At 69.1% G+C, this 112,553-nt stretch carries 103 protein-coding genes and 2 pseudogenes (1 of these 105 running past the window's edge); 58 read left to right on the top strand and 47 right to left on the bottom strand.

Translation table 11 applies throughout. From position 1 onward, the window contains the following. The 3 genes in view from RAH40_RS21950 to RAH40_RS21940 are tightly spaced (at most 27 nt apart) and all read left to right on the top strand, a layout consistent with a single transcriptional unit that may run on beyond the window. Window positions 1-947: the 3' portion of an HlyD family secretion protein gene (locus RAH40_RS21950; protein ID WP_306599773.1), read on the top strand. Its footprint begins 163 nt before the window's first position; only the last 947 of its 1,110 coding nucleotides appear in the window; the start codon falls outside the window, past its left edge; it ends in the stop codon at window positions 945-947. Between the two features lie 27 nt (window positions 948-974). Continuing rightward, on the top strand, window positions 975-2,525 hold the full coding sequence (locus tag RAH40_RS21945) for a DHA2 family efflux MFS transporter permease subunit (protein WP_306599772.1): 1,551 nt from the start codon (window positions 975-977) through the stop codon (window positions 2,523-2,525). 25 nt (window positions 2,526-2,550) lie between these two features. After that, window positions 2,551-3,990 carry an efflux transporter outer membrane subunit gene (locus RAH40_RS21940; protein ID WP_306599771.1) on the top strand — a complete coding sequence of 480 codons (1,440 nt, stop codon included), beginning with the start codon at window positions 2,551-2,553 and terminating at the stop codon, window positions 3,988-3,990. 48 nt (window positions 3,991-4,038) lie between these two features. Here the strand turns inward: RAH40_RS21940 and RAH40_RS21935 are convergent, their stop codons facing one another. Further along, complete coding sequence (locus RAH40_RS21935) at window positions 4,039-4,935, bottom strand: SDR family oxidoreductase (protein ID WP_306602318.1); 897 nt, start codon at window positions 4,933-4,935, stop codon at window positions 4,039-4,041. Window positions 4,936-5,027: 92 nt separating this feature from the next. On the opposite strand from RAH40_RS21935, the gene RAH40_RS21930 reads away from it, so the two are divergent. Next, entirely contained in the window at window positions 5,028-5,855 is an 828-nt protein-coding gene (locus tag RAH40_RS21930) for a helix-turn-helix transcriptional regulator (protein WP_306599770.1), read from the top strand. Between the two features lie 16 nt (window positions 5,856-5,871). On the opposite strand, the gene RAH40_RS21925 is transcribed toward RAH40_RS21930, so the two are convergent. After that, entirely contained in the window at window positions 5,872-6,759 is an 888-nt protein-coding gene (locus tag RAH40_RS21925) for an AraC family transcriptional regulator (RefSeq protein WP_306599769.1), read from the bottom strand. Between the two features lie 157 nt (window positions 6,760-6,916). Here RAH40_RS21925 and RAH40_RS21920 point away from each other — a divergent pair, with 157 nt between their 5' ends. Continuing rightward, complete coding sequence (locus RAH40_RS21920; RefSeq protein ID WP_306599768.1) at window positions 6,917-7,675, top strand: SDR family NAD(P)-dependent oxidoreductase; 759 nt, start codon at window positions 6,917-6,919, stop codon at window positions 7,673-7,675. Window positions 7,676-7,933: 258 nt separating this feature from the next. Here RAH40_RS21920 and RAH40_RS21915 read toward each other — a convergent pair whose 3' ends face one another. The 3 genes from RAH40_RS21915 to RAH40_RS21905 form a co-directional block, all read right to left on the bottom strand. Beyond that, on the bottom strand, window positions 7,934-9,040 hold the full coding sequence (locus RAH40_RS21915) for an IS110 family transposase (RefSeq protein ID WP_373432559.1): 1,107 nt from the start codon (window positions 9,038-9,040) through the stop codon (window positions 7,934-7,936). A gap of 412 nt (window positions 9,041-9,452) precedes the next feature. Continuing rightward, on the bottom strand, window positions 9,453-10,400 hold the full coding sequence (locus tag RAH40_RS21910) for an aldo/keto reductase family oxidoreductase (protein WP_306599766.1): 948 nt from the start codon (window positions 10,398-10,400) through the stop codon (window positions 9,453-9,455). Between the two features lie 54 nt (window positions 10,401-10,454). Beyond that, window positions 10,455-12,299, bottom strand: a complete 1,845-nt coding sequence (locus RAH40_RS21905; RefSeq protein WP_306599765.1) for a prolyl oligopeptidase family serine peptidase — start codon at window positions 12,297-12,299, stop codon at window positions 10,455-10,457. 127 nt (window positions 12,300-12,426) lie between these two features. On the opposite strand from RAH40_RS21905, the gene RAH40_RS21900 reads away from it, so the two are divergent. The 5 genes from RAH40_RS21900 to RAH40_RS21880 are packed head-to-tail and all read left to right on the top strand — an operon-like array spanning window position 12,427 to window position 15,760. Then, window positions 12,427-12,756, top strand: a complete 330-nt coding sequence (locus RAH40_RS21900; RefSeq protein WP_306599764.1) for a helix-turn-helix transcriptional regulator — start codon at window positions 12,427-12,429, stop codon at window positions 12,754-12,756. 13 nt (window positions 12,757-12,769) lie between these two features. Continuing rightward, window positions 12,770-13,606: an arsenite methyltransferase gene (gene arsM, locus RAH40_RS21895; protein WP_306599763.1), complete on the top strand. Its 837-nt coding sequence runs from the start codon at window positions 12,770-12,772 to the stop codon at window positions 13,604-13,606. Between the two features lie 11 nt (window positions 13,607-13,617). Then, window positions 13,618-14,709 carry an ACR3 family arsenite efflux transporter gene (arsB, locus tag RAH40_RS21890; protein WP_306599762.1) on the top strand — a complete coding sequence of 364 codons (1,092 nt, stop codon included), beginning with the start codon at window positions 13,618-13,620 and terminating at the stop codon, window positions 14,707-14,709. Continuing rightward, complete coding sequence (locus RAH40_RS21885; RefSeq protein ID WP_306599761.1) at window positions 14,706-15,128, top strand: arsenate reductase ArsC; 423 nt, start codon at window positions 14,706-14,708, stop codon at window positions 15,126-15,128. The genes arsB and RAH40_RS21885 overlap by 4 nt, the downstream gene beginning before the upstream one ends. Further along, complete coding sequence (locus RAH40_RS21880; protein WP_306599760.1) at window positions 15,125-15,760, top strand: alpha/beta hydrolase; 636 nt, start codon at window positions 15,125-15,127, stop codon at window positions 15,758-15,760. Before RAH40_RS21885 ends, RAH40_RS21880 begins: the two co-directional genes overlap by 4 nt. Window positions 15,761-15,773: 13 nt before the next feature. Here the strand turns inward: RAH40_RS21880 and RAH40_RS21875 are convergent, their stop codons facing one another. The 5 genes from RAH40_RS21875 to tpx form a co-directional block, all read right to left on the bottom strand. Then, window positions 15,774-16,439, bottom strand: a complete 666-nt coding sequence (locus tag RAH40_RS21875; RefSeq protein ID WP_306599759.1) for a hypothetical protein — start codon at window positions 16,437-16,439, stop codon at window positions 15,774-15,776. Between the two features lie 28 nt (window positions 16,440-16,467). Further along, window positions 16,468-16,878, bottom strand: coding sequence for a VOC family protein (locus RAH40_RS21870; RefSeq protein ID WP_306599758.1), 411 nt, complete (start codon window positions 16,876-16,878; stop codon window positions 16,468-16,470). A 79-nt stretch (window positions 16,879-16,957) separates the two neighbouring features. After that, window positions 16,958-17,185, bottom strand: coding sequence for a hypothetical protein (locus RAH40_RS21865; protein WP_306599757.1), 228 nt, complete (start codon window positions 17,183-17,185; stop codon window positions 16,958-16,960). A 9-nt stretch (window positions 17,186-17,194) separates the two neighbouring features. Beyond that, the gene (locus tag RAH40_RS21860; RefSeq protein WP_306599756.1) at window positions 17,195-17,788 is read right to left on the bottom strand and encodes a hypothetical protein; all 594 of its coding nucleotides are present in this window, start codon (window positions 17,786-17,788) and stop codon (window positions 17,195-17,197) included. A 65-nt stretch (window positions 17,789-17,853) separates the two neighbouring features. Continuing rightward, window positions 17,854-18,354 carry a thiol peroxidase gene (tpx, locus tag RAH40_RS21855; protein WP_306599755.1) on the bottom strand — a complete coding sequence of 167 codons (501 nt, stop codon included), beginning with the start codon at window positions 18,352-18,354 and terminating at the stop codon, window positions 17,854-17,856. Window positions 18,355-18,601: 247 nt separating this feature from the next. On the opposite strand from tpx, the gene RAH40_RS21850 reads away from it, so the two are divergent. Both RAH40_RS21850 and RAH40_RS21845 read left to right on the top strand, forming a co-directional pair. Next, window positions 18,602-19,465: an ADP-polyphosphate phosphotransferase gene (locus RAH40_RS21850; protein ID WP_306599754.1), complete on the top strand. Its 864-nt coding sequence runs from the start codon at window positions 18,602-18,604 to the stop codon at window positions 19,463-19,465. A 20-nt stretch (window positions 19,466-19,485) separates the two neighbouring features. After that, a complete protein-coding gene (locus RAH40_RS21845) occupies window positions 19,486-19,791 on the top strand; it encodes a 4a-hydroxytetrahydrobiopterin dehydratase (RefSeq protein WP_306599753.1) in 306 nt (101 codons plus the stop codon). 170 nt (window positions 19,792-19,961) lie between these two features. Here RAH40_RS21845 and RAH40_RS21840 read toward each other — a convergent pair whose 3' ends face one another. Then, complete coding sequence (locus RAH40_RS21840) at window positions 19,962-21,098, bottom strand: MBL fold metallo-hydrolase (RefSeq protein ID WP_306599752.1); 1,137 nt, start codon at window positions 21,096-21,098, stop codon at window positions 19,962-19,964. Between the two features lie 108 nt (window positions 21,099-21,206). On the opposite strand from RAH40_RS21840, the gene RAH40_RS21835 reads away from it, so the two are divergent. From RAH40_RS21835 to RAH40_RS21825, 3 genes are all read left to right on the top strand, one after another. After that, complete coding sequence (locus RAH40_RS21835; RefSeq protein ID WP_306599751.1) at window positions 21,207-22,334, top strand: DUF4382 domain-containing protein; 1,128 nt, start codon at window positions 21,207-21,209, stop codon at window positions 22,332-22,334. Between the two features lie 39 nt (window positions 22,335-22,373). Beyond that, window positions 22,374-23,720: an APC family permease gene (locus RAH40_RS21830; protein ID WP_306599750.1), complete on the top strand. Its 1,347-nt coding sequence runs from the start codon at window positions 22,374-22,376 to the stop codon at window positions 23,718-23,720. 92 nt (window positions 23,721-23,812) lie between these two features. Continuing rightward, a complete protein-coding gene (locus RAH40_RS21825; protein ID WP_306599749.1) occupies window positions 23,813-24,958 on the top strand; it encodes a PD-(D/E)XK nuclease family protein in 1,146 nt (381 codons plus the stop codon). Here the strand turns inward: RAH40_RS21825 and recD are convergent. From recD to RAH40_RS21805, 4 genes are all read right to left on the bottom strand, one after another. Continuing rightward, window positions 24,955-26,847 carry an exodeoxyribonuclease V subunit alpha gene (gene recD / locus RAH40_RS21820; protein ID WP_306599748.1) on the bottom strand — a complete coding sequence of 631 codons (1,893 nt, stop codon included), beginning with the start codon at window positions 26,845-26,847 and terminating at the stop codon, window positions 24,955-24,957. The genes RAH40_RS21825 and recD overlap by 4 nt on opposite strands. Beyond that, complete coding sequence (locus RAH40_RS21815; protein ID WP_306599747.1) at window positions 26,837-30,187, bottom strand: exodeoxyribonuclease V subunit beta; 3,351 nt, start codon at window positions 30,185-30,187, stop codon at window positions 26,837-26,839. The genes recD and RAH40_RS21815 overlap by 11 nt, the downstream gene beginning before the upstream one ends. Then, entirely contained in the window at window positions 30,187-33,681 is a 3,495-nt protein-coding gene (locus RAH40_RS21810; RefSeq protein ID WP_306599746.1) for an exodeoxyribonuclease V subunit gamma, read from the bottom strand. Before RAH40_RS21810 ends, RAH40_RS21815 begins: the two co-directional genes overlap by 1 nt. A 78-nt stretch (window positions 33,682-33,759) precedes the next feature. Further along, window positions 33,760-34,164 carry a (deoxy)nucleoside triphosphate pyrophosphohydrolase gene (locus tag RAH40_RS21805; protein WP_306599745.1) on the bottom strand — a complete coding sequence of 135 codons (405 nt, stop codon included), beginning with the start codon at window positions 34,162-34,164 and terminating at the stop codon, window positions 33,760-33,762. Between the two features lie 93 nt (window positions 34,165-34,257). On the opposite strand from RAH40_RS21805, the gene RAH40_RS21800 reads away from it, so the two are divergent. After that, window positions 34,258-35,034 (top strand): SDR family oxidoreductase, encoded by a 777-nt coding sequence (locus RAH40_RS21800; protein ID WP_306599744.1) that lies wholly within the window; start codon window positions 34,258-34,260, stop codon window positions 35,032-35,034. A gap of 175 nt (window positions 35,035-35,209) precedes the next feature. Here the strand turns inward: RAH40_RS21800 and RAH40_RS21795 are convergent, their stop codons facing one another. After that, entirely contained in the window at window positions 35,210-37,192 is a 1,983-nt protein-coding gene (locus RAH40_RS21795; protein ID WP_306599743.1) for a SagB/ThcOx family dehydrogenase, read from the bottom strand. 147 nt (window positions 37,193-37,339) lie between these two features. Then, window positions 37,340-37,765 (bottom strand): hotdog fold thioesterase, encoded by a 426-nt coding sequence (locus RAH40_RS21790; RefSeq protein WP_306599742.1) that lies wholly within the window; start codon window positions 37,763-37,765, stop codon window positions 37,340-37,342. Window positions 37,766-37,924: 159 nt separating this feature from the next. Here RAH40_RS21790 and RAH40_RS21785 point away from each other — a divergent pair, with 159 nt between their 5' ends. Continuing rightward, window positions 37,925-38,194, top strand: a complete 270-nt coding sequence (locus tag RAH40_RS21785; RefSeq protein WP_306599741.1) for a hypothetical protein — start codon at window positions 37,925-37,927, stop codon at window positions 38,192-38,194. Here the strand turns inward: RAH40_RS21785 and RAH40_RS21780 are convergent. Continuing rightward, entirely contained in the window at window positions 38,175-40,280 is a 2,106-nt protein-coding gene (locus tag RAH40_RS21780) for a hypothetical protein (protein WP_306599740.1), read from the bottom strand. The genes RAH40_RS21785 and RAH40_RS21780 overlap by 20 nt on opposite strands. A 46-nt stretch (window positions 40,281-40,326) precedes the next feature. Beyond that, window positions 40,327-42,426, bottom strand: a complete 2,100-nt coding sequence (locus RAH40_RS21775) for an ATP-binding protein (protein ID WP_306599739.1) — start codon at window positions 42,424-42,426, stop codon at window positions 40,327-40,329. 215 nt (window positions 42,427-42,641) lie between these two features. On the opposite strand from RAH40_RS21775, the gene RAH40_RS21770 reads away from it, so the two are divergent. Next, complete coding sequence (locus RAH40_RS21770) at window positions 42,642-43,097, top strand: hypothetical protein (RefSeq protein WP_306599738.1); 456 nt, start codon at window positions 42,642-42,644, stop codon at window positions 43,095-43,097. Window positions 43,098-43,202: 105 nt separating this feature from the next. On the opposite strand, the gene RAH40_RS21765 is transcribed toward RAH40_RS21770, so the two are convergent. From RAH40_RS21765 to RAH40_RS21700, 14 genes are all read right to left on the bottom strand, one after another. Further along, complete coding sequence (locus tag RAH40_RS21765) at window positions 43,203-43,919, bottom strand: ABC transporter ATP-binding protein (protein WP_373432591.1); 717 nt, start codon at window positions 43,917-43,919, stop codon at window positions 43,203-43,205. An 8-nt stretch (window positions 43,920-43,927) separates the two neighbouring features. Then, on the bottom strand, window positions 43,928-45,856 hold the full coding sequence (locus tag RAH40_RS21760; protein ID WP_306599736.1) for an ATP-binding cassette domain-containing protein: 1,929 nt from the start codon (window positions 45,854-45,856) through the stop codon (window positions 43,928-43,930). Then, window positions 45,856-46,710, bottom strand: coding sequence for a branched-chain amino acid ABC transporter permease (locus RAH40_RS21755; RefSeq protein WP_373432590.1), 855 nt, complete (start codon window positions 46,708-46,710; stop codon window positions 45,856-45,858). Before RAH40_RS21755 ends, RAH40_RS21760 begins: the two co-directional genes overlap by 1 nt. A gap of 37 nt (window positions 46,711-46,747) precedes the next feature. Then, a complete protein-coding gene (locus RAH40_RS21750) occupies window positions 46,748-48,010 on the bottom strand; it encodes an ABC transporter substrate-binding protein (RefSeq protein ID WP_306599734.1) in 1,263 nt (420 codons plus the stop codon). A 179-nt stretch (window positions 48,011-48,189) separates the two neighbouring features. Then, complete coding sequence (locus RAH40_RS21745; protein WP_306599733.1) at window positions 48,190-48,747, bottom strand: hypothetical protein; 558 nt, start codon at window positions 48,745-48,747, stop codon at window positions 48,190-48,192. 39 nt (window positions 48,748-48,786) lie between these two features. Beyond that, window positions 48,787-49,077: a DUF2164 domain-containing protein gene (locus RAH40_RS21740; RefSeq protein WP_306599732.1), complete on the bottom strand. Its 291-nt coding sequence runs from the start codon at window positions 49,075-49,077 to the stop codon at window positions 48,787-48,789. 11 nt (window positions 49,078-49,088) lie between these two features. Beyond that, window positions 49,089-49,805: an aminotransferase class IV gene (locus RAH40_RS21735; protein ID WP_306599731.1), complete on the bottom strand. Its 717-nt coding sequence runs from the start codon at window positions 49,803-49,805 to the stop codon at window positions 49,089-49,091. Beyond that, window positions 49,790-51,046 (bottom strand): anthranilate synthase component I family protein, encoded by a 1,257-nt coding sequence (locus RAH40_RS21730; RefSeq protein ID WP_306599730.1) that lies wholly within the window; start codon window positions 51,044-51,046, stop codon window positions 49,790-49,792. Before RAH40_RS21730 ends, RAH40_RS21735 begins: the two co-directional genes overlap by 16 nt. Further along, window positions 51,024-51,587 carry an aminodeoxychorismate/anthranilate synthase component II gene (locus tag RAH40_RS21725; protein WP_306599729.1) on the bottom strand — a complete coding sequence of 188 codons (564 nt, stop codon included), beginning with the start codon at window positions 51,585-51,587 and terminating at the stop codon, window positions 51,024-51,026. The genes RAH40_RS21730 and RAH40_RS21725 overlap by 23 nt, the downstream gene beginning before the upstream one ends. Before the next feature lie 9 nt (window positions 51,588-51,596). Next, window positions 51,597-55,286 (bottom strand): ATP-binding protein, encoded by a 3,690-nt coding sequence (locus tag RAH40_RS21720; RefSeq protein WP_306599728.1) that lies wholly within the window; start codon window positions 55,284-55,286, stop codon window positions 51,597-51,599. Window positions 55,287-55,412: 126 nt separating this feature from the next. Beyond that, window positions 55,413-56,645 carry an SEL1-like repeat protein gene (locus RAH40_RS21715; protein ID WP_306599727.1) on the bottom strand — a complete coding sequence of 411 codons (1,233 nt, stop codon included), beginning with the start codon at window positions 56,643-56,645 and terminating at the stop codon, window positions 55,413-55,415. 48 nt (window positions 56,646-56,693) lie between these two features. Next, a complete protein-coding gene (locus tag RAH40_RS21710; protein WP_306599726.1) occupies window positions 56,694-58,409 on the bottom strand; it encodes a DUF885 domain-containing protein in 1,716 nt (571 codons plus the stop codon). 184 nt (window positions 58,410-58,593) lie between these two features. Continuing rightward, window positions 58,594-59,223 carry a bifunctional 2-polyprenyl-6-hydroxyphenol methylase/3-demethylubiquinol 3-O-methyltransferase UbiG gene (locus RAH40_RS21705; RefSeq protein WP_306599725.1) on the bottom strand — a complete coding sequence of 210 codons (630 nt, stop codon included), beginning with the start codon at window positions 59,221-59,223 and terminating at the stop codon, window positions 58,594-58,596. Window positions 59,224-59,258: 35 nt separating this feature from the next. Beyond that, window positions 59,259-59,720, bottom strand: coding sequence for an Rrf2 family transcriptional regulator (locus tag RAH40_RS21700; protein WP_306599724.1), 462 nt, complete (start codon window positions 59,718-59,720; stop codon window positions 59,259-59,261). Between the two features lie 400 nt (window positions 59,721-60,120). Between RAH40_RS21700 and RAH40_RS21695 the strand changes: the two genes are divergently transcribed. From RAH40_RS21695 to RAH40_RS21685, 4 genes and pseudogenes are all read left to right on the top strand, one after another. Continuing rightward, window positions 60,121-61,665 (top strand): aldehyde dehydrogenase family protein, encoded by a 1,545-nt coding sequence (locus tag RAH40_RS21695; protein WP_306599723.1) that lies wholly within the window; start codon window positions 60,121-60,123, stop codon window positions 61,663-61,665. An 18-nt stretch (window positions 61,666-61,683) separates the two neighbouring features. Next, window positions 61,684-61,851: pseudogene (locus tag RAH40_RS23110) on the top strand (PDZ domain-containing protein); the annotation flags it as partial. Window positions 61,852-61,908: 57 nt separating this feature from the next. Then, on the top strand, window positions 61,909-63,177 hold the full coding sequence (locus RAH40_RS21690) for a DUF512 domain-containing protein (protein ID WP_373432589.1): 1,269 nt from the start codon (window positions 61,909-61,911) through the stop codon (window positions 63,175-63,177). A 114-nt stretch (window positions 63,178-63,291) separates the two neighbouring features. Then, window positions 63,292-63,507: a hypothetical protein gene (locus tag RAH40_RS21685; protein WP_306599722.1), complete on the top strand. Its 216-nt coding sequence runs from the start codon at window positions 63,292-63,294 to the stop codon at window positions 63,505-63,507. 48 nt (window positions 63,508-63,555) lie between these two features. Here the strand turns inward: RAH40_RS21685 and RAH40_RS21680 are convergent, their stop codons facing one another. The 4 genes from RAH40_RS21680 to RAH40_RS21665 form a co-directional block, all read right to left on the bottom strand. Further along, window positions 63,556-64,050 (bottom strand): biopolymer transporter ExbD, encoded by a 495-nt coding sequence (locus RAH40_RS21680; RefSeq protein WP_306599721.1) that lies wholly within the window; start codon window positions 64,048-64,050, stop codon window positions 63,556-63,558. Beyond that, complete coding sequence (locus RAH40_RS21675) at window positions 64,050-64,481, bottom strand: ExbD/TolR family protein (RefSeq protein WP_373432538.1); 432 nt, start codon at window positions 64,479-64,481, stop codon at window positions 64,050-64,052. Before RAH40_RS21675 ends, RAH40_RS21680 begins: the two co-directional genes overlap by 1 nt. Before the next feature lie 137 nt (window positions 64,482-64,618). Continuing rightward, entirely contained in the window at window positions 64,619-65,350 is a 732-nt protein-coding gene (locus RAH40_RS21670; protein ID WP_306599719.1) for a MotA/TolQ/ExbB proton channel family protein, read from the bottom strand. A 237-nt stretch (window positions 65,351-65,587) separates the two neighbouring features. Further along, window positions 65,588-66,397, bottom strand: coding sequence for an energy transducer TonB (locus tag RAH40_RS21665; protein ID WP_306599718.1), 810 nt, complete (start codon window positions 66,395-66,397; stop codon window positions 65,588-65,590). Between the two features lie 268 nt (window positions 66,398-66,665). Between RAH40_RS21665 and tgt the strand changes: the two genes are divergently transcribed. From tgt to secF, 4 genes are all read left to right on the top strand, one after another. After that, complete coding sequence (gene tgt, locus RAH40_RS21660; protein WP_306599717.1) at window positions 66,666-67,799, top strand: tRNA guanosine(34) transglycosylase Tgt; 1,134 nt, start codon at window positions 66,666-66,668, stop codon at window positions 67,797-67,799. Then, the gene (gene yajC, locus RAH40_RS21655) at window positions 67,800-68,108 is read left to right on the top strand and encodes a preprotein translocase subunit YajC (protein ID WP_306599716.1); all 309 of its coding nucleotides are present in this window, start codon (window positions 67,800-67,802) and stop codon (window positions 68,106-68,108) included. Between the two features lie 67 nt (window positions 68,109-68,175). Next, on the top strand, window positions 68,176-69,807 hold the full coding sequence (secD, locus tag RAH40_RS21650; RefSeq protein WP_306599715.1) for a protein translocase subunit SecD: 1,632 nt from the start codon (window positions 68,176-68,178) through the stop codon (window positions 69,805-69,807). 49 nt (window positions 69,808-69,856) lie between these two features. Then, window positions 69,857-71,023, top strand: a complete 1,167-nt coding sequence (gene secF, locus RAH40_RS21645) for a protein translocase subunit SecF (protein WP_306599714.1) — start codon at window positions 69,857-69,859, stop codon at window positions 71,021-71,023. A gap of 80 nt (window positions 71,024-71,103) precedes the next feature. Here the strand turns inward: secF and RAH40_RS21640 are convergent, their stop codons facing one another. Next, entirely contained in the window at window positions 71,104-71,598 is a 495-nt protein-coding gene (locus RAH40_RS21640) for a DUF421 domain-containing protein (RefSeq protein ID WP_306599713.1), read from the bottom strand. Window positions 71,599-71,601: 3 nt separating this feature from the next. After that, the gene (locus RAH40_RS21635) at window positions 71,602-72,057 is read right to left on the bottom strand and encodes a hypothetical protein (RefSeq protein WP_306599712.1); all 456 of its coding nucleotides are present in this window, start codon (window positions 72,055-72,057) and stop codon (window positions 71,602-71,604) included. A 214-nt stretch (window positions 72,058-72,271) separates the two neighbouring features. Between RAH40_RS21635 and RAH40_RS21630 the strand changes: the two genes are divergently transcribed. From RAH40_RS21630 to RAH40_RS21595, 8 genes are all read left to right on the top strand, one after another. After that, window positions 72,272-72,781: a Fur family transcriptional regulator gene (locus RAH40_RS21630; protein ID WP_306599711.1), complete on the top strand. Its 510-nt coding sequence runs from the start codon at window positions 72,272-72,274 to the stop codon at window positions 72,779-72,781. Between the two features lie 63 nt (window positions 72,782-72,844). Continuing rightward, window positions 72,845-74,080, top strand: coding sequence for a methyl-accepting chemotaxis protein (locus tag RAH40_RS21625; RefSeq protein WP_306599710.1), 1,236 nt, complete (start codon window positions 72,845-72,847; stop codon window positions 74,078-74,080). After that, a complete protein-coding gene (locus RAH40_RS21620) occupies window positions 74,080-75,768 on the top strand; it encodes a response regulator (protein ID WP_306599709.1) in 1,689 nt (562 codons plus the stop codon). The genes RAH40_RS21625 and RAH40_RS21620 overlap by 1 nt, the downstream gene beginning before the upstream one ends. 4 nt (window positions 75,769-75,772) lie before the next feature. Further along, the gene (locus tag RAH40_RS21615; protein WP_306599708.1) at window positions 75,773-76,069 is read left to right on the top strand and encodes a hypothetical protein; all 297 of its coding nucleotides are present in this window, start codon (window positions 75,773-75,775) and stop codon (window positions 76,067-76,069) included. A gap of 31 nt (window positions 76,070-76,100) precedes the next feature. Further along, complete coding sequence (gene add / locus RAH40_RS21610; RefSeq protein ID WP_306599707.1) at window positions 76,101-77,168, top strand: adenosine deaminase; 1,068 nt, start codon at window positions 76,101-76,103, stop codon at window positions 77,166-77,168. A 31-nt stretch (window positions 77,169-77,199) separates the two neighbouring features. Continuing rightward, entirely contained in the window at window positions 77,200-78,195 is a 996-nt protein-coding gene (locus RAH40_RS21605; protein ID WP_306599706.1) for a bifunctional oligoribonuclease/PAP phosphatase NrnA, read from the top strand. Window positions 78,196-78,288: 93 nt separating this feature from the next. Further along, window positions 78,289-78,975, top strand: a complete 687-nt coding sequence (gene ribA / locus RAH40_RS21600; protein WP_306599704.1) for a GTP cyclohydrolase II — start codon at window positions 78,289-78,291, stop codon at window positions 78,973-78,975. 12 nt (window positions 78,976-78,987) lie between these two features. After that, on the top strand, window positions 78,988-80,028 hold the full coding sequence (locus tag RAH40_RS21595) for a low specificity L-threonine aldolase (RefSeq protein WP_306599703.1): 1,041 nt from the start codon (window positions 78,988-78,990) through the stop codon (window positions 80,026-80,028). Between the two features lie 294 nt (window positions 80,029-80,322). Here the strand turns inward: RAH40_RS21595 and RAH40_RS21590 are convergent, their stop codons facing one another. The 4 genes from RAH40_RS21590 to RAH40_RS21575 are packed head-to-tail and all read right to left on the bottom strand — an operon-like array spanning window position 80,323 to window position 84,756. Further along, entirely contained in the window at window positions 80,323-80,892 is a 570-nt protein-coding gene (locus tag RAH40_RS21590) for a hypothetical protein (protein ID WP_306599702.1), read from the bottom strand. 3 nt (window positions 80,893-80,895) lie between these two features. Further along, window positions 80,896-81,690 (bottom strand): SirB1 family protein, encoded by a 795-nt coding sequence (locus RAH40_RS21585; protein WP_306599701.1) that lies wholly within the window; start codon window positions 81,688-81,690, stop codon window positions 80,896-80,898. Window position 81,691: 1 nt separating this feature from the next. Then, window positions 81,692-82,210 carry a hypothetical protein gene (locus tag RAH40_RS21580; RefSeq protein ID WP_306599700.1) on the bottom strand — a complete coding sequence of 173 codons (519 nt, stop codon included), beginning with the start codon at window positions 82,208-82,210 and terminating at the stop codon, window positions 81,692-81,694. Next, complete coding sequence (locus tag RAH40_RS21575) at window positions 82,207-84,756, bottom strand: SpoIIE family protein phosphatase (protein WP_306599699.1); 2,550 nt, start codon at window positions 84,754-84,756, stop codon at window positions 82,207-82,209. The genes RAH40_RS21580 and RAH40_RS21575 overlap by 4 nt, the downstream gene beginning before the upstream one ends. A gap of 14 nt (window positions 84,757-84,770) precedes the next feature. Here RAH40_RS21575 and RAH40_RS21570 point away from each other — a divergent pair, with 14 nt between their 5' ends. From RAH40_RS21570 to RAH40_RS21560, 3 genes are read left to right on the top strand one after another with little or no spacing between them, the layout of a single operon-like run. Further along, the gene (locus RAH40_RS21570) at window positions 84,771-85,502 is read left to right on the top strand and encodes an SDR family oxidoreductase (protein ID WP_306599698.1); all 732 of its coding nucleotides are present in this window, start codon (window positions 84,771-84,773) and stop codon (window positions 85,500-85,502) included. Window positions 85,503-85,519: 17 nt separating this feature from the next. Continuing rightward, on the top strand, window positions 85,520-86,188 hold the full coding sequence (locus tag RAH40_RS21565) for a radical SAM protein (RefSeq protein WP_306599697.1): 669 nt from the start codon (window positions 85,520-85,522) through the stop codon (window positions 86,186-86,188). 24 nt (window positions 86,189-86,212) lie between these two features. Further along, a complete protein-coding gene (locus tag RAH40_RS21560) occupies window positions 86,213-87,394 on the top strand; it encodes a hypothetical protein (protein ID WP_306599696.1) in 1,182 nt (393 codons plus the stop codon). Between the two features lies 1 nt (window position 87,395). Here the strand turns inward: RAH40_RS21560 and RAH40_RS21555 are convergent, their stop codons facing one another. Further along, window positions 87,396-87,920, bottom strand: a complete 525-nt coding sequence (locus RAH40_RS21555; protein ID WP_306599695.1) for a hypothetical protein — start codon at window positions 87,918-87,920, stop codon at window positions 87,396-87,398. Window positions 87,921-87,993: 73 nt separating this feature from the next. Between RAH40_RS21555 and RAH40_RS21550 the strand changes: the two genes are divergently transcribed. Further along, window positions 87,994-88,437: a hypothetical protein gene (locus RAH40_RS21550; protein ID WP_306599694.1), complete on the top strand. Its 444-nt coding sequence runs from the start codon at window positions 87,994-87,996 to the stop codon at window positions 88,435-88,437. Here the strand turns inward: RAH40_RS21550 and RAH40_RS21545 are convergent, their stop codons facing one another. Continuing rightward, window positions 88,438-89,292 carry a DUF2911 domain-containing protein gene (locus tag RAH40_RS21545; RefSeq protein ID WP_306599693.1) on the bottom strand — a complete coding sequence of 285 codons (855 nt, stop codon included), beginning with the start codon at window positions 89,290-89,292 and terminating at the stop codon, window positions 88,438-88,440. Window positions 89,293-89,356: 64 nt separating this feature from the next. Between RAH40_RS21545 and RAH40_RS21540 the strand changes: the two genes are divergently transcribed. The 4 genes and pseudogenes from RAH40_RS21540 to RAH40_RS21525 all read left to right on the top strand — a co-directional run bounded on the left by RAH40_RS21540 (window position 89,357) and on the right by RAH40_RS21525 (window position 94,735). After that, window positions 89,357-89,953, top strand: coding sequence for a protein-L-isoaspartate(D-aspartate) O-methyltransferase (locus RAH40_RS21540; protein WP_306599692.1), 597 nt, complete (start codon window positions 89,357-89,359; stop codon window positions 89,951-89,953). Window positions 89,954-90,118: 165 nt separating this feature from the next. Beyond that, window positions 90,119-93,175, top strand: coding sequence for a DUF3857 domain-containing protein (locus tag RAH40_RS21535; RefSeq protein ID WP_306599691.1), 3,057 nt, complete (start codon window positions 90,119-90,121; stop codon window positions 93,173-93,175). 102 nt (window positions 93,176-93,277) lie between these two features. Continuing rightward, window positions 93,278-94,095, top strand: a pseudogene (locus tag RAH40_RS21530) (helix-turn-helix domain-containing protein). 184 nt (window positions 94,096-94,279) lie between these two features. Beyond that, window positions 94,280-94,735 carry a GxxExxY protein gene (locus RAH40_RS21525; protein ID WP_306599690.1) on the top strand — a complete coding sequence of 152 codons (456 nt, stop codon included), beginning with the start codon at window positions 94,280-94,282 and terminating at the stop codon, window positions 94,733-94,735. Window positions 94,736-94,793: 58 nt separating this feature from the next. Here RAH40_RS21525 and RAH40_RS21520 read toward each other — a convergent pair whose 3' ends face one another. Together RAH40_RS21520 and lipA are read right to left on the bottom strand one after the other, a co-directional pair. Beyond that, window positions 94,794-95,732, bottom strand: coding sequence for a D-2-hydroxyacid dehydrogenase (locus RAH40_RS21520; protein ID WP_306599689.1), 939 nt, complete (start codon window positions 95,730-95,732; stop codon window positions 94,794-94,796). 2 nt (window positions 95,733-95,734) lie between these two features. Next, the gene (gene lipA, locus RAH40_RS21515) at window positions 95,735-96,619 is read right to left on the bottom strand and encodes a lipoyl synthase (protein WP_306599688.1); all 885 of its coding nucleotides are present in this window, start codon (window positions 96,617-96,619) and stop codon (window positions 95,735-95,737) included. A 39-nt stretch (window positions 96,620-96,658) separates the two neighbouring features. Here lipA and RAH40_RS21510 point away from each other — a divergent pair, with 39 nt between their 5' ends. The 16 genes from RAH40_RS21510 (at window position 96,659) to RAH40_RS21435 (ending at window position 112,548) form a co-directional block, all read left to right on the top strand. Beyond that, window positions 96,659-97,423 (top strand): ScpA family protein, encoded by a 765-nt coding sequence (locus RAH40_RS21510; RefSeq protein WP_306599687.1) that lies wholly within the window; start codon window positions 96,659-96,661, stop codon window positions 97,421-97,423. Window positions 97,424-97,427: 4 nt separating this feature from the next. Beyond that, a complete protein-coding gene (locus tag RAH40_RS21505; protein ID WP_306599686.1) occupies window positions 97,428-97,892 on the top strand; it encodes a hypothetical protein in 465 nt (154 codons plus the stop codon). Continuing rightward, entirely contained in the window at window positions 97,889-98,428 is a 540-nt protein-coding gene (locus RAH40_RS21500) for a hypothetical protein (RefSeq protein ID WP_306599685.1), read from the top strand. The genes RAH40_RS21505 and RAH40_RS21500 overlap by 4 nt, the downstream gene beginning before the upstream one ends. After that, window positions 98,425-99,921, top strand: a complete 1,497-nt coding sequence (locus tag RAH40_RS21495; RefSeq protein ID WP_306599684.1) for a PAS domain-containing sensor histidine kinase — start codon at window positions 98,425-98,427, stop codon at window positions 99,919-99,921. The genes RAH40_RS21500 and RAH40_RS21495 overlap by 4 nt, the downstream gene beginning before the upstream one ends. Next, a complete protein-coding gene (locus RAH40_RS21490; RefSeq protein ID WP_306599683.1) occupies window positions 99,914-101,263 on the top strand; it encodes a sigma-54 dependent transcriptional regulator in 1,350 nt (449 codons plus the stop codon). The genes RAH40_RS21495 and RAH40_RS21490 overlap by 8 nt, the downstream gene beginning before the upstream one ends. Window positions 101,264-101,438: 175 nt before the next feature. Next, the gene (locus RAH40_RS21485) at window positions 101,439-102,398 is read left to right on the top strand and encodes a hypothetical protein (protein WP_306599682.1); all 960 of its coding nucleotides are present in this window, start codon (window positions 101,439-101,441) and stop codon (window positions 102,396-102,398) included. Between the two features lie 29 nt (window positions 102,399-102,427). Further along, the gene (locus RAH40_RS21480; protein WP_306599681.1) at window positions 102,428-103,204 is read left to right on the top strand and encodes a hypothetical protein; all 777 of its coding nucleotides are present in this window, start codon (window positions 102,428-102,430) and stop codon (window positions 103,202-103,204) included. 42 nt (window positions 103,205-103,246) lie between these two features. Continuing rightward, window positions 103,247-104,023 (top strand): inorganic diphosphatase, encoded by a 777-nt coding sequence (locus RAH40_RS21475; RefSeq protein ID WP_306599680.1) that lies wholly within the window; start codon window positions 103,247-103,249, stop codon window positions 104,021-104,023. 58 nt (window positions 104,024-104,081) lie between these two features. Then, on the top strand, window positions 104,082-104,735 hold the full coding sequence (locus RAH40_RS21470) for an adenylate kinase (RefSeq protein WP_306599679.1): 654 nt from the start codon (window positions 104,082-104,084) through the stop codon (window positions 104,733-104,735). Window positions 104,736-104,960: 225 nt separating this feature from the next. Beyond that, complete coding sequence (locus tag RAH40_RS21465) at window positions 104,961-106,286, top strand: OprO/OprP family phosphate-selective porin (RefSeq protein ID WP_306599678.1); 1,326 nt, start codon at window positions 104,961-104,963, stop codon at window positions 106,284-106,286. 99 nt (window positions 106,287-106,385) lie between these two features. Further along, complete coding sequence (locus RAH40_RS21460) at window positions 106,386-106,859, top strand: CYTH domain-containing protein (RefSeq protein WP_306599677.1); 474 nt, start codon at window positions 106,386-106,388, stop codon at window positions 106,857-106,859. A 50-nt stretch (window positions 106,860-106,909) separates the two neighbouring features. Further along, window positions 106,910-108,475: an SLC13 family permease gene (locus RAH40_RS21455; protein ID WP_306599676.1), complete on the top strand. Its 1,566-nt coding sequence runs from the start codon at window positions 106,910-106,912 to the stop codon at window positions 108,473-108,475. Further along, window positions 108,472-109,167, top strand: coding sequence for a hypothetical protein (locus RAH40_RS21450; RefSeq protein WP_306599675.1), 696 nt, complete (start codon window positions 108,472-108,474; stop codon window positions 109,165-109,167). The genes RAH40_RS21455 and RAH40_RS21450 overlap by 4 nt, the downstream gene beginning before the upstream one ends. A gap of 35 nt (window positions 109,168-109,202) precedes the next feature. Next, window positions 109,203-110,483 (top strand): DUF4010 domain-containing protein, encoded by a 1,281-nt coding sequence (locus RAH40_RS21445; RefSeq protein ID WP_306599674.1) that lies wholly within the window; start codon window positions 109,203-109,205, stop codon window positions 110,481-110,483. 42 nt (window positions 110,484-110,525) lie between these two features. Continuing rightward, window positions 110,526-111,164 (top strand): hypothetical protein, encoded by a 639-nt coding sequence (locus RAH40_RS21440; protein WP_306599673.1) that lies wholly within the window; start codon window positions 110,526-110,528, stop codon window positions 111,162-111,164. A 64-nt stretch (window positions 111,165-111,228) separates the two neighbouring features. After that, window positions 111,229-112,548, top strand: a complete 1,320-nt coding sequence (locus tag RAH40_RS21435) for a DUF4010 domain-containing protein (protein ID WP_306599672.1) — start codon at window positions 111,229-111,231, stop codon at window positions 112,546-112,548. The last annotated feature ends 5 nt before the right edge of the window (window positions 112,549-112,553 follow it).

Raw genomic sequence — 112,553 nt, 5'->3', positions numbered from 1 at the left:
TCTACTACGTGCGCCAGGTGGCGCCCTTCGAATCCACGGACGACGCGTTCATCGACGGCCACATCATCGGCATCAGTCCGCAGGTGGCCGCCCAGGCGGCCGTGGTGCACATTGACGACAACCAGGTGGTCCACAAGGGCGACCTCCTCGTGGAACTGGACCCCACCGACTTCCAGGTGGCCCTGGAACAGGCCCGGGGCGCGGAGGCGGCCGCGCTGGGCAAGCGGGCCCAGGCCCAGGCCGGCGTTGCGGCGGCCGAAAGCGCCGTGGTCGAAGCCGAGGCGACCCTCCATTCCCTGCAGGCCACCTTCGAGAACGCCGAGACCGAGCTGCGCCGCCAGCAGGGCGTCGACGCCCGGGCCCGTTCCCAGAAGGACCTGGACACCGCCGTCGCCGGCCGCAAGACCTCCTTCGCCTCCCTGGAGCGGGCCCGGGCCCAGGTGCGCTCCGCCCAGGCCCAGGTGGCCCAGGCCCGGGCCACCGTCACCGCGGCCGAGGGCGACTACCAGAAGGCCCAGGCCGACACCCGCAAGGCCCGCGTGAACCTGGACCACTGCCGCATCCTGGCCCCCGTGGACGGGCGCATCGCCGGCAAGGCGGTGGACGCGGGCGCCTACGTCACCCCCGCCAACCCGCTCTTCCAGATCGTGCCGGCCCAGGTGTGGGTGGTGGCGAACTTCAAGGAGACCCAGCTCAGGCACATGGCCCCGGGCCAGCCCGTCGAGGTGAGCGTGGACGCCTTCCCCGGCCTGGCCCTCACCGGGAGGGTGGATTCCATCCAGTCCGGCACCGGTTCCCGCTTCAGCGTGATCCCCACCGAGAACGCCACGGGCAACTTCGTCAAGGTCGTCCAGCGCGTCCCCGTGAAGATCCTCCTCGACAACGGCAACCTGGGCCAGCTGGCCCCGGGCATGTCCGTGGAACCCAAGGTGCGGGTGCGTTCCTGACGCCGCCCTCCTGACAACGAGCGACCCATGCCCTTCCCGAGAACTCCCAACAGCGCCGCCAAGCCCGGCGCCAACCCGTGGCTTGTCGCCGTGGTGATCTCCCTGGCCACCTTCATGGAGGTGCTGGACACCAGCATCGCCAACGTGGCCCTGGGGCACATCGGCGGAAGCCTGGGCGCCAGCCAGAGCCAGGCCACCTGGGTGCTCACCAGCTACCTGGCCGCCAACGCCATCATCATCCCCATCAGCGGCTGGCTGTCCAACACCCTGGGCCGCAAGCGCTTCTACATGATCTGCGTGGCCCTCTTCACCGCCAGCTCCTTCCTCTGCGGCATCGCCCCCTCCCTGGGCGTGCTGCTGCTGTGCCGGGTCCTCCAGGGCGCCGGCGGCGGGGGGCTCGCCCCCAGCGAGCAGAGCATGCTGGCCGACACCTTCCCCGGCAAGTACTTCGGCATGGCCTTCGCGGTCTACGGCATCGCCGTGGTGGTGGCGCCGGCCATCGGTCCCACCCTCGGCGGCTGGATCACCGACAACTTCTCCTGGCGCTGGATCTTCTTCATGAACGTGCCGGTGGGCGTGGTGTCCCTCCTGCTCACCCAGCGGCTCATCCAGGATCCGCCGAAAGAGCAGGCTCCGAAAAAGCCCATCCGGGTGGACGCCATGGGTTTCGCCTTCGTGGTGCTGGCCTTCGGCGCCCTGCAGGTCTTCCTGGACAAGGGCCAGGAGTCCGACTGGTTCGGCTCGCCCGCCATCGTCGCCTTCTTCCTGCTCACCCTGGCCGGCATCATCGGCCTGGTGGTGTGGGAGACGATGATCGCGAAGGATCCCGTGGTGGACCTGCCCCTGCTGCGCAACGGGAGCCTGGCCACCTCCATGGGCCTGCAGTTCGTCGTCGGGTTCATCCTCAATTCCACCACCGTCCTGGTGCCGCTCCTGGCCCAGCAGCTCCTGGGCTACGACGCCACCCAGGCCGGCCTCGTGCTGATGCCGGGCGGCCTGATGCTCATGGTCATGATGCCCGTCGCCGGGGCCCTCGTGCGCAAGGTGCAGCCCAAGTACCTGATGGCCTTCGGCCTCTCCCTGCTGGCCGTGTCGCTGGTGATGATGTCGGGCTTCACCGCCCAGATCGCCTTCAACCACCTGCTCTGGGCCCGGCTGATCCAGTGCATGGGACTGCCGCTGTTCTTCATTCCCCTCAACACCATCGCCTACAGCAACCTGCCCCCCGGGAAGAGCAACCAGGCCAGCGCCATGATGAACCTCATGCGCAACCTGGGCGGCAGCATCGGCATCGCCGTGGCCACCACCCTCCTGGTGCGCCGGGCCCAGGTGCACCAGATGTACCTGGCGGCCACGGCCACCCGGGCGAACCTGCCCCTGATGCACCGCCTGCACCCCGACGGCGGGCTCGCCCCGAAGGGCCTGCTGGGCTTCTACAACCAGGTCCAGGTCCAGGCGGCGATGCTCTCCTACCTGGACGTGTTCCGCATCCTGACCGTCGCCTGCGTGATCGTCATCGCCGTGGTCCTGCTGCTCCGCCGCGTGCGCAGGGACGTCCAGCCGGCAATGGGTCACTGAGCCCCCCATCGTGGAGAAGAACCCCATGCGAACCTCGATTCCTTTCCTGGCCCTGGCGGCCACCGCAATGCTCACCGGCTGCAAGGTCGGCCCCACCTACCGGCCCCCGGAACCCCGGGCGCCCAGCCGGTGGAGCGAGCCCCTGGCCGGCGGCGAGACCAGCCGCGGCGCCGATCTGGCCCGGTGGTGGACGGCCTTCAAGGACCCCGAGCTGGCCTCCCTGGTGGAGCGGGCCCTGAAGGCCAACCTGGACCTCCGACAGGCCCAGGCCCGCCTCCGGGAAGCCCGGGCCCGGCGCGGCGTGGCCGGCTCGGCCCTGGGTCCCGACGTGGAGGCCTCGGGATCCGCCGGCCGGGAGCGCCAGAGCGCCCACCAGCCCCTCCTGGGCGGCCTGCTGCCCCCCGGGACCCCCTTGACCAGCGACATCTACCAGGCCGGGTTCGACGCCAGCTGGGAACTGGACCTCTTCGGCGGCAACCGGCGCCGCGTGGAGGAGGCCGACGCCGCCCTGGCGGCCGCAGGCTACAGCCTGGCCGACGCCCAGGTCAGCCTGGTGGCGGAAGTGGCGCGCAACTACGTGGCCGCCCGGGGGTTCCAGCAGCGCCTGGCCATCGCCAGGGAGAACCTCACCGCCCAGCGCGACATCGTGGCCCTGGCCCGTTCCCGGTACCAGCAGGGCTTCACCAGCAGCCTCGAGCCGGAGCAGGCCGCTACCATCCTGGCCCAGACCGAAAGCCAGGTGCCGGCCCTGGAAGGCGGATTCCTGGCCGCCCTGCACCACCTCGGGGTGCTGCTGGGCCAGGCCCCGGGCACCCTGCGCGAGGAGCTGGCCGCCACCGCGCCGATTCCCGCCGCGCCGGCGGAGGTTCCCGCGGGCCTCCCGGCCGACCTGGTGCGGCGCCGCCCCGACATCCGGGTGGCGGAGCGCCACCTGGCCGAAGCCTCCGCGCGGGTGGGCGTCGCCACGGCCGATCTCTATCCCGCGTTCTCGCTTGGCGGCAGGTTCGGCTGGGAAAGCGCCCAGAGCGGCAGCCTCCTCTCCTCCGCCAGTTCGACCTGGTCCTGGGGCCCCTCCTTCCGCTGGCCGATCTTCGCGGCGGGCCGGATCCGCGCGAACATCCGCGTCCAGGACGCGCGCCAGGAGCAGGCCCTGGCCGCCTACGAGAAGGCCGTGCTGACCGGCTTCGAGGAGGTGGAGAACGCCCTGGTGGCCTACGCCAAGGAGCAGGCCCGCAACGTGCCCCTGCGGGCGGCCGTGGCCTCCAGCGGCCGGGCCCTGGAGGTGGCGCGCCAGCAGTACGCCAGCGGCCTGACCAGCTTCATCAACGTCCTGGACGCGGAGCGGACGGTGTACCAGGCCCAGGACAGCCTCGTGCAGAGCGACCAGGCCGTCGCCCAGGACCTGATCGCCCTGTGCAAGGCGCTGGGCGGCGGCTGGCCGGCAACGGCGGCCAGCGGGAGCTGATCCTCCCTGAGCCGCCGTTCCAGCCGCGCCGAGGGAGGTCCCGGGAGGTCAGCCTTCAGGCGGAACCCAGGCCTCCAGGTCGGCGAGCAGTCCCGGCCCGGACGGTTCCCATCCCAGCTTCCTCCGGGTCTGTTCGCTGGAAGCGGGCATATCGTGGCCCGCGAACCCTGCGAGCCAGCCGAAAAAGGCCTGCGCCTCCTCCGGGGCGAGGGCCTTGACCGGCAGGTTCAGCCGCCGGCCGAGGGTTTCGGTGATGGCGCGCATCGGCACGCCCTCCTCCGCCACCGCGTGGTACTTCGCGCCCGGCTCGGCCTTTTCGAGCGCCAGCCGGTAGAGGCGGGCCACGTCGAGGACGTGCGCCGCCGGCCAGCGGTTGCCGCCGTCGCCGATGTGGGCGCAGGCGCCCCTGGAACGGAACAGCTCGATGGCGGGGGTGAGGAGTCCCTGCTTGACCGGGTCATGGACCTGCGGGAGCCGCACCACCGACACGTTGACCCCGGCCGCCGCGGCGGCGTCCCCCGCCTCCTCCGAGGCGGCGCGGGGGATCACCCCGGAACCGATCGTGGGATTGTCCTCCCGGGCCGGCTCGCCGGGCGTGGTGTTGGCCATCCCCGTCCCGGAAGTGATGACCAGCGGCCGGCGGGAGCCTGCCAGCAGCGAGCCGAGCGCCTTGATCACCCGGCGGTCATCCTCGCAGTTCGCCGCGAATTTCGAGAAGTCGTGGTTGAAGGCCAGATGGAGAACGCCGTCGGAACGGTCGGCGCCCTTCCTGAGGGACTCGAGGTCCTCTAGGGAGCCGCGATGGACCTCGGCCCCGGCGGCAGCCAAGGCTGCCGCTTTCCCGTCCGAGCGGCAGAGCCCCAGGACCTGGTGGCCCGCGGCGACCAGCTCCTTGACGACCGCCGACCCGATGAATCCGGTCGCACCTGTGACGAATACGCGCATAAGCAAACCTCCTGGGTGCCTTGAACCCCACGTTCGGTCCGCGGGCTATACTTGTAAAGTAGTGGGTTCATCATAGTAAAAGGACTACCCGGATGAGTGAGCACCCCCTTGGCGAGAATCCGCTCGGAACCTACCTGCGGGACCGGCGCACCCGGCTCGACCCGGCCGCGCTGGGGTTTCCCTCCGGGCGCCGCCGGACCCCGGGCCTGCGCCGGGAGGAAGTGGCCCAGCGGGCCAACATCAGCCCGACCTGGTACACCTGGCTCGAGCAGGGGCGCGGCGGGGCACCCTCCGCCGAGGTGCTCGACCGGGTCGCAGGCGCGCTCATGCTCACGGAGGTCGAGCGCGAACACCTGTTCCTCATCGGCCTCGGCCGGCCGCCCGAGGTGCGGTTCCGGAAGAACGAGGGCGTCACCCCCCGCCTGCAGCGCGTCCTGGACGTGCTGGACCCGTGTCCCGCCGTGATCAGGACCGCGATCTGGGACGTCGTGGCCTGGAACCGGGCGGCGACCCTGATGCTGATGGACTATGGCGCCCTGCCGCCGGAGCAGCGCAACATCCTGCGCTTCATCTTCCTCGACCCCCGCGCCCGCGCCGCGCAGTACGACTGGGAGGGCGTGGCCCGCTTCGTGCTGGGGGCGTTCCGCGCGGACGCGGCGCGCGCCGGGGCGGCGGCGGAGATCGAGCCCCTCGTCGAGGAGCTCTGCCGGCTCAGCCCCGAGTTCCGGTCGATGTGGCGGGACAACGACGTCCGGGGCGGCCACGGAGAGGCGGTCAAGCACCTGCGCCACCCGGTCCTGGGTCCGATCGCCTTCGAGTACTCGGCCTTCGCGGTGGACGGCCGAACGGACCTCAGCCTGGTGATCTACAACCCCGCGACGGCGGAGGACGCGGAACGGATCGCGTCGTTGCTGGCCTGAATCCCCGTTTCGGCCTTCACGTGGCGCGAACGTCGCGGATCGGCGGCTGGCCGAAATGGCGGGCATACTCGCGGCTGAAATGGGAGGGACTTTCGTAGCCCACCCGGAACGCGGCGGTCGCCGCGTCCAGGCCTTCCACGCGCAGCAGGCGGCGGGCCTCCTGCAGGCGCAGTTCCTTCTGGAACTGCAGCGGGCTGAGGGTCGTGATCTCCTTGAAATGCTTGTGAAACGAGGAGGGACTCATGTTCACCAACTGGGCCAGGTCCTCGATCCGCAAGGGTTCGTCGAACCGCTCCCGGAGCCGCGTGACGGCCTTGGCGATGCGCTGGACCCGGCTTCCGGCCACGCCCAGCTGCCGAACCACCGGCCCGTACGCCGTCCTCAGCAGGCGGTAGGTGATCTCCCGCCTGAGCATGGGGCCCAGCACCTCCGCGTCCGCGGGCTCGCCCAGGCAGCGCAGCAGGCGGAGGAAAGCGTCCAGGAGTTCCGGGGTCCCCTCGCTCAGGTGGATGCCGGGCCCGGAAGGGACCGGCTCGGGGGCCTGCCCCATGCCCTGGAGCAGCCCGAAGACCAGGTCCGGGTCCAGGTCCAGGGCCAGGCAGAGGAAGGGCTTCCCGGGGGAGGCCTCCACCACGTGGCTGGTGATGGGCAGGTCGATGGACACGATCAGGAAGCGTCCCCGCTGGAACCGGAAGACATGCCCGTTCATGACCACCTCCTTCGCCCCCTGGAGGACCAGGCAAAGGGAAGGACGATAAACGGCATGGGTGGGCAGGGTGCGGCCGTCGCTGCGGATCACCAGGAGTCCGGGCAGGGGGGTGGGGTGCACACCCTCGTCCGGGGCCCATTCCAGGGCGGACCGCGCCAGTTCGGTCAGGGTTCCGGTTGGTTTGCCTTGCCGCATGGGTGTCCTCCGGTCCACCCTACCCCGCCGCCGGACCCCGCGCATCCGAAACTTCGCGAATCTGGAGGATCCGGCAATCCTTTGACAGGATCCCGCTACCGGCCGCCACCCGGCCGGATCTAGCCTGGGAGGGCAGGACACCCTCGAGGAGACTTCCATGACCCGACCCATCACCCTCATCACCGGCGGCAGCCGCGGCCTGGGACGCAACGGGGCCCTCCATCTCGCCAAGGCGGGCCACGACCTCATCCTCACCTACCACAGCCGCCAGGACGAAGCCGAACGGGCGCTGGCCGAGGTTCGGGCCGCGGGCGCCAAGGCCCAGGCCCTGCGCCTGGACGCGGGAGACGTGGCCTCCTTCGCGGCCTTCGCGCAGACCCTGGAGCGGACCCTCCAGGAGCACTGGGGGACCGGGCGGTTCCAGGCCCTGGTCAACAACGCCGGGACCGGCCTGCACGCCCCGTTCCAGGAGACCACGGAGGCCCAGTTCGACCAGTTGATGAACGTCCACTTCAAGGGCGTCTTCTTCCTCACCCAGCGCCTCCTGCCCCTCCTGGCGGACGGAGGCCGGATCCTCAACCTTTCCAGCGGCCTGGCCCGCTTCGCCCTGCCGGGTTCCTCCGCCTACGCCGCCATGAAGGGCGCCGTGGAGGTGCTGACCCGCTACCTGGCCAAGGAGCTGGGATCCCGCCGGATCTCGGTGAACGTGCTGGCGCCCGGGGCCATCGAGACGGACTTCAACGGTGGCGCCGTCCGGGACAACCCGGCCCTGAACCAGGCCATCGCCGCCCAGACCGCCCTGGGGCGGGTGGGCCTGCCGGACGACATCGGCGCCGTGGTCGCGGCCCTGCTCGGTCCGGGAACGGGCTGGATCAATGCGCAGCGGATCGAGGCGTCGGGCGGGATGTTCCTCTGATATGTATTGGCCTGTCAAGGCTGGCAGCCAACTATTTCTCTTTTCCGGCAGTGTGTAGGGAGCAGAACGGACGGCATGCCGACGGTTGATCAGTCTGATATGCGCGGGTTGGGTACCGCATGACAACGGGTTCGTCGAGGAGCTGCCTCGATCTAGTGGCGAGGGTCATTCCAGAAGCGAATGCCTCTTAGAGGGTTCGAGGATTCTCCCACCGTTGTCCGTTCTGCTGCCGACACACTGCGGCTGCACTTCAGCCAGCTAAGGCTTGGGGGTAGGCGGTGGCAGGGCCTGGCCAATGGCCCAGAGGAAGCCGGTCAGCTCGCGGGCGATGGCCGTGCAGGTCTGGACCTTCTTCTTGCCCCTGGCCTCGAACTGCCGGTAGCGTGCGCAAAGGCGCTTCTGTGCAGCCCAGGCGATGGTCTGCACTGCTTCTGGAGCACGTTCGGCCCGTCTTTGCAGGCTCGGGGTTTTCCTCGCGGGATGCCGGTAGGTCCATGCTGCCTCCACCAGGACCCTGCGCACATGGCCATTGCCGGTCTTGGTGATCCCCCCGCGGGACCGGGTCTCGCCACTGGAATGCTCGCTGGGAACCACCCCCAGATACTTCATCAACTGGGGTGCATTGGCGAATCGCCTCAAATCGCCGATCTCAGCCACGATCGTGGTCGCAGTGAGGCGGTTGATCCCGCGCAGGGCCATGTAGCCTTCGATCAGCCTGGAGAAGGCCGAACTCGATCCGGCGGTTTCGATCTGCTCGTCGAAGGCCGCAACCCGTCTGGTCATGGCCTGGACCGTATCGACATATTCCTGAAAGACGATTTGTTGGACCGGCTGGTCGAACTTCATGGTTTCCAGCCAGCGGAGATGGGCCTGGGTCCACCGGGTTTTTCCGGAATAGGTCCGCCCGTGCCGCAGCAGGAAGGCCAACAGTCGCTGCTTGGCGACGTGCTGCAAATGCTTCAGGTCCTCCCGAGCCCGGGTCAGATCCCGCAGGGCCTCCTGGGCTTCGTCGGGCACCCATATTGCCGTTAGTTCCCCGGCCCGGTGGAGCCTGGCCAAGGTCAGACTATCGCGGCGGTCGGTTTTGACCCGGTCCCCAGGTTTCCTGGGAATGAGGGACGGCGCCACAACCTGGCACTCCAGCCGTAAAGCGAGTAGTTGCCGATAAAGGATGTAACCGCAGGGGCCCGCTTCGTAGCAGAACGAAAGCGTCGCGCCATCCTTCCGGAGTTGCCTCACAAGTTTCACCACGGCCTCCGGTGTATTGGCGATCTCACCCACGTACCGAACTTCCCCTTCGTGGGCTTCAGCCACCGAGACCGCAATCGTCTCCTTGTGGACATCCAGCCCGACGTACTTGCTCACCTTGCTAGAATCGTTCACGGCCTGTCCTCCTCAATTACGGCTCTGAGCCGGTTGTGTAATGCGCACTGAGCTTAACCCGCGTCATTTAAGGACGGACAGGCCCCTTTGAGGAGCCTGGGGCCTTGCCTCGGTGGGCCTTGCGCACCACCCTTTAGACAGCCGGGCGGAGGTTAGGGCTACCGCAGGGATGCGACCCGAGCGCCGACCCGGGCCCGGAAACAGGGTGGGCCGGAGTCATCCGGCCCCGTCCTTGGCAACCGCCTTTCCAACCGGCCCAGTTTCTGGGCTTCAGGCGATAAATCCCGGGGGTCTGGGGGCAGAGCCCCCGGGGATCTCGTTCTAACGGCCCGCCTGATTCGTGTCAGGCCAATACATGATGTCTAGTTGTAAGGCACCCTGCCCATGCGTTGATTCAGGGCAGCGGCCCGCCCCGGGCCGCGACCCAGAGGCTCGTCCATTCCTCGCGTCCCAGGGTGACCTCCAGCCCCTTGACGCACGCCTGGAGCCGGTCGGGCCGGGTGGTTCCCAGGACGGGCTGGATACCGGCGGGGTGCCGCAGGAGCCAGGCCACAGCGATGGCCTCCGGGGGAACGCCGTGGCGGCGGGCGGAGGCCTCGAGGGCCGCACGGGTCCCGGCGCTCCAGTTCCCGCCGGCCAGGGGAGCCCAGCTCTGGATGCGGATCCGGCGGCTGCGGCATTCCTCCAGCGTGCCGTCGGTGAACCACACGGCCCGTTCGCGGCTGTCGTGGTTGAAGGTGACGGCGCTGTCCACGAACGCGTCGTGGGCCAGGCTCAGCTGCAGCTGGTTCGCCACCAGGGGCTCGTCCAGGCTGGCCTGGAGGAGGCGGATCTGGGCGGCGTTCATGTTGGAGACGCCGAAGGCGCGGACCTTGCCGGCCTCCTTCAGGCGCCGGAAGGCGCCGGCGATCTCGTCGGGCTCCATCAGGGGGTCCGGGCGGTGCAGGAGGAGGATGTCCAGGTGGTCGGTCGCCAGGCGGGCGAGGCTCCCGTCGACGGAGCGGAGGATGTGGGCGGCGCTCAGGTCGTAGTGGCCCGTGGCGACGCCGTCGAGGCCGCCGATGCGGATGCCGCACTTGCTCTGCAGGACGATGCGGTCGCGCAGCGAGGGGGTCTCGCGCAGCACCTTCCCGAAGACCTCCTCGGCCTTGAACTGGCTGTAGAAGTCCGCGTGGTCGAAGAAATCGATGCCCAGGTCCAGGGCGGCCTCCACCAGCTGCCGGGCCTGGACGACGTCGGCTTCGCCCACCGGGGTGGCGTTCCAGCCTCCCCCCAGGCCCATGCAACCCAAGGCCAGGCGCGAGCCCTGGATCCCCGCCGGTCCGATTCCGATCATTTCCATTTTGAAACCCGCTTCACCCACCGTGGGGACTGGATACCTATCTTGAAGGAATCTTCACTTCGGGGGGACCCGGTTCCCATTCGACAGACGCCCCATCCAGGCGAAGTAGCGGTCCAGGCTGGCGGCAGAGGGAAGCTCATGGCCCTTGCCCTCCTCCGTCACCCAGGTGACGTCGGCACCGGCCGCCTGGAGGAGGCCCACCAGGGTCCGGGTGCGCTCGAAGGGGCAGTTCCGGTCGGCCGTGCCGTGGAAGATGAAGATGGGCATCCCCCGGAAGGCCGCGAGGTTGGCCGGCTCGAGGAAATCCGGATGGCCCGGCCCCAGCCAGCGGCTGGCCAGGTCCGGCGCCCCGCTGAAGACCGCCAGGCCCTGGAAGGCGCCGGGACGCTCCAGCGCGGTGCGGTACACCCCATAGCCCCCCATGCTGAAGCCCGCGAGCACGACGCGGGAAGGGTCCACCGGATACCTCGCCATCACGCCCGCGATGGCCTCCCGCAGGTCCTCCTGGGCATGGTCGGCGCTGTAGCAGTTGGAGGTGCCCCGCCCGAAGGGGGCCAGTTCGAACCAGCCCTCGGGCGCCCGGCGGAGGTCCAGGATCCCCCGGTCGTCCTGCCCGCTGCCATGCAGGAAGACCAGCAGGGGATACCGTTTCCCCCCATCCAGCAGGGCCGGCGTTCTCAGGGAATACGGCTGCAAGGTCCCGTCCAGGGCGCTCAGGTAGGCGCGCCGCTGGAGGCCCCGGAATTCCGCGATGGGATCCCGCCCGGTCTCGAGCGCCTGGAGGTCCCGGCCGGTCTGCTCGAGGAGGCGCCGGACCTCCGGCGCCGGGTCCGTGGGAGCCCGCTTCGCCAGGGCGGCCTCCGCATCCTGGAGGCGGTAGGCCAGGGTGGAACGGGTGCCGGGGCTGATGGATCCCAGGCGCTCCAGCCGTTGCCGGAGGGAGGGGATGCCTCCGTCCGGCAGGACCGTGAGGCCCAGGGTGAGGGTGCGCCCCGGGCCCTGCACCTGGACCTGGTATCCGCCCGGGGGCAGGTGGCCTTCCAGCCGCTGGGTCCGAGGGGCCGGACCTTCGGGCAGATGGATCATCCGGTTCCAGCCGGGCACCCCCGTGCCTTCGCCGTCCAGGATCCGGATCCGCAGATCGGCCGGCGCTGCGGCCGCAGTGTCCAGCAGAAGGGGCTGGCCGGCCCCGAGGCACCCCTGGGACGGCCTCGCGGCCCAGGCGGCGGCGCCGGCGGGAGGCGCTTCGAAATGCACCGGGACATAGCTTCTGGGCCGCTGCTCGGACTGCAGGTGCGGGTCCTTCGTCAGGAAGTGGAACTGCCTACGCTCGCCCTGGGCGCGGACGAAGCAGGCGTTCAATCCGAGGTCCGGGGTGAGGAGGGGGTGGTAGGGAGCCAGGGCGGCCCAGGGGATGCGGATCTCGACGGAGAGGGTATCCCCGGTCTGGCGCCAGGCGGCCTGGGCACCCGGAAGGGGGATCATCTCAAGGTCCACATCCCGGTACCAGGTGAAGGCGAATTGCCAGGTGCGCCGGTCGGCGGGCTGCGGGGAGAACCCCATCACCCGGAAGCGCCGGGTGGGGCCCCCGTCCGGGGCCGGCGTGGCCAGCACGAGGAGGAGGCCGTCCCCGTTCTGGTACGCCCGGTCCCGGCAGACCAGGGTGGACTGGCGGCTCTGCACGAGGACATGGAGGGCTTCCCCGTCGGCCGCGCAGCGGAGGAGCACCGGGGGCGCCGCGGGGTCGTCACCCTGGAGGCGCAGGGCGGGATGGTGTTCCAGGGCCGGGTCCGGCCGGCCTTCTGCGGCCGGCGCCGAGGCCAGCCAGGGAATCACCAGCGGCTGCTGCCCCCAGGCCAGGGCGGCGAGGAAGGCGCTCATCAGGATCGGGCGCAGCATGGCACCTCCGGAGGCGAGAGGAAGGGGGGCCGCAAATGGAACGGATTCGTCCAGGTACTACGCAACCTGCCGCGGTGCGCTTATCCGTGGGATTAATATTTCCATATTTTGCAAAGTATGGAATCATATGCCCATGCCCGCCCCCGACCCCACCCTCCACCTCGTCACCCGCCAGCTGAAGGCCATGGCCCACCCGGGCCGGCTTTCGGTGGTCCGCGCCGTCGTGCAGGGTCCCGTCGAGGGCACACCCGCCGGCGAGATCCAGTCCCGCCTGGGCATGCCCGCTTCGACCCTGAGCCATCACCTCGCCGATCTCACGGAGGCGGGGCTGCTGGCCGCCAGCCGCCAGGGCACGACCATCCGCTATGCCGCCCGGTTCGACCAGCTCCGGGCCCTCACCGAGTATCTCTGGCAGGACTGCTGCGGCGGCGGCTGCCGGGATGCCAACTGCCTGTAGATCAGGAGCGGCCATGGAACCCACGACGCACCCCACCCACCTCAAAGTCCAGGACGCCTATGGCAAGATCGCCCGCATCGGCGGCGGCTGCTGCGGCCCCGCGTCCTCCTGCTGCGGCGGCGGCCGGGCCGAGTCGGTCGCCCAGGGCGTCGGCTATTCGGACGCGGAACTGGCGACGCTCCCCGAGGGGGCCAACCTCGGGCTCTCCTGCGGCAACCCCACGGCCCTGGCGGACCTGAAGCCCGGCGAAGTGGTGCTGGACCTGGGCAGCGGCGCGGGGCTGGACGTGTTCCTGGCGGCGCAGCGCGTGGGTCCCGGAGGGCGGGCCATCGGGGTGGACATGACCCGCGACATGCTCGCCAAGGCCCGCGGGAACGCCGCCGAGTTCCGGCGCCGGACGGGGCTGGACAACGTGACCTTCCACGAAGGGCAGATCGAGGCGATCCCCCTTCCGGACGCCACGGTGGACGTCGTGCTCTCCAACTGCGTGCTGAACCTGAGCCCGGACCAGGCGCAGGTCTGGAAGGAGATCGCCCGGGTGCTCAAGCCGGGGGGGCGGGTCTCCATTTCCGATATCGTCCTGCTCCGGCCCCTGCCCGAAGCCATCGCGGAGGACGTGCGCGCCCTGGTGGGCTGCATCGCCGGGGCGGCCCTGATCGACGACCTGCGGCGCATGGTCCGGGCCTCGGGGCTCGTGGACCTGACCCTCACGGAAAAGGAAGGCTCCATCGACGCCATGCTCCCCGAGGGGGATCCGCTGGCGGATCACCTGCTGAGCCAGCTGCCCGCGGGGACCCGGCCCTCCGACTACGTCACCAGCCTGATCATCGCCGCCCGCAAACCCTTCTGAACGGAGACGCCATGGACACCCCCAAGCGCCTGTCCTTCCTGGACCGCTACCTCACCCTCTGGATCTTCCTGGCCATGGGGCTGGGCGTGCTGCTCGGCTTTGCGGCGCCCGGCTTCAACCGGGCCATCAACGCCTGGAACGCAGGCACCACCAGCGTGCCCCTGGCGGCCGGCCTCATCGTGATGATGTATCCGCCGCTGGCCAAGGTGAAGTACGAGGAGCTGCACCTGGTCTTCCGGAACAGGCGCGTGCTGGGGCTGTCGCTGCTCCAGAACTGGGTCATCGGGCCGCTGCTCATGTTCGGGCTGGCGGTGCTCTTCCTGCGGGACCGGCCGGAATACATGCTGGGGCTGATCCTCATCGGGCTGGCCCGCTGCATCGCCATGGTCATCGTGTGGAACGACCTCGCCAAGGGGGACACGGAGTACTGCGCGGGGCTGGTGGCCTTCAACTCGATCTTCCAGGTGCTTTTCTTCAGCGTGTACGCGTGGTTCTTCGCCACGGTCCTGCCGGGCTGGCTGGGCCTCCAGGGGGCGGTGGTGAACATCACCATCGGGCAGATCGCCCAGAGCGTCTTCATCTACCTGGGCATCCCCTTCCTGGCCGGGTTCCTGACCCGCTTCGTGCTGGGCAGGATCAAGGGGCTGGACTGGTACCACCGGGTGTTCGTGCCCCGGATCAGCCCCCTCACCCTCATCGCGCTGCTCTTCACGATCGTCGTCATGTTCAGCCTCAAGGGCGACACCATCGTGAAGCTGCCCTTCGACGTCCTCCGCATCGCGCTGCCCCTGCTGATCTACTTCGTCGTGATGTTCATGGTGAGCTTCTGGCTGTCGAAGAAGGCCGGGGCCTCCTATCCCCAGAGCGCCACCCTGAGCTTCACCGCGGCATCCAACAACTTCGAACTGGCCATCGCCGTGGCCGTGGCCACCTTCGGCATCGCCCACGGGGCGGCCTTCGCCGCCGTCATCGGCCCGCTCGTGGAGGTGCCGGTGCTCATCAGTCTCGTGGGGGTGGCGTTCTGGCTGAAGGCCAGGTGGTACCCCGGCAGCGCGGAGACCGTCGTGGAAGCCAAGTGCTGCCCCACGGGCGGTGGGCAATGACCCGGTCGATCCTCTTCCTCTGCGTGGCCAACAGCGCGCGCTCCCAGATGGCCGAGGGCATCGCGCGCCAGCTCCTGCCCGGGGTGCGGATCCAGAGCGCCGGAAGCCGTCCCGGCCGCGTGAACCCCTACGCCGTCGAGGTGCTCGCGGAGCAGGGCATCGACGCCACCGGCCACACCTCGAAGAACGTGCAGGACATCGACCCCGCCACCGTGGACCTGGTCGTCACCCTCTGCGCCGAGGAGGTGTGCCCGCTGTTCCTGGGCAAGGCCGAGCGGCTGCACTGGCCCATCCCCGACCCCGCCAGCGACGACCCGGCCCTGACCGCCGACGACCTGCGGGCCCGGTTCCGGGCGGGACGGGATGAGCTCCGGTCCCGGCTGGAACGCCTGAAGACCGAGCGGTTCCAGCAGCCATGACCCTCACCCGCCTTATCCCCACGCCCACCACGGGCCGCTACCTGCTCGAACCCGCCACGCAGGCGGGAGCCCCGTTCCTCGTGGGTTTCCACGGCTACGCCCAGCGGGCGGAGGACCTCCTGGCCGACCTGCGGCGCATTCCCGGGGCCTCCCGCTGGAACCTGGTGTCCGTCCAGGCTCTCCACCGCTTCTACAGCCCGAAGACCCGGGACGTGGTGGGTTCGTGGATGACCAGCCTGGACCGGGACCAGGCCGTGGAGGACAACGTGGTCTACGTGCGGCGGGTCGTCGCCGAGCTGGGGGGCGGCGGGCTCGTCTTCGCGGGCTTCTCCCAGGGGGCCGCCATGGCCTGGCGCGCCGCGGCCCGGTGCGGGCCCTGCGACGGGCTCATCATCCTCGGCGGGGACCTGCCGCCGGACGTGGCGGGGGCCCCTGCCCTGGCCCTGCCGCCGGTGCTCCTGGGGCGGGGCGAGGAGGATGCCTTCTACCCCGCCGCCCAGCTGGAAAGGGACGTGGCCGCGCTCGAGGACCTGGGCGCCCATCCGGAGGTCCTCCGGTTCCCGGGCGGCCATGAATGGGGTCCCGGTTTTCTCGAGGCGGCCGGCCGGTTCCTGGAGCGGGTTCGAGGCTGACCCCGGCCCTCTTTCATAAGGGGTTTGCCCTCAGGCCCCGGTGCCGGTCCGCCCAGAAGGCCCACAGTGGAAGCAGCCATGAAAGCAGCCCGACAATTCCGATGGCCGTCGGGCTGGGTGGCGGCGGGGAGAAGGGGCCGGAGGCCCAGATGACGATGATCAACGCGAGAAGGGAGACGAAGGCCCAGGTTCCCTGCCCGTCCTTCGCGGTGGTCCTGCGCAGATAGACGAGGATGCCCCCCAGGACCAGCAGCCCTTCGACCAGGAACGTGGCGGGCAGGGAATTCCAGAGCGACAGGCCGACCTTGACCGGGAGTCCGGGCGCCAGCGGAAGATCCGGGCGGTGGACGACGGCATCGAGGAGCCAGTGGCTGAGCACCAGGCCCGACAACCCGAGGAAGTCGCCCAGGCGGTCCAGGCGCCCCCTGAGCGCAACGAGGGCGAAGGCGACCGCCCACGCCAGCACGGCAAGGAGGCTGTGGCTCCAGGGGTAGTGCACGAAGGCCAGGGGTGCGAAGGCGGTATCCCCCGGTCGGATCTGGACCGATTCCAGGCCCGTGAGGAGCAGGACGGGCCACACGAGGTCGAGCCAGAAGGCGGCCGCGAACAGCAGCCCCAGGGACTGCCTGGGCATCAGGGGCCTTACGGCGAGGGCAAGGCCAGCATGACCGGCGAACATGGGGATCGACCTCCACGAAGGATGGGATTCAGGTGGACTGCCAGGGGCGGAAGAACAGGACGACCTCCCAGCCGTCCGGATCCGGGACCACCCGCGCCTTTCCCAGCCAGTAGGGGTTCTCCGGCGCAACCTCCGGCCAGCCCAGACCCCTGAGCCGGGCCGCCGCCGCCTCCGCCGCATCCTGGCCGGGGTAGTAGCATACGAGCAGGTTCTCCCGGGAAGGCGCCGGCCCGGGGCTTCCCCGGAGGTGATGGGTGAACTCGAGATGCCAGGACGCGCCTGGGAAACCGACCATGAGTCCGTCGTAGCCGTCATGGTCCTGGAACGATCCGAGGACGGACATGCCCAGGCCCTGGACATAGAAGCGTTCGATTTCGGCCATCCGGTCGGTGGAACGGGCGAAACGAACCTGAACCGGCGCCAGCGCTTTCCTGTCCATGGTCCCTCCCGGCAGGTGCCCGATTTTACCATCCGGCCCTTGGGATCATCCCATTCCGGCTGGCGGCCGGCAGGAGGGTTCAGCCCTTGGGCTCGCCTTCCCCGGGCTTGGGCGCCCGGTAGGGCCGGGAACGCCCGGTGGCGGGGGCCGGAACGCGCTCCGAGGCCGCCCGGGCGATGGACGCGTCCCGCACGCGGGGCTCGCCCTTTTCCGTGCGGACGGGCCGGGTGGTGTCCTTGGGTTCCGCGGAAGCGGGCAGGCCCAGGGAGGCCAGGAGGAGGGGCAGAAGGAATGGGGTCAGTCGCATGATCGCCTCCTAGTTCACTTGGATGGTGTGGGTGGTTCCGGCCGTGACGGTGAAGCCCTTGTAGTCCGTCGTGGCCGCGGTGGTGAAGACCACCCGCAGGTCGTACACGTCCGGGGCGACGCCCGTGAGGGTCAGGCTCTGGCCGGGGGAGAGGGGCAGATCCGCCTGGTTGGGCCCCCAGGTGCTGGAGTTCGCCGGGGTGAGGTAGATGCCCGTGATGGTCAGGCCGGTGTTGTTGAACACGGCCACGGCGCCGTTGCCGCTGTTCTGCATGCCCAGGGTGGTGGTCTCCCCGTCATGGATCCGGACGTCGTAGACGGTGTCCGTGCTGCCGTCGTTGAAACGCGCGCGGACATCGTAGGAACCCGGGTACAGGCGGGTCAGGGTGATGGAGTCGGCCGGCTGCAGGGGATAGGGGGCGAGCTGGTCGGTCCCCCAGGTGGAACTGGTGCTGGGAGTCACGTAGAGCTGGCTCATGGTCACCGCGCCGTCATTGAAGACCCTCAGGCTGCCCTCGAGGGGCCGGTGCCGGCCGCCGCAGGCCAGAGCCAGGGCTGCCAGGAGGGCGCCGGCCAGGATCCACCATTTCGAATGGAATTTCATGAAACACCTCCAGAACGAACGGATTTAAGCGCGAAAGAACGGGAACCTGTCTTGAATTTCACATTCTACTTCAGAACCGCCGCTGCGGCTTCGTAGTTCGGCTCCTTCGTGATCTCGGGAACCAGTTCGGCGTGGAGCACCTGCCCCTGCCCGTCCAGTACAACGACCGCACGCGCAAGCAGGCCTTGCATGGGACCGTCCACCAGGGCGATGCCGTACGCCTCCCCGAAGGCCGGATTCCGGAAGCACGAGGCGGGCACCAGGTTCGTCAGTCCCTCCGCCGTGCAGAAGCGTCCGGAGGCAAAAGGCAGGTCCATGGACACGCAGAGCACGGAAGTATCGGGAAGCGTCCCGGCCAGGGCGTTGAACTTCCTCAGGCTCGTGGCGCAGACGGGCGTGTCCAGGCTGGGGAAGATGTTCAGCACCACCCTGCGGCCCGCGAAGTCGCCGAGCGCCGTTTCCGCCAGGTCGGTCCGCACCAGGGTGAAGGGCGGAGCGGCCGACCCCTCCTTGGGCAGGTCCCCGGACGTGTGGATGGGATTTCCTTTGAGGGTTATCTGGGCCATGACCGCTCCTTGGGCACCCGTTTCCGGGGCAAGTTTCGATCCAGATCGCAAGGGGGAGCCGGGCCAGGGTCTTCCGCCTTTCCGAGCCGTTCGGGCGGGTGGGAACGGGCGATCAGGTTGAAGTGCGGATCGTTCATTTTGATGGGCGCCCACCGGGGCCGGGAGGCGGAGGCTTGCCCGGCCATGGAAAAGGGGATGGCACGAAGCATGCTCCGGGTTCCCCGCCCCACCTCGGCGAGGATCCCCCATGAAAATCGATACGTCCCCCTACCGCGTCGCCGAGGGCAGGCCCCTCGATCTTGGGCAGCACCCCACCCGGGTGCATCCCCTCTTCACCTCCAAGGGCCAGTACCAGGACGTCCTCGCGGACCACACCGCGAAGCTGGGGGAACTGCAGGGCCTGCTCTACGCCTCCGGCAGCCATTCCGTCCTGCTGGTCCTCCAGGCCATGGACGCCGCGGGCAAGGACGGGATCATCAAGCACGTGATGTCAGGCCTCAACCCCCAGGGCTGCGAGGTGTTCAGCTTCAAGCAGCCCAGCGCGGAGGAGCTCAGGCACGACTTTCTCTGGCGCACGACCTGCCGCTTGCCTGAGCGCGGACGCATCGGCATCTTCAACCGGTCCTATTACGAGGAGGTCATCGTCGTCCGGGTCCACCCGGAGCTCCTGGCCGCCCAGGGGCTCCCTGGGCGCGCGGTGGAGGAGGAAACCTTCTGGACCGACCGCTTCCGCTCCATCCGGGAGCTGGAGGCCCACCTCCACCGCAACGCCACCTGCATCATCAAGGTCTTCCTGCACCTTTCCAAGGACGAGCAGCGCAAGCGCCTTCTCGAGCGCATCGACGAGCCCGGGAAGAACTGGAAATTCAGCTCGGCGGATGTGGCGGAGCGGGCCCGATGGCACGACTATGGGCAGGCCTACGAAGCGTGCCTCGCGGCGACCAGCACGGCCGCGGCTCCCTGGCATGTGGTGCCCGCCGATGACAAGAAGAATGCCCGCCTCATCGTCTCGCAGATCCTCCTGGACACCCTCGGCCGGCTGGGCCTGGCCTATCCGGACGTGGACAAGGAGCGCCGGCAGGAGATGAAGACCATCCGCCACGAACTTTGACCGCCCCTGGAGGTGCGCCCATGACCCGACCCGTCCCGCTCCACGAACCCGAACTCGCCAGGGCCCTGGCCAAGCTGCCCGGGTGGCGGCTCGAGGCAGGCAAGCTGCACCGGGACTACCAGTTCGCCGACTTCGTGGCCGCCTTCGGCTTCATGGCCGGGGCCGCCCTGGTGGCCCAGGGCATGGATCACCACCCCGAATGGTCCAACGTCTGGAACCGGGTCCGCATCGACCTCACGACCCATGATGCCGGCGGCATCACCGCCCTGGATGTGAAGCTGGCCGAGGCCATGGAGGAACTGGCCGGCAGGCAGCCAGGCACATGAACCCCATCGAGCGGAGCACCCAGGTAGGCGGAGGCAAGGAACGGAACATGGGGATCAACCCGGCGGGACAGCGCCCGAGCCGGATGGAGCGCCCTGTCTTTGAGGAGACGAAGGAACAACCGAAGGACACGGATCCCACGTGAGCGGCCGCGGGGGAGCTGTCGCCGGCGTCAGCGGGTGAGGGCGCCGGGTTTCAGGCCGTCCAGGGTCGCCACGATGGGGGCTTCCGCCGCGGTCTTCCAGGGGAGCAGGGGCCACCAGCGCTCCTGGCTCCAGGGGGCGCCGGGCTCGACGCCCTGCCCGGGCTTGGGCACCACCACGGCGGCGCCGCGGATCCGGGCCGCGGCGAGCACCCGCTCCACCGGCTCGGTCCACCCGTGGGCGGCGAGGTCGAACAGGCCCCAGTGGATGGGCAGCAGCACCCGGCCCTGGACGAGTTCGTGCGCCTTCACGGCCTGCTCGGGGCCCAGGTGCCAGTCGGGCCAGGCCTCGCCGTAGGCGCCGGCCTCGATGAGGGTGAGGTCGAAGGGGCCCAGGCGCGAACCGATATCGGCCATGCCGGGGAAGAGGCCCGTGTCGCCCGAGAAGTAGACCCGGTGGGAGGCGCCGCGGAAGGCGTAGCCCGCCCAGAGGGTGCGGTCCTTGTCGAAGGGGGTCCGGCCGGAGGCGTGGCGCGCCGGGGTGCAGGTGATCTCCAGGGAGCCGGCGGTTGCGCTTTCCCACCAGTCCAGCTCCGTGATCCGCGCTTTGGGGATCCCCCAGCCCTCCAGCCTCGCCCCCACGCCCAGAGGCACCACGAAGCGCACGTCCCAGTCCCGCATGGCGCGGAGGGTGGGGCGGTCCAGGTGGTCGTAGTGGTCGTGGGAGATGACCACCACGTGGGGCTTCGGCAGGTCCCCGAGGGGGATCACCGGGGCGTACCACCGCTTGGGCCCGGCCCAGGAGAGGGGGGAGGCCCGGGGTCCCCACACGGGGTCGGTGAGGACGCGGGTGCCGTCGATGTCGAGGTACACCGTGGAGTGGCCCAGCCAGGTGGCCCGGAGCCCGCTGGCGGGGGGCGTCTCCAGGGCGGGCCGCACCACGGGGAGCTCCCCGCTGCGCGGCGCCGCATGGGGGTTCCGGCGCAGGATGCTGCCGATGGCGCCGGTGAAATCGTTCCAGAGGGGCTGGGGGTTGTGGAACGTCCCGTCCTTCCATTGGGGTGAGTGCTGCATGCGCTGGCTCCGCGGGGGGGTGGTGGAGGCGACGGCCCAGAAGACGCCCGTCAGGAGGGCGGCTGCGAGGGCAAGAAGGATTCGGCGGCTCATGGATCCAATATTTGACACTTTGACGTTTTTTGTCAACTGTCTTTCCAACGCGGCACTGGGTTAAACTTTCCCGGTAGGAGCCGGGTCTCAAGTCCATTAGGGGAATCCATGCGCGCGATCACGAAGGTTGTCCTTCCCATCTGCACGGCCCTGGCCTGCCTTCTGGGCTGCGGCGGAAGCAGCACCTCCCCCGCGCCCACGGGCACCCTCGCCATCACCCTGAGTTCGGACAGCCTTCCGGGCTTCTCCCAGGTGGTCGTCAGTCTCGAGACCATCGAAGGCACCATGGACGGCAGCAAGTGGTTCACCCTGGGCCAGCCCAAGGGCACGGTCGACCTCATGGCCCTGCAGAACGGCCACGGGGTGGTGGTCCTGCCCGCGTCGAAGGTCTACTCGGGGACCTACACCCAGTTCCGCCTCACCTGGAGCGCCACGAACTACCAGTCCGCCATCAACCTCCCGGCCTACGTCGTCCCCGAGGGGGGTTCGGGCCAGGTGCTCACCATGCCGACGACCACGCTCGTCAAGGGCAGCGTCAGCGTCCCCGCCAACGGCGCGGGCCAGGCCCTGTTCATGTTCAACGGCGACCAGGGCGTCGTCTCGGCTCCCACCTCCACCACGCCCTACCGCTTCAACGCCACGGGCCAGGCCTTCGATCCCTCCAACTGCGGCCGGATCCTGGGCACGCTCTCGGGGCCCGCCGCCAGGCTCGCCGGCGTCGAGGTGTACGCCCAGACCCTGGACGGCCTGGGCACCGCCACCCTCGTGCGCCGCGCCGTATCGGACGCCTCCGGGAACTACGAACTGGACGGCCTTCCGTCGGGGAGCATCTACTTCGTGGCCGCCCAGCCCGCCAACTGCCTCGCCCAGGCCACGTCCGCGGGCACCCTGGCCGCGGGCGCCTCCCTCACCGCCAACCTCACCTTCGCCGCGCCGGTGACCTCGGGCACCCTGACGCTGGCGCTCACGCCCAAGTCGTCCTCCACCCAGGGCACCTGGGGCGAGCTGCGCCAGTCCCTGGCCGCGGGCGGCGTCAGCCCGAACCTCATCGTCCGCTCCCGTCCCGCCGTCATCGGCAGCGCGCAGGACACGGCCACGTTCCTGTCCGTGGCGCCGGGCACCTACGGCGTCACCGCCCAGCGCAGCACCTCGGGGGCCGCCCCGGTGATCCTCCCCGGGTCCCAGCAGGCCGTGACCGCGGGGGGAACCACCACCGTGACGCTGACCTTCCCCTAGAGTCCTGGACGGACACGGCGTTTCGAACCAGCATAGGGAATGCGGACGAACGACCAGGAAGCTGAGGCGGCCCTCCCCCGGGATCTCTCCCTGGTGCAGGCGGTCGCCCTGAACATGATCGACATGGTGGGCATCGGGCCCTTCGTGGTGCTGCCCCTGGTCATCGGCATCATGGGCGGGCCGCAGCATGTCCTGGCCTGGGTGGCGGGGGCCTTCCTGGCGCTGATCGACGGGCTCATCTGGGCGGAGTTCGGGGCGGCCATGCCGCGGGCGGGAGGGAGCTACGTGTTCCTCCGGGAGTCCTACGGGCCGCGCTGGGGGAAGCTGGTGTCGTTCCTCTTCATCTGGCAGACCATGATCCAGGCGCCCCTGGTGGTGGCCTCGGGGGCCATCGGGTTCGCCCAGTACCTGTCGTTCCTGCTGCCGCTCACCGCCGCCTCCCGGCGGGTCGCGTCGGGGACCCTGGTCGTCGCCCTGACCTTCATCCTGTACCGGAAGATCGCCACCCTGGGCCGGATCACCGTCGCCCTGTGGATCGGGGTCCTGGGCACCCTGGCCTGGTTCATCATCGGCGGGCTCTCGCACTTCGACGCCGGGCTCGCCTTCAGCTACCCCCCGGGCGCCTGGGACCTCACCTGGGCCTTCTGGGTGGCCCTGGGCCACGCCACGGTGAAGACCACCTACTCCTACCTCGGCTACTACAACGTGAGCCACCTGGGCGGCGAGATCCGCGACCCGGAGAAGAACATCCCCCGGGCGATCCTCATCTCCATCCTGGGCATCGCCGCCATCTACCTGGCCATGCAGTACGCCGTGATCGGCGTGATCCCCTGGCGGGAGGCGGCCGTGTCCCCCTTCATCGTGAGCACCCTCATCCAGCGGCTCTACGGGCCCGTGGCGGCCAACGCCGCCACCGTGCTCGTGCTGTGGATCGCGTTCGCGTCGCTCTTCGCGGTGATGCTCGGGTATTCGCGGATCCCCTACGCCGCGGCCCTGGACGGGAACTTCTTCAAGGTGATGGGCCGGCTCCACCCGACCAAGGGCTTCCCCCACGTCGCCCTGCTGTGGCTGGGGGCCACCTCCTTCGTCTTCAGCCTGCTGTTCACCCTGAGCCAGGTGATCAACGCGATCCTGGCCATGCGGATCCTGGTGCAGTTCATCGGGGGCGCGGTCGGGGTGATGCTGCTCCGGAACCGCCTGGGCAAGGCCCACCTGCCCTTCCGCATGTGGCTCTACCCCATGCCCGCGCTGGTGGCCATCGTGCTCTGGGCCTCGATCCTGGCTTCCACGGGCTGGCGGTTCGCCCTGGCGGGCCTGGGGATGACCCTGCTGGGCGTGGCCGTGTTCGGGGTGGTCTACGGCTTCCCCCGGCGCACGGGCCCGTAGGTGCCGGAAGTGCGGGTGCGAACGAGGCCGGACCGCGCGCCCCGTTTCACGGCTATGCTTGGGGTTCATCTTTCCAACGTGTGGAGCCCCCCGTGGACGACCTGGATTCTGCGCTTTTCGACCCCCTGGTGGGCCACCCGGACTTCCTCCAGCTTCAGCGGGAACGCCCGGCCGTGAATCCCATGAAGATCCTGGGCCTCCACGACGACGAAGCCAGCCATTCCCGGCTCCTGGCCCGGATCCTGTCGCACGGGGGCCCCTTGGCTTTCGGCCAGGCGATCTGGCCTGCCATCCTGCCCTCCCTCCCGGCCGGCCCCCTCGGCGCCGACCTGCACGAAGCCCGGTTCAAGGGGCGCGCGGAGTACCGGGACATCGACGTCCTGCTCCTGGACGAGGAGCGCAAGCTCCTCATCGCCATCCAGACCAACATCTGGGCCCGGGAACGGCCCGGCCAGATCTCCGACGACCAGAAGGTCCTCGAGGAACGCTTTCCCCAGTGGCGCGGTCTGTTCATCTTCCTCACCCCGGGCGGCCGCCTGCCCAGGACGCACAACCCCGAGTCCCGGTTCCCCTGCCTCCCGTTGGCCTGGGCCGCGATCCGCGAAGCCGTCGCTCCCCTGCGGGAACAGGACGAATCGGGAATCCTGAGACTGCTGGCCGCAAACATCAAGGAGAATTTCATGAACGGTGAAGAGCAGAACGCCCGGGCGCGGGCCCTGTGGGCCAACCCTGACGTCGCCAGGGCCCTGGACGTGCTCATGAAGAACCGCCCCAACCTGGGCGAGATCGGGGCCCGCCTCGTGGAGGGCGTCAACCGGTTCACCGGGAAGAACCTGACGCATACGGTCTACCCGTCCCGGGGCGAGATCGTGGAGATCAAGATCTTCGACACCGCGTGGGAGGAGCTGGGCCTGCCGGTCACGTACCTGTTCCACCACTACAAGGGCTCCATGCCCGCCGCCCGGATCTTCATCGAGGCCGAGTCCCGCAAGGAATTCAAGTCGCAGCTGGCGACCATCGCCCTGCTGGGGAAGGGGGTCATCGATCCGGACTACACGCCCATCGGGGACTGGAAGCAGTGGTGCCGGGTCTTCGACGAGGAGGAATACCCCGAGCGGCACGGCATCACCGAGCTGGCCTTCGACGAGAGCACGGTTCAGGCGCTGCTGAAGAAGTTCCAGGTCCAGTACATCAAGCTGGACAACATCATGGGCAAGTACAAGTCCCTGCTCCGCTAGAGCCTCTCCGCCAGCCCCGACTCCCGCACCGACGGATTCCCCGCCGCGAACGGCACCCGCTCCTTCTCGGCCAGCAGCACGACCCCCTTGCTCGCCCGCGTCAGCCCGGTGTACAGCAGCTCCCGCGTCAGCGCCCGGTGGTTGGTCTTCGGCAGCACGATGGCGATGCGCTTGTACTCCGATCCCTGCGATTTGTGCACCGTCATGGCGAACGCGTGCTCCAGCTGGTGCCTGAGCGGGTCCAGCGGGAAGGGCACGAAGCCGCCGGGCCTCGGGAAGACGGCGGCCTGGCGCAGGACGCCGTCGAACAGGACCTTCAGCACCAGCCCCTGGTCGCCGTTGTAGATGCCGCGCCGGTAGTCGTTGGCGGTCATCATCACGGGCTCGCCGGCGCAGAAGGGCACGGGATTGCGCAGGCCTTCGCCCGTCAGGGCCAGCATGCGTTTGTGGAAGTGCCTGTTGAGGTCCTGGACGCCGCGCAGGCCGGGGGCCTCCCGCAGGGCGCAGAGGATGCGGAACTGGTTGAAGTGGTGGAAGAGGGCGGCCAGGGGAACGAGGTCGGCCGCGGACCAGGCGCCGCCGGTGAAGGTGTAGGTGCGGGTGACCTTGGGGAGGAAGCCTTCGAGGCTGGTCACTTCCTTCTGGAGCCAGCGTTCCAGGAAGGCCTCCATGACGCCGGGGGAGGGGTCCACGAGCTCGACCTGCCGGAAGGTGAGGTCGTCCACGGTGGCGCGGACGTGGATGGGTTCCGCGCCTTCCCACAGGTCGGTCTGGGTGCGGATGGCGGCGGCGACGGACAGGATGTTGCGGCCTTCGGGGTCGCCGGCGTCCATGCGGTAGCTGGTGCGCAGGGTCACGCACTGGGGCGCCAGGCTCTTGACCATGTCGCTGAAGGCGCAGCCTTCCTCGACGCTGGGGAGCTGGTCGGCGTCGCCCAGGAGGACGAGGCGGGCGCCGGGGGCCAGGGCGCCCAGGAGGCGGCACAGGTGCTCCTGGCTGATCATGGAGGCTTCGTCGGCGATGACGATGCGGGCGGAGAGGGGGTTGCCGGGGCCGTGGCGGAAGCGCTCCTCGGCGGGGTGCCAGGCCAGGAGGCGATGGAGGGTGGCGGGGTCCAGGGCGGCCTTTTGGAGCTCGCGGTCGATGGCCTCGGGGTTCTCCAGCTGGGCCAGGGATTCCATGATGGATTCCCCCATGCGCTGCGCGGCCTTGCCGGTGGGGGCGGCCAGGGCGATGTCCTCCAGCCGGATGCCGGGCTGGCGCAGGAGGGCGCGGAGGATGGTGACGACGATGGAGGTCTTGCCGGTGCCGGGGCCGCCGGTGATGAGGGTGAGGCCGCCCCGCAGGGCCATGGCCACGGCCTGGCGCTGCTCGGGGTTCAGGGCGCGGCCGGCGCGCAGGTGGAAGATGGCTTCGGGGGGGTCCACGATGGGGGCGGCGGTCACGGTCTTCAGGGCGCCGGCCAGCGCGGCCAGGTCCAGCTCGTGGCCCAGGAGGCGCTGGGAGTAGAGCCAGCCGTGCTCCAGGATCAGGGGCTTGGCCTCCCCGGGGTCCCCGGCCAGGGACGGGGCCGACCTGCGCAGGAAGGCTTCCAGGTCGAAGGACTCCAGGTTGAAGGCCTGGAACAGGAGGTCGGCGGGGCCGCCGGGCTCGGGGACCAGGGGCATGCGGGTGTGGCCCTGGGCCTGGGCGGACAGGAGGGCCAGGACTATGGCGAACAGGCGCTTGCGCCGGTCGGCGTCCAGGCCGGGGGCGAGGCCGCTCAGCTCCCACGCGAAGATGAGCGCGGAGGGTTCCTGGTTCAGGGTCTTCAGGTGCTCGACCACGCGCCGGGGGAAGGACGCCCGGTCCCGGTGGAGGTCGAGGGTCTGCAGGAAGTCATCGGTCACGGGGCTCGCCTCCGGCGTGGGGGGGGACCATCTGGTCGACGGGGAGGGCCTTGAGCTCGGCCTCCCAGGCCTGGAGTTCGGCCCAGGACGGACGGCAGGTCCAGAGGCCACCCTCGGGGAGGCCGCGCAGGAACACGTACACCACGCCGCCGAAGGCGTCGTATTGCGCCTCGTCCGTGATGCCCAGGAAGCGGCAGGCGGTGCTGGCGTAGATCTGCACCTGCAGCCAGTAGTGGTCCCGGACGGTCTGGTCCAGGGACGCGGGGTCGTAGCCGGGCAGGCGGTTGGTCTTCCAGTCCAGCACATAGGCCTTTCCCCCGGTCCGGAAGAGCACGTCCATGGAGCCGTGCAGGAAATCCGGACGATCGGCGTAGGGCGTGAGGAAGTCCAGCTCCCGGAGCAGCTCGTCGGCCTCGTGGAGCACGGCGGTGCCGCCGTCGGGCAGCGGACAGGGCATCGTCATGGCGTGGTGGATCCAGCGCAGGGCCTCCCTGCGGCCCTCCTCGGGGAGCCACGCGGCGGCCAGGGCCTTGGTGGACGGCAGCGCGAGCCACGTGTCCTGGTCCACGCCGGCGAAGGAGGCCAGGTCCACATGCTCGAGGGCGGCATGGACCTTCGTGCCGAGCTTCTTGCCGCCGCGGGGGCCGTCGGCGGGGGTGAACTCCTTCACCTCCTCCAGGTGGGCCCCTTCCCCCCAGCCGGGCTTGAGGCCCTTCTGGAGGCTGGAATAGCTGAACATCCACAGGGGGCGCCCGAGTTTGCGCAGGGACGGGAAGGCGGGCAAGTCCAGGGGTGCGGGGAGCTCCAGGGTCCAGGGGCCGGGGTTGGGGGTCCGGGTGGCCGGGACCGCCACGCTGGCCGGAAGGCGCTCGAAGTCATCGCGGGGCGCCGGGCCCAGCAGGGTCTTCAGGCGGCGGTTCACGTTGCGGTAGAGGCCCTTCTTCGGGTCGCCGGCGGGGTCGAAGCTGCCGCCGGGGGCGGGAGGCTCGTCTCCCGGCACGTAGCAGGGGAGGATGAGCTGGGCTTCGGCCCGGGTGAGGGCCACGTAGGCCAGGCGCTCGCCCTCCTCGGACTCCTCCGTCTCGATGAGGGCCTGGACGGCGGCGGTGGCGGCCTTGGTGGAGCCCACCCAGGCGTGGCGCTCCCCGTGGAGGTGGTAGCGGTGGAGGTTGGCCTTGGTGCTGCCCTGGGACAGGCCGCCGAACAGGACCACCACGGGGGCCTGGAGGCCCTTGGCCTTGTGCATGGTGAGCACCTGCACGGTGCCGCCGTCGCGCTCCAGGCGCTGGGTCTCCCCTTCCTCCACCGCCGGGCGGTCCTCGCCGTCGATCCAGCGCTGCACCTGCACGGCCAGGCCCGCCAGGGTGCAGTGGCCGCCCAGGGCCTGCTGCTGGAGGAGCTCCAGGATGTGCAGGAGGTTGGTGAGGGCGCGCTGGCTCTCGTCCAGGAAGAGGAGCCGCTGGCTCAGGCCGCTTTCGGACACCACGCGGTTGAACATTTCGCCATAACGGCCGCGGGCGGCCAGCTCCCGCCAGGCGAAGAGCCGGGTGAGGATGGGGTGGCCTTCCGGCAGGTTGCGGGCCTTCTCCGCCTCCGCGAGGTTCAGCCCGAAGAAGGGCCCCAGCAGAACCTTGGCGCGGCGGCACTCGTCGAAGGGCGCTTCGATGGCCAGCATCAGGTCGCGGCAGGCTTCGGCCTCGGGACCGTCGAAGAGCCCGTCCTGGCGGTAGAGCGCGGCGGGGATGCCCCGGGCGCGCAGGGCGTCGGCCATGATCCGGCCCTCGCCGAGGGTGCGGGTCAGCACGTAGACATCCCCCGGCCCCAGCGGCTCGCCGTTGAACCGGCCCTCCCCGAGGGTCGCCTCCAGGGCCCGGGCCAGGGCCGCCGCGGCCTGGAGCTTGGTGGTGCGGGCGTCGGCCACCTTCACGTCCACCACCTTGATGGACGGGGCCCCGGTCAGGGCCAGCGCGGGCTTGCCGCAGTCCACGGGGTGCTCGTAGTGGCCCTCGTTGCCGCCGGTGAAGAAGGGGACGCCCCCGGTATTCCGGAAGATGGCGTTGTAGCCGCCGATGACGCCCCGGGTGGAGCGGTAGTTGGTGGCCAGGTGCAGGACCTGGGCGCCCTTTCGCCCGAGCTCGGCCAGGGCCTCCACGTAGGTGGGCAGGTCCCCGCCCCGGAAGCCGTAGATGGCCTGCTTGGGATCCCCCACGAGGAAGAGGCGGTGCCCGGGCGACGCCAGGAAGACGCGGCTGAAGATCTTCCACTGCCGGGCGTCGGTGTCCTGGAACTCGTCGATGAGGGCGATGTGGAAGCGCTCCCGCAGGCGGCCGGCGAGGGCCTCCCCCTGGGGACCTTCCAGGGCGCCGGCCACCTGGCTGATCATGTCGTCGAAGTCGAACAGCCCCTCCTCGGCCTTGAAGCGGCGGAGCTCGGCGCGCAGCGGAGGCAGGAAGGCGGCGACCAGGATCGCCTTGAAGTTGGCCAGCTCGCGCACCGCCCGGGCCAGGTCGGCGGCCTCGCCGCCGAGGCCGTCCACGGAGAAGGGACCCAGCTTGTCCAGGAGCTGGACCTTGATCCAGTCCCCGTCCAGCCAGAACTCCTCGGGAGTGCCCTGCAGGAACAGCTCCAGGCGCGGGAGGATCAGGTTCAGGCGGTTCTTGATGGCGGTGGCGCCTTCGGGGAAGCCGAACGGTTTGGGGTCGGCCAGGAACGCCTGGGCCAGGGCCACCGGGAAGGCGCTCAGGAAACTGCGGGCGTCCGCGAATGCGGGCAGGTCGAGCTGGTCCTCCTTGAGGGCCTCCTTGAGCAGGTCCCGCAGGTCCGCGGGGGTGCCCAGGAACCGCAGGGCGACCCGGAGGAGGTTCGCCTGCCGGGTGGCGAAGTCCGTGCGCAGCATGGTCGTGAACGCCCGGTCGAAGGCCTCGTCGCTGGCGATGGTCTCCTGCTGGAAGAGCTGGCCGCCTTCGAAGGCGCTGTCCTTGAGGACCTGCTGGCAGAAGCCGTGGATGGTGGAGATGGTCGCCCGGTCGAAGGCCATGAGGGCGGCAACGAGGCGGGCCTTCAGCTCCGGCGTGAGCTCGCAGGGGACTTCGCCCGGCTGGACCTGGTCCATGTCCAGGGCCACCAGCCCGGCCAGCTTGTCGCGCACCCGGGCCTTCAGCTCCAGGGTGGCCTTCTTCGTGAAGGTCACCACCAGGATGTTCTCCAGGGCGGTGCCCTCCAGGATGAGCTGGACGATGAGGTGTTCCAGGGTGTAGGTCTTGCCGGTGCCGGCGCTGGCCTCGATGGCGCAGGAGCCTGCGATGCCTTCCAGAAGGGCGGGTTTGCCGAACGTGACCATCAGGCCCCCTCCCCTGCCACACCGCACACGAGGTCCAGGTAGTCCTTGAGCCGGAGGTCCATGATGGCCTTGGGATCGGCGGGCGGGGGGTAGCCGGCGGGATCGGGGACGGGCCCGCGCACGGTGCTGAACGGGGTCGGCACGGGGCCATTGAGGCTCTCGTCCACGAAGGCCAGGATGCTTTCCCGGCTGAGCTTCTCCGGCCACCCCTTGAGGACCGCCTCGATGGGCAGGAGCACCGCGTGGTCGCGGTCGAGGAGGTCCTCCAGCCAGGCCCGCAGGCGTTCCCGGGCCTGCTCCGGCGCCAGGGCCGGAAAGCGGAAGGTGAATTCCTGCTGGCCGCTCACCGCGGCTTCGAAGACGAACCGCGCCAGGTGCTCCCCGTGGGACGCATCGACGCAGGCCAGCACGTGGTGGTCCACGAAGGCGGCCAGGGCCTTCTTCTGGACCTTGCCCAGGGCGGACGCGGAGGGGCGCTTGCCGGTCTCCAGGAAGAGGGAGCCCCCGAACTGCACCCGCAGGTCGCCGCCCAGCTCCACCGTGCGCTCCTCGCCGGCGACCCGCACGGTCAGGGTCAGGGGCGGCAGGGCGTGATCGATGGCCTCGGCGCCGGACCGGTTGCCGCCCAGGCGCCAGGTTTCGGGGCGGCCGGGGGTGTTCCGGAGGTAGGTGACCCAGTTCCGGATGACCTGCAGGTTGGCGCCCCGCTCCGCCTCGGAGAACACCCCGAAGGGCGCGGCGCCTTCGGACTGGAGGCGCTTGAGGCAGCGGTCGTAGACCGCCTCGGCCGGCTCGAGGCCGGTCAGGGCCCCCAGGGCGACCTCGCGCTGCAGGGCCCAGGACTCCAGGAAGTCGCTCTGGAAGGGTTCGTTCTCCACCGCTGCCCGGTCCGCCAGGTCCCGCTTGCGCAGGCCCAGGCGCACGGCGGCGGCGCCGGTGAGGGGGCACTCCAGGAAGGTGCGGAGGTCGGAGAGGCTGAGCTTGATGACCTCCCTGGCGCCGGAGGCCTCGGGCACCCCGGGGGTGTCCAGGGCCGCGCGCAGGGTGCCGGCGGCATCCTGCCGCAGGTCGCCCACGCGCGGGGGCATGACCACGCCCTGGGCCCTGGCCTGGTTGCCCAGCCACAGGGCCCGGGCCTCCTTCTCGGCGGCTTCCGAGCAGGTGCGCAGCCGCCCGCCGCCCGGGAACCAGCCGGGGAAATAGGCCGCGTCGAAGCGCCGCAGGGGATGGGTCTCCAGGAAGGGGTCCCGCTTTTTCGCGGGCGCCCATTCCGGCGCGAGGTAGGCGGCCAGCAGCTGGCGGAACTCCTTGTAGAGGCCCGAAGGCTCGAAGGGCTCGCCGCTGAGCTCGTCCAGGGCCACGTAGCTGAGCACCAGGTGGTCCCGGGCGGACAGGAGCATCTCCAGGAACAGGTACTTCTCCTTCTCCGTCTGGCTCACGTCGCCGGGACGGCGGCCCTCGGCGCGCAGGTCGAGGGCGTTCCTCGGGTTGCGGGTGGGGAAGCTGCCCTCGCCGTTGCCCATGAGGAAGATGGCCCGGAAGGGGATGGCGCGCATGGCGGCGTACGAGGTCACCACGACCCCCCGTGCCAGGTTCGCGGGCTGCTCGTCCTTGAGGCGCTCCAGGGCCTCCAGGGCCAGGTGGCGGGCGGCGATGAAGTCCATGCGGGGCAGCGCCAGGGCCGGGGGCAGGCGTTCGAACATCCGGTCCAGGTAGCCCTTGATGCGGTCCAGGGCCTTGAGCACCGCCTCGGCCTCGTCGCCTTCGTCCACGGCGAGCCACTTCTCCAGGTAGCCGAACAGGCGGCGGGGCCAGGCCCCGGGCTCGGCGGCCAGGCCGGCCAGGTCCCGGGCGTCCCCGCAGAGGCCGCGGACCTCGGCGATGAAGACCGTGGCCGGGCCCTCGTCCCGCGCCCCGTTCACACGGTAGGTGTCGTCCCCCGACCGGAAGTCCGCGCCTTCGGTCATGAAGGCGCCCAGCACCAGGCGCTTGAGGCCCTGGTCCCAGTTCAGGGCGTCCTCGGCCAGGTACGTGCCCGCCCAGTCCGCGCGGTCGGCGCCCCGGACGATGCCGAACTCCTCGCTCCACCGCTCCCAGGCGCCGGTGTCCAGGTCGCCGGAGCGGCGGCGCAGGGCGGGGTGCAGGAGGACGCGCAGGACGGCGGCACGGGTGAGGCCGGAGGTGGGCAGGGCCAGCAGCAGCTCCACGGCCTCCAGGGTCTCCCGCAGGATGGGGAAGGCGCCGGTGCCCTGCACCATGGGGATCTGGCGGGCGTCGTGGAAGGCGGCCTGGAGGTGGGCGTAATAGGTCTCCTGGTCGCCGGGCGGCACCACCACGGCGATCTCGGAGAAATGCAGCGGGCGGTCCGTCTGGGCGTGCAGCTCCAGCAGGCGCCAGATTTCCGAGGCCACGACCTCGGCTTCGCGCCTGGGGCTGGGGCAGGCGAGGCAGCGCACGCTGTCGTCCGGCCCCGACCCCTCGGCGGCGTCGGGCTCCTTGTAGAGCAGGATGTCCCGCTGGAGCCGGCCCAGGAGGGTCGAAGCGCCGGGCAGCTCGAAGGCGGAGGTGAAGTCGCAGTCGCTCACCTCGTTGAGCAGGCGGATCTTCTCGCGGCCCGGGCGGCCCCACAGGCGCAGGGCGAGCGGGCCGTCGACGGCAAGGCGGTAGGGATCCTCGGTGGTCGCGTCCCAGGCGCCGGCCCGGGCCGCCTCCCGCTTGGGATGGCCCGTCCACAGCCGGTTCCGGCCCGTGTCCAGGTCCTCCCAGAACTCCCCGCAGGGGTTGAGGGCGTAGAGGTGGAGGGTCGTGTCCGGCAGCGGCGCGAAGGCCTGGAAGATCTGCTGGTAGGCCTGGGCCACGTGGGTCAGGCCGAAGGCGTGGATGGCCCGGGGGAGCTTCATGCCCTCGAAGCGCGATCCCCTGATGAGTTCGAGGAGCGTGAGATGGCGCGCCGGCTGGCCCGCGGTGTCCAGGACCCGCACGACTTCCAGCCAGAGGCGGGACTGCCAGGTCTCCAGGCCGGGGTCCGCGGTGACCTTGCGCCCCGCGCGCCAGGCGTCGATCCAGTCCGGCCGGCTCATCTGGTATTCCTCGAAGACCTTGGCCAGCTCGGTGGCCAGCTGAACGCGCTTGAGCTGCCCGGTCTCCGTGCCCAGGTAGTCCCGCACCGGCACCATGTCCGGCTGGGCCAGCAGCCCCCGGTCCCCCAGGATGCCGAGAAGCCCGGCCCGGATGAGGTCGAAGGCCAGCAGCTTCCGGCCGTCGTCCACCAGGAGGTCCTTCCACAGCCCATCCAGATAGGTGAACTCGATGTTCGCCGCCACGCCCAGCTCCCGGGCCAGGGCCTGGCGGAGGTATTCCTTGAAATACGGGTTGGGGGCCACCAGGTGGATGGGCTCCCAGGGGCCCCGGCCCGCGGCCCGCTCGGCCCGCACCCGGGAGGCGAGGAGGTCGAGCAGGGCTTCGGTGCGGTTGGAGTAGGTCAGCTCGAGCATGGGTGTCCTGGGGGCATCTCACTAAAATACGCTGCCGCCGGGGGAGGACGATCCAAAAAGGCCGCGGCCTCGACGGGGTCAGGCGCCGCTGCCCGTGGAACCGGCGAGGAACTCGGCGAACCGCCGGTCCCCGGGCGCCAGGTCCAGGCGGAGCAGCTCGGGGACGGACACCCAGGCCAGGGCCGCGTGCTCCAGGCAGGCGGGCTCACCGTCGAAGACCACCGGGTGGAACTCGATGACGAAGCGCGAGCCGGGATCGTCGATGGTGAAGAGCTGCTCCCCGCAGGCGAGCACGTCCACGCCCAGCTCCTCGGCAAGTTCCCGCCGGGCGGCGTCCTGGGCGGATTCGCCGGGCTCCAGCTTGCCGCCGGGGAATTCCCAGAGGCCGCCGTGGCGCTTGTCCGCCGGGCGCTGGCAGAGCAGGAACCGGTCGGCCCTCCGGGCCACGGCGGCCACCACGCGGATCTTTTCGTTCTTCGTCACGGGTTGACCACCAGCTTCGAGCCTACCAGAGGCCATGGGCGGGTCCCGGACGGTCCAGGATAGAATCCACCCAGGCACAAGGAGTCGTGAACCATGGACCTGGGTCTGAACGGCAGGATCATCCTCATCACCGGCGGCTCCAAGGGCATCGGCCTGGCCTGCGCCTCCGCCTTCGCCGCGGAAGGCTGCCGGGTCGCCATCTGCTCCCGCTCCCAGGCCAACGTGGACCAGGCCCTGGCGGGGCTGCCGGGGGCCGTGGGGTTCGTGGCGGACTGCTCGGACGCCGAGGCCGCGGCGGCGCTGGTGGAAGCCGTGGAGACGCGGCTGGGGCCGGTGGACGTGCTGGTGAGCAGCGCGGGAGCCGCCCGGCAATCCCCGCCCGATGACCTGACGCCCGCGGCCTGGCGGGCCGCCATGGACGGGAAGTATTTCTCCACCATCAACGTCGTGGACCCCATGGTGAAGCGCATGGCCGCCCGGGGGCGCGGCGTGATCCTCAACGTCATCGGTTCCGGAGGGCGGGTCGCCTCGCCGGTCCACCTTCCCGGAGGCGCCGCCAACGCGGCGCTCATGCTGGCCACCGCCGGCCTGGGAGCGGCCTACGCGCCCAGGGGGGTGCGGGTCGTGGGGATCAATCCCGGCATGACGGAAACCGGCCGGGTCGCCACCCGGCTCGACGCCGACGCGAAGCGGCTGGGCATCTCGGTGGAGGAGGCCCGGCAGCGGAACGTGGAGAAGATCCCCATGGGCCGCCTGGCGACGCCCAAGGAGATCGCCGAGACGCTCGTCTTCCTGGCTTCGGACCGGGCGAGCTACATCACGGGGGTCACCCTCACCATGGATGGGGCGCGGAACCCGGTCGTCCTGTGACCAGGATGGACCGGGCGACGATGGCCGGCCTGACGTTCCAGGAATTTGCAATTGGAATGCAAATTCCTGGAAACCGAATCATTCCACGAATGGGGGCCACGCAGGATCCGGGGACCATTTCCCCGTGGGGGACAGTGACGAGCTTCCGTATCGACGCGAGAGCCATGGGCGGCCCCTAACGCCGCCCAACTGCGGTCACATAGAGCGGCACTTCCCGCTGCAGATCGATCCCCAGCAGCGCCGCCACGTCGGGGTCCTGGAACGCCCCGACGCCGCAGACGCCCAGGCCCAGTGCCGTACCCTGGAGGTAGAGCCCCTCCCCCACCACGCCCGCCCGGATGTTGGCATACCGGTAGCCCCGGTCCCCGTCGGGCAGGAACAGGTCCTTCCATGCCACGGTCTTCACGAAGACCACGTTGGCGGTGGCGCAGAAGTCCTGCTGCACGCAGGCGGCCTCGCAGGTGCGGGAGAAGTCCCCGGCCTTCACCAGGCGGAGGGCGTGGGCGCCGGGGAGGTAGCGGTAGACGCCGGGCGGGAGGCCCTTCACGTTCCGAACGACCGGGTAGAGGCCCAGCGGGGCCGTGCCGGCCAGGAGGGGGTCGGTGGTGCCCCGGGAGCCGCTGGACGCGGCGCACAGGGCGGAGAGCTCCTCCAGGGTCACGGGGCCGGGAAGGTAGTTGCGCTCGGAGCGGCGGGCCCGGGCGGCCGGGAGGAACGGTAGGCCGGCGGCGGGAGGGGGGAGGGCGAGGTCGCCGGGGGCCGGGGGCTCCGGGGGTTCGGCGCGGGGCGGCAGCGCGAGCTTGCCGCCGGCGACCCGCAGGGAGGTGCCGCCGTGGATGAGGTCCACGAAGGTGCCCTTGCCCGGCGCGGCGGTCTCGGAGCGGAACGCGGGGTCGTCCTTGTCCGCCTTCTCGCGGGTAAGGGGCATGACGAGGAGGGGGGCTTCGGTGGCGGGTTCCAGGCCCAGGACCAGTTGGAGCGCCCGGTCATCGAACCGGCCGATCATGGGGGACAGCCAGCCCTGGGAGGCGGCGGCCAGGGCCAGGTTGTAGGCGGCGTGGCCGGTGTCCATGGCCACGTAGCGGTAGGCGCGCTCCTGGTACTTGAAGGCGGTGCGGGCGAACGTGGTGGTGAGGATCAGGACGGCGGGGGCCTTGTCGAAATACCTCGCGCCGCCGCAGGCCATGGCGATCCGGTTGGACTCCGAGCGGTCCTTCACCCGGACCAGGGCGGCCCGCTTGGGGTGGTAGTAGTAGATGCCCCGGGCCAGGCCCTGGACGCCACTGGCGGCCACGTAGACGTTCACGGGGTACAGCGCCCCGGCGCTGGGGGCGGTGCGGAGGTCGTAGGTGAAGTTGGGGCGCTGGATGGTCGCGCTGATGCCCTGGGCGTGGAAGAGGATCAGGCTCAGCTGCGCCAGGTCCAGGGGGCCCTGGGCGGCCAGGGGGCGGCCGGTGCGCCATGCGTCGTAGGCGGCGAGCACCCCGGGGCCGTCCACGGGCAGGGCCCCGGGGAGGGGGACCGCCTCCCCGGGGTAGGTCTTGTACAGCGGGGGGCGGGCCTCGAGGGTGAGGCCGGGGAGGGCGTTGCGGGCGGGGAAGGAGCTGCCCTCGTGGTACCACTGCGCCAGGGGGAGGGACGCGCCGTCGCCCTGAACCCAGCGCACGGGCACCTGGCCCCCCTGCCCCACGTCCGTGGCGCGGACGTCCCCTCCGGCGGTGAGCAGGGTGATGTGCCGGGAGCCCTGGCGCATGCCCAGGAGGAAGACCAGGGCCACGCAGGCGCCGCCTGCGGCCGTGTAGCCCGTCCAGCGAACTCCGGCCACGAAGCGGGTCCGCCCCGGCGCCACGAGGCCCTCCGGCGCCCGCCGGCGCAGGAAGGCGGCGACGTTGCGCCAGTGCAGCACCACGTGGGCAAGGGTCAGGAGCAGGAGGAGGTAGCCGGGCAGGTAGTGCCAGTCGAAGACCGGGAGCTCCTGCCGGGCCACCCAGAAGATGCCCGTCCCCACCACCAGGAGGAAGTAGACGAGGGTGACGATGCTGAGGCCGACGGTCACGCTTACACGGGTGGGCAGGCGGCCCAGGGCGGTCCTCAGGACCAGCCAGAAGAGCCAAAGGATCAGGGGTGCGGGCACAAGGATCAGCTTGAGGGGCGGCAAGACGGCCTCCTGGACGGGATGGACTTGGGGGAATGTCCGGATTATAGCCGGGCCTTGCCCCGGGCCGGGGTTCAGGCCCTGCTGCATCACCTTCGTCTGGAAGTCGTGGGAGGAATTTCCGGAGCCGTAATCCGGATTCTCAAACCACTACGGTTTGGGCGCCAGCACGGCGATGGTCAACCTCGACACGCAGGTGAGGTCCCCCGCGTCGTCCCGCATCTCGATCGACCACACCTGGGTGCTGCGGCCCAGGTGGACGGGGCGGGCCACGCCGGTCACCCACCCCTGGGAGACGCTCTTGAGGTGGTTGGCGTTGATGTCGATGCCCACGGCGGCATGGCCCGCGGGCGCCGCGAAGCCCGCGGCGCAGGAGCCCAGGGTCTCGGCCAGCACCACGCTGACGCCGCCGTGGAGGATGCCGAAGGGCTGGCGGGTGCGCTCGTCCACCGGCACCCGGCCCATGAGGCAGTCCTCGCCGATTTCCAGGAACTCGATCCCCAGCCATTCGACGGTGGTTTTTTGACTCATGGCGGTGAGGATTTCGAGGGAGATGGGCTGCTTCCAGATGGCCATGGGGGGTCCTTTGTCATTAAAGATGGTATTCCCAGATATTAACAATTAGCGGTGACCTGGCCTCCCGGATCGGGGGGCGGGGTCCATCCATCATGACTCAACCAATAACCATCCAAGGAGCCCTATACTGGCATCGTTGGATGCGAGCGAGGAGCCGGGATGCCGAGTCGGGAAGAGACCAGCACGCTGCTTGACCGCCTGGAGACGATCCTGGGTCGCCTGGAGGCCGACATGCCGGTCTGGAACGAGGGCGCGGCCCTGCTGGTCCAGCTGGAGTCCACCCTCCACCGCCTGGACAGTGCCGATGTCCGGTCCCGCGGCGCCTCCGTGTCCCGCCTGGAGGCCGTCGCCGCCCAGGGGCGGCTCCTGGAGCGGCACCTGGCCGACGCGCTCCGGGAAGCAGACGCGATCACATCCGGAGGAGCTTGACCTCGCCGGGCTGGAAGCTCATGGAGAGGTTCCCGTGGGTGTCGAAGTCGTTCACGTCCCGGGCGGGGCCGTGGGTGGAGAAGAGCTGCGAGCCCCGGCGGGCGGCGTTGCCCGAGGCCCTGCGCAGGGCGTCCAGGTGGACCGTCAGGTACTGCGGGTTGTGGACGTCGGTGTTGGCCACCACCACGAACACGCCCCCCTCCGGGACCATGGTCCCGCGCCGGGCGTCGTCCACGAACCCGAAGGCGATGCCGGGATCCCGGGGCGAGTTGAAGCCCAGCGGGATCGAGTTCTCCAGGCGGGTGAAGGTGGCGAGGTGCTCCCGCCGGAACGCCGACACCCAGGCCAGCTGGTCGGGCAGCTCCCACCGCCCCTGGTTCAGGTAGTGGAGGGCGTACCGGTCGAAGAGGGCGAGGCGGCCGTAGTACGGGTCCTTGGGATCCAGCTGGTAGGCCTCGTTGGGGCGGCAGTCCAGGCCGGTGTTCATGGGCTGGAGCTCGAAGACCTCCTGGCCCGAGTTGATGAAGGGCACGCCGTTGGGCATGAACAGGTTCAGGATCGTGAGCATGCGCGACAGGGACCGGCCCCCTTCCCGCGCGGCCAGCCTGGGCGTATCGTGGGTCTCGCCGCAGGCGTAGACCGGGCACGGGAGGTTGCGGGCCTCGTACATGTAGTGGTGGGTCCTGAACTCCAGGACGCGGGGTTCCTGGAGGAAGCCGTCGCCCAGGATCATGTTGTAGCCCAGTTCCTTGGCGGTGGCGGCGCGCTCGATCTCCATCTCCTCGGCGATGAAGCAGAAGTGCGGATCCACGTGGCGGGCCCCGCGGATGATGCGCTCAACCAGCTCCCGGGGAAGGGCGTGGCCCATGTCGATGCGGGCGCCGTCGATGCCGAACTGCTTCTGGTAGAAGGGGATGATGCCCGCCAGGAGCTCCCAGAGGGGCTCGTTGCGCACCTTGCCCTGGTAGAGGTTGGCCTTGATGACGTCGAACAGGATGTAGGGCGCGTAGTCCTGGTCCAGGAAGGGCACGGAGGCCACGGGGTGGTCCAGGTACATGCGGAAGAAGGTGACGTCGTTCCAGGCCGGCTGGGGGTCGTTGATCTGGTCGGAGAAGGCCGGGGCGACGGTGAGGCCGAAGCGCTGCTGCACGGTCTCCATGACGCCCGCGCCCGGGTTGGCCCGGATGTGGGCCTGGAGCTCGGCCCAGCGTTCCGGGTAGGCCGAGCCGGGGTTCTCCACGAACTTCGCCAGGTGCTGGCGCACCTCGGCGCTCTGGTAGACCACGGGCAGGAACTCCGCCTTGGGCCGGATCTGCACCCCCAGCCCGGGGACGTAGGGGGGCTTGTAGCCGGCCAGGTCCGGGTGCCGGATCCAGTAGAACCAGTCCGGGTGCTCCAGGATCAGCTCCGAGTCCACGGAATTGGTCCGGGGGATCAGGTCGATCATCACGTTCATGCCCAGGATGTGGCAGGCCTCCACGAAGGCGCGGAACTCGTCCTCCACGCTGAAGCCCGGTCCCGTCATGGGGTCCTTCAGGTTGGGGTCGAGGGTGAAGAAGCTGGAGACGCCGTAGGGCGAGCCCAGCTCGCCCTTCTTGTCCCGCAGCGAGAACTTCGAGATGGGCAGGAGGTACACGCAGGTCACGCCCATCTTGTGGAGCAGGCTGAGCAGCGCGATGGACTTGACGAACGTGCCGGTCTCCCGGAGGCCGTAGAGGTCCACGTCCTCGAGCGCCCCTGAGCGGTCGTGGTCCCAGGCGGTGGAGGTGCGCACCATCATGGAGTAGACGGTGGCCCTGCGGATCCAGTCCCCGCCCTCCAGGCCGGCCTCCACGTCCTGGTGGCGGCTGAGCGGCTTGCCCCAGGTGCGCACCCGCCCCATGCGGGGCTCCACGAACTGCCGGATGGCGTCCCGGTAGAAGGAGTAGGGGTTCACCACCAGCTCGCCCCAGGGCGTCTTGCGCAGCTCCTCGCCCTGGTAGTCGAAGCAGTTCCACAGGTCGGGAACGGTGTAGTTGAACACCTGCCCTTTCGTGCCGGCGACCCGATCGTCCAGGATCCGAAGAAGTTCTAGCAGTTTGCTCATTCCGGGGCTCCCGGCGGACGGAAATCAAGTTGGCTGGATTTTCATACTAGCGCAACTCCTGCACGGCCCGGAGCTTCTGCCGGAGGGCCGGCAGCGCGTAGGGCTTGTTGAGCAGCCAGACACCGGGAAGGCTCCGGACCAGGTCCTCCACGCCGGATTCCAGGAAACCGGTGGACAGGATCACCGGCAGCGTCCCGCGCAGCTCCTTGAGCCGGACCAGGGTCTCGGCGCCGCTGAGGCCGGGCATGTTGTGGTCCAGGACCACCAGGTCCACGTCGAGGCCCGCCCCGATCCGGTCCAGGGCCTCCTGGCCCCGGGCGGCGGTGAGGACGGTGTGGCCCAGGAAGCCCAGGACGGAGGGAAGGGTCTCCAGGATGATCGGGTCGTCGTCCACCAGGAGGATCCTCAGGGGCGGCCCCTCGCGCTCCTGGGGCGCCCCCGCCGGGCCGGAACCGCTTCCCGCCACCGGCGCAAGGGCCGGGAAGCACAGGATGACCCGCGTGCCCTGCCCCACGCGGCTCTCGATCTCCAGGGTGCCGCCGTGGGCCTTCACCGTGCCGTAGACCCCCGCCAGCCCCAGTCCGGTGCCCTTGCCCACGGGCTTGGTGGTGAAGAACGGCTCCATGGCCCGGGCCGCCACCTCCGGGGGCATCCCTTCCCCGGTGTCCTCCACCGCCAGCACCACCCGCCCCTGGGCGTCCACCCCGGTGCAGAACGCGAGCCCGCCGCCCTGGGGCATGGCGTCCATGGCGTTGACGCAGAGGTTCATCAGGGCGTTGCCCAGCGAGGAGGGCTCGCCCAGCACCGCCGGGAGGTCCGGATCCAGCTGCGTGGAGATCTCGATGCGCGCCAGCGTGGTGCCGCGCAGCAGCTCGATCTGGAGGCGCACCAGCTCGTTGAGGTCCACGGGCCGGGGGTCGTCCAGGCCCTTGCGGGCGAAGTCCGTCAGGCCCCGCACCAGCCTGCGGCCACGCTCCCCCGCGCCCAGGATGGTCTCCAGGGCCCGGGCCAGGGGGGCGTCGTGGGCGTACTTCTCCTGGAGGGCCGACCCCAGGCCGATGATGGCGGCCAGGATGTTGTTCATGTCGTGGGCCACGCCCCCGGCCAGGCTTCCCAGGCTCTCGAGCTTCTGGGCGTGCTGCAGCTCCGCCTCCAGCCGGCGCCGCTCGGCCTCGGCGGCCCGGGTCGCGGTGAGGTCCTGGCTCAGGGTCAGGAGGCAGGCCTCGCCCTCCAGGTCCAGCACCTTGGCCGACAGGAGCACCGGCAGCACAGCGCCGTCCTTGCGGCGGAGCTCCATGGCGCGGGGCGCGATCCCGCCCGTGGCCTCCAGCTCCGCCCGGAGCCGCTGGCGGTCCTCCCCCGCGTTCCAGATGCCCAGATCCGTCGAGGTCCTGCCCAGCACCTCCTCCCGGGTCCAGCCGTAGACCCGGCACCAGGATTCGTTCACGTCCAGGAACCGGTTGTCGGAGCGCCGGCTGATGGCGATGGGTTCGTGGGAGAGCTGGAAGGCCTTGGTGAAGCGCTCCTCCTCCCGGGACAGGGCCCGGTGGGTGTGCTCCAGGCCCCGGAGGAGGAGCGCGGTGGGCAGCGCGATGAAGGCGCTGAGGAACAGGGCGTTCACCGAGACCACCACCCAGGTGGCGAAGGCGTCGGCGGGACCTCCCCCCATGGGTCCGGTGACCATGGCCCCCGCGCGAACCGCCAGGGCGCACCCGGCCAGGGTGGCCAGGGCCAGCCCCCAGCAGACGGCCGCGGCCCGCGGGTTCAGGAGGATGGCGGCCAGCACCGGCAGGGCCCCGATCCAGAGCATGCCCGCGCCCGCCGAGCCCAGGCGCGTGAGGAGCACCAGCGAAAGGAGGTAGATCAGGGCCAGGATGCCCCAGGCCCGGGACCGGTAGCTCCACTTCGGCGACAGGGCCGCGGCCAGGATCCAGGCGTAGGCCGCCACGTCCGCGGCCGCGACGCTCCAGAAGCGCACCTTCAGGGCCAGGAGGAAGCTGGGCACCAGGACCAGGGGGCCCAGCGCGGCTCCGGCCCCCAGCATCAGCTCCAGGATCCTCAGGCGCCAGAAGGCCACATCGCCCTCACCGGAGGCGGGGGCCCGCAGGGTGCGGTGGAAGAGGGCGCTGAGGGCGCGAAGGAGCATGTGGGCGGATTCCTGGCCTTGGGAGCTGATTCGGCAATTGTGAGGCCATTGGCCCGGCTGTCCACCGGAACCTGGGGCGGGCCCGCAAGGGCGTGGATCCCCATTGCAAGCTCATCAACCACACCGGCGAACCCGGGCGGATGGACGTCACAACTCCCCGGACGGACTGGCCGGGCCCCCCGTTCCCCGGCGACACTGGAACCGAGGAGCCCGCCATGTCCTGCTGTTCCGACCCCAAGGGTTCCTGCTGCGGCCAGCCCCAGGCCCTGCCCTGGTTCTCCGCCCTCTGCGACCCGGTCTTCCGGCGGCGGTTCCTGGTGCGGTACTGGCGGGAGCTGCTCGCGGGCGCCCTGGCCGGCGGCCTCGCGGGCTACGCGGCCCTGGCCCACGGCGACGGGATCGGCGCCCTGGGCCCCCTCCTGGGCGGCCCCTGGTTCCGCCTCCACGCCGTGGCAGTCCTGCCTGCCACCCTGGCGGGGGGCCTGGTCCTGGCCCTGGCTCCCAGGCCCTGGCTGGCCGCGTCCCTGCGGGTGCTGGTCTGCCTGTGCCTGGGCGGAGGGCTGAACGCGTATCTTGAGGGCAGCTGGGCGTCCCTTCCGGCCTTCGGGGTCCTGGGGCTGCCCGTGCTTTGGCTGGCCTGGTTGGTTCTGTCCCGGTTGATGACCGACTGATAGCGCCGTCATCCAACCCGATTGGATTTTTCATCCAGAATTTTGATGAATTAAATATAGCAGTTCAAGGCCTTCGCGCGAATCGGACCGCCCCGCAGGTCGACGCTAGCCCAGGTACGCCTCCACCACCCGCTCGTTCCGCCCCAGGTCCTCCCGCGTCCCCTCCACGGTGATCCGGCCGCGCTCCATGACGTAGGCGTAGTCGGCCACCTCCATGGCGGTCACGGCGAACTGCTCCACCAGGAGCAGCGTCGTGCCCTCGGCCTTGAGGCGGCGGATGGCTTCGTAGACCTCCCGGATGATGACCGGGGCCAGGCCCATGCTGGGCTCGTCCAGGAGCAGGACCTTGGGGCGGGCCATGAGGGCCCGGGCGATGGCCAGCATCTGCTGCTCGCCCCCGGAGAGGGTGCCGGCCTGCTGGCGGCGGCGCTCCTTGAGGCGGGGGAAGCGCTCGTAGGCCTCCTCAAGGTCCCGCGCGGCCTGGCGCCGGAAGCCCAGGAAGCGCGGCAGGCGCGTGTAGGCGCCCAGGAGGAGGTTGTCCTCGGTGGAGAGCGGGCCGAAGACCTTGCGGCCCTCGGGGGAGTGGGCCAGGCCCAGGCGGGCGATGCGCGAGGCGTCCAGGCCCTCCACCTGCTTCCCGTCCAGGACGATGGTGCCCCGGGTCGGGCGCAGGAGGCCCGAGATCAGGCGCATGGCCGTGGTCTTGCCGGCGCCGTTGGCGCCGATGAGGGCGACCACGGAGCCCTGGGCCACTTCCAGCGACACGCCCTGGAGCACGTCCACGCTGCCGTAGCCGCCGTGCAGGTTCTCGATCCTCAGCATGGGCGCGGTCATGACGCGGCCTCCCGGGGCACGCCCAGGTAGGCTTCCAGCACCCTGGGATCGCGCTTGACCTCGGAGGCGCTGCCTTCGGCCAGCATGCGGCCCCCGTCCATCACGGTCACGTAGTGGCAGAGCTCGCTCACCACGTCCATGTGGTGCTCGATGAGCAGGACGGCGATGCCCCGCTCGTGGATCTTCCGGATGACCTCCATCAGGCGCAGCACGTCGGGGTGGGCCAGGCCCGCGGCGGGCTCGTCCAGGATGAGCAGCGCGGGCCTGCGGGCCAGGGCCCGGGCCACCTCCAGGAAGCGCTGGGCGCCGTAGGTGAGGTCCCGGGCGCGCACCCGGGCCTCGCTCTCCAGGCCCACCAGGGCCAGGAGGGCGAGGGCGTCGGCCTGGGCCCGGCGCTCCTCGGCCCGCCCCAGGCCCGCGATCAGGAGCGGCAGGGGCATGCGGAAGGCGCCGTGAAGCGCCACGAGCACGTTGTCCAGGGCGCTGAGCTCCCCGAAGAGCTGGAGGTTCTGGAAGGTGCGGGCCACCCCCGCCCGGGCCATGGGCACCATGCCCAGGCGCGTGATGAGGGAGCCCCGCAGGCGGATCTCGCCGCCGGTGGGCGGGTAGAGGCCGGACACGACGTTCACCAGGGTGCTCTTGCCCGAGCCGTTGGGGCCGATGAGGCCGTGGATGGTGCCGGTCTCCACCGCGAAGGTGATGCCGTCCACCGCCTTGACGCCCCCGAAGTAGCGCCTGAGGTCCTTCACCTCCAGCACCGGCCCCGGCCGGTCCTGCTGCTGGGGCAGCACCTCGTCCAGCCCGGCCCGGGGCGGCAGGGACGCGGGGGGAACCCGGAAGATCCCCGTCAGGAAGCGGGAGGCGAAGCCCATGAGACCCTCGGGCAGGCCCACCACGACCGCGAACAGCAGGAGCGCGAAGATGGCCTTGCGCCAGTCCTCGGTGTTCTTCACCAGGAGTCCGCCCACGGCCAGGAGCCCCGTGGCGGCCACGGGCGCGAGGGCCTGGAAGGCGCCGGTGCGCCGCCGGACCAGGTTCCGGACCCCCGCGGCCAGCGCCGCCAGGAGACCCAGGAAGGCCAGGGCCAGGAAGAGCCGGCGGTCCGAAAGGAGGTTGGGCAGGAGCACCACCACGCAGGCCCCGACGAAGGCGCCCCACAGGCTCTTGCGGCCGCCCAGCACCACGCCCAGGAGCAGGATGACCATGAGGTCGTACGTGAAGATCTGGGGCTGGAGGTACTGGAAGTTGAAGGCGTAGAGCCCCCCGGCCAGGCCCCCCAGCCCCGAGCCCAGGGCGAAGGCGGCCACCTTGTGGCGGTAGGTGCCCACCCCCATGGCGTCCGTGGCGATGGGGCTGTCCCTCAGGGCCTCGAAGGCGCGTCCCCAGTGGGAGCCCAGGAGGTTGCGCATGGTGATCCACACGAGGGCCAGGGCCGCCAGGCAGAGCCAGTAGAAGCCCCGGGACTCCAGGGGCAGCCCCAGGAGGCGCGGCCGGACCAGGCTGAGGCCCTGGGCTCCGCCCGTGAGCCCCTCCAGTTCGTTGAGGGCGGTGACGGTGAGGGCCGAGAAGCTCAGGGTCGCCAGGGCGAACTGCGGCCCATCCAGGCGCAGGGCGGGCAGGGCCAGGATCCCGCCCAGCACGAGGCCCACGAGCGAGGCCGCCAGGAGGGCCGGGACCAGGCCCGCGCCGAACCGGGTGACCGCGATGCCCGCGGCGTAGGCGCCCAGGCCCAGGAAGGCCACCTGCCCCAGGTTGATCTGGCCCAGGTAGCCCACCGACACGTCCAGGCCGATGAGGAGGACGCCGTAGATGGCCAGGAGCGTCAGGAGTCCCAGGGCGTACGGGTTGGTCACGGCCAGCGGCACCGCCGCCAGCACGGCCATGATCAGCACCTCGGCGCCGCGGAGGAGGAGGAAGCGCCGCATCACACCTTCCGGATGGCGGCCCTGCCGAAAAGCCCGTAGGGGCGCGCGGCCAGGGTGAGGATGAGGAGGACGAGACCCGGCGCCTCGCGCCAGCCGCTGCCCAGGTAGAAGCTGGCCAGGCTCTCGATCGCGCCCAGGGCCATGCCCACCAGGACCACCCCGAAGCCCGAGTCCAGGCCCGCCACCACGGCCACGGAGAAGGCCTTGAGCACCAGCACGGCCCCCATGGTGGGCCCCACGGTGGTGATGGGCGAGACCAGGATGCCCGCCAGCGCCGCGACGGCCCCCGACAGCCCGTAGCTGAGCATGACGATGCGCCGCGAGGAGATGCCCATGAGCTCGGCGGCCTCGGGGTCCGCGCTGACCGCCTCGAAGGCCTTGCCCTGCAGGGTGGTGCGCTTGAAGACCTCGATCAGCCCCATGACCGCCAGCGCCCCCGCGGCCACGGACAGTTCCAGGGGCGTGACCTCGATGCCCAGGATGCGCACGGCCTCGGAGGGGATCGGCGTGGGAAAGGGGCGGTCGTCCCGGCCCCAGATGTTCTCCGAGGCCGAGAGCATGAACAGGCCCAGGATGATGGTGAGCATGATCCAGCCCTCGGACTTCTGCTGCAGGGCCAGGCGCACGGCGGCCCGCTCCACCGCGAGCCCGGCCAGCGCCCCGAACGCCAGGGCGCAGGGGACCATGAGTCCGTAGGGCAGGCCGAGGTTGGTGAACGTGAGGGCCACGAAGGCCGACACCATCACCAGTTCCCCCTGGCCGAAGTTGAGGCTCCTGCTGGTGGCGTACGTGAGCTGGAACCCGTAGGCGATGAGCGCGTACACGAGGCCCATGAGGGCCCCGCTCACGGCCATCTGTCCGATGATGCGGGCGTCCACGGGCCGGCCCGGGTCAGGGCTTCTTCTTGCCCTTGAAGGGCGCCGAGGGCGGCACGGGCTTGTCGGCCCGGGCCAGGCGCTCCCTGTCGGCGGGGTTGCCGAAGACCACCTTGCCGTCCATCACCATGCCCATGACGGTCTGCTCCTTCCGGAAGGCCTCGTGGGTCTCCTCCCGGGCGGGATCCCACTTGGCGTAGGGCCGCACCCAGGTGGCGATGACGCCCTTCACCGGCTCCTTCAGGTCCTCCAGGGCCTCCTTGATCCGGTGGGTGTCGGTGCTCTGGGCCTGCTTGACGGCCGCCGCGAAGATCAGCACCGCGTCGTAGCCCTGGGCCGCCGACACCGGCGAGGCCATGCGGGTGACGTTGTAGGCCTTGTGGAAGCTCTCGATGAAGCCCTTCACGCGGGGGTTGATGGGCTCCTCGATGAAGGTCTGGGGCATGAGGGTGCCGTTGCCGTTCTTGCCGGCATTGTCGATGAAATTGGACATGGAGAGCGTCCAGCCCCCGATCAGCGGCACCTTCAGCCCCAGCTTGGCCATGCCGTTGGCCACCGCGGCCAGTTCGGGGCCGATGCCCCAGATGAGCACGGCCTGGGCGCCGCCGCTCTTGGCCTTCAGGAGCTGGGCGGTCATGTCCTTGTCGCCGATGTTGAACTTCTCGGAGGCGATGATCTTGAGCTTGCCGCCCTGGGCGGCGATCTCGCGCACCAGGTCGTCCCGGCCCGACACGCCGTAGTTGGTGGAATCGTAGAGCAGGGCCACCTTCTCGAAGCCGCGGCGCTGCGCCTCGGCCACCACCATGGAGGACTGGATGCCGTCGTGGGCCGCGAACCGGAAGATCGAGAGGTCCTTCACCCCCGCCTGGGACCACTGGGTCATGGACAGCGAACCCGCGGCCGGCGTGATGATCTTGGTGATGCCTTTCTCCTGGTAATGCTTGTCCCCCGCCATGACGACGCCGGTGTTCACCGAGCCCAGGACCCCGGCGAGGCCGGGCATGCTGGCGAGTTCCTGGGCGATGAGGGCTCCCCGCTCGTTCTTGGCCTCGTCGTCGCGCTCGAGCGCCTCGATCTTCAGCTTCGCCCCGCCCACCTGGATCCCGCCGGCGGCGTTGATCTCCGCGATGGCCAGCTTGGCCCCGTCCCGCATCGAGGTGCCCATGGGGGCCGAGCCTCCGGAGAAGGGCCCGGTGAGGGCGATCTTGACGGTGTCGGCACCCGCGAGGGGCAGGACCACAAGCGAAAGGACCAGCGGCGAAAGCGAACGAAGGGCCATGGCGCACTCCTGAAAGCAAGGGGAGGAAGGAAAGAGCGGCATAAGCCTAGCTCTGTTTTCCCAACTTGCAATGATTCAGAAGGGGCTATTTTCTGCTGCTCAATCCTTGAATTCAGAAGACCTATACATCGGCATTTCCGGTATTTTCCGGAAACCGGATTCCGGGGGACCGGCAGGTCTCAGCGCCGCGCCGGCAGCGGCTCCATGAGGGTGCGGACGTGGTCCTCCTGGGGGCCCTGGCCGGGCTTCCGGGCGGGCAGGTCGGCCCGGCCGTACCAGAGGGTCCTCTGGCCGTCCCGGGACATCACCTTGACCATCACCGTGAGGTCCCCGGAGGGCATGGAGTGGCGCGCCGCGGTGAGTTCGGGGGGCGCGCCCCGGGCGCCCCGGCCCTTGCCCCTGCCCTCGCCGCCCGCATCCAGCTTCCTGGCGGGCCCTTCGTCCCTGTCCGCGCCGTCCGCGAGGACGATGACGTTCACCCATGCGTCCGCGACGCCGGCGCCGGCCTGGGTGAAGCCCTTGGCCTTGAGCTCCAGGATGGCCGCGGTGCGGAAGGTGCCGGCATCCACCTCCCGGCGCCCGTCGACGCGGAAGATCAGCTGGCGCGGGTCCAGGGCGAAGGAACGCACGGTCTCCAGCCCCGGGCCCGTGTCGTACGTGAAGCGGGGCCCCTTGCTGCCGCAGGCCAGGCCCAGGACGAGGAGCAGGTAGGCGGCAGGACGGATGGAGGGCGGCATGTCACCAGGATGCCGCGGCCCGGGCCCAGGTTCCCGGGCTCAGCGCCGGTCGGGCCTGCGCGGGACGCCCCTGGCCCCGGAGCCCTTGGTCCAGTAGCCCTCCTCGTGCGCGAAGCAGACGTCCTCCAGGTCCTGGAGCTTCTCCTGCATGAAGGTCCGGGCGTCGGCGACGGCCTGGTTGTAGACGCTGGGGGCGATCTCCTCCAGGCAGTACTTGAGGAACATCGCGGCCTTGAGGTCGCCCACGTCCTCGCCGAAGTTCTCGGTGATGTAGCGCCGGATCGAGCCGGTGAGCCGTTGTTCCAGGTCCTTGGGCAGCTTGATGTCCATGTTCGCTCCGGCTACCAGGATAGGGCATCGGCGGCCTCCCGGAGGGCGCCGGGGACCGGCGCGAAGGCCAGGCCTTCCGCCTCCGCCACGGTACGCAGGCCGCGCAGGGCGCTCACCAGGCCCAGGGCCCGGGCCCGGGCCAGATCCTCCCAGGCCAGGGACGCCTCCCGCGCCAGGCCCGCGTCCAGCAGCACCCGGCGCCCGATGCCCGGCAGGGCGCCGTCCTCCAGGGGGGGCGTCAGGAGGGCGCCGTCCACCAGGGCCAGAAGCGTGCTGCGGCCGCCGTCGCTGAGGCGCCCCGCGGGCGTCGGCGCCAGCACCTCGTCCAGGCCGCGGGCCCCCGCCTCGGCCTGGAGCAGGTGGTTCTCCAGGTAGCTGGTGGTCTTGAACCGGGTGAGGGGGCCCGGGTGCCGCAGGATCCCGCGGCTCAGGCCGATGCGCAGGTCCCGGCCGGGCGCGGGCTCCAGGGGGCCGGTCCAGGCCAGGAGGCGCCCGTCGGCGGCCAGGAGCCGCAGGACCCCCTCCCGGGGCAGGTCGAGGCGCGCCTCCAGGTCCGGCGGGGGCGCGTCCAGGCCCAGGAAGGAGCAGCCCGCGGCCAGCCGCTCCAGATGCAGCGGGAGCCACCGGGCGCGCCCCCCCTGGACGCGGACCGTCTCGAAGAGGCCCGCCCCGAAGCGCAGGGCGCTCCCGGCCAGGTCGACGCGGGTATCCGTCACGAGCGTAAGCATTGGACGAGGCTCCTTCCCTTGTGCACGGTCTCCTCGTACTCCGCGGCGGGGTCCGAGTCCCACACCACGCCGCCGCCCACGCCGAAGCGCAGCTCGGATCCCGCGGCCCAGGCCGAGCGGATGAGGATGGCGAATTCCCCCTGCCCCAGGTCGCTGCGCAGCCAGCCCAGGGTCCCGGTGTAGAGGCGGCGCGGGGCGGGCTCCAACTCCCGGATGAGGGCCATGGCCGCCATCTTCGGGCAGCCCGTGATGGAGCCCCCGGGGAAAAGGGACGCCAGCAGCTCTCCGAACGTCCAGGACGGAGGCAGCGTTCCGGAGACGTCGGCCGCCAGGTGGTGCACGTTGGCGTAGCTCTCCAGCAGGGCGAAGGCGTCCACCCGCACCGGGGGCGGCGCGCAGAACCGGCCCAGGTCGTTGCGCAGCAGGTCCACGATCATGGCCAGCTCGGAGCGGTCCTTGGCCGAGGCCAGGAGGTCCCGGGCGGCGGCCAGGTCCCGGGCGGGGTCGCCGTGGCGCGGGGCGGTGCCCTTGATGGGGCGCGTGAGGAGGCGGCCCCCGCCGATGCGAAGGAAGCACTCGGGGCTCGACGAGACGAGGGTCCACAGCGGGTCGGCCACCAGGGCGGAGTACGGCGCCGGGTTGGCGGCGTGGAGCCTGCGCGCGAGCCGGTCCAGGGCGCCCTCGAAGGCCCAGGTCTCCTGGCGGGTGAGGTTCGCCTGGTACACGTTGCCGCGGGCGATCTCCTCGCGGATGCGGGCCACCTTGGCCATGTGGGAGGCCGCGTCCTCGGTGTCCCCGGTCTTCCGGGCGCGCCAGGCCCCCCGGCCCAGGGAATGCCGGGCCGGGCCGGCCGGGACGCCTTCGCGGACCGCGGTGTGGAGCACGCCCCGGGCGCGGTCGTACACCCGCATCCTCCGGTGGAGGGTCAGGCGCACGTCGGGGACGGGATCCCCGTGCGGGGGCGGGGCCGGCAGGGCGGGGTCCAGGGCGTAGCCGTGCTCGTAGGCCGCCAGGGCCACCAGGTCGGGAAGCACCTCCGGGGCCTCCCCCCGGCGGTGGAAGCGCAGCTCCCCGGGGGCCAGGTCCTCCAGCTCCAGCAGGGGGTCCTCCCCGAGGATCAGCCAGCGGCCCTCGCCGTACAGGAACGCGAAGGGGGTGGCCGGCAGGTCCTCGAAGAACGCCGCCTCGTCCAGGACGCAGGCCCGCGCCTGCCAGGTTTCAGAGATGTCCCAGGAGCGCATTGCGGAAGATCTCCGGGCCCAGGGGCGTGAGGAAGGAATCGGGATGGAACTGCACCCCGGCCAGGGGCAGGCTGCGGTGGCGCATGGCCATGACGAGGCCGTCCGGGGTGCGGGCACTGATCTCGAAGCCGGGGGCCTCGGTCACCACGAGGCTGTGGTAGCGCCCCGCCTCCAGGGGGTCCGGGAGCCCCCGGAAGAGCCCCCGGCCGTCGTGGCGGACGGGGAAGGCCTTGCCGTGCACGGGTTCCGGGGCCCGCTCCACGCGGCCGCCGTGGGCCACGGCCAGCACCTGGTGCCCCAGGCACACCCCGAGGATGGGGATCCGGCCGGAAAAGGCCCGCACCGCCGCCAGGGCCAGCGTGGCCGCCTCCGGCGCCCCGGGGCCGGGGGAGAGCACCAGGAAGTCCGGGTCCGCCTCCAGGAGGCCCGCCAGGGTCACCTGGTCCCGCCGGCGCACGTCCACCGACGCCCCGGCCTCCGCGAGGCAGCGGGCCACGTTGTGGGTGAAGGAGTCCAGGTTGTCCAGGAGCAGGACGCGCATGGTGACAATCTAGCCGACCTCGGCCAGCCTGCGCCTGAGTTCCGCGATGTCGAAGGGCTTGGCCAGGAGGGCGACGCCGGGGTGGGCCGCCACCAGGTCGAGCGCGGCCTGGTCGGCCCTGCCCGTGGCCAGCAGCACCGGCACCCCGGGGCGGAGGCCGCGCAGGCGCGGCAGGGTGACCCCGCCGTCGGCGCCGGGCATGTTCATGTCCAGGATGATCACGTCGGGGCGCTCTCCGGCTTCCAGCAGGGCCAGGGCCTCCTCGCCGCCCTGGGCGGTGGCGACGGCGTGGCCCAGGGCCCGCAGGAGCAGGGGGACCGAAAGCAGGATCAGCTCGTCGTCGTCGACCACCAGGACCCTCAGGGGCCTGGAAGGGGGTGCCTCCGCCGGTCCGGAAGCCGGGGGCGCCCCCGGGCCCGCCACGGCGGCCGGAAGCCGCACCAACACGCGGGTTCCGCGGCCCTGCTCGCTCTGGATCTCCAGCGTCCCCTGGTGGGTCTTGACGGTGCCGTAGACGATGGCGAGGCCCAGGCCTGTGCCCTTGCCCTGGGGTTTCGTGGTGAAGAACGGCTCCAGGGCCTTGTCCAGGACCGCCTGCGACATGCCGGCGCCGGTATCGGCCACTTCCATGAGCACGCCGCCCTCCACGCGGGCGGTGCGCAGGGTCAGGGTGCCCCCTTCCGGCATGGCGTCCACGGCGTTCACGCAGAGGTTCATGAGGCAGTGGTGGAGGGCGGACGGGTCCCCCGAGATGGCGGGCAGGTCCGGCTCGAGGTCCAGGGCGAGGCGCACCTTCTGGAGGGTGGTGCGCTCCAGGAGCTCGACCTCCTGGCGGATCACGGCGTTCAGGTCCACGTCCCGCTCCTCCGCCAGTTCCTGCCTCGCGAAGCCCAGGAGGCCCCTCACGAGGCTCCCGCCCCGCTGGCAGGCGGAGGCGACGGTGGCCATGTCCCGGGCCAGGGCCGAATCCGCCGGCGCGGCCATGCCGTGCACCGATGCCAGGGCCAGGATGGCCCCCAGCACGTTGTTCATGTCGTGGGCCACGCCCCCGGCCAGGCTGCCCAGGCTGTCCATTTTCTGGGTTTCGCGCAGGGCCTTCTCCTGCTGCTTCATGGCCTCGATGTCCGTGCAGGTGCCGAACCACCTGGAGATCGCGCCGGCGGCGTCGAACTGGGGCACGCCCCGGATCAGCCACCACCGGTAGGCTCCGTCGGCGCGCCGCAGCCGGCACTCCAGGGCGTAGGCCCCCCCGGTGGCCGTGGCGCGCTGCCAGGCCTCCCAGGCCCGCTGGCGATCCTCGGGATGGAAGGGCCGGTTCCAGCCGTCCCCATGGCTTTCCTCCATGGTCATGCCGGTGTAGTCCACCCATTGCCGGTTGAAGTAGTCGTTCTTGCCGGCGGCGTCGGTGGTCCAGACGATCTGGGGCATGGCCTCGGCCAGGCTGCGGAAGCGCTGCTCGCTCTCCCTGAGGACCACGTCCACCCGGTCCCGCCCGGCCCGGAGGCGCAGTTCCGCCAGATCCACGTGGGCACGCACGCGGGCCCGCAGCTCCCGGGCGGTGAAGGGCTTGGTGAGGTAGTCGGCGGCGCCCAGGGCCAGGCCGCGGATGCGCTCCTCCTCGCCGGCCCGAGCCGAGAGGAGGATCACGGGGATGGTGCGCAGCGCTTCGTCCGCGCGCAGTTCCCGCAGCAGGCCGAAGCCGTCCAGGCGGGGCATCATGATGTCGGAGAGCACCACCACGGGCGGCTCCCGCCTCACCGCCGCGAGGGCGGCGGCGCCGTCGGGGACGGCCTCCACCTCGAAGTCGTCCGCCAGCAGCCGCATCACGTAGGCGCGCATGTCGGCGTTGTCATCGGCCAGGAGGATCCGCGGGCGCCCGGGGGCCGCCGGCGCCGGCGTCCCGGAGGGCAGCCACTGGGAGGCCTCCTCGAGGTAGAGGCGCGCGGCCTGCGAATCCGGCTGCCGGTACGGGACCGGGGCGGCCGCGGCCTCCGCGGCGCCCGAGGGGATGCGCACCGTGAACGCGCTGCCCCGGCCGGGCGTGCTTTCGACCTGGATGGTTCCGCCGTGGAGGGCCACCAGCTCCCGGGTCAGGGCGAGCCCGATGCCGGCGCCTTCGTGGGTGCGGCCGGGGGTGTTGCGGACGCGGTGGAACCGCTCGAAGACGCGGGGCACCTCCTCCGAGGGGATGCCCGCGCCGGTGTCCCGGACCACCAGCTCGGCCCAGCCCGCCCCTTCCTTCAGCTCCACCCCGATGCCCCCCTCCAGGGTGAACTTGAAGGCGTTGGAGAGCAGGTTCAGGACGATCTTCTCCCACATGTCCCGGTCCACGTTCACGGCCCTGTCCAGGGGCGGGCAGTCCACGGTGAGGGCCAGGCCCGCCTGGGCGCAGGCGGAGCGGAAGTTGCCGGCCAGGTCGGAGGTGAGGGCGGCGAGGTCCGTGGGGGAGAACTCGGCCTGGAGCCGGCCCGCCTCGATGCGGGCGAAATCCAGGAGGGTGTTGACGAGCTTCAGGAGGCGCAGGGCGTTGCGGTGGGCGATGCGAAGGCGTTCCCGGCCGGCCGGGGCCAGCTCCGAAGCCGGGTCGGCCAGTTCGTCCTCCAGGGGGCCCAGCAGCAGGGTGAGGGGCGTGCGGAACTCGTGGCTGACGTTGCTGAAGAACACGGTCTTGGCGCGGTCGATCTCGGCCAGGGCGTCGGCGCGGCGGCGTTCCTCCTCGAAGGCGGTGGCGTTGGCCGCCAGGGAGGTGACGGCCGAGGCCAGGAGCTCGAAGAACGAGCGGTAGGCGTCGTTGAGCGGCAGCCGGGTGCTGAGCCCCGCCACCAGGTAGGCGATGGGGCGCTCCTGGCCCGCCAGGCGGATGGGATGCACCATGGCCGCCTCGACCGGCTCCGGGTAGGGCCCCGCATGCAGGCCCGGAGGGCACAGGGCCGGGCTTCCGCCCGGAGCGCCGCGGCCCACGCCCCAGGCCGGGTCGGGCACCGACAGGTCCACCCGGGCCGGGCACGCCACCGGATCCGCCGGCAGGCCCGTGCGCGCCACCAGGGTGGCGGTCCCATCCCCGGCGCGGTAGAAGAGGGCGAAGGGCACGTCGTTGGCGGCCTCCCCCAGGGCCCCGGCGGCCGCCGCCAGGGCATCGTCCAGCGACAGGGCCTTGATGTCCAGGGCGGCGATGTCGCGCAGGATGCGGGCCCGGCGCTCGGCGAGCATGATGCCGGTGGTCTCCGTGACCGGGTGGAACAGGCCGGCCACCGCGCCGGTTTCGTCCCGGATGGGGCTGAAGGAGAACGTGAAGAAGGTCTCTTCCAGGAAGCCCAGGCGGTCCAGGAACATGCGCTGGTCCCGCAGGAAGGCCGTGGTGCCGGCCAGGGCGCTGCGGAAGGCGTCGCCGATGGCGGGGAAGGCCGAGGCCCAGCACACGGAGAAGTCCTGGCCCATGGCCTCGGGGTGCTTGTCGCCGCAGATGGGCCAGTAGCCGTCGTTGTAGATCTGGGTGTGGTCGGGTCCCCAGGCCAGGGAGATGGGGAAGTTGGAATTGAGGACCAGGCTGACCGTCGTGCGCAGGCTCGGCGGCCAGGTCTCCAGGGGACCCAGCGGGGTGAGGGACCAGTCCTTCTCCCGGATGGCCTTCCCCATCTCGCCCCCGCCCACCAGCCAGGAAGCCTGGATTGATTCCGGATGGGATGGGGCTTTGGACATGGGACCTCGGCGGGACCGCAGGGCGTCCAGGTGACGCCAAGGGATTGTTGAAGGTCACAATATCCCGAATTCCTGCAATGTCCACGGATCAGGGCCTGGGCGGCCGTTCCACGCCTGGGAGCCGCGCTAGGAGTGCTTCCTCCAGGTCTCCGAAGCCCGCTTCTGCCCTTCCGCCACCGCCTCGGGCGAAAGGTCCCGCTCCAGGCGCTCCACCACCTGGGCCGAGGCCGCGTCCCCGCCGGCCTTGGCCAGCAGGAACCACACATAGGCCTCCTGGAGGTTCTTGGGGACCCCCTCGCCCACGAGGAAGGCCGAGCCCAGGAGGGCCTGGGCCTGGGCCAGGCCCTGGTCCGCGGCCTTGCGGTACCACTGGGTGGCCTCGGCGGCATCCTTGCGCAGGCCGGCGCCCTTGGCCAGGAGGGCCCCCAGGTGGCACTGGGCGTCGGCATTGCCCTGCTCGGCGGCCTTGCGGGTCCACTTAAGGGCCTCGGCCGGGTCCTTCCCGGCGCCCTCGCCCCGCTCCAGCATCCAGCCCAGGGCTGCCTGGGCCGCGGGGTTGCCGTGCTCGGAGGCCAGGCGGTACCACTTCACGGCCTGGGCCGGATCCTTGGCGACGCCCGTGCCCGAGGCGCACATGGCCCCCATCTGGCCTTCCGCCAAGGGGTCGCCCTTCTCGGCGGCCTTGCGGTACCAGGTGGCGGCCTGGGCCGGATCGGCGGCCACGCCCTCCCCGGCCTCGTACATCCATCCCAGGAGGGACTGGGCGCCGGCCACCCCCTGCCCCGCGGCCTTGGTGAGCAGGGCCACGGCCTGGGCCGGGTCCTTCCGGACGCCGTCGCCCCGGGCGTAGAAATAGCCCGCGAGGTACTGGGCGTTGGGATCCCCCTGGTCCGCGGCCATGCGGTAGTACTTCAGGGCATCGGCGGGGTTGCGGGCCACGCCTTCGCCCTTGTCGAGCATCACGGCCAGATTGTACTGGGCCAGGGCGCTGCCCTGGTCCGCGGCGAGGCGGTAGAACCTCGCGGCCTCGGCCGGGTCCTTCTTCACGGCCTCGCCCTGGGTGCACATCCAGGCCATCTGGACCTGGGCCTTCAGGACGCCCTGCTCGGCGGCGAGGCGGTACCACCTTGCGGCCTCGGCCATGTTCCGGGGCACGCCGTCCCCCCGGGCGAACATCTCCGCCAGCGACAGCTGGGCCTGGGCGACGCCCTTTTCCGCCAGCGGCTGCCAGAGGGCCATGGCCGCGGCGTAGTCCTGGCGCTGGAAGGCCTCCATCCCCTTCTTCAGGTCCTGCGGCTGCCGGGAGCAGGCGAGGACCAGAAGCAGGGCCGTGGGGAGGGCGGTCGGGTGGAACTTCATGGCTTCTCCGGGGGCACTTCCTATGCTGACATCCCCGGCCCGAAAATCCTACAGCCCCATCAGCCGGCGCACGAACTTGGGGGCCAGGGTCCCGAAGCCAAGTACCTGATCATGATAGAGCTTCTGATCGAAGGGCTTGCGCTCCCGCTTCGCCCGGGCCTCCGCCGCGGCGCGGAGGTCGTCCATCTCCGCCGCGCCCACGAAGTAGGTGCTGAGCTGGGTGGAGGTCAGGCAGGCCCGCTTCCACTTGCCCACGGCCTCCCCCTCCTCCTGGAAGCCCTCGTCCATCATGAGCTTCAGGGCCTGGGCCTCGGTCATGCCGGCGGTGTGGATCTTCTGGTCCAGGATGGCGTTGATGGTCACCCGCAGGCGCATCTTCAGCTGCTGGAGGCGCACCTCCGGGCCCCCGAAGCCCATCCGGGCCATGACCTGCTCCCCGTACACCGCCCAGCCCTCGGCGAACAGGCCGCTGGAGAAGACCGCGCGCACCAGGGTCGGGCCCTGGTAGAGGTTGGCGATGGCGCCCTGGAGGTAGTGCCCGGGCATGGCCTCGTGGACCGTCAGGTCCTTGAGCATGGCGTCGTTGTATTCCCGGAAGTAGGAAGCGGCCCGCGCGGGGCTCCAGTCGGCGGGGGTGGGATCGATGCAGTAGAAGGTGGTGCCGTTCTTCTCGAGGGGGCCCGGGGTCTCGCAGTAGGCCCCGGCGACACCCCGGGCGTACTCGGGGGTGACCTTGACCCGCACGGGGCTGGTGGGGAGGGTCACGATGCCGCGGGCGCGCACGAAGTCGGTGGCCTCGGCCAGGTCCCGCGTGGCCTGGGCGACGATGGTCGCGTTGTCGGGGTGGCGCTCGGCGATGCGGTCCAGCACGGCCTTGACGGCGTCGCGGTCGCCGGCTCCGGCCCGGTCCGGGAACCAGGCCCGGTGGAGGGGCCGCGCCACCTCCGCCATCTCGGCGTGGATGGCCTTCAGGCTCGCCTCGGCCCGGACCAGGATGGCCTCGGGCGTGAGGCCGGAGCTCAGCGTCGTGCCAAGGCGCTTGCGGAACGCAGCCTTGCCGATGCGGAAGTCGCCGTTGGACCGCGGCAGGAGATCGGCCTTCAGCCAGGCGATGAAGTCCTCCAGCGCCCGGGCCGCCTGGGCCTGGGCCGGCGCCAGGTCCTCCTTCAGCCCGGCCTGGGCCGCGGCCTCGGTCACGCCGTCCCGCACCAGGCCCAGGGTGCCCTGGAACTGCTGGATGGCGGTCTCGGTGAAGATCCGCGGCGGATTGTCCAGGTTGGCCCGGGCCGCGGCCAGGAGGGCCGGGATCCCCTGCAGCCGCCCCTTCACGGAGGCCAGCCGCCGGCCCGGGGAGGCGAAGTCCCTGGAAAGAAGGCCGTCCAGGGCGCCGCCGGGGTTGTACATCAGCGGGTTCCGGCGCCAGACCTCCAGCTCCGCGAGGTCCTGGAGCGTGGCGCCGAGGGTGTCCAGGAGGACCTCCCGGTCCACGCGGTTGGCAGGCGAGAGCTGCTCCGGCCGGATGCCCCGGAGGAGGCCCGACATATGCCGCGCCCAGGCGAGCTGCTCGGCGACGCCCCGGGCGCTGAGGTCCTGGAGACGGTCGTCCCAGCGGTGATCGCCCAACTGGGTGGCGCCCTCCGGGGAGAACCGCAGGGTGTCCTCGACGATGATCCTGGCGAGGGACTGGAAGGTGGCGTCCTTGGCCGGGGCGGCCTGGAGGGCCAGGCCGGCGACGCAGGCGGTGAGCAGGGATCCAAGGCGCATGGGGCATCTCCGGGGGATGCCGCCAAGGATACCAAAGTAAACGGGTCTTCATGGATTTCCGACAGACCCGGGAGGACTGAATTCATCTGGGGCCGACCCTTCATCCCAGCGATTCGTCAGGTTCGGGAGAAGAACCTAGCGCCGGCGCTGATTTTCGCGAAAACGTGCCGATGCCTCACGATGTTCACGTCATTTCGCCCTTCATGCAAAACACGTTGATGAACGGGAAAGAGCCACCGCCCGGCATCAGCTCATCGATCTCGGAGAGCGCGACCAACCCGTGCGGACCGAACTCCCGCTCAACCGAACCGGTGTCGTAAAAAAACATCTGCAGGCCGGGTCCTCTCTCGTACCAATCCTCGCCCAGCCTTTCTCCTTGCCCATACATCGGCGCTTTCTTCGAGATGACGGTGAAAATCATGTGCCCGCCTGGCGCGAGCTGTCGGTAGCAGTCCTGGATGAGCTTTGCACGTCCCGCTGGATCCAGGAGATGGATGAGTCCATAGCAGAAGATGCCATCGTACGGCCTGCTGTCGTACGGCATGTCCGCTACCGAGCCGTGGTGGATGGGGATCTGAAGGCCGAGCTGGGAACGGGCGAGAGAGATCGCCGTGTCAGAGATCTCGATCCCGGTGACGGACATCCCGCGATCCAGGAACCCCTTGGCGTTCCTGCCGTACCCTACCCCGGGGATAAGGACATCCTTGATGCCCATTCGAGCGAAGTAATCGCTCGCGAGGTTGGCGGAGGCGGTCGGCTCGTTTCCCCATATCAGTTGCTTCTCAGTAAAAGCCGTTTCCCAGAATTCAGTCATATCAATCCCGGCCCTTGCTTCGGTGGTGAATGGGTCTAGGCATGGCTCGTCTCCAGATGAGGTGATCCGCCACGGGCAGCAAGGCGTTTGCAAACGTCGGCGCTCAGCGCCGCGAGTGTCACCTCGCCAAGGCGCGAAAGCAGCAGCGCCTCCGCATCCTGAAATGACTTATTTAGTACGGCATTTACGGTCTGTTCGACAAGGCAGCCGGGCGCATCCGTGCGGTTGCCGATGGCGAGTAGCGAAGGGCAGCCAAGCGCATTGTACACATCGCGCAGAGTCACCTTCGATAGGCCGCAGGCCAGCGTCCAGCCACCGCCATGTCCCTTTTCCGATCGGACGTACCCCGCGTTCCGAAGGCCAGCCATGATCTGGCGGATCACCACGGGATTGGTGTTCAGTGCTTTCGCCAGGACTTCCGAAGTCAGAGGGGCACCCTGCTGCGCCATGTGGAGTAGGACGTGGAGGACTCCGGATAATCGGCTATCTCGTCTCATGTAAGTTATTGTATTACGTAATGCGCCAAGTATCAACCGCGTTGAGTGAATTCGTCGCGAATCCCCTCAGCCGGGTCTGGAACGTTGCGCACCCTTGCCGACGCAGGACAAAAGACCTTGCGACGTCATTCGATACCGAACCAGGCCCGAAAACCAGGCGCGGCCAGGATCTGCCCCCCTACTCCGAGAAGGACCAATTAGGCGAGGTTCATAGTGCCCCCGGCCCGTGGAAGGCCCCTAGTTACATCAATATGATTTTCAGATTCAGTTTGATCGCACGCCCGGAGAGATAATGCCTGTAAATCCCAAGCCGAGTCCATGCGGCACAACCCTTGCACAAGGAAATGACGGCAACGGCCGTTTCAGGCTCACTTCATGGAATCCGGCAGGAGACTCCCTCATGGAACAGCGCACCCTCAACCCCCGCACCCGCATCGAAAGGCGGGCCGAACCCCCCACGTACCGCCAGCAGGTCACCCGGGCGGTGAACCCCGCCACCTTCGAGATGATCGGCGCGGTTCCCCAGACCCCCGAGGCCCTGGTGCCGACCTTCGTCGAGCGGGCCCGGCGCGCCGCCGACGCCTGGGGCCTCGCCGGGTGGGAGGAGCGGGCGCGCACCCTGGGCAAGCTGCGGACCCTCATCGCCGACCGTTCCGCGGAGATCGCCGGAACCATCTCCCGCAGCATGGGCAAGCCCCTGCTCGAGGCCCTCCACTTCGACGTGGGCATGGTGCTGGAGGACCTGGACGATTACATCCACCACGCCGAGAACTACCTGGCCGACGAGAAGGTGGACCTGCCCCCCCGCATGGAACGGCACAAGACGGCCCTCATCCGCTACGCCCCCCGGGGCGTCGTGTGCGTCATCTCCCCCTGGAACTTCCCCTTCGAGCTGGCCCTTTCCCCGGCCATCGCGGCCCTGGCGGCGGGCAACGCCGTGATCCTCAAGCCCACCTCCGCGGCGCCCCTGGTGGGGGACCTCATCGAGAAGCTCTTCGCCGAGGCCTTCCCGGAGTGGCCGGGGCTGGCCCAGGTGGTCCACGGGCCCGGCAAGGTGGGCACGGTGGTGGCCACGGCGCCCGGCGTGGATTTCGTGTGCTTCACGGGCTCCACGTCCGTGGGCCGGGAACTCCAGTCCCGGCTGGCGCCCCTCCTGCGGCCCTGCCTCCTGGAGCTGGGGGGCAGCGACCCGCTGATCGTCTGCGCCGACGCCAACCTGGAGCGGGCCGCCAACGCGACGGTGTACGGCCGCTTCTGCAACAACGGCCAGGTGTGCGCCGCGGTGAAGCGGGTGTACTGCCACGAGTCCATCAGCCGGTCCTTCATCGAGAAGGTCATCGCCAAGGTGAACGTCCTGAAGCTGGGCCCCTGCGACGACCCCACCTCCGACGTCGGCCCCCTGGCCAACGACCGAGCCATCAGCACCCTCCGGTCCCTTCTGCACGACGCCCTGGACAAGGGCGCCAAGCTGGTGGCGGGGGGCTTCCCGGCCATCCAGGCCGGCTGGTACTGGCAGCCCACGGTGATCACCAACGTCGATCACTCCATGCGGATCATGAAGGAGGAGACCTTCGGCCCCATCCTCCCCATCTGCACCGTGAAGGATGACGAGGAGGCGATCGAGCTGGCCAACGACAACGACTACGGCCTGGACGCCTACGTCTTCACCAACGACATGCGCCGCGCCCAGAAGATCGCCAACCGCCTCCGGGCCGGATCCGTGGACATCAACGACGTGGTCGTCAACTACGTCATCCGGGACATCCCCTTCGGCGGCGTCAAGCAGTCCGGCCACAACCGTTACCACGGGAAGATCGGCCTGCGCCTGTTCACGGAGTACAAGGGCATGGTCATCGACGACGGCGCCACGGACGCCGAACCCGATTGGTTCCCCTACACCGAAGCCAAGCTGGAGCAGGCGAAGGAGCGATGCTCCCGGCCCTGACCCCTTGGATCCCGGGTTAGACTGGGAAACCAAGGGAGTTCCATGGCGCAAAAGGGTGTCCTCGTCATTTCAGTCGAACCGGAGAGCCTGGCCTGGGAGGCCGGCCTCCGGGCCGGGGACACCCTGCTCGAGATCAACGGGGAACCGGTTCTGGATCAGCTCAGCTACCAGTTCCTCATCAGCCAGCGGGACGAGACCCGGCTCGCCTACAAGCGGCCCGACGGGAGCCGCGGCACCGCCGTCGTGGAGAACGGCGAGAACGGCATCGGCCTGGACCTGGCCCAGGACCAGGTGAAGGTGTGCAAGCAGAACTGCATCTTCTGCTTCGTGCTGCAGATGCCCAAGGGGTACCGGAAGTCCCTGTACCTGAAGGACGAGGACATCCGGCTCTCCTTTCTTTACGGCCACTTCAGCACGCTTTCCTCCAGCGACGACGCCGAGCTGGACCGCATCGTGCGCGAACGGCTCTCCCCCATCCACGTGAGCGTCCACGCCACGGATCCCGTGGTGCGGGCGAAGGTGGTGGGCAATCCCCGGGAGGGGAACATCCTGCGCAAGATCGACCGGCTCCTGGAGGGGGGCGTGGACATCCACACCCAGGCCGTGCTGGTGCCGGGCATCAACGACGGCGAGGTGTGGGAGAAGACCGTGCGGGAACTCTGGGAGCGCCGGGCCTTCCAGACCGAGGGGCCCTGGGCCGGCAAGGGCGGGGTGCTGAGCCTCTCCTGCGTCCCCGTGGGGCTCACGTCCCACCGGGACGGCCTGCCCTCCATCCCCGACGTGGACCCGGCCTTCGCGGCCGCGTGGGCCCGGCGCTGGATTCCCGAGGTGCGCCGCCATACGGCGGCCAACCACGGCGAGCCCTGGCTGCTGCTGGCCGACGAGTGGTTCACCCGGGCGGACATCCCGGTGCCGGGCCGGGCCTTCTATTCCCAGTCCTGGGCCCAGCTGGAAAACGGGGTGGGCCTGGTCCGGAAGTTCCTGGAGCACACCCGCCGCTTCGTGCGGACCCCCAAGGCCATGGACTTCCAGGGCCGCAAGGTGCTGGTGCTCACCGGCAGCAGCTTCGCCCCGGTGCTCAACCGCACCCTGGCCCAGGTGAACCGCCAGTGCGGCAGCGAGCTGCGGGCCGTGGCGGCGCCCAACAACGCCTTCGGCTCGAGCGTCACGGTGGCCGGGCTCCTGTGCGGACGGGACCTGGCCTATGCCGCCCATGCCGACCGGGACGCCCACGGCGGCAACCTGCGCTGGGTGGACGCCGTGGTGATCCCCAGCGCCTCCCTGCGGGTCCACACCGGCCCCACCGACCAGTACGCCCTGGACGACGGCAGCGAACCCACCCCCTCCAACCAGTTCCTGGACGACATGACCCTGGCCGAGCTGGAGCGGGAGGTGGGCGTCCCGGTGGTGCCCAGCGGCGCCAACCTGTCCCAGCTCCTGGACCACCTCCACGCCAGCGACCGGTTCCACACCGAGGGCATGAACCTGCCCCAGGGAGCCTACAACCCCTGAATTCGTTCGAATCCGCTTGATCCCGGCAGGAATCGGCGAAAAAATACGCTACCGCCCCCTTGGCAGTTCGTATCCCCATGGGCCGTACCCGAACGGCCCCATGAAGGCCGATCCATGACCTCCGACGCCCTCCTCGCCCTCATCATTGTGGCCTCCCTGGCCGCCATGATCCTGGTGCTTGCCGTGGTGTTCGGCAGCAACCGCCGGCGCAGGGACCGGCGGCGCAGGCGCCTGTTCGCGCCCATCGAACGCCGCAAGAAGCCCAGGCGCCAGAAGTCCATCGGCCCCTACCTGGCCTGGCGGATCCACCTCCTCCGTTCCAAAAAATGAAAACGGGCCGGAGATTCCGGCCCGTTTCCTCCGATCCCTGGGGATCGTCTAGCTGGTGGGGGTGCGCTTCTTGACCGCAGCCACCACCTTCACGTCGCCGCCGTCCAGGCCGGTGCCGACGAACTCGGGGCGGAGGGCGGTTTCCCGCTTGGCCCGGTCGCTGGCGACCTTGATCTGGTCGAGGACGTTGACGGCATACTGGTACGCCTGCTCCTCATCCACCCGCAGGAAGACCTTCCGCATGCCCGAAGGCTGCAGCTGGACCACGGGGGAGAGCTTGTCGGCCAGCTCGGCGAGCTGGATCTTGTCGTTCTGGAGCATGAGATCGCCGTTCTGGTCGATGGTGACGACCAGAGGGGGATTCTTCGGATCGGGCGGGGTGGGCCTGTCGACCTTCACCACCTGGGGCACCACGACGGGCAGGGCCTTGGAGAGGCCGGGCACCATCACGATGAACACGATCAGAAGCACGAGAACGATGTCGATGAGGGGCGTGACGTTGATATCGCTTTTGGCTTTGCCCTTCGGGCCACCGGCGTCCATTATTTAGCCCCCCCGGTGCTCTTGTCCTCGCTGGTGACGATGGAGGCCTCGTCGGCCCCGCCCTCACGGCAGATCTGGAAGAGCTCATCTACGTTTTTGAAGGGAATGTCGGCGTCGGCCTTGATGAACACGCGCCGGTCGCTGAGGTACATCATCGACTGCTTGATGTACTGGATGAGCTGCTGCTTCTTGGCGTCATCCTTGTAGGTGAACGTCAGGGCATTGCCCTTGGCGTCCTTGGCGTCCTTGTCGTCCACCATGATCGGAGCCGGGCCATCGATGACGCCCTTGGCGTCGCGGTGGGCGGGGAGGATCAGGGTGAGGTACTTGGCACCTGCCTGGGTTTCGGGTTTGAGACTGTGCTTGGACAGCGGGAGCCGCACAGCGTTGTTCACGGCGGGCGTGATCACGATGAAGATGATCAGCAGCACCAGAACGATGTCCACAAGTGGGGTTACGTTGATATCCGCTTTAACCCCAGACTTGCCACCACCACCTGCATCCATGGTGACCTCCTAGATAGGTCCGGGGGATCCTTCTCAGGGCTCCCCCGGACCGGGGTTAATTCTTAGGCCTGCTGGCTCTCGCGGCGGATGAACTCGTCGATCATCTGGGAGGCGGCGTTGTTGATGTTGGTGACCATCTTGTCCTGCTGGGCGGTGTAGAGGTTGTAGATCCACACGGCGGGAATGGCGGCCATCAGACCGAGGGCGGTGGTGCCCAGGGCCTCGCCGATGGAACCGGCCAGGGCGTTGATGTCGCCGGCGCCCTTGGTCTTCAGGTCGGAGAAGACCTTGATGATGCCGATGACGGTGCCGAGCAGGCCGATGAAGGGGGCCAGGGCGCCGATGGTGGCCAGCCCGAGCATGCCCTTCTTGAGCAGGTCGGTGACTTCGGCGGTGCCGCGGGCGATGGCGCGCTCAACGGGCTGGATCACGTCGTGGGACTCGTGGAGGGCCTTGAGCTGCTTCTCGTACTGGAAGATGTCCAGGCCGTGCTTGAGGACGAGGGCGATGTGGCTCTTGTTGTGGGTGGTGGCGGCGCGCTTGGCGGCCTCGAAGTCACCGCGGCGCAGGGTGTCCATGAAGAGCTTGAGGAACTTGCGGGAGGCGGCGTTGGACTGGGCATAGACGATGCCGCGCTCGATGGCCGTGTAGATCTGGAGGAGGATGAGGAGGATCAGGATGCCGATGATGACCTTGTTCACCGGAGAAGCGGCTTCCCAGATCTGCTTGGGACCGAAGGCGTTTTCGGCGGCTTCTGCGATGGCGAGAACGAAGGGGGAGGCAAGCAGGCTCATTTGGATTCCTTATGGGATGAGGTGGCTTGAGAGGGGGCCTCGGGAGAGGCGGAAGGGTGCGTTCTGGAGTCCTGGATCACGGGATCCAACGTGGGCGCGGGGGCCTGTGAAGATGCTGGGGCCGGGTTCGAAGCCCTGGGCTTCGAAGCGCCGCCGCCGAAGGCGACGAGCGTTGCTGCGAGGGCGATGGCGAAACCAGCACCCAACCATGCGGGACGGGACATGTTCGGCACGTCCCTACTTCAGCCTGAAGGGCATGGTCAGCTTGAACCGCGCCGTCTGCGCCACGCCGTTGAGCATGGCGGGCTCGAACTTCCAGCCCATGGCGTAGTTCTCGGCGGTCTGCCGGAGCTGGGCCGGGCCTTCCACGGCGTGGGCGGCGATGGGGATGCCATCGGGACCCACGGTGATCTCCACCACCACGGTGCCCTGGATGCGGGCGATCTTGGCGAGGGCGGGATAGGGGGGCGCGGGGGGCTGGAACTTGATCTTCATCTGGCTGAAGTCGAAGTCCACCACGTGCGACGTGCCGGCGCCGGCCACGGCCATGCCGGTGGCGGGGCCCGCGGAGCCGCTCACGCCGCCGCCGGGGACGCCGGAACCGGAGCTCTGGCTCGAGGCGTAGCGCAGGGTGAGGTCCTGCTTGGGGAGTTCCCGGGGAGCGATCTCAGGCACCTGGTCCTGATTGGGGTTGATGGGGGGCGGCGGAGGCGCCTCCTTCATCTGGATCTTGGGAGCGGGGGCCGCGGGGGCCGCGGGGGCCGGCGGAGGCGGCGGCGGCGGGGGCGGCGGCGCGTCGGCCTGCTCAGTCAGGTCCACGCCCATGGTCTTGATGACCTTCTTGCCGGCGTCCGTGTGGGTCGCCAGCAGGTATCCGCACGCGCCGAAGATGGCGTAGGACACGATGGTCATGGGGATGGTGACCAGGGGACTCGCGCCGTGCACGGCGGAGTTCCCGGTAGCCAGGCTGGACCTGTATACGAGGTCCTCCAGGGTCTCCTTGGAAGCGCCGTTGGGAGGAGGGTTGGTCTTGGGGTCTTGGCTCATGCGACTCCCGAAAAAAGCTGAAATGAGAAAAAAATGGAGCCGGATCTGCGTTTGACGACAGAAACGGCTCTAAACCAAAGGTCGAATGATCCGGGGCAGGCCCAGCGGTTAAGATTACAAGCTGCCCGATCGGCGTCAAGAGCTGAAATCCGCATTGGCAGAGGATTTAGGACGATTGCCACACTTTTTCCAACATCGTGACACGGACCCCCGTCCTGGGGCTTTTCCGTGATAATCACGTGACAGTTCATAGGGGTTTGTCACAGTCATGTCACACGCATTTTCCAGGTTCATTCAAGATTCATCGTCTGGCGTCGCCCGGTCCGGCCGCTTCGAAACCACCCGGGGCTCCGTCCTCACACCGGCCTTCATGCCCGTGGGCACGCAGGGCACCGTGAAGGGGATCACCCCCGCGCAGCTGGCCGAGATCGGCCCCCAGGTGATCCTGGGCAACACCTATCATCTGGGGCTCCGGCCCGGGGACGCGCTGGTGCGCGACCTGGGCGGGCTGCACCGTTTCATGGCCTGGCCCGGCCCCATCCTCACGGACTCCGGCGGCTTCCAGGTCTTTTCCCTGGCCTCCCTGCGCAAGATCAAGGAGGAGGGCGTGACCTTCCAGAGCCACATCGACGGCTCCACCCACTTCCTCTCGCCCGAGCGCAGCATGGAGATCCAGCGCAACCTCGGCTCGGACATCGTCATGGCCCTGGACGAGTGCCCGCCGGGGCGCCTGGACAGGCCCGGCCTGGAGCTGTCCATGGCCCGCACCACCCGCTGGCTGAAGCGCTGCCGGGACTTCCCGCTGGGCGAGCGCCAGGGCCTGTTCGCCATCAACCAGGGTGGCGTGCACCTGGACCTGCGCTCCCGCCACCTGGAGGAGCTCCTGGACATCGACGCCGCCACCCCCTTCCAGGGCTTCGCCGTGGGCGGGCTCAGCGTGGGCGAGCCCAAGGAGGAGATGAACGCGCTGCTGGCCGGCTTCGTCCGCCTCATGCCCGCCGACCGCCCCCGCTACCTCATGGGCGTGGGCACGCCCGAGGATCTCCTCTTCGGCATCGAGCACGGCGTCGACCTCTTCGACTGCGTCCTGCCCACCCGGGAGGCGCGCCACGGCACCCTCCTGACGTCGCGGGGGCGTGTGAAGATCAAGAACGCCCGCCACCGCGAAAGCGACCGGCCCCTGGACCCCGATTGCAACTGCTACACATGCAGGACTTTTAGCCGCGCCTATCTGCACCACCTCTTCCGGGCCGGGGAGATGCTGGCATCCACCCTCAACAGTATCCACAACCTGAGCTACACTGTTGGGCTGACTCGAGCCGCGCGGCAGGCCCTCCAGGAGGAACGGTTCCCGGAATTCGCCAGCCGCACCAGGGAAAATTGGAACCAAGAGGAGCCTTGAATGAATTTCGCCCTTCTCCAGCAAGCCCAGCAGGGATCCCCATTCGGTCCCATCATCCTCTTCGGGGGCATGGCCCTGCTCTTCTACTTCCTCCTCATCCGCCCCCAGAGCAAGGCCCGCAAGCAGATGGAGGAACGCCTCTCCAAGCTCAAGGCCGGCGACGAGGTCCTGCTGACCTCGGGCTTCTACGCCGTCATCGACCGCGTCGAGGACAAGAACATCTACCTCAAGCTGGGCAGCTCCATCGTCAAGGCCCGCCGCACCGCGGTGGCGTCCCTGGCGGCGGAACCTGCTCCCGAACAGAACTGATCCCTGATCTTTGTCTTGCCGAGGGCGGGGATTCGCGTTCCCGCTCTCCCTTCGTCGGAGCCCATTCGTGACCAAGCGGAGCCTCTGGCGCCTGATCTTCACCACCCTGATCTGCGGCGCCTGCGCGTACTTCTTCGTCCCCCTCTCCAAGGTCCGACTGGGCCTTGACCTGAAGGGCGGCGTGCACTTCGAACTCGAGGTCCAGGGGCACGAGGCCCTCGAGGCCGACCTGCGTGACACCCGGGACCGCCTTCTGGACCGGCTCCACGAGAAGGGCTTCCCCGAGGCCGTGGCCCACCTGGAGGGCATGACCGTCAAGGCCGAGGGCGTCCCCGCGGACCGCCAGGCCGAGGCCCAGAAGATCCTCAACGGCTTCAGCGGCTACGACGCCGCCTTCTCCGGCGACACCCTGACCCTGAGCCAGAAGGCCGGATACCAGAAGAGCCTCAAGGACGACGCCAACAAGCGCGCCCAGCAGATCATCGAGAACCGCATCAACCAGTTCGGCGTGGCCGAGCCGGAGATCACCCCCACCGGCGCCGAGGGCAACCGCATCGTCGTCGAGCTCCCGGGCGTGGGCGACGCGGAACGCGAGCGCATCAAGGGCCTGCTCACCACCCCGGGCCGGCTCGAGCAGCGCCTGGTGGCCAAGCAGGACACCACCAACGGCATCGGCTGGCGCACCCGCGAGGAGGCCATGGGCCACTTCGCCGGCCACCTCCCCCCCGGCACCGAGCTCCTGCCCCTGCCCCTCTCCGAGCGCGAGGCCCGCCGCGAAGGCAAGGCCTTCCAGGCCCCCGCCGCCGGCCAGCCCGACCCCATCCGCTCCTGGGTCCTGGTGGAGGAGAAGGTCTACGTGGACGGCGCCGACATCACCAAGGCCGACCCCACCGTCAACTCCCAGACCGACCAGTACGAGATCAGCTACGTCCTGAACAAGAAGGGCGCCGACGACTTCTACAACCTCTCGGGCATCGCCTCGGAGGAGAACCGCCGCATCGCCGTGGTGCTGGACCGCAAGGTCGTGAGCGTGCTCTGGTGCAAGGAGAAGATCCCCGGCGGCGCCGTGCGCATCACCGGCCAGTTCTCCAAGGAGGAGGCCGACGACTTCGCCCTCAAGCTCAAGAGCGGCGCCATGCGCGCCAGCATGAAGTTCCTCGAGGAGCGGGCCATGGGCCCGAGCCTGGGCGCCGACTCCATCGCCTCGGGCGTGCGGGGCGCGCTCATCGGCTTCCTCACGGTCATCGGCTTCATGGTCTTCTACTACAGGTGGTCGGGCGTGAACGCCGTGGTGGCCCTCACGGTGAACATCATCGTGATGCTGGGCCTCATGGGCTCCTTCCACGCGGTCATCACCCTGCCCGGCATCGCCGGCTTCGCCCTCACCGTCGGCATGGCGGTGGACGCGAACATCCTGATCTTCGAGCGCATCCGCGAGGAACTGGGCAACGGCAAGTCCGTGGCGGGCGCGATCCAGACCGGCTTCGACCGGGTGTTCTGGACCATCGTGGACAGCCACGTCACCCAGCTGGTGTCGGCCATCCTCCTGTTCATCTTCGGCACGGGCCCCGTCAAGGGCTTCGCCGTGACCCTGACGGTGGGCGTCACGGCCTCCCTGTTCACCAGCATCTACATCAGCCGGTTCATCTACGACTGGATCCTGGAACGCCACCCCGGCACCAGGACCCTCTCCATCTAACAGGCCCGCCCAGATGAAAATATTCGAGCATCTCCCCCACATTCCCTTCATGAAGTATTCGAAGGTCGCCCTGATCCTCTCCTGGGGCGTGATCCTCGCGTGCCTCCTGTGGATCCACCCCTGGAAGGGCGCCGACGCCCACGTCAAGCTCGGCATGCAGTTCACCGGCGGCATCGACATGATGGTGGCCTTCAAGGGCAACGTCCACCAGGAGGACGTGCGCAACGCCCTCTATGCCGGCGGCGTCCAGCAGGCCGCCGTGGTGGCCTACCAGGACAAGCCCGGCGTGGCCATGTTCTCCATCAAGGTCAAGGCCAGGAAGGGCCAGGACGAGAAGGACTCCACCTCGCAGATCAAGCAGATCACCGACGCCCTGAAGAGCCTGGACGCCAAGGCCGCCAGCGACCACCGCCTGGACCTGAACACCGAGAGCGTCGGCGCCATCGTCGACACCTGGATGAAGGCCAACCCTCTGGGCGTCCAGGGCGACGAGACCGCGCTTCGCCTGGCCTACGAGCCCTGGGTGGACAAGGTCATCAAGGCCCGCGAGAAGGCCAGCCCCATGTCCGACTACAACCAGCTCCCCTCCGACCTTCCAGGGTCCCTGCGGGCCAGCCTGGAGAAGGACTACCGCCTGGGCAACCTGACCATCCTGAAGAACGAGAGCTTCTCGCCCTCGATCTCCGGCGAGTGGACCTGGAAGACGCTGTCGGCCGTGGGCTGGGCCCTGGTGGCCATCCTCGTCTACGTCCTCTTCCGGTTCACCCTGAGCTTCTCGGTGGGCGGCATCGTGGCGCTGATCCACGACGTCCTCATGGCCCTGGGCCTGTTCGTCCTGTTCGGGTTCGAGTTCTCGGTGCCGGTGGTGGCGAGCTTCCTGATCCTCATCGGCTACTCCATGGCCGACACGATCGTGGTCTTCGACCGCATCCGCGAGAACAGCCACAAGCCCGAGTACCGCCGCGTGGACATCGTCAAGCTGGTGGACGACTCCATCAACCAGACCCTGAGCCGGACCATCCTCACGTCCATGTCCGTGCTCTTCGTCGCGGTGTGCCTCTTCGTCTGGGGCGGCCACGCCCTGCGCGACCTGGCGTTCCCCCTGGTCGTGGGCGTGATCACGGGCACCTACTCGTCGATCTTCATCGCGTCCCCCGTGGTCGTCTTCCTGGACCACCAGTTCGGCGGCAAGGAAAAGCTCAAGCAGCACGCCTAGCCCGCCCTGACGTTGCCGGCCGGATCCGAAAGGGTCCGGCCGGTTTCTCTTTTCACGGCGAACCTCGGCCGAGAGCGGGTTCAGGTCGGCTTGGGTATCACGCTGATGTGCCCGTTGGTCTCCAGGATGGCCACGTGGACCTCCTCCAGGCTGCTCAGGCCCGCGGCGCGCAGGGCGGCCATCAGCTCGTGCTGCGTGACCTCCTCCGAATCCAGGACGGACTGGAGGATCTTCCCGTTGTGCACGAGCACCAGCGGGTTGCCTTCCACGAACCTCTGCACCTTCTTGCTGCGGTAGGTGAGCCAGCTCACCAGGGAATTGAGCCCCACCAGGGTCCCGGCCAGGATGAACCCCGCGGCCACCGTGTTGTCGCCGGCGTTCATGCTGTTCTGCACGGCGTTGGACAGGATCAGGAGCAGCACCAGGTCGAAGGGCGAGAGCTGGCCCACCTGGCGCTTGCCGGTGAGACGGAGGATCACCAGGAGGAAGCCGTAGACCAGGACGGCCCGGAGGGCGAACTCCCACCAGGGCTGACCGAGCTTCCAGAGGCTCACGCCCACGGGCAGGGCGGTCATGGATCAGTTCCCGGCGGGCTCGTCATCGCCCCGCTTCACGAGGCGGGGGGACCCGTGGACGGGCTGGCTGGACATGCCCTTCCACACATAGCGGGTGCCCCGCTTCTGGCCCTGCTTGAGGATGACGCCCTCGTCCTCCAACTCAGAAAAAAACCGCCTGAGCGTCGCCGGTGCCCAGTCGCAGGTCTTGAGTCCCAGTTCCTCCTGGGCCTGGAAGCTGCTCAGGGCCCCCTGGAGCTGGAGGGTCTTGATGAGCTGGGCCTTGAGGGCCAGCAGCTCGCCCTTGGACCGCCTGAGCTTGTTCTTGAAATCAGGAAGGATGTCCTTCTCGAACACCATCGGCGCGGGGGGCGCGGGGGCCGGCCTGGGGGCCGGGACTTCCTGCTTCGCGCCGTTGACCTCGAATAGTAACCCTCCGTCTAGCAATATATCGGCTTCCTCGCGTCCAAAAAGGACCACGACGGAGCTCGGCGGGATGCCCTCACCGTGGAACGCCTCGATGATTCGGTCGCCGATTCTCTTTTTCTGTTCTTTTGAAAGGGGGTTGGATTTGATGTGTATCAAAGGCATACACACTCCTTTAAAACGGGGGTGATTTCAATTTAATCTGTATTATGAATGAGGGGGAATTCTTTTTGATCCCTTTAACGACTTTTCCACTCTGGGAGTATCCATGTCCCCTAACCAGACGCTGCCCACCCGAGCTCCTTCCACGGAAGCCCATCGTTTCGAGGCCTATCTCCGGAGCAAGAAGCTCAAACTGACGGGCGAGCGGATGGAGATCCTCGCGACCATCTTCCGCAAGGACAGCCACTTCGATGCCGAGGAACTCCACGCGGAACTCAAGACACTGGGACGCGATATCAGCCGCGCCACCGTGTACCGCACCTTGGATCTCCTGGTGCAATGCGGTCTCGTGCGCAAGAGCAGCCTGGGCTCGAGCCACGCCAACTACGAAGCGGCGCATGAGAATGAGCATCATGATCACCTGATCTGCCTGGCCTGCAACAAGGTCTTCGAGTTCTACCGCGCCGACCTGGAGACGCTCCAGGACGCCATCTGCCAGGAGCGGAAGTTCAAGCCCCTGCATCACAGCCTGCAGATCTTCGGCCTGTGCATCGACTGCGTGGACAAGACGGACGAGAACGCCATCCGCACGAAGGTCGCGCAGATCCATACCTAGGGAATCGTGCAGAATAATAGGGCCCGGGAAGGTCATCCGGGCCGGCCTTGGTGTGGAGGAAAGATGAACCTGCTCAAGCTCCTGAAGATCCGTACGCGCCTGCTGGTCATCATCCTCGGATGCAGCCTCGCGCTCGTGTGTCTCGGAGCGGCCGGCGTCTACTACCTCCGGGCCATGGAGGCCACCCACGGCGACGTCGCGGCGAACCGGATCGTGGCCGCCGAGGCCATGCGCGTGACCCTGGCCCTGCTGGCCTTCTTCATCGTGTGCGGCGCGGGGGTGGGCCTGATCATCAGCATGAGCATCAATTCCTCCCTCACGCTGATCACCCGGCGCATGCATGACCTGGCCGAAGGCGAGGGCGACCTCACCCAGCGCATCACCATCGCGGGCGCCGACGAACTCAGCCAGCTGGCGGGCTTCATCAACACGTTCATCCACAAGGCCCACGCCACCGTGGCCCACTCCGTGGCCACCGCCAACGAGACGGCGGCCTCCAGCAACGAGCTCTCCGCCATCTCCCGGGAGCTGGCCGGCAACGTCTCGAGCCAGTGCGAGCTCGCCGAGAACAGCTCCAACCTCATGACCGACGTGGCGCGCAACCTCGACGTCACCGAGGAGATGTCCATCACCACCACCGAGACCCTGGAATCCACCGAGAAGGTCCTGGCGGCCTTCGTGGCCACCCTCACGGAGGTGGGGGGCGTGGTCATCGCCGAAGGAGAGAAGCAGTCCCGCATGGCGACCCGGATGCGCGAGCTGAGCGAGGACGCCCAGGGCATCAACAGCGTGCTGGGCATCATCGCCGAGATCGCCAACCAGACCAACCTGCTGGCCCTGAACGCCTCCATCGAGGCGGCCCACGCGCGGGAGGCCGGCAAGGGCTTCGCGGTGGTGGCCGAGGAGATCCGCAAGCTGGCCGCGAAGACCCAGGGCTCGCTCGTGGAGATCAACATCAACGTCAAGGAGGTCGTGGACGGCATCGAGGCCATGTGCACGGAGACGGACCGGGCCTCGCTCCAGATGGTGAGCGTGTCCGACCGCACCCGCAGCCTCCTGGAGGACGCCGGCACCACCGGCACCAAGCTCAGGGACTCCGTGGCCACCTCCTCGGACCTGGTGCGCAAGACCACCTACATCGCCACCCGCACCAAGGACCTCATCGAGACCATGAACAGCCTGGTGGACCTCTCCAACCAGAACAAGGACGCCGCCCACGGGGTGGAGGCGGTCTCCACGAACCTCGCCGCGAAGTCCGAGGACCTCCGCAGTTCCCTGAGCCACTTCCGGGTGGAATAGTGGCGCTCCGGGACCACCTAAGCCCCTACTGCAGCGAGCTCACCGTCCTCTACGTGGAGGACGACGGCCCCAGCCGGATGGCGATGGCCGCGCGCATGCGGGGCCTCTTCAAGGAGGTCTTCCAGGCCAGGGACGGCCGCGAGGGCCTGGCGGCATGGCGGGCCAAGGCGCCGGACATCATCCTCACGGACCATCACATGCCCGGCATGACGGGCCTGGACATGGCCGCGGAGATCCGGAAGGGCGGTTCGAAGGTCCCCATCATCTTCATCACCGAGTCCATGAACAATGCGCTCCTGGGGCAGGTCATCGGCCTGGGCATCGCCTCCATCCTCCCCAAGCCCGTGGTGCCGGAGAACCTTGTCCAGGCCTTCTCCCTGGTGGTGGGGCTGCTCGAGCACGACCACCTCCAGCGCAGGACCATGGAGCAGGACTTGGCGCTCCTCCAGCTGCGGGAGCGCTACCATGAGAACCAGCAGGAGATGGCCTTCCGGAAGGAGCTGAGCATCCTGGAGAACGACTTCCAGGGCCGGTCCTTCACGGGCCCCCCGGGCCGCGGGGAGTGGATCGCCGAGGTCGCCTACCTGCCCAAGGACATCATGTGCGGGGACAGCTACTCCCTGCGGCGCCTTCCGGACGGGAGCATGCTGGTGTTCCTCGCCGACGCCATGGGCAAGGGCCTCTCGGCCGCCCTCACCACCTCGCTGGCCGTCTACACCTTCAACCTCCAGGTGGACCGCCTGGCGCCGGGCAGCCTGTTCAGCCTCGGGGAGTTCGTGCGGGAATTCATCACCATGATCGGGCGGCGCCTCCTGGAGGACGAGGTGCTCAGCCTCGCGCTGGTCTGGCTCCCCTGCAAGCGGGCCCTGCTGGAGCTCGCCTCCTTCGGCATGCCCCCGATGCTGTTGGAAGGCGGGGACGGCCCCCGCAAGCTGCCCTGCAACAACCCGCCCCTCTCGCCCTACACCACCGACTTCAGCACCCGGGCCCACAACCTGGGCGACACCCGCCGCATCCTTCTCTACACCGACGGCCTCAACGAGGCCGGGACGCCGGAGGGCGGGCTCTACCGGAGCCGCCTGGAGCCCGATTTCAGGGAACAGGCAGGCCGGGCGGCATTCCTGGAATCCTTCCGGAAGCTGGTGCCCAGTCCGGAGGACGACGTGACCCTGCTCTTCCTCACCCGGGTGGATTCCGAGCCCCTCTGGCAGCGCCACATGACCGTGGAGAGCCGCCTGGAACGCGTGGAGGAGGCCTGCCAGGAGCTGGAGAAGTGCCTGGAGACCCGCACGGCCCTGGCCGCGGAACCCCGGTACGAGTTCAGCGTCGCCATCCGGGAGGCCCTTCTGAACGCCTACGAACACGGCTCCCTGGGGATCCCCGGCCACCTCAAGGCCGAGCTTCTGGAAGGCGGACTCTACTTCGACCACCTTCTCGAGCGGGAGGCCTCCCCCCACCCGCCCGTCACCGTGGACCTCGCCCTGACCGGGGAGGGCGGGAACCGCCTGCTTTCGGTCACCATCCAGGACGAAGGCCCCGGCTTCGCGACGTCCCTGGCCCGGCTCGAGAAACCGGACTCCCTCCTGCTCCATGGCCGCGGCCTGAGGATGATCCGGAAGTACACCGACGCATTCCATTACAATGAACAAGGCAATACCCTGACACTGCTCAAGTTCTATCGGGAGTGACGCAATGGACATCGCAAGGACGGGCCCGGCCGAGTTGACCATAACGGGCAACATCAAGACGACCGCCGACTACCTGGAGATCCGGAGGCTGGTCACCGAGCAGGTCGCCGCCGGGGCCGCGAGCCTCACCCTCCACATCCGGGAGTCCCTGTCCATGCCCTCCTCGGTCATCGGCTTCTTCGTCAAGCTCGTCAACCGGGACAAGGTCAAGGTGACCATGCTGATCCAGGATGAACGGCTCCTTGAGCTCCTGGCGGAGCTGAGCCTCGCCGAACTCTTCGGGGCCCGCCATCAGGCATAGAAGAAAGCGGTTTGGCCCGGTAAACTGAGGGATGCGAAAACTCACTCTCGAAGACATCCAGCGCCTCCCCAAGACCGACCTGCACGTTCATCTGGACGGCAGCCTGCGTCTCACCACCATCCTCGAGCTGGCCCAGGAGCAGGGCGTGACCTTGCCGGGCGACACCCTCGAGACCCTGCGCCCCTTCGTGGAAGTGGGCGAGGAGTGCACCTCCCTGGTGGACTACCTGAAGGCCTTCGACGTCACCCTGTCGGTGATGCAGACCTATGACTCCCTGGTGCGCACGGCGTACGAACTGGCCGAGGACGCCGCGGCGGAGAACGTCCGCTACCTGGAGGTGCGCTACAGCCCCATCCTCCACCAGCAGAAGGGCCTGACGCTGCACCACATCGTGCAGGCGGTCGTGGAGGGCCTCGCCAAGGCGGAGAAGGAATTCAACATCAAGACCGGCGTCATCCTCTGCGGCATCCGGCACATCAGCCCCGAGCTGTCCAATCGCCTGGCCGACCTCACCGTCGCCTTCAAGAACAAGGGCGTCGTGGGCTTCGACCTGGCCGGCGCGGAGGAGGACTTCCCCGCCAAGAAGCACCGCGAGGCCTTCAGCCGCGTGCTGGCCAACAACATCAACTGCACCCTGCACGCCGGGGAGGCCTACGGGCCGGAGAGCATCCACCAGGCCATCCACCTCTGCGGCGCCCACCGCATCGGCCACGGCGTTCGCCTCATCGAGAACGGCGACCTGCTCAACTACGTGAACGACCACCGCATCCCCCTGGAGTGCTGCCCCTCCTCCAACGTGCAGACCCGGGCCGTGCGCACCATGGCCGAGCACCCGATCCGCCTCTTCTACGACCTCGGCCTGCGGGTGACGGTGAACACCGACAACCGCATGGTCACCCGCACCACCGTCAGCGAGGAGTACCTCCACCTGCACGAGACCATGGGCTTCACCCTGGACGAGATCAAGGAGCTCATCATCATGGGCTTCAAGAGCGCCTTCCTGCCCTACGCGGTGAAGCGGGCCCTGCTCTCGGACGTGGTGAACGAGCTGAAGTCCTTCCAGCCCCACAGCCTGGAAAGCAAGAAGGAACAGCTCTAGACCGTGCTATAGTTGATCGCAGAGGTCGGAATTGCTGAACCGCTTCAATGCCTTTCTCGAGAACCAGGACCGGATCCTGCTGACCACCCATGAGAATCCGGATGGCGACGGCATCGGCGCCATGGTGGGCCTGGCCCACTACCTGAAGGCCAGGGGAAAGGACGTACGCATCGTCGTGCACCCCCATCTCCCGGATTTCCTTGGGTTCATGGACCCCGGGGGCTGGGTGGAGGCCCTGGACCTGGAAGGCCGGCACCGGGAACTGGCCGCCTGGCCCGGCGCCTGGATCATCGTGGACGCCTCCGAGCCCCACCGCCTGGGTCCCCTGCTCCCCGCCTTCCAGGCCACCTCGGCCGTCACCGCCTGCCTGGACCACCACCTGAAGGACGCCCCCGCGGGGTTCGCCCAGGAGTTCACCGATCCCACGGCCTCCGCCAGCGCCGAACTGGTGTACGACCTGGCGGTGGCCCACATGCCACTCCCCCTGCCCGCTCCCATGGCCGACGCCCTGTACGCCGGCGTCGTGGAGGACACCGGCAACTTCCGTTTCTCCAACGCCACCCCCAAGGTGCACCGCATGGCGGCCCAGCTCATCGAGCAGGGCGTGGCGCCGGCCCGCATCTACCAGAACCTCTACCACCAGGGGCGGCTGCAGAAGCTCCGGCTGACCGGCCGGGCCTTCGACAAGCTGGAGCTCCTGGCCGAGGGCCGCTATGCCCGCATCAGCCTCACCCAGGCCGACCTGGACGCCTGCGGCGCGGACCATGACGACATGGAGACCCTCGTGAACCGCCCCCTGGAGCTGCGGGGCGTGGAGGTGTCCTGCCTTCTATACCAGCTGGCCGACGGGCGCATCAAGGCGAGCCTCCGGTCCAGAGAGCGAGCGAATGTGAACCAGGTCTGCCGCCGCTTCGGCGGAGGCGGCCACCGGCTCGCTTCGGGCGCCAAGCTGGACGGCCCCCTGTCCAAGGCCCAGAATGAGATGGACGCCGCCGTGCTCGCCCAGTTGGAGGCCGACCTCGCCTGATCACTCCCCGGATCGTTTGCACACCGCCCCGATCCCATGTTCATGCCTATTCAACAGCCCCTTTCACGAAACGCAGACCGCGGAATGAAACGCATGGCCCCCAAAGACAGCAGCAGCGCCCCCCACCTGGAACTCGGCCCGGAATCCCCCCTGGAAGTGGTGACGCGCTTCGAGACCGAATCGGTCCCTTTCGTGGCCAAGGCCAACGTCCCTTCCATTTTCGGGAAGTACGTCGTCTACGGCTTCCTGGAGAAGATGACGGGCAAGGAGCACCTGGCCATCGTCTCCGGCGACATCGACGCCCGCAAGCGGGTGAACGTGCGCATCCACAGCGAGTGCTGGACGGGCGACGTGCTGGGCAGCCTCAAGTGCGACTGCCGGGCCCAGCTGGAATCCGCCCTTCGCTACGTGGGCGAGCACGGCGGCATCGTGCTCTACCTGCGCCAGGAGGGCCGCGGCATCGGCCTCCTGAACAAGCTCAAGGCCTACGCGCTCCAGGAGCAGGGCTTCGACACGGTGGAGGCCAACCATGAACTGGGCTTCGCGGACGACCTGCGGACCTATGAATCGGCCGTGGAGATGCTGAAGTTCTTCGGGATCCGGAAGGTGCGGCTGCTCACGAACAACCCCAGGAAGATCGACGCCCTCGAAGGGGCCGGGATCCACGTGCAGCGGGAAGCCCACCAGCTGGCGTCGAATCCCTACAACCTCAAGTACCTGAAGACCAAGGCCAACAAGTCGGGGCACATGCTGGACTTCAAGGAAGATCCGAAGCTGTAGCTGGAGCCCGCCTTGCACGCACCCGACGCCTTCCCCCGCGGTTTCGCCAGCGACAACTTCGCGGGGGTCCACCCCCGGATCATGGACGCCATCCAGGCCTGCAACCACGGCCACGCCATGGCCTACGGGGAGGACGCCGTGACCGCCCGGGCCCGGGCCGCCTTCGACGCGCTCTTAGGGCGGGAGGTGGCCACCCACTTCGTCTTCAACGGCACCGGCGCCAACGTGACGGCGCTCATGGCCTTCGCCAGGCCCTACGGGGCCGTGCTCTGCTCGGACGTGGCGCACCTCTGCAACGACGAGAGCACGGCCCCCGAGCGGTTCCTGGGCATGCGGCTCGTCCCCCTGCGCTCCGTGGACGGGAAGATCGACCCCGGGGCCCTGGCGGAGGCCCTGGGCCGCGCCCACGGCGTGCACGGCGCGGTTCCGGTCGCCCTCACCATCACCCAGCCCACGGAGCTGGGGACGGTCTACACCGTGGCCGAGCTCGCCACCCTGGTGGACCTGGCCCACGCCCACGGCCTGGGCGTGCACGTGGACGGGGCGCGCCTGGGCTGCGCCGTGGCCTCCGCGGGGGTGTCCGCCTGCGAGATGCTGGCGGGCGTGGACGCCCTGAGCTTCGGCGGCACCAAGCAGGGCATGCTGGGCGGGGAGGCCGTCGTCTTCCTCAAGCCCGGCCTGGGTCCCGACTATCCCTACCACCAGAAGCACGCCATGCAGCTGGCCTCCAAGATGCGCTTCACCGCCGCGCAGTTCGAGGCCCTCCTGGAGGACGGCCTCTGGATCGAGAACGGCCGCAGGGCCAATGCCGCGGCCACGGCCCTGGAGGCCGCGGTGAAGGACCTCCCCAGCGTCCAGGTGGCCTTCCCGGTGGAGGCCAACGCCGTCTTCGCCAGGATTCCCGTGCCGATGCTGGCGCCCCTGCAGGCCGAGACCTTCTTCTGGCCCTGGGACGAACGCGCGGGCCTGGTGCGCTGGATGTGCGCGTGGGACTCGATGCCGGAGGACGCGGCATCGTTCGTGGCGGCGATAGGGAGACTGGAAAAAGGATAAAGAGTCTTCGGCAGACCCAGGATGACTGATTTCATCTGTTGCCAACCCTTTATCCCTGCGATTCGTCAGGTTCGGGAGAAAGACCTATCGCCGAGGCGCCGAGGAGCCGAGGATCGCCGAGAAATGCAGTTTCCCTTCTCGGCGATCCTCGGCTCCTCGGCGCCTCGGCGACAGGCATTTTCAGGGGCGGTGCCGATCTTCGCGATCCAGGCCGCGAAAAGACAATGCGACGTCATTCGACACCAGACCAGGCCCGGTCAGGGTCTACCCCCGGATCCGAGAGGAACCCAAAAGTCATTCGTCCCGCCGCGGCAGGATGAGGCTCCTCTGGACCCGTTCCAGGTTCCCGTGCAGGCGCACCAGCTTCCACGCCAGGATCATGGCGTAGCCCAGCCACACCCATAGCAGCCGCGGGTCGCAGGGGGTGCGCTTGAGCGGCTCCAGGCCCAGGTCGATGCGCAGGCCGTACAGGAACCACACCACCACGCCGAACGCGATGAGCAGGTGGCCCCAGCGGATCCAGTAGGGGCGCAGGCACTCCTGGGTCTTCCACTTGAGCAGGAGCCAACGCTCCATCACGGGGGTCTTGGCCTCGGCGAAGTTGAGCGCCACGAGCAGGTCCACCAGGGGGGCGTAGTTGTGCACCTTCAGCTCGGCCAGTTCCTCCTCGCCGTTGACCTTGCGCAGGAAGGCGGAGCGGATCTTGCCGACGCACTCCTCCCAGGGGGCCTCCTCGCGGTGCAGGGCCAGGTGCAGGCGCACCAGTCCCACCCACAGGAGGGCCTGCCACAGCAGCACGCCCCACAGCGACAGGCCCTGCCAGCCGTGGTTGCGCGCCAGTTCCAGAAAGCGGCTCAGATCCATCCCCTAGTCCCTCTGCAGTTTTTCCAGCCACTGGACCAGCTCGGGGTCCCCTTCGGGGCTCAGCCGGATGGCCTCCTGGAGATCGAGCATACCCTGGGACGTCTCGCCCCGCTTGAACCGCACGAAGGCGCGGTCCCGGTACGACGTGCTCTCCCCGGGGTTGAGCAGGACCAGGTGCGTGGCGGTCCAGATGGCCTCGTCCCAGTTGCCGGTGCGCACGAAGCGCACGTGCAGGTTGCGCACGAGGCGGCCCAGGATGGACCGGTTGGGCACGGGGGCCAGCATGGAGGGGTGGAAGACCGCCCGGCCCCCCGTGGACTGCTCCACCAGCCAGGCCGCGTCCTCCTCGCCCACGGTGCGGCCGCCGTTGAAGGGATCGAAGTAGAGGGTGCCCATGTCCAGCTGGATCCCGGTGATGAAGTGGCCCGGCAGCCCCACGCCGATGGCCCGGAAGCCCAGGCGCCGCGCCACCTCCATCCAGAGGACGGAGAGCGTGATGGGCATGCCCCGCTTGCGCTCGAGGACCTTGGGGAGCAGGGCGTTGGCCGGATCGTCGTAGGTCTCCCGGTCGCCCTGGAGGCCCACCTGCTGGAACAGGTAGGTGTTGAGGGCGTCGATGCCCCCGTGGATCGTCCAGGGCAGCGGCATGTGCCCGGCCAGGGTGTCGGCCCAGGCCTCGACCGTCCTCACCACCGGGGTGGCATCCTCCTCCCCCAGCATGGGTCCCACGGCCAGGACGGCGCCCTCCAGGAGGTGGGCGCACTCCGGATCGGACTGGAGGAATTCGTGCAGGGACATGCTACCGGTTCCTCAGCCAGGACCGGAGGACCAGGGCCAGGAGCGCCACCACCGCGCCGCCCCACAGGAAGGGCCGCCACTTGTTCTGCTCGGCCTCGATGCGCTTCTTCTCCTCGGCCTTGCGGTAGTTCTCGGCGAGGGAAAGCTTGCTTTGCGCCTCGCGGGCCTTGTCGATGGCCTCGCGCTCGCTCTTGCGCTGATCGGCCATCTCCTTGCGCACGCCCTGGTCCCCTCCCTCCTGGTCCTGGAGCCGCACCCGCTGGAGGCCGCGGCGGGGATGGACCCGGCGGGAGGAGGGCCGCAGGGTGCCATCCTCGGCGCCCTGGTCGAAGTTGCCCTGGAAGTTGTCCAGGCTCTCGGTGAGGTCCTGCATGTCCTGGCGCAGGCCCATGAGGGTCCCGTGCTGGCGCTCCAGCATGCTGCCCTGCATCCACAGGAGGGCCACCTGGAGGAGCAGGAGGGTGACGACGGCGCCGAGAAGCCAGGAGGGCTGGGGCTTGGGGGTGGGTTCGGTGGTCATGCGGGTTCCCTGGAAAGGATGAAGAGGGTCCGGTCGTCCCGGTTCTGGGACTCGAAGGCCGTGACGTCGTGGAAGACCGCCTCGCAGGCGGCCCTGACCGACCCGGTGCCCCAGATGCGCTGCATCTGCTCCTTGAAGCGGCGCAGCCCGTAGAGCTCGCCACGCTTGTTCATGGCCTCGGTGAGTCCGTCGCTGTACATCACCAGCCACTGGCGGTGCGAGAGCTGGCCCTCGATCACGCTCCAGTTGCCCGGAGCGAAGGGCCGCAGGCCGAGGCCCCGGCCGGTGGATTCGATCTCCCGCGCCTCCGCCGGGGACGCCCCCTCGATGAGCAGGATGGGCGGATGCCCGGCCCGGGCGATGCGGTAGCGGCCCTCGGCGTCCCACTCCAGGATGGACAGGGTGAGGAAGTCCCGAGGGCCCATGAGGCTGCGCATGGTGCGGTCCAGGGCGGGAAGGATGGCCTCGAAGCTCATGCCTTCCTGCTGGGCGGCCATCTTCAGGAGGGCCGTGGCCTGGCTCATGTAGAGGGCCGCGGCCAGCCCCTTGCCGCTCACGTCGCCCACCGCCGCCATCCAGCACCCCGAGGGCCGCCGGCCCACCCACAGCAGGTCCCCGCCGGTCTCCAGGGCCGGGGACAGGCGCAGGGCGGCCTGGAACCCCGGCATGCAGGGGGCCTCGGAGGTGATCAGGCTCTCCTGGATGAGGCGCGCGGTGTTGAGCTCCTGCTCGATGCGGCCCTGGTCCAGCATGCGGCGGTGCAGCACCGCGGTCTCCAGCAGCGCGCCCGCGGCCAGCGCCACCTCCCGCAGCAGCTCCCGGTCCTCGCGGCCGTAGTTCAGTTCGGCGTACTTCCCGCCCAGCAGCAGGGCCGCGTGGGGCTCGTCGTTGACCATGATCAGGGTCAGCACCTGCACTTCCAGGCCGTCCACGTGGGCCCGGAGCACGTCGCCCTGCTCCCGGACCCAGTCCGCCTCGTCGCTGCCCAGGCCCAGCACCAGCTCCCGGTTCTCCCGGGCGTGGCGCACCAGCCCCAGGGGCAGCTCCAGGTGGCAGGGCCTGGCCAGCTCCTCCGCGAAGGGCTCGTCGGGATCCGGGTCGGCCACGGCGGGCAGCAGGAGCCGGCGCTTGTCCACGGGCAGCATGAGCAGGACGTGGGGCTGGTAGGCCTCGCGCACCGAGTCCAGGAGGCCCGCCAGGAGCGCCTCCTCGGAGAACCGCTTCTTGGTCTCGCGCAGGTTGCCCAGGATCACCTCCCGGGTCGTGTTGAGGTCGCGCCGGAACCGGCGCCGCAGGGTGAGCAGGAGCCACCGCAGGAGCCACCCGATGGGCAGGGCCGAGATGCCCACCAGCACGCCCACCCAGGCGGAAGGAATCACCTGGACGCCCTGGGCGAAGACCCAGGCCAGGCCCCCCAGGTAGACGGCCAGGGTCAGGCCCAGGACCGTGAAGTACGACACCCACCGGAGGATCGCCCGGCGCACGTCGAAGAACCCGTGGCGGAAGATGGCGTACGCGAACGACAGCGGCAGGAGCGGCAGGGGCAGGAAGAACACCCAGCTTTCCCGGGCGAAGACCAGGCTCTGCCCCGCGGACCGCTGCAGGAGGGCGAACACCAGGAGGTCGGCGATGATGGCCGTCGTGAAGATGAGGGCCGGGAGCAGGGCCCGGCGCTTGCGCCCTGGCATCCGGAAGGTGCCGATCCAGAAGAGCACGAGGCCCGCGACGGCCACGGTGGGGGTGATCCAGGCCACGAGCCTGCCGACGATGCTGCCGTCCATGTAGCGGAAGGCCTCCTGGAAGAGCTCGGACTTGTCGAAGGTCCGCAGGAAGACCCGCACCGCGTAGAGGGCCCCGCCGCCCAGGGAGAACCCGTACAGCGCCGCCAGGAAGTGGCGGTTGGTGCGCAGCTTGAACGGATGGGGGAACCGCAGGAAGAAGTGGAGCCAGAGGGGGGGCGCCAGGCCGATGGCGAGCCCCGCCACCAGGATCAGGGGCACCAGGAGGCCGGGAGCCACGCTGTCCACGCCCAGGCCCACGGAGACGGTCAGCAGGAGCGACACCACGCCCATGTAGTAGAAGTGCCGGGCGATCTTCCTGGACGGGGAGGAGACCACCACCAGGAGCCCCACGGCCCACGCCGCGAGCCCCGAGAAGAGCGCGATGAGGCCGGTGCGGTCGAACCCCTTCACGAGCCGCACCGGCAGGCGCAGGATCTTCCCTTCCCTCAGGACCGTGTAGATGAGGATCCGGCCTTCGGGCTGGTCGTTGATGTAGCGCTGGGCGGTGGCCAGGTGCTTGGCGTCCACCTTGCGGCCGTGGATGCTGAGCAGCTCGTCCCCGTCCAGGAGCCCGGCCTCCTCGGCCACGCCGTTGGGGAGGATCTCGACGATGACCACCCGCTTGCCCGTGGCCCGCCACGTGCACTGGTCATCCGAGGAGGCGTAGACCCAGTTGCTGAGGTAGAAGCAACCCAGGGCCATCAGCAGCGCGAAGATGCTGGTGAGGATCAGTTTCCATCGGATGGCTCGGAGGCTGTCGGACAAGGTAACCTTAGGACATGAACAAAACCGCGTGGGAAGACCGGACCTGGTGGCTGCTCGTGGGCGGCCGGAGGAGGCTGGGTCGCGAGCTCGCGCAGGCGCTTGCGAAGGGACACAACCTGATACTGACCACCTCCGTCTCCTGGGATCAGGAGGAGGCCTGGATCGCTGAACTTTCCAAACAGACTCAAGTAAGGTGCTTGCTTTGGGATGCCGCAAGTCCTGATCTTGTCCACACGATGATGGCAGATCTGGAGGCCCTGGGGGCGGAAGGCGTGAAGGTAAATTCCTGTGTCGTGGTGGGGGGGACCTTCCCCGAAAGCCCCCTGGGCACCTGGACCCCGGCCAGCCTGGAGGAGACCTGGCGCCTGAACCTGAGCTTCCCCCTTCTGGCGGCCCAGCAGGTGGCGCCGCACATGGCCGACGGGGGGTGCATCCAGTTCCTGCTGGACACGGCCATCCACAGGCCCTTCCTGAAGCGCCTGCCCTACACCGCCGCCAAGTCCGGCGTGGCGGCCCTGGTGCCCGGCCTGGCCCGGGCCCTGGCCCCCCGGGTGCGGGTGGTGGGCCACGCCCTGGGCACGGTCCTGCCCGATGCCCGCGAGGACACCGCGGCCCTGGCCTCCCGCAGCCTCCTCGGCGCCGTGGGCACCCCGGAGGACCTGGTCCGGGCCCTGCGCTACGCCGCCGGGAGCCCCTACCTCACCGGCGAGATCCTCACCCTGGACGGGGGCACCCGCTGGGTATGATGGAGGCAGGAGTACCGGTGCGCTTCAAGATCAATGAAATATTCACATCGATCCAGGGGGAGGGCTCCAGGGCCGGCCGGCCCTGCCTTTTCATCCGGCTCACGGGATGCCCCCTGCGCTGCGTGTACTGCGACACCACCTACGCCTTCTTCGAGGGCAACTTCATGGAACTGGAGGCGATCCTCGCCCAGGTCCGGGAGACCCTCGGCCCCCCCCGGAAGGGGCCCAACGCCCCTTTCGTGGAACTCACCGGCGGCGAGCCCCTGGCCCACCGGGACGCCCCGGTCCTGCTGGAGGCCCTGCTGGGCCTGGGCTACGAGGTGGCCCTGGAGACCGCCGGCAGCCACGACATCCGCCTCGTGGACGAGCGGGTGGTGAAGATCGTGGACCGCAAGACCCCCGGCAGCGGGGAGGTGGACCGCTGGCTGGACTCCAACCTGGACCACCTGGTGCCCGGCCAGGACGAGCTGAAGTTCGTCCTGTGCGATCCGGAGGACTACGCCTGGGCCAAGGCCTGGTGCGAGGAGAAGGGGGTCCTGGACCGCTTCGACGTGCTCTTCAGCCCCGTGTGGGGGAGCCTGGACCCGGCGTGGCTGGCGGAGCGGATCGTCGAGGACGGCCTCCCCGTGCGGTTCCAGCTCCAGCTCCACAAGCTTGTGTGGGGGGCGGAGAAGCGGGGGGTCTAGAATGGGGGATCCCCCGGAGCCCCCATGAACCTCGCAGCGGTCCTCCTCGCCCTCGCGCTGGCCCCGGCCCTGCTGGCCCAGGGCGCCGAACAGTGCACCTCGGCCGTCATCTCCCGGGGGCAGGAGGGGCGGCCCATGCTGTGGAAGAACCGGGACACCGACACCCTCTCCAACAAGGTGGTCTTCCGCCGGGACCTCCCCCACAGCTACCTGGCCCTGGTGGACGCGGACGACGACTCCGGGCGCCACGCCTGGGCCGGGCTCAACGACGCGGGCTTCGCCATCATGAACACCGTGGCCTACAACCTGCCCGGCAGCGACAAGGAGGCCCGGGACGGCGAGGGGGCCATCATGGGCGACGCCCTGCGGCTGTGCCGCACCGTGGCCGATTTCGAGGCCTGGCTGGAGGCCAACAAGGGCCGCGGCCTGGGCAGCCAGGCCAACTTCGGGGTGCTCGACGCCGAGGGGCGGGCCTTCCTGTTCGAGGTGCACAACCACGGCTTCACGAAGATCGACGCCGCCCTGTGCCCGGACCGGCTCCAGGTGAACACCAACTTCGCGCGCTCGGGAAAGCCCGGCAAGGGCGCCGGCTACCTGCGCTTCGACCGGGCCTCCGCCCTCGTCCAGGCCCTGGGGCCGGTGACCGCCCAGGGCATCTTCGCCAAGGTGGCCCGGGACACCGGCAATCCCCTGACGAAACAGCCCTCCGCCGTGGACCTGGCCCCCCTGCCCCGGGCCGGCCAGGGCCTGTGGGTGTCCACCCGGGACTCCATCAACAAGAGCTACACCAGCGCCTCGGTGATCATCGTGGGGCGGCGCCCCGGGGACCCGGGATCGCGGGCCACCTTCTGGATCCTGCCCGGGGAGCCCGTCACGGGCCTGGCCATGCCCCTGTGGGTCGAGGCGGGCAGGTCCCCCGAGCCCCTCTGGAAGGGGGCCGAGGCCCCGCTGTGGGCCGAGACCCGGCGCATCAAGGAGATCGGGCGGCCCTTCCCGGAGGCCGAACGCAAGGAGTACCTCGACCTCGCCAGGCTCCTCAACGCCGAGGGCACCGGGTACCTCCCGCGCCTTCTGGCCGTGGAGGAGGAGATCTTCAAGGCCGCCGCCGCCTTCGAGGCCCGGCCCCGCACGCCGGAGGAACTGGCCGCCTTCCAGGACGCCATGGCGGCCAAGGCGCTTGGGACCCTCAAGCGGGTAGGGCTCTAGCCTACTCCCTCACCCTGCGCCCCATCTGGGTCGCCGCCACCCAGAAGATCGCGGCCGCGGCCGCGGAGAGCCAGAACACCGTGAACGCCAGGGTCGTGCCCTGCCAGAGCGCCGCGAACCCGTGCCGCACCTGGCTGGCCAGGAGGTTGGCCTTGCCGCCCATCATCTCCAACTGGCGCAGGTAGCTCTTGGAGTCCTCGTCCTCCAGGGCGAAGGGCGCGACGGTGGTGGAAGCGAAGCGGTAGATGACCAGGGCGCTCACGGTGCCCGCGGCCAGGATCGATCCCGCGATGAGGCGGATCCGGTCCATCCTGGGCCCCCGTTCGTCCCGCAGGAAGCCGGGCCGGGGCGGCTCCGTCTCCAGGGCCGCGTCCAGGAACCCCTCCGGCACCTCCCGGCCCCGGGACCGCAGCTCGGCCACGGCCGCCTCCAGGGCCCCGCGCTTGTATTTCCGGTGATGCGCGAGGAGATCCTGGAGCTGGGCGTCGGAGAGGGCGGGAATCCTGGTGAGGAACGAGTCGGACATGGCTTCCATGGTATTTGGCCGGACGCGGATCCGGGGAGTATATTCAGGTGTTCCCCATCCAGGAGGTACCGAAATGCTCGCCTTCGCCCTGGCCGCATCCCTATTCCTCACCGGCGGGGAGGAGCCGGCCAACCCCGTCGCCCCGGTCCCCGCCGCCGCGCTGAGATCCACCTCCGCCATCAAGGGCAAGCTCACGACCTCCTCGGATTTCATGAGCGGCGGCAAGCAGGTCACCCGCGGCCAGAACATCTACGGGGTCAAGCTCCGCCCCCACCAGAGCCTCATGGCCGAGGTGCGAGGCGAACGCGCCAGCCTGTTCCTGATCACGCTCACCGACAAGGTGCAGAAGCCCATCGACCGCCAGGTCACGCGGGTCGGCGGCAAGGTCATCCTCTTCAACCGCAAGAAGGAGAACCTGGACTTCGTGGTGGTGGTCTCCGGCACCGAGTCCATGTCGAACGAGCCCTACGAACTCGTCCTGTACGAACTCGACACCGAAGCGGCCCTGGCGAAATAGCTACTTGGCGGACCACTCCGCCCTGGTCTTGGCCAGGCCGTCCAGGTACTCCTGGGGGGTCTTGGCGGCGGTGGCCAGGTCGATGGCCTTCTGCAGGGTGGCCAGGGCCTCGGCCTTCTTCCCGGCCTTGTGGAGGTACCGGGCCTTGGTGTCCAGGTTGCTGTAGACCTCCTTGGCCTTCAGGGACCGGTCGATCCACTCCATGCCCTTGTCCAGGTGGACCTCGTTGTTCAGGCAGTAGCGGGCCCCCTGCAGGAAGGGGATGTGCTCCTCGGGCCTGGCGCCGGCCAGGGTCTTCTCCAGGTAGGCCCAGTAGAGGCCCGGGGTGTCCAGGGTCACGTCGAAGCCCACGGACAGCTTCTCCCACGCCAGCTCCACGCGCAGCGCCTCCAGGGATTTCATATGGATCGAATACTGGAGGTACTCTTCCGGAGCGGCCAGGGACCCGGGCGTCGCCTCCACCCGGAGGGCGTCCTCCGTGGCCTTGTAGTCGTAGGCGCCCCACTGCTTGACGTTCCTGTTGAAGATGAGGGTCCAGGCCTTGGGGCCCGGGATGGCGAAGAAGGCGTAGGAACCCGCCGCCAGGTCCTTCCCTTCGATCTTCACCGGGTCGCTGAAGGTGATGACCGTCGCGTTGTTGGCGCCCGTGCGCCACACCTCGCCGAAGGGCACCAGGCCGCCCCAGATCTTCCGCCCCTTGACGCCGGGACGGGAGTAGTCGATCTTCACGGTGCTGTTTCCCATCGTCTGGGTGACGCTGGCGCCGGGGCTGGGCTGGTAGGGTTTCACCATCGTCTGCTGGGCCGGAAGGCTCAGGACGGCCGCGAAGGCGGCGGAAAGGATGACGGTTCTCATGAGGGCTCCCGAGGAAAAGGCTCCGTCATCATACGCCCAGGATCCCGACCTGGCGCGTCAGGCAATGGTGAAAAACCAGATCGAGGCCCGGGGCGTGGACGACCCCCGGGTGCTGGAGGCCATGGCCACCCTGCCCCGCCACCGCTTCGTGGACGCTTCCCAGGAGGCCGCGGCCTACGAGGACCATCCCCTCCCCATCGGGCGGGGCCAGACCATCTCCCAGCCCTACATCGTGGCCTTCATGGCCGAGGCCCTGGCGCTCTCGGGCACCGAGAAGGTGCTGGAAGTGGGCTGCGGCTGCGGCTACATGGCCGCGGTGCTGGCCAGGCTCTGCCGGAAGGTGTTCGGCATCGAGCTGGAGGCGGACCTTTTGCGCAGGGCCGCCGCGAACCTGGAGGACCTGGGGGTCGCCAACGCCACCGTGCGCTGCGGCGACGGCAAGCTGGGATGGCGGTCGGAGGCGCCCTTCGACGCGATCGTCGTCAGCTGCGCGGCGGACGTCATCCCGCCGGACCTGTGGGAGCAGCTCGCGGAGGGGGGGCGGATGCTGCTGCCGCTGGCGGTGCATCCCACGCACCAGGACCTGGTGCTGGTGCACAAGACCGCCGCGGGGGCGGTCACGAGGAACCTGCTGCCGGTGGTGTTCGTTCCGCTGCGGTGACCGGTCGGACCGGACCGTGCGACAATCGACCTGATTCCCCTTCTCCCATCCCGGCATCGCCAGGTTTTCGGCCCTCGAACCCGTGCCATCCCGCCCGGAGGCCCCATCGGCAGGGAGGGGCTTCCCGCAGCAGGTCCAGGGTCCCCAGCCAGGCGAGGTCAAGCGATGCCCATCAAGTTCCTCCTGTGCGCCGCAGCCTTGGCGTTCCTGTGCCCCTCCCTGCGGGCGCAGACGGAAGGGAGGCCCCAGGCGGAGGCGGCCGTCTTCGACCACAAGAAGACCCGGGTGACCTTCGAACTGGACGGGACCTCCGTCCAGGAGATCTCGGCCGAGGCCCGGGTGCTGAACGAGGGCGGGGTCAAGGCGCTCGCCATCCTCAAGCTCCCCTACCTCACCGGCTCCCAGGCCCTCGACGTGGACGCGGTCCGGGTTCGCAAGGCGGACGGCACGGTGGTCACGACCCCCGATCAGAACATCCAGGACCTGCCCGCCGAGATCTCCCGCACGGCGCCGATGTACAGCGACCTCCACGAGAAGCACGTCCTGGTCAAGGGGCTGGGCGTCGGAGACGTCCTGGAGTTGGCCTACCGCCTGAGGACCATCAGGCCCGAGTTCCCCGGACACTTCTGGTTCCAGTACAGCCCATCCGAGACCGACGCCACCCGGGAGGAGACCCTCGAAGTCCGCGTGCCCCCCGCCGTCGGGCTCAAGGTGAACAGCCCGGCCTGGAATCCGGTGGTGGCGACCCTGGGCGGCTACCGGGTCTACACCTGGACCCGCGTCACGGCTGCGCCGGCGGCCAAGGCGCCGGTCCGCAGGATGGAAGCGCCCCTTCCCGCCGTGCAGCTTTCCAATTTCCAGTCCTGGGAGGAGGTGGGCCGGTGGTTCTGGGACCTCCAGCGTCCGCGCATCGCCCCGACGCCCCGGCTCCAGGCGAAAGCCGCCGAACTCACGCGGGGATTGGCGAGGGACGAGGACAGGATCCGGGCCCTCTACGATTTCGTGGCCCTGAAGTTCCACTACATCTCCATCTCCTTCGGCCTCGGACGGTACCAGCCCCACAGCGCGGACGAGGTGCTGGAAAACGGCTACGGCGATTGCAAGGACAAGCACTGCCTGCTGACGGCCCTGCTCAAGGCCGCGGGCTTCGAGGCCTGGCCGGTGCTCATGGGCGCCGGCGGCCGCCTGGACCCCGGCATGCCTTCGCCGGGCGCCTTCAACCATGTCTTCACCGTCGTCCCCCTGGGGAAGCGCCTCCTCTGGATGGACTCGACCCAGGAGGCGGCCCCGATGGGCTTCCTGAACTTCTTCGAACGGGACCGGCAGGGGCTGGTGGCGCCCCCGGAAGGGCCGGCCTCGCTGCGCCTCGTCCCGGCCGACGACGCCTTCAGGACCGGCGTCGGGATCCTGACCCGGGGAGCCTACCAGGCCGATGGCACCTTCAAAGGCCACACGGAACAGACCTGCACCGGCGACTTCGACCTGACCATGAGAACCTTCTTCCGGTCCTGCCCACCCGCCCAGTGGAAGGAGATTCTCAAGGCGAACACCGCCATGCCCGGCACCTCCTGGGAGATGGAGAACCTGGTGCCGTCGCCGATCGAGGCCACCGGAGAACCTTTCCATTTCGGCTTCGACCTCACGGTCCGGAGCACCCTCGGGGACAATCCCGACCGCATCATCGTTCCGCCCCTGGGCCGGCTCGAGTCCTTCCAGCTTCCGCCGAGCGACGCGAAGATCCCGCTGGTCCTGGGCTTCCCCGGGGAATACCGCATGAGGGCGGAAATGACCCTTCCCAAGGGCTGGCAGCCCGCCCTGCCCGCGCCCGTTTCGTTGACCTGCCCCGTCGCGGACTTCACCGCCACGGCCACGATGAAGGACGGAACCCTCACCGTGGAGAAGGTGCTGGTGTCGAGGGTGGCCGAAGTCCCGGCCCGGGACATGGACACCTTCCGGGAATTCCTGGCGGGGGTCCGCAGGGAAGGGATGGCCTTCCAGGCGCTCAACGGCAACGGCGCCGCCAGGCCCGCCGGCCCCCGGGCGGAGAACCGGTCGCCGCACGAGATCCAGGGCAGCGTGTTCCTCGACCAAGGCAAGCCGGCACAGGCCATCGGGGAATTCCAGCAGGCGCTGGCGGCCGACCCGGACAGCGTCATGGGGCACTTCGGCCTGGCCGCCGCCTACGCCCTGAAGCACCAGGGCGCCGAGGCCGTGGCGGAAGGGATGAAGATGCTCCGCCTGGCCCCCCGGGCCATCCAGCCGGCCGAATTCCTGGGGCGGACCTTCTACGCCCAGCTCCTGCCCGGGGAGACGCGGGAATACCTGACCGAGGCCGTGCGGACCATGCCGGAGGCGGTCAAGCTCCGTTTGTTCCTGGGCTGCACGCTCGTTAAGACGGACCGCCGGGTGGAGGGCCTGGAGACCCTCAAGGCCCTCCTGGCCGGGGACCACCCGGACAAGGAAGACCTGAACGAAGCGGCCTACGCCTTGGCCGAGGCGGACCTGGACCTGGACCAGGCCCTGGCGTGGTCCCGGAAGGCCGTCCAGCTCATCGAAGGGGAGTGCGCCGGCCTGACGGTCCTGGACCGGGCCTCCCGGAACAAGCTGCAGACCCTGGCCAATTTCTGGGACACCCTGGGCTGGATCCATTTCCGGCGCGGAGAGCAGGCCCCGGCGATCCGGTTCCTGGAGGCCGCCTGGGCCCTCGGCCAGCATTGGGTCCCGGGCGACCACCTCGCCCAGGCGTTCCAGAAGCAGGGCCGGAAGGCGGAGGCGGAGGACCTGTTCCTGATGGCCTCCGTCTGTCCAGGGGCGGAACTGGGGATCATCGGTCCGCACTACCAGGCCCTCACGGGGAGACCCTTGCCTGAGCGGAGGCCGGATGCCGAGCTGAAACGGGTGAAGGCCCGGACCTACCTCCTGCCTTCCAGGGCGAAGGGGGACGGCTACGCGCAGTTCGACGTGAAGCTTTCCGGGAAGGGCTTCGAAGGCGCAAGCTTCGTGTACGGGTACGCGGCCCTCAAGGCCGACGCGGACAAACTCGGGCAGGTCGACTTCCGGAAACTGTTCCCGGACGAAGGCCCGCAAAGGATCCTTCTGCGGGGCATCCTCACCACCGGCGGCAAGGCGTCACGTTTCATCGTCACCCCCCTGGAGGAGGCGCTGCAGACGGCGCGGATCCCAGGCAAGGAGGCAGCCGCCAAAAGGCCGTCCAAGCGGTGAGCCGGGCCCAGGGGCCTGCGTTCGCGAACCCCCTGGTGCAGGCCGCCAGAAATACGTGTAAGGCCAATTCATCTCGTCGCATCCAAGTGGCAGGTGAGAGATTTGGTGCAAGTGGGGCGAGTTGATTTAACTGGGGAGCAATTCAGACGGCTTGAGGAAATGGCGCGGAGCCGGACGTTGTCTGCACGCAGGGTGCTGCGGGCCAAGATCGTTCTTCATCGAGCTTCCGGCGAGTCCTTTCGCGACATCGGCCAGGCTTTGGGCTGCGATCATCGGACCGCTTGGCAATGCCTCAAGCGATGGGAGGAAGCGGGCTTCGAGGGTCTCGAGAGGGAACGCCCAGGTCGAGGCCGGAAGTCTTGGGTGATCGCCTTGAAAGGGCAAGAGGTGCTCCAGAAGACAACGCAGGAACAGCCCGTCAATGCCACGCACTGGAGTCGGGCCTCCATGGCGCAGGCCACCGGGGTGAGCGTAGACGAGAAGAGCCAGATCCAGGCCCTGGACCGGACTCAGCCTGGCCTACCGATGAAGAAAGGTCGCTGCGGCACCATGACGCACGACTGCAAGCGCAATGGCACGACCACCCTCTTTGCGGCCATGACCACGCTGGAGGGTACGATCCGGCGGTCAAAAGCTGGTTGAAAGACCATCCGAGGGTCCACGTTCACGTCACCCCCACCCGTTCATCGTGGTTGAACAGGGTGGAGCGATTTTTTCGGGACATCACGGAGAACCGCATCCGCAGGGGCATAATTAGGTCCGTCCCGGAACTCGAAGTACCGATCCACACCAATATCGCGAGACACAATGCCAATCCGAAACCATTTGTTTGGACAGCGTCCGCGAGTGATATCCTCGCCAAGGTGACCCGAGCGCGGCAGGCCCTGGCGGCCATTCGGACGGCCTCTGCCAAGGGTTGACGGCGAACCTGCCTTTATCTTTCCCTCGGTATCCTCGGCCTCCTTGGCGCCTCGGCGATGGGCTTTTCGAACGGTGCTTCGGCGCAAGTAATCTTTGCGCCGACAGATGCTTGAGAAAGCCATCGCCGAGGCGCCGAGGAGGCCGAGGATACCGAGGAAGGAATTCTGGCCTGAACGTCCCGCCATGGTTGAGCGCACGCCTGACCCGAAGGGGGAGGTCATGGGTCGGCATTGGGGTGAAGATTGGGGCGACAACCATCCCCATCGGGATATCACCGAAGCCATCATTCTCGCTGCCATCAGGGTGCAGATCGTTCTGGGGCCTGGACTCCTGGAAAATGCCTGCAAGGCTTGCCTCGCCCATGAACTCAGGTTGGCCGGACACCAGGCCCTTCGCGAGGTTCACCTCGATATCACCTACAAGGGCTTGTGCGTCGAGAATGCCTACATCATGGATCTCGTCGCGGACCACAAAGGGGTCATCGAGGCAAAGGCCATCGCCACGTTTTCGGACGCGGACTTCGCCCAATTGAACAGTTGCCTCCACTTCGCCAACTCCAAAGCGGGCCTGCTGATCCATTTCCATAACTGGCCCCTCAAAGACGGGGGCATCAAGCGACTCGTCAACACCAAGCCCTGACCTGGAACTGGGGTGAAGGTGCTGGACAAGGTGTTACCTGTTCTTCTGGCGGCCTACACTAGTACCCCAGCTTCCGGTCCACCGCGCCTTCGATCGCCAGTCCTTCCGCGAACCTCCGCAGGTTCGGCAGCAGGTCAGGAACCATGGCCCGGGGCGTGGACGGTCCCGAGTGGTGGGGCGTGACCGTCACCTTCGGGTGGCCCCAGAGGGGCGAATCCGCTTCCAGGGGTTCGGAAGGGAAGACATCCAGGACGGCCCGGCCCAGCCGCCCCGCGTCCAGGGCCTCGATCAGGTCGGGGACCACCACCTGCTCGCCCCGGCCCACGTTCACCAGGGTGAGCCCGCCGTGGCCGTGGGCAAGCAGGCGGGCGTCCACGAGGCCCCGGGTTTCCGGGGTCAGGGGGGCGCAGAGGACCAGCAGGCGAGCTGCCGGTAGCAGGTTCGGCAGGTCGGCGGTGCCGTGGAGCGGGAATTCCAGGTCCTCCCGGGGGGTCCGCACGAAGCCCCGCACGTCCAGGCCCAGTTCCCTAAGCGAACGGCCTATCTGCCGGCCGATGCGGCCGAAGCCCACCACCAGGGCGGTGCGGCCGGTGAGGTCCTCGGGGATGAGCCGGGGGTTCCAGGCGCGCGCCGTCTGGGCCTCCCGGCATTCGTCGGGGCGCTGGGCGCCGGCCAGGAGGTGGAAGGCCACGTAGCGGGCCATCCAGAGGCCGAACTGGCCGTCGGCCCGGGTGATGGGTACGCCGGGGGGGATGGAGGGGTCGGCCACCAGATGGTCCACCCCGGCCCCGCTGTTCTGCACCCAGGCCAGCCGGGGCATGCGAGCGGCCAGGCCCTCGGGAAGCTTCCACGCGAAGAGGCCCTCGGCCTCCGCCAGCCATTCGGCCTCGCCGGCCTCCCGGGGGTGCCAGCCGCGGATGTCCAGGCGGGGTTCGGCCTCCCGCAGGGCGGGGACCCAGTCCATGTGGCGGTGGTGGATGACGGCCAGTCGTCGCATGCTCATCCCTGGTAGCTGTCCTGCGCGTGGTAGCTGCTGCGCACCAGGGGGCCCGATTCCACCCGCTGGAAGCCCATCTCGAGGCCCTTGCGCCTATACATGTCGAACTCGGCGGGTTCGACGTACCGCGCCAGGGGCAGATGCAGGGGGGAGGGGGGCAGGTACTGGCCCAGGGTGGCGATGTCCACGGAGGAGTCCCGCCAGTGGCCCATGAGGTCCAGCACCTCCTCGGGGGTCTCGCCCAGGCCCACCATGATGCCGCTCTTGACGCGCAGGGCGGGGGCGGCGGCGTCCCGGTGGCGGGCGGCGCCGGCCAGGACCCGCAGGCTCTGGGCGTAGTCCGCGTCGGGGCGCACCCGCTTGTACAGGCGCTCCACGGTCTCGACGTTGTGGTTGAGGACCTGGGGGGCGGCCTCCAGCACCGTCGCCAGGCAGGCCTCGCTCCCGCTGAAGTCGGGGATCAGCACCTCCACCCCGCAGCCCGGCACCAGGGTGCGGATCCAGCGGATGGTGGCGGCGAAGTGGGCGGCGCCCCCGTCGGGGAGGTCGTCCCGGTTCACGCTCGTGACCACCGCGAAAGCCAACCCCAATGATGCCACCGCTTCGGCCACGCGCTGGGGCTCGCCGGGGTCCACCTCGCCCGGGCGGCCCTTGCCCACGTTGCAGAAGCCGCAGTGCCGGGTGCACACGTCGCCCAGCAGCATGAAGGTGGCGGTGCGATGGATTCCCCAGCATTCGTGGAGGTTGGGGCACCGGGCCTCCTCGCAGACGGTGACCAGGCGGTTCGACCGCACCAGGGCCTCCACCTCGGCCACCACCTCGGGAGCCGGGACCTTGATCTTCAACCAGTCGGGACGGGGGCCGGGGAGAACGGGGGGACGCGCCATAGGAGTCAATCCTACCGCACTGGGCTACAATGGACTGCCATGACCGACACCCCCCGAGAGCATCCCGCCTTCGAGCCCCCGAAGGGCTTCGAGACGAAGTTCCGCGACCTCGAGCTGCATCTGGCCTCCTTCGACGGCCCCCTGGACCTGCTCCTGCACCTGATCCGGGAGCAGAAGCTGGACATCCTGGACCTGCCCATGGCCTCGGTGACCCGCCAGTACATGGACTACCTGCTCCTCATGGAGGAGCTGAACCTGGAGATCGCCGCGGAGTTCGTGGCCATGGCCGCCCACCTCCTGCAGATCAAGAGCCGCATGATGCTCCCCCGGCCCCCCGCGGACGAGGGCCTGGAGGATCCCCGCGAGGACCTGGTGCAGCGCCTCCTGGACTACCAGCAGGTGAAGGAGGCCGCCAAGGAGCTCTCCAGCCGCGAGACCGAGTGGCAGAAGGTGGTCTTCGCGCCGGGGCTGGACATCCGGGACCACGCACGGGTGGAGGAGGAGCCCATCAAGGCCAACCTCTTCGACCTGCTCGCGGCGTACCGGGACGCCCTCAAGCGGCTCCTGCCGCCCCCGCCGGTGCAGGTGCGCACCCCCCCCAAGACCCTGGACCAGCGCATCGCCGAGGTCACCGCCTTCCTCCTGGACGGGCGGTGGGAGGCCTTCGGCGGGCTCCTGGCCACCGCCGGCTCCCGGGAGGAGCTGGTGCTCACCTTCCTGGCCCTCCTGGAGATGGTCCGCACCGGGCGGATCCTCCTGGTGCAGTCGGAAGCCTTCGGCGAAATCCGGGTTCGCGCGGCCTAGCATCGTGACCCGCGAACCCAGCCCCTCCCTCGCAAAGGCCTTCCGCATCGCCTACGTCATCGGCCTGTTCATCTGCGTGGCCTGGCCCCTGCTCCTGCAGCTCATGCTGGGCACGGCCATCCGGCCCGGGGCGGCGCCCCCGGACGGCGTGGTGCAGCAGCTGGGCTACACCTTCACGGGGCTGACCTTCGCGTCGGCGTTCTTCGTGACCTGGCGCTGGAGCAAGGTCCGGCGGACCTTCGGGAGCCTGGAGGAGGCCCGGCGCCCCGGAACCGTGATCCGTGAGACCATCCTCTACGCCGCCCTGTTCGAGCTCAGTTCCCTCTACGGAATCGTCTACTACGCCCTGGGGGGGCCGCCGGCCGAGCGCTACGCCCGGTCCTTCATCGCCCTGACCACCGTCATGTTCTTCGTCTTCGTCCCCCGATTCCAGGCCTGGCGGGAAGCCGCCCAGGAGGAGCGCCCATGAGCGAGAATTCCGCCCACGACAAGACCGATCCCGGCATCCCCACGGATCCCGACGCCACGCAGGTCCTGAAGACCGGGGCGCCCAGGCTCCAGGACACCCAGCCCATGCGGATCATCCCGCCCCCCCCGAGGCAGGAGGCCGTCACGACCCAGTCCCTCCCCGTCGTCGCGCCCCTGCCCGAGGCGCGCCAGGCGCCGGCGCGGGCCTCCCGGCCCCTGCTCTGGATCTTCGGCATCCTGGCCGTGGCGATCCTGGGCGGCACCGTGGCCTACTACTTCCTCTATCCGGGCGGGGAGGCCCCGGCCCCGGCGCAGGCCCGGGAGGAGATCCCCGCGGTCCTCGTCCCGTACCTGGACAAGGCCGCCCAGGGCGACTCCGGCGCCATGCGCATGCTGGGGACGATGTACTACAACGGCCTGAACGTCCCCATGGACCGCAAGGAAGGCGTCAAGTGGTACCGGAAGGCCGCGGCCGCCGGGAGCGTGGCGGCCCGCAAGGACCTGGAGCAGCTGGGTCTGGCGGTGGACGAGAAGTGAGCCCCTCCGAGACCCCCCTTGCCAAGCTCCTCGCGGACCAGGCCTACGACGGCCTCTTCCCCAACCTCTACGACTGGATCTACGTGGTGGGGGTCTCCGAGGCCGGGGAGCTCACCTTCGAGACGGTGAACCCGCCCCTGGGCGGGGGCTCGGGGTTCCTGCTCCCGGAGTTCACGGGCAAGACGCCCGCGCAGTGCCTCCCCCCCGAGAGCGCCGAGCTCCTGGTGAACCACTTCAGCCGGGTGCTGGCCGAGGAGCGGCCCCTCCTGTACGAGGAGGAGCACGTGGTGGAGGGCCGGGCCCGGAGCTTCCAGACCACTCTCACCCCGGTGCGGAACAAGTGGTCGCGCATCCACCGCATCGCCGCCGTATCCCGGGACATCACGGCCCTCAAGGAGGCCGAGGCGGCCCTCCACGCCTCCGAGGAGCGGCTCAACCTGGCCCTGGAGGGCACCCAGCAGGGCCTCTGGGACTGGAACCTCGCCAAGGGCGAGGTGTACCGCAGCCCCCGCTGGTTCTCCATGCTGGGGCTCACCCCCGCGGGCGTGCCGCCCACGCTGGAGGGCGGACTCGCCCGGATCCACCCCGAGGACCGCCTCCAGGTGGAAGGGGCCATGAACGCCCATCTGGAGGGGCGGCAGGCCACCTTCCAGGTGGAGTACCGCATCCTGGGCGGGACCACGGACTGGATCTGGGTCTTCGACGCGGGCAAGGTGGTGGCCTGGGACGACCAGGGCCGCCCGGCCCGCATGACGGGCATGTGCACCGACATCACCGAGCGCAGGCGCGCCGAGGAGTCCCTGCGGGCCCTGGTGGGCGGCGTCGTGCACGAGATCCGCAACCCCGTCTACGGCATCTCCATAAACCTGGACGCCATGGAGGCCACCTTCGGGGAGGAGCCGCGCTACATGCCCTTCGTGGCCGCCCTGCGGGAGAGCGCCGAGCGCATCTCCAGCCTCATGAACGACCTCAAGGACTACGGCGAGCCCCGCACGCTCAACCCCGAGCCCTGCCTCCTGAAGGCCCTGCTGGAGGAGGCCGCGCGCAGCTGCGAGTCCCAGGCGGCGCGCCAGCAGGTTGACCTGGGCATCCACCTGGAGAACCCCCACCTGGTGCTGCCGCTGAACGGGCGCCGCATGCACCAGGTCTTCCGGAACCTCATGGAGAACGCCCTCCACCACTCCCCCCCGGGCGGGAAGGTGGCGGTGCGGTGCCGGAGGGACCGCAGGGAGGACCACGAGTGGTGGATCTTCACCGTGGAGGACCAGGGGCCCGGCTTCGCCCCCGACACGCAGGCCCGGGCCTTCGAGCCCTTCTTCACCCGGCGCAAGGGGGGGACGGGCCTGGGCCTTTCCATCGTCAAGCGGGTGGTGGAGGAGCACGGCGGGTCCGTGGAACTGGGCAACCGCACCGGAGGCGGAGCCATCGTGACCGTCAAGCTTCCGGCCCCCCGCAGGGTCGCCACCCTCATGCAGGACCCCGACCATGACTGACCCCAGGATCCTCCTGATCGAGGACGACCCCTCCGTGCGCCACGGCATGGCCGCCTTCCTCCGCGCCAACGACCTCGAGGTGCAGGAGGCCGAGAACTGCAAGCAGGCCATGGAGCTCTACCGCAGCGGCAACCCCGACGTGGTCGTGGCCGACTACAGCCTGCCCGACGGCACCTCCCTGGACATCCTCGCCCAGGTCAAGCGCCTGAACGAGAGCACCCCCTTCATCATCCTCACCGCCCACGGCTCCATCGACCTGGCCGTGAGGGCCATCAAGGAGGGGGCGGAGCAGTTCCTCACCAAGCCCGTGGAATCCAAGGCCCTCCTCGTCATCGTGCGCCGCCTGCTCCAGCAGCAGCGCCTGCGCCACCGCCAGGAGGCCGCCAACCGCGACCGGGCCGGGATCATGAATCCCTTCCAGGGGGAGAGCCCGGCCATCCGCAGGCTGGAGGAGCAGGCCCGGCGGATGCTGGAGTGGGACAGCCCCATCCTCATTCTCGGGGAGACCGGCGCCGGCAAGGGCGTCCTGGCGCGGTGGATCCACTTCAACAGCCCGCGCGCCGAAGAGGCCTTCGTGAACCTCAACTGCGCCGGCCTCACCCGGGAGCTGCTGGAGAGCGAGCTCTTCGGGCACGAGCGGGGCGCCTTCACGGGGGCGGTCGCCGCCAAGCAGGGCCTGCTGGAAGTGGGCCACCGGGGCATCGTGTTCCTGGACGAGATCGGCGACATGGACCCCGCCATCCAGCCCAAGCTCCTCAAGGCGCTCGAGGAGAAGACCTTCCGGCGCCTGGGCGACGTGCGGGACCGGGTCGTGGACATCCGCCTCATCGCCAGCACGAACCTCGCCCTGGAGGACATGGTCCGCGCCAAGACCTTCCGGGACGATCTGTACTACCGCATCAGCACCCTCACCCTGCGCATCCCCCCCCTGCGGGAGCGCCCCCAGGACGTCCCCATCCTGGCCGCCACCATCCTGCAGTCCGTCGCCTCGCGCATGGGCCGGATGCCCGTGACCCTGAGCCCCCGGGCGGAAGCCGCCCTGCTGGCCTACCCCTGGCCGGGCAACATCCGGGAGCTGTCCAACGTCCTGGAGCGGGCCATGATCCTCCAGCGGGGGGACCAGATCGAGGCCGCGGACCTGGGCATGGAGGACCGGCTCTCGCCGCCCTCGGACGCCCCCGGGGAGCTGTCCACCCTCAAGGAGATGGAGCGCGCCCACATCGAGCGGGTCCTGCTGCGCACGGCGGGCAACGTCGCCGAAGCCGCCCAGATCCTCGGGCTGGCCAGGCGCACCCTCTACGACCGCCTGAAGATCCTGGGTCTCAGCCTCAACCGCTACTGAGCGGGTCTTCGCACCCCGCCTTGCGGAATTTCGCACACCGGCGCCCTCCTGCGGGGTGGAGCCGCGGTGTGATCTCATCCAGAATCAACAAATAATCACACCGCGGAAACTGGCGCGGGGTTTGCTCCAATAGGGGCATCCCAACGCGTACTCACTCATCCAAGGAGAGACGAACATGATCAGGAACATCGTGGCAGTTCTGCTGGTCGCGGGCACCGTGGCCACCGGAGGCTGGGCGGCCGCACCCGGACAGGCCAAGGCTCTCCATCTGCGCACCATCGAGAAGTATCCCGCACCCAGGCTGGAAAACGTGAACGGGCGGGAGGTGAAGTTCCTCCTCGACCCCGCCAAGCTCAAGGGCTCCCCTGCCGAAGTCTTCGCGACGGTCTGGAACCGGGTCAAGGCCGCAGGCGCCAAGCACGGCTTCAAGGTCACCGAGAAGGGCGACAATCCCCTCAAGATCGAGAACGCCTACAAGGAGTACTTCGACACGCCCGGCCAGGACCTCTGGAAGAAGGGCTACCTGGTGCGCATCACCCAGAAGTTCAAGAAGGGCGTCGCGGAATTCCAGGTGGGTCTCACCATCAAGGCCGTCAATCCCGATGCCAACCTCGCCCTGGCGACGCCCCTGAAGGTCGTGGGCGTGGACAAGGTGAAGGTCGAGGCCGAGGAGAACGCCGGCCCCGGCGCCGGCGGAATGCTGGACGGCTACGTCGAGAAGGGCGCCTCCTTCAGCGTCACCCTGGACAGCCTGGGCAAGCTCACCCTTGGCGATTTCGCCAAGTACATGCCCGAACTGGCCACCCTCGGCATCCCGGCGGACACGAAACTCGTGGGCAACCGGGCCTACTCCGTGCGCGTGAAGCCGGGCTCGGTGGAACTGGCCGGCACCGACGACTGCGGCTTCTCCTTCGAGGGGTGGTCCACGAAGCCCGGCGAGGCCCCCTACCTCTACGACGTCTCCCTCGGCTACGGCGACATCGACTACTACGACAGCCCCGCGCTCCACGAGGCCAGCGAGCAGTTCTACCAGAAGGTCATCCTCGGCGAGCTGGGCGACCTGGCCATGCCCCAGGCCGAGAAATGGGGCGGTTCCAAGGTGCGCAAGCTCATGAACAGGCCCCTCACCCACTGAAGTCCATTCCCACCCCTTTCCGGAGATCCATGACGATGCGAAACCTCTCCCGCAGTTTCACGCTGGGCGCCCTCGCGGCCTGCCTCGCCCTTCCCGGCTTCGCCCAGGCCGGGCCCGACAAGCTCGACGCGCTGTACGGCTACCTGTCCCAGCCCGCCTACATCAAGCACTACGAGGCCGACAAGAACGGCAAGGTGCTCATAAACCCCTACCTCCAGGTGGCCACCAAGGACTACCCCGCCATCCTGGACGCCAAGAACGCCCCGTACAACTGGGTGATCGACGCCGAAGGCCGCGTGGGCATCATCCAGGAAGCCGCCCATCCCCTGGGCCGCACCTACGCCAAGGGCTTCTTCCGCCCCGAGGACCAGTCCAAGCGCAAGCCCGGCACCACCGAGAACTACGGCCACGTCTCCGCCATCGCGGGCGGCCCCAGCCGCATCAGCGGCGAGATCAACTACGACAAGGCCACCAAGAGCTTCACCATCAACAACAAGTCCGGCCGCTACTCCAAGCACAACCCGGACCGCACCCCGGAGCAGATGGCCAACGCGGCCCGGCTGATCCAGGAAGTCGTGGACCCCGGCAAGACCCCCTGGGGCCCCACCTACTACCTGCTCGAATACGCCCCCGAAACCGTCCGCGAGGAGCTCATGAAGAGCCCCAAGCTGGCCTATGACGACCCCGCCAAGAAGAGCCGCCCCCACATCATCCTGGCCGTCGCCGCGGCGTCCGCCCCCGAGGCCGAGAAGCCCAAGACCAAGGCCAAGAAGGCCAAGGCCGCCCACAACGACGATCCGTCATAAGTCTCGCGCCCCATTGGCCCATCGAATAGGAGCTTGGAACACATGAAGACCCTTTTCTCCCCCCGCATCCTCCTCCCCGGGATCCTGCTCTGCCTGGCGGCCTCGGCCACGCCCCTGCCGGCGCTGCAGCCCGCCGACGTCACGGCCCAGGCCCACGTCCTCAAGGGCCGGAAGAACTTCCTCACCGGCTACGACCCCATCAACGTCGACGGCACCATCAACTGCGTCGTCGAGATCCCCGCCGGCACCACGGCCAAATTCGAGACCGACATCAAGACCGGCCTCATCGCCATCGAACAGAAGAACGGGGCCCCCCGGTACGTGCAGTACCTGGGCTACCCCTGCAACTACGGGGCGGTGCCCCGCTCCGTCCTGCTCAAGAGCAAGGGCGGCGACGGCGATCCCATCGACGTGCTGATCCTGGGCCAGTCGGTCCCCACCGGCTCCGTGGTCAAGGCCCGCACCCTGGGCATCCTGGTCCTCACCGACACCGGCGAGGTGGACAACAAGCTGGTGGTGGCCATGGAGGGTTCGCCCTTCTGGAACTGCAAGAGCATCGCCGACCTGGACGCCAAGTTCCCCGGCGTGACCACCATCCTCCAGACCTGGTTCACGTCCTACAAGGGCAGGGACAAGGAAGGCAAGCTGATGATGGCCTCCACGGGCTTCAAGGAGCGGGCCGAGGCGATCCGCTTCCTGGGCGACGCAATCCTGGACTACGAGAACTCCGTGACCACGGACGCCGACCGGCGCCCCCTGGACAAGGACGGCAATCCCAGCCTGTACCGCTGGCCCGGCGCGAAGAACCTGGGCGAATGACACGACCGGGGGGGGCGCCGCCCCCCCCTTTTTCTCGAACATCAAGGAGGCACAAACCATGCGCATCGTATTGCTGGGTGCGCCCGGCGCCGGCAAGGGCACCGTGGCCAAGCAGCTCACGGCCTACGACGGCTCCGTGCAGATATCGACCGGAGATCTCCTCAGGGCGGCCGTGAAGGCCGGAACCCCCCTCGGCCTTCAGGCCCAGGGCTACATGCAGCGGGGCGACCTCGTCCCCGACCGCCTCATCATGGGCATGGTCGAGCAGCGCTTCCAGGAACGGCCCGGAGAGGGCTTCATCATGGACGGCTTCCCCCGCACCATCCCCCAGGCCGTGTCGCTGGGCCTGCTCCTCAAGGGCCTGGACCTGCCCCTGCACATGGTGGTGAACCTGGTGGTCCCCGAGGAGGTGATCCTGGATCGCCTCTGCACCCGCCGCACCTGCTCCAACCCGGACTGCAACGCGATCTACAACCTGAAATCGAACCCGCCCGCCCCGGACGGCACCTGCCGCGCGTGCGGATGCAAGGTCATCCAGCGCGAGGACGAGACCCCCGAGGCCATCACCCGCCGCCTGGAGGTCTACCGGCAGCAGACCAACCCCCTCGTGGGCCATTACGACCGCACCGGCCTGCTGGTCACGGTGCGGGAGCTGGACACGGCCGCCATCGTGAAGACCATCGTCGGCGCCCTGACCGCGCAGGTGGGCTGAGCCGCCCCGTGCGCATTCCCGCAGGGGTTCTGCGCGGATTTCCGCACGGACGTCCCGGACGGATCCCCCCTCCTCAATACTCAATGCCTGTAAATATTTGACTTATCATCAATTTCAAACTTGGCACGCATCTTCCAATTCAGGTCCATTCCCTCTGGGAAACCCTCGTCTTCAACAAAGCCGGCGCGCCCGCGCGCCCCCCATGACCTACCGCTGGAGGTTCACATGAAGTTCTTCGTCACGCCCTTGGCCCTCGCCATCCTGGCGGGCCCCCTCGCCGCCCAGGCTCCCACCGACGCCGACAAGCGCATCGCCGATCTCGAGAAGAAGGTCGAGAAGCTCACCAAACTCGAGGCCAAGAAGTCCGACGAGTCCAAGGACGGCGGCTTCTACGTCAAGTTCGGCGGCCGCTTCCACCTGGACTCGGTCTTCTTCGACGGCAACAAGAACCGCCTGGCCAACGGCACCCAGCTGCGCCGCGGCCGCATCAGCTTCAAGGCCGGCTTCGGCAAGGACTGGGTCGCCGAAGGCGACTACGATTTCGCCGAAGGCGGTGCCTCCGTCAAGGACATGTGGGTCGGCTACCAGGGCTTCAAGGACACCCTGATCCAGGTGGGCCAGTTCAAGGCGCCCTTCGGCTTCGACACCCTCTCCTCCTCCAACGCCATCTGGTTCACCGAGCGCTCCTACAGCGACATCTGGACCCCCGACCGGCACGTGGGCGTCGCCGTCGCCAAGTGGGGCGAGCGCTGGCAGGCCAAGGCCAACTTCTTCGGCCAGGCCATCGACGACACCAACACCGCCGACACCAACGGCTCCGACCACGGCTGGGGCTATGCCGGCCGGGTCAGCGTGGCCCCCATCCTCGTCAACGAGTCCAAGGCCATCCACTTCGGCGTGGCCATGAACACCCGCACCCCCATCGCCGACTACAGCACCACCACCCTGGTGCCCGTGGCGGGCGAGGCCTATGCCATCGACTTCTCCGGCAGGCCCGAGGCCGGCAAGATCAGCAAGGCCAAGTTCCTGAACGCCAAGGTCGCCAACGTCAAGAACTACACCCAGACCGGCGCCGAGTTCGCGGGCGTGTGGAACGCCTTCTCCTGGCAGAGCGAGTACCAGCAGACCAAGGTCAAGCGCCGGGACGCCTTCGGCACCACCGCCGCCGCCCTCGCCGCCAGCGTCGTCGACCACACCTTCTCCACCTACTACGGCCAGGTGTCCTACATCTTCGGCGGCCGGCGCTCCTACAGCGCCCAGGACGGCCTGTTCGGCAAGGTCACCCCCAGCAGCAAGATGGGTGCCCTCGAAGTGGTGGCCCGCTACAGCAAGATGAACCAGGACGACCTCACCGCCATCGACGCCGTCAAGGGCGGCCAGGCCAAGAACATGTCCCTGGGCCTGACCTGGTACACCAACAAGAACATCCGCTGGATGGCCGACTACACCAAGGTCGACAACAACGAGAACGCCAAGCCCAAGGGCGTCTACGGCGGCATCGTCAACGACGACTTCTCCATCACGACCATCCGGCTCCAGGTCAATTTCTAGACCACCGCGCCCTTCCGGATAGGGCCCGCACCCAGGGCCCTTCCGGAAGGACTGTCCGCCGTGAAACACTCCAACCCGCACTTTGAATCAGGAGGCCCCGTGGCCAAGGAAATCGAACGCAAGTACCAGGTGAAGCTCGACGCGTGGGTCCCCCAGGGCGAAGGCATCCACTTCAAGCAGGGCTACCTCAATTCGCAGAAGGAGCGGGTGGTGCGCGTGCGCATCGAAGGCACCCGCGCCAAGCTCACCATCAAGGGCATCACCACCGGCGTAACCCGCTCGGAATTCGAGTATTCCATCCCGGTCGAGGACGCCGCCCTGCTGCTGGACAACCTCTGCGAGCAGCCCCTGATCGACAAGCACCGCCACAAGGAGGTGCACTTCGGCAAGACCTGGGAGATCGACGTCTTCCACGGCCTCAACGAGGGCCTGGTGGTGGCCGAGATCGAGCTGGCCTCCGAGGACGAGGCCATCACCCTCCCCGCCTGGGTGGGCCCCGAAGTCTCCAGCGACCCCCGCTATTTCAACTCCAACCTGCTTAAGAACCCTTACAATACCTGGAACAAGGCGTAATCAACCGCGGGCCGCCCCCAGGGGGGCGGCTCGCCTTTTCAGGCAGAGCGATGGCAGCTGAAGCACCCGCGGCGACTCCCGCCCACTCCCTCCAGGCCCTCCTGGACATGGAGAAGATGGTCCTCTCCTCCAAGACGAGAGAGGCCCAGAGCCCCACCGAGAAATGGATGCGCTACCTGGGATTCCCGGGGGGCATCCTGCTCTTCCTCCTCGTGTACTACCTCCCCGCGGGCGCCGGCCTGAGCGGCGCGGCCCAGACGGGCACGGCCTGCTTCGCGCTGGCCCTGGTGTGGTGGGTGACCGAGCCCTTCCCCACCTACGTCACGTCCCTGATCCTCATGTTCCTGCTCCTGGTCACGCGCACCTCCCCGGCCAAGCCGATCATGGACGTGCTGGGCATGGAAGTGATCTGGCTCAACCTGCTGGCCTTCATCCTCAGCTCCATGCTGGTGAAGACCCGCCTGGCCAAGCGCATGGCGCTGTGGCTCATCGTCAAGTTCGGCCGGAAGGCCTCCTGGGCCCTGCTGGCCTTCGTCATCCTCCAGCTGGCCCTGTCCCCCCTGATCCCGGCCACGGCGGCGCGCTGCGTCATGACCCTGCCCCTGATCATCGTGGTGGGCACCATCTACGGCTCCACCGAGCAGACCCCCAACAACTTCGGCAAGAACCTGCTTCTGCTCAACCTGGCGGGCATCTCGGTGCTCACCTCCGTCACCATGACCGGCTCCTCGGCCAACCTGGTGGCGGTGGCCTTCATCCAGAGCATGACCGGCCACCGGGTCTACTACATGGACTGGATGATCGCCGGGGCTCCCATCGCCATCCTCACCATGCTTATCATGTGGTTCGTGGGGCAGAGGTTCATCTTCCCCATCGCGGCCGGGGACCAGACCCCCAAGGTCGAGGGCGGCCTGGCCCTGGTGGAGGAGCAGCACCGCTCCATGGGCGCGTTCAGCTTCCAGGAGAAGAAGGCCATGGTCATCTTCGGCGTGGTGCTCTTCCTCTGGATGACCGACATATTCCACATGCGCTGGTTCGGCGTGGAGATCAGCGCGCCCTTCGCGGCCCTGATCGGCGCGGTGCTCGTGCTCTTCCCCCGCTACGGGGTGCTCCAGTGGAGCGAGGCGGACATCCCCTGGCACCTCCTCATCTTCTCCGCGGGCGCCTATGCCGGCGGCCTCGCCCTGGAGGACACCGGGGCGGCGGAATGGGGCGTCAGGACGCTGTTCGGAGGCATGAACCTGAAGTCCATCCCCTTCGGCGCGGCCTTCACCCTCATCACCGGCGTGATGATGTACAGCCACCTGCTCACCACCTCCAAGACGGTGCGCACCATCATCCTCATCCCGATCATCATCACGATGTCCAAGGCCCTGGGCTGGGATCCCGTGTCCATGGCCCTGCCCGCCGCGCTCTGCATCGACTGGGTGGTGGGCCTGCCCATCAGCGGCAAGCCCAACGTGATCCTCTTCTCCACGAACCAGTACACCGTGATGGACAACTTCAAGTTCGGCATGATCACGTGCACGGTGGGCATGGTGCTGCTGGTCATCTCGGCGGCCACCTGGTTCCACTGGCTCGGCATCACGCCTTCCTTCTGGGCGATGCCTAAATGAGCCGGCTCCTGCTTCCCCTCCTCCTCCTGGGCGCCGCCCTTTCAGCGGCCGAGATCCAGTCCTACGCCACCCGGGTGGAACTCTCCCCGGACGGCGCGGGCCGGGCAACCACCACGCTGGTGATCGCCGGCGCGGCGAACGAGACCGTTGAGATCCCCGTGGGCCTCAAGGCCTCCGGGTTCCTCCTCGCGAGCGGCCCGAAGGCACTCGGCCTGGAATCCCGCGGTGCGCTCGTGAAGGTCGTCCTGCCGCCGGAACCTGGCGTCTGGACCTGCTCCTTCACCTACACGGCCACCGGCCTGTTCTCGCCCGAAGCCGTCGCCGAGGGCGAAAAGGCCAAGATGCCCGGCTCCAGCCGGGTCGTGCGCGCCGCCTTCGTCAATACCTACGATGATCCCATCACCGCCTTCAGCCTCGAGGTGGTCCTGCCCGCCGGCTACCGGTTCCAGGCCATCAAGGAGGCCCTGCCCAAGCCCACCAAGAAGGAAGCGGAACCCCGCGTCCGCCTGGGAAGGGCCGACGGCCGCCAGACGGCGCTCCTGCAGGCCGCCGCCCTCAAGCAGGGCGATTCCACCTCCATGGTCCTGGAGGCGGTGCCTTCCAGCCGGTCCCTCCTGTGGCTCGTCGCGGGTCTGGGGATCGCCCTTCTCTATCTCTACATGTTCAGGGACACGGTCCAGTCCAGGCACTGAGACCGGCCCTGCCGCCCTTACTTCAAGAGGTCCCATTGCTGCCACCCCAGATCATCCCCTTCCTCCTCACCCTTGCCATGAGCACCCTGATCGGCATCGGCCTGCGGGAGTACTACGAAGGGGAGGGCAAGTACGACACCTTCGGCACCGTCCGCACCTTCATCTTCATCGGCATGCTGGGCTTCGTGGTCTACCGCATCCCGGCCCTGGGACCCTTCGCCTTCCTCATGGGGATGGCGGTCCTGGGGGCCTTCCTGGTGGTCTACTACCGGAACAAGGTCACCCAGCACGGCAGCCCCGGCCTCATCGGGGTGCTCATCGCCATGCTCACCTACAGCATCGGCCCGGTTGCCATCCATGAGCCGCACTGGTTCCTGGCGGCCCTGGGCGTGACGATCCTCCTGGTGCTCCACTCCAAGGGGCGCATCCGCAAGTTCACGGACCGCCTGGAGACGGGCGAGGTGGTCACGGCGTGCAAGTTCCTGGCCATCACCGGGGTCATCCTGCCGCTCATACCGGCCACGATCCCCGTGGAAGGCTGGGCCGCCAGGGTCTTCACCATCCTGCCGGTCACGCCAAGGCAGATCTGGATGGCCGTGGTGGTCACCACCGCCATCTCCTATGCCGGCTATGTCCTCCAGACCTACCTCTACCCCAAGAAGGGCATGCTGCTCACCGGGATCATCGGCGGGCTCTACTCCAGCACCATGACCACGCTCGTGCTCTCCAAGCGGACCCGGAACCTGCCCGGGGAGGCCCGGGAGACCGCCGCGGCCATCCTCCTCTCCACCCCCACCATGTATCTCCGGATCCTCATCCTGGTGGCGGCCTTCATGCCCGCGGGCGCCCTGCGCCTGACGGTGCCCTTCCTGGCGCTCTCGATCCTTGTGGCCGCCTACGCCTGGTGGGTCCGGGGCGGGCCCGCGCCCGAGGACGTCCCGGAGGCCGAGGTCGAGCTCAAGGAACGCAACCCGCTGGAGATCAACGCCGCCCTCCTCTTCGCCCTCATGTTCGTGGTCGTCACCGTGGTCACGAAGTTCGTCCTCATCTACTTCAAGGACCTGGGGCTGCGCATGCTCAGCTTCCTGGTGGGCGCCTCGGACATCGTGCCCTTCATCGTCTCCATCCTCCAGGGCAACCTGGGCATCTCCCAGCCGCAGGTCCTCCAGGCGATCCTGGTGGCCACGGCCAGCAACAACCTCATGAAGGCCGTCTACGCCTACCTCTTCGGCAACCGCCGCGCCGCCACCCTGGTGGCCGCGGGCATGGGCGGCGCCGCCGTCCTCTCCTTCCTCTACGTCGCCGTGGCGTTCTAGCCTCCGGCCCTCCCTTCCGACCTTTCCCAAAGGAGCCACACCATGGCCGATCCCTTCGCCAAGAACACCGCCACCTCCACCGAGGACGCCGCCAAGATCATCCCCCGCGCCGAGTTCCGCGTCTTCGGGCACGGGGTCATCGACCTGGTCAAGGGCAACATCTGGAACGGCAAGACCGTCCTGTTCCAGGCCCGCAAGATGCCCGCGGAGACCTACTTCCTCTCCACCCTCACCAACGAGGCCAACGTCAAGGTGCGCGACGGGCTCCTGGACATCAAGACCAAGGTCGGCGAGACCCCCGAGGGCTACGAGATCTTCCAGCCCCGCGGCAAGTTCCAGTTCCCCGTCAAGCGCGAGGACCTGGCCACCATCCTCTCCCACCTGAAGGTCGACACCGCCCTCGAACAGGACACCTACACCCTGGACGAGTTCGTCGCCTTCGCCCGCAGGCACCCTGCCCTGTGCCCCGTGAGCGTCGAGAAGATGCGCTACGGCTTCACCATCGAGGGGATCATCTGCGAGTACGCCCAGGTCTGGTTCAACGGCGCCCTGGTGGAATCCGCCTGCGCCGAGAGCGAGAACTACGAGGGCATGAAGAAGGTCGTCGAGGGCATGGGCATCGCCGCCATGCCCAACACCAACTACCTGAAGGCCGCCAAGAAGGTCGTCGGGATGGAGTAGGCTCCGCGGGGCGCGGGGGGGAGACCCTCCGCGCCCCGTCACGTACCGCCGCAAGGAGTCGCCCATGATCCCCCCCCTCGTAGCCTCGTTCCTGCTCACCCTCGCCGCCAGCTTCCTCATCGGGATCGGGCTGCGGGACTACTACGAGGGCGAGAACAAGTTCGACACCTTCGGCACCGTGCGCACCTTCGTGTTCTTCGGCATGCTGGGCTTCCTCCTCTACCAGATGCCCACCGTCGGCCCCTACGTCTTCATCATGGGCCTGGCCGCCATCGTTCCGTTCCTCCTGGTCTACTACAACAACAAGGTCCGCCAGAAGAAGAGCCCCGGCCTGATCGGGGTGCTCATCGCCCTGCTCACCTACACCCTGGGTCCCATCACGCTCCTCCAGCCCCACTGGTACGTGGTGCTGATCGCCGTGTCCATCCTGTTCGTGCTTCACTCCAAGGGCCGGATCCGGAAGTTCACGGACCGCCTGGAGACCGGAGAAGTGGTCACGGCCTGCAAGTTCCTGGCCATCGCCGGCGTCGTGCTGCCGCTGATCCCCGCCGTGGTGCCCCCCACGGGCTACCTGGGCCGGCTCTTCGCGGTGCTGCCGCTCACGCCCCGGCAGGTGTGGATGGCCGTGGTGGTCACCACCACCATCTCCTACCTGGGCTACGTGCTGCAGACCTACCTCTATCCCCGCAGGGGGCTGCTCCTCACGGGCCTGCTGGGCGGCGTGTATTCCAGCACCGTGGCCGTCCTGGTGCTCGCCAAGCGCTCCAGGCAGCACCCGGGCCGGGACCATCAGGCCGCCGCGGCGATCCTCGTGGCGGTGGCGATGATGTACCTGCGGGTCCTGGTCCTGGTGGCCATCTTCCGCACACGGGACGCCATCCGCGTGGCCCCGGCCCTGTTGATCCTGGCCCTGCTGTCGGCCGGGTACGGCCTCTGGCTCAACCGGGACGTGCGCCCGGAGGCCCCGCCCAAGGCCGCCGAGGACGGCACGGAGGCCGCCCCCGCCGTGGAATCCGGCGAGGAGGCTCTCCACCGGAATCCCCTGGAGATCAATTCCGCGCTCTTTTTCGCCTTCATGTTCGTGACGGTCTCCTTCGCCACCAAGTACGCCCTGATCCTTTTCAAGGAGATGGGCCTTCGCGCCATGTCCTTCATCGTGGGCTGCTCGGACATCACGCCCTTCGTGGTCACCGTCCTGCAGGGCAACCTGGGCATCGGCAGCGGGCAGATCCTCCAGGCCATCATCATCGCCACCGCCAGCAACAACCTGTTGAAGGTCTTCTACACGTATCTCTTCGGCACCCGGCGCACCGCCAACCTCGCGGCCTCGGGCATGGCGGGGCTCATCGTCCTCTCCCTTGCCTATGCGCTCCTAGGTCTTTGATCCGG

It is taken from the genome of Geothrix sp. 21YS21S-2 (assembly GCF_030846775.1).
Taxonomy (GTDB): Bacteria; Acidobacteriota; Holophagae; order Holophagales; family Holophagaceae; genus Mesoterricola.
The sequence above is the reverse complement of the archived record's forward strand: the minus strand, read 5'-3'. Positions and strand labels throughout refer to the sequence as shown.

Excerpts from the sequence above, each read along its gene's own strand:
- RAH40_RS21945 (WP_306599772.1), top strand. The coding sequence starts at position 975 with ATGCCCTTCCCGAGAACTCCCAACAGCGCCGCCAAGCCCGGCGCCAAC.
- RAH40_RS21940 (WP_306599771.1), top strand. The coding sequence starts at position 2,551 with ATGCGAACCTCGATTCCTTTCCTGGCCCTGGCGGCCACCGCAATGCTC.
- RAH40_RS21935 (WP_306602318.1), bottom strand. The coding sequence starts at position 4,935 with ATGCGCGTATTCGTCACAGGTGCGACCGGATTCATCGGGTCGGCGGTC.
- RAH40_RS21930 (WP_306599770.1), top strand. The coding sequence starts at position 5,028 with ATGAGTGAGCACCCCCTTGGCGAGAATCCGCTCGGAACCTACCTGCGG.
- RAH40_RS21925 (WP_306599769.1), bottom strand. The coding sequence starts at position 6,759 with ATGCGGCAAGGCAAACCAACCGGAACCCTGACCGAACTGGCGCGGTCC.
- RAH40_RS21920 (WP_306599768.1), top strand. The coding sequence starts at position 6,917 with ATGACCCGACCCATCACCCTCATCACCGGCGGCAGCCGCGGCCTGGGA.
- RAH40_RS21910 (WP_306599766.1), bottom strand. The coding sequence starts at position 10,400 with ATGGAAATGATCGGAATCGGACCGGCGGGGATCCAGGGCTCGCGCCTG.
- RAH40_RS21905 (WP_306599765.1), bottom strand. The coding sequence starts at position 12,299 with ATGCTGCGCCCGATCCTGATGAGCGCCTTCCTCGCCGCCCTGGCCTGG.
- RAH40_RS21900 (WP_306599764.1), top strand. The coding sequence starts at position 12,427 with ATGCCCATGCCCGCCCCCGACCCCACCCTCCACCTCGTCACCCGCCAG.
- arsM (WP_306599763.1), top strand. The coding sequence starts at position 12,770 with ATGGAACCCACGACGCACCCCACCCACCTCAAAGTCCAGGACGCCTAT.
- arsB (WP_306599762.1), top strand. The coding sequence starts at position 13,618 with ATGGACACCCCCAAGCGCCTGTCCTTCCTGGACCGCTACCTCACCCTC.
- RAH40_RS21885 (WP_306599761.1), top strand. The coding sequence starts at position 14,706 with ATGACCCGGTCGATCCTCTTCCTCTGCGTGGCCAACAGCGCGCGCTCC.
- RAH40_RS21880 (WP_306599760.1), top strand. The coding sequence starts at position 15,125 with ATGACCCTCACCCGCCTTATCCCCACGCCCACCACGGGCCGCTACCTG.
- RAH40_RS21875 (WP_306599759.1), bottom strand. The coding sequence starts at position 16,439 with ATGTTCGCCGGTCATGCTGGCCTTGCCCTCGCCGTAAGGCCCCTGATG.
- RAH40_RS21870 (WP_306599758.1), bottom strand. The coding sequence starts at position 16,878 with ATGGACAGGAAAGCGCTGGCGCCGGTTCAGGTTCGTTTCGCCCGTTCC.
- RAH40_RS21865 (WP_306599757.1), bottom strand. The coding sequence starts at position 17,185 with ATGCGACTGACCCCATTCCTTCTGCCCCTCCTCCTGGCCTCCCTGGGC.
- RAH40_RS21860 (WP_306599756.1), bottom strand. The coding sequence starts at position 17,788 with ATGAAATTCCATTCGAAATGGTGGATCCTGGCCGGCGCCCTCCTGGCA.
- tpx (WP_306599755.1), bottom strand. The coding sequence starts at position 18,354 with ATGGCCCAGATAACCCTCAAAGGAAATCCCATCCACACGTCCGGGGAC.
- RAH40_RS21850 (WP_306599754.1), top strand. The coding sequence starts at position 18,602 with ATGAAAATCGATACGTCCCCCTACCGCGTCGCCGAGGGCAGGCCCCTC.
- RAH40_RS21845 (WP_306599753.1), top strand. The coding sequence starts at position 19,486 with ATGACCCGACCCGTCCCGCTCCACGAACCCGAACTCGCCAGGGCCCTG.
- RAH40_RS21840 (WP_306599752.1), bottom strand. The coding sequence starts at position 21,098 with ATGAGCCGCCGAATCCTTCTTGCCCTCGCAGCCGCCCTCCTGACGGGC.
- RAH40_RS21835 (WP_306599751.1), top strand. The coding sequence starts at position 21,207 with ATGCGCGCGATCACGAAGGTTGTCCTTCCCATCTGCACGGCCCTGGCC.
- RAH40_RS21830 (WP_306599750.1), top strand. The coding sequence starts at position 22,374 with ATGCGGACGAACGACCAGGAAGCTGAGGCGGCCCTCCCCCGGGATCTC.
- RAH40_RS21815 (WP_306599747.1), bottom strand. The coding sequence starts at position 30,187 with ATGGTCACGTTCGGCAAACCCGCCCTTCTGGAAGGCATCGCAGGCTCC.
- RAH40_RS21810 (WP_306599746.1), bottom strand. The coding sequence starts at position 33,681 with ATGCTCGAGCTGACCTACTCCAACCGCACCGAAGCCCTGCTCGACCTC.
- RAH40_RS21800 (WP_306599744.1), top strand. The coding sequence starts at position 34,258 with ATGGACCTGGGTCTGAACGGCAGGATCATCCTCATCACCGGCGGCTCC.
- RAH40_RS21790 (WP_306599742.1), bottom strand. The coding sequence starts at position 37,765 with ATGGCCATCTGGAAGCAGCCCATCTCCCTCGAAATCCTCACCGCCATG.
- RAH40_RS21785 (WP_306599741.1), top strand. The coding sequence starts at position 37,925 with ATGCCGAGTCGGGAAGAGACCAGCACGCTGCTTGACCGCCTGGAGACG.
- RAH40_RS21780 (WP_306599740.1), bottom strand. The coding sequence starts at position 40,280 with ATGAGCAAACTGCTAGAACTTCTTCGGATCCTGGACGATCGGGTCGCC.
- RAH40_RS21775 (WP_306599739.1), bottom strand. The coding sequence starts at position 42,426 with ATGCTCCTTCGCGCCCTCAGCGCCCTCTTCCACCGCACCCTGCGGGCC.
- RAH40_RS21770 (WP_306599738.1), top strand. The coding sequence starts at position 42,642 with ATGTCCTGCTGTTCCGACCCCAAGGGTTCCTGCTGCGGCCAGCCCCAG.
- RAH40_RS21765 (WP_373432591.1), bottom strand. The coding sequence starts at position 43,919 with ATGCTGAGGATCGAGAACCTGCACGGCGGCTACGGCAGCGTGGACGTG.
- RAH40_RS21760 (WP_306599736.1), bottom strand. The coding sequence starts at position 45,856 with ATGCGGCGCTTCCTCCTCCTCCGCGGCGCCGAGGTGCTGATCATGGCC.
- RAH40_RS21755 (WP_373432590.1), bottom strand. The coding sequence starts at position 46,710 with ATGGCCGTGAGCGGGGCCCTCATGGGCCTCGTGTACGCGCTCATCGCC.
- RAH40_RS21750 (WP_306599734.1), bottom strand. The coding sequence starts at position 48,010 with ATGGCCCTTCGTTCGCTTTCGCCGCTGGTCCTTTCGCTTGTGGTCCTG.
- RAH40_RS21745 (WP_306599733.1), bottom strand. The coding sequence starts at position 48,747 with ATGCCGCCCTCCATCCGTCCTGCCGCCTACCTGCTCCTCGTCCTGGGC.
- RAH40_RS21740 (WP_306599732.1), bottom strand. The coding sequence starts at position 49,077 with ATGGACATCAAGCTGCCCAAGGACCTGGAACAACGGCTCACCGGCTCG.
- RAH40_RS21735 (WP_306599731.1), bottom strand. The coding sequence starts at position 49,805 with ATGCTTACGCTCGTGACGGATACCCGCGTCGACCTGGCCGGGAGCGCC.
- RAH40_RS21730 (WP_306599730.1), bottom strand. The coding sequence starts at position 51,046 with ATGCGCTCCTGGGACATCTCTGAAACCTGGCAGGCGCGGGCCTGCGTC.
- RAH40_RS21725 (WP_306599729.1), bottom strand. The coding sequence starts at position 51,587 with ATGCGCGTCCTGCTCCTGGACAACCTGGACTCCTTCACCCACAACGTG.
- RAH40_RS21720 (WP_306599728.1), bottom strand. The coding sequence starts at position 55,286 with ATGTCCAAAGCCCCATCCCATCCGGAATCAATCCAGGCTTCCTGGCTG.
- RAH40_RS21715 (WP_306599727.1), bottom strand. The coding sequence starts at position 56,645 with ATGAAGTTCCACCCGACCGCCCTCCCCACGGCCCTGCTTCTGGTCCTC.
- RAH40_RS21710 (WP_306599726.1), bottom strand. The coding sequence starts at position 58,409 with ATGCGCCTTGGATCCCTGCTCACCGCCTGCGTCGCCGGCCTGGCCCTC.
- RAH40_RS21705 (WP_306599725.1), bottom strand. The coding sequence starts at position 59,223 with ATGACTGAATTCTGGGAAACGGCTTTTACTGAGAAGCAACTGATATGG.
- RAH40_RS21700 (WP_306599724.1), bottom strand. The coding sequence starts at position 59,720 with ATGAGACGAGATAGCCGATTATCCGGAGTCCTCCACGTCCTACTCCAC.
- RAH40_RS21695 (WP_306599723.1), top strand. The coding sequence starts at position 60,121 with ATGGAACAGCGCACCCTCAACCCCCGCACCCGCATCGAAAGGCGGGCC.
- RAH40_RS21685 (WP_306599722.1), top strand. The coding sequence starts at position 63,292 with ATGACCTCCGACGCCCTCCTCGCCCTCATCATTGTGGCCTCCCTGGCC.
- RAH40_RS21680 (WP_306599721.1), bottom strand. The coding sequence starts at position 64,050 with ATGGACGCCGGTGGCCCGAAGGGCAAAGCCAAAAGCGATATCAACGTC.
- RAH40_RS21670 (WP_306599719.1), bottom strand. The coding sequence starts at position 65,350 with ATGAGCCTGCTTGCCTCCCCCTTCGTTCTCGCCATCGCAGAAGCCGCC.
- RAH40_RS21665 (WP_306599718.1), bottom strand. The coding sequence starts at position 66,397 with ATGAGCCAAGACCCCAAGACCAACCCTCCTCCCAACGGCGCTTCCAAG.
- tgt (WP_306599717.1), top strand. The coding sequence starts at position 66,666 with ATGTCACACGCATTTTCCAGGTTCATTCAAGATTCATCGTCTGGCGTC.
- yajC (WP_306599716.1), top strand. The coding sequence starts at position 67,800 with ATGAATTTCGCCCTTCTCCAGCAAGCCCAGCAGGGATCCCCATTCGGT.
- secF (WP_306599714.1), top strand. The coding sequence starts at position 69,857 with ATGAAGTATTCGAAGGTCGCCCTGATCCTCTCCTGGGGCGTGATCCTC.
- RAH40_RS21640 (WP_306599713.1), bottom strand. The coding sequence starts at position 71,598 with ATGACCGCCCTGCCCGTGGGCGTGAGCCTCTGGAAGCTCGGTCAGCCC.
- RAH40_RS21630 (WP_306599711.1), top strand. The coding sequence starts at position 72,272 with ATGTCCCCTAACCAGACGCTGCCCACCCGAGCTCCTTCCACGGAAGCC.
- RAH40_RS21625 (WP_306599710.1), top strand. The coding sequence starts at position 72,845 with ATGAACCTGCTCAAGCTCCTGAAGATCCGTACGCGCCTGCTGGTCATC.
- RAH40_RS21615 (WP_306599708.1), top strand. The coding sequence starts at position 75,773 with ATGGACATCGCAAGGACGGGCCCGGCCGAGTTGACCATAACGGGCAAC.
- add (WP_306599707.1), top strand. The coding sequence starts at position 76,101 with ATGCGAAAACTCACTCTCGAAGACATCCAGCGCCTCCCCAAGACCGAC.
- ribA (WP_306599704.1), top strand. The coding sequence starts at position 78,289 with ATGGCCCCCAAAGACAGCAGCAGCGCCCCCCACCTGGAACTCGGCCCG.
- RAH40_RS21590 (WP_306599702.1), bottom strand. The coding sequence starts at position 80,892 with ATGGATCTGAGCCGCTTTCTGGAACTGGCGCGCAACCACGGCTGGCAG.
- RAH40_RS21585 (WP_306599701.1), bottom strand. The coding sequence starts at position 81,690 with ATGTCCCTGCACGAATTCCTCCAGTCCGATCCGGAGTGCGCCCACCTC.
- RAH40_RS21580 (WP_306599700.1), bottom strand. The coding sequence starts at position 82,210 with ATGACCACCGAACCCACCCCCAAGCCCCAGCCCTCCTGGCTTCTCGGC.
- RAH40_RS21570 (WP_306599698.1), top strand. The coding sequence starts at position 84,771 with ATGAACAAAACCGCGTGGGAAGACCGGACCTGGTGGCTGCTCGTGGGC.
- RAH40_RS21560 (WP_306599696.1), top strand. The coding sequence starts at position 86,213 with ATGAACCTCGCAGCGGTCCTCCTCGCCCTCGCGCTGGCCCCGGCCCTG.
- RAH40_RS21555 (WP_306599695.1), bottom strand. The coding sequence starts at position 87,920 with ATGTCCGACTCGTTCCTCACCAGGATTCCCGCCCTCTCCGACGCCCAG.
- RAH40_RS21550 (WP_306599694.1), top strand. The coding sequence starts at position 87,994 with ATGCTCGCCTTCGCCCTGGCCGCATCCCTATTCCTCACCGGCGGGGAG.
- RAH40_RS21545 (WP_306599693.1), bottom strand. The coding sequence starts at position 89,292 with ATGAGAACCGTCATCCTTTCCGCCGCCTTCGCGGCCGTCCTGAGCCTT.
- RAH40_RS21540 (WP_306599692.1), top strand. The coding sequence starts at position 89,357 with ATGGTGAAAAACCAGATCGAGGCCCGGGGCGTGGACGACCCCCGGGTG.
- RAH40_RS21535 (WP_306599691.1), top strand. The coding sequence starts at position 90,119 with ATGCCCATCAAGTTCCTCCTGTGCGCCGCAGCCTTGGCGTTCCTGTGC.
- RAH40_RS21525 (WP_306599690.1), top strand. The coding sequence starts at position 94,280 with ATGGTTGAGCGCACGCCTGACCCGAAGGGGGAGGTCATGGGTCGGCAT.
- RAH40_RS21520 (WP_306599689.1), bottom strand. The coding sequence starts at position 95,732 with ATGCGACGACTGGCCGTCATCCACCACCGCCACATGGACTGGGTCCCC.
- lipA (WP_306599688.1), bottom strand. The coding sequence starts at position 96,619 with ATGGCGCGTCCCCCCGTTCTCCCCGGCCCCCGTCCCGACTGGTTGAAG.
- RAH40_RS21510 (WP_306599687.1), top strand. The coding sequence starts at position 96,659 with ATGACCGACACCCCCCGAGAGCATCCCGCCTTCGAGCCCCCGAAGGGC.
- RAH40_RS21500 (WP_306599685.1), top strand. The coding sequence starts at position 97,889 with ATGAGCGAGAATTCCGCCCACGACAAGACCGATCCCGGCATCCCCACG.
- RAH40_RS21490 (WP_306599683.1), top strand. The coding sequence starts at position 99,914 with ATGACTGACCCCAGGATCCTCCTGATCGAGGACGACCCCTCCGTGCGC.
- RAH40_RS21485 (WP_306599682.1), top strand. The coding sequence starts at position 101,439 with ATGATCAGGAACATCGTGGCAGTTCTGCTGGTCGCGGGCACCGTGGCC.
- RAH40_RS21480 (WP_306599681.1), top strand. The coding sequence starts at position 102,428 with ATGACGATGCGAAACCTCTCCCGCAGTTTCACGCTGGGCGCCCTCGCG.
- RAH40_RS21475 (WP_306599680.1), top strand. The coding sequence starts at position 103,247 with ATGAAGACCCTTTTCTCCCCCCGCATCCTCCTCCCCGGGATCCTGCTC.
- RAH40_RS21470 (WP_306599679.1), top strand. The coding sequence starts at position 104,082 with ATGCGCATCGTATTGCTGGGTGCGCCCGGCGCCGGCAAGGGCACCGTG.
- RAH40_RS21465 (WP_306599678.1), top strand. The coding sequence starts at position 104,961 with ATGAAGTTCTTCGTCACGCCCTTGGCCCTCGCCATCCTGGCGGGCCCC.
- RAH40_RS21455 (WP_306599676.1), top strand. The coding sequence starts at position 106,910 with ATGGCAGCTGAAGCACCCGCGGCGACTCCCGCCCACTCCCTCCAGGCC.
- RAH40_RS21450 (WP_306599675.1), top strand. The coding sequence starts at position 108,472 with ATGAGCCGGCTCCTGCTTCCCCTCCTCCTCCTGGGCGCCGCCCTTTCA.
- RAH40_RS21440 (WP_306599673.1), top strand. The coding sequence starts at position 110,526 with ATGGCCGATCCCTTCGCCAAGAACACCGCCACCTCCACCGAGGACGCC.
- RAH40_RS21435 (WP_306599672.1), top strand. The coding sequence starts at position 111,229 with ATGATCCCCCCCCTCGTAGCCTCGTTCCTGCTCACCCTCGCCGCCAGC.